This is a genomic window from Amycolatopsis thermalba (assembly GCF_003385215.1).
GTDB lineage: Bacteria > Actinomycetota > Actinomycetes > Mycobacteriales > Pseudonocardiaceae > Amycolatopsis_E > Amycolatopsis_E thermalba.
In genome coordinates this window covers 1-107824 of record NZ_PQHW01000003.1, presented here as the reverse complement: position 1 = coordinate 107824, position 107824 = coordinate 1, and the positions used below count along the sequence as shown (strand labels likewise).

Below are 107824 nucleotides of genomic sequence, written 5' to 3'. Positions count from 1 at the left end.
TGGTCAAGAAGACGCGGCTGAGCGAGTTCGACTCGAACCGCTCCGGCGGCCTGATCGGCATCAACCTGCGCGAGGGCGACGAGCTGGTCGGCGCGGTGCTCGCCGGGCCGGAGGACGACCTGCTGCTGGTGTCGGCCGAGGGCCAGTCGATCCGCTTCCACGCCACCGACGAGACGCTGCGCCCGATGGGCCGCCCGACCTCGGGTGTGCTCGGCATGCGGTTCAACGACGGTGACGAGCTGCTCGCGCTGAACGTGGTCAAGCCGGACAAGTTCCTGCTGGTCGCGACCGACGGCGGCTACGCCAAGCGGACGCCGATCGAGGACTACCCGGTGCAGGGCCGCGGCGGCAAGGGCGTGCTGACCATCCAGCACGACCGCAAGCGTGGCAGGCTGGTGGGGGCGCTCATCGTCGACGCCGACGACGAGCTCTACGCCATCACCTCCAGCGGCGGGGTCATCCGCACGCCGGCGGACCAGGTGCGCAAGGCGGGCCGGCAGACGAAGGGCGTGCGGCTGATCAACCTCGGGGAGGGGACGACTCTTCTCGCGGTGGCACGCAACGCTGATGAGCCCTCGGGCGTCGGTAATGGTGAAGGCAACGGAGGAACCGAAGAACCCGTCTCGGAAGAGAGCTAAGTGACGACACCGGAGAACCCCGAACAGCACGGTGCGCAGACCGGTGACGCGGGCACGCCGCCCTGGCAGCGGCTGAGCCGTGACGCCGGTCAGGGCACGACCACCGAGTCGAGCGGTGGTTACCGCGATGGGTGGTCGTCGGAAGGCCAGGCCGAGAAAACTGTGTTGTACTCGAACGGTGACGACAATCCCGTCGTCAGCGGTTCGGCGGCGCAGGGTCTGTTCGGCAACCCCGCGGCGCGCGACGACGCGTTGGCAGGGTTGAGGGGGCAGGAGACGGTGAGCGTGGCCAGTGCCGGCACCAAGGGACGTTCGGCGCCCAGCGCCTTGCGCCGCCCCGGTCGCGGCCCGCGCCGGGCGAGCCTGCAGATCAAGCGGTTCGACCCGTGGTCGGTGCTGAAGCTGTCGCTGGTTCTCGGTGTCGCGCTGTTCTTCGTGTGGCTGGTGGCCGTCGGCGTGCTGTACACGGTGCTGGACGGCATGGGCGTCTGGGACAAGCTGAACGGCACGTACTCGTCCCTGGTGTCCGGCGAGGGCGCCGGCGTGACCAACGAGCCGCTCATCAGCGCCGGCCGGGTGTTCGGCATCGCAGCCATCCTCGGCGCGATCAACATCGTGCTGCTCTCGGCGCTGGCCACGGTGAGCGCGTTCATCTACAACGTGTCCGCCGACCTGGCCGGAGGCCTGGAGGTGACCCTGTCGGAACGCGAGTAGAAGGCATGTTGTAGTCTTCTCTCCGTTCGAGGGCCCATAGCTCAGGCGGTTAGAGCGCTTCGCTGATAACGAAGAGGTCGGAGGTTCAAGTCCTCCTGGGCCCACAGCAGCTCAGCCCCCGTCTCCCAACCAAGGGAAACGGGGGCTGAGCGTCATTCTGAGCGACATTGCCCGCAGATCCGTGCTTGGAGCGGTCAGCTCGCGAAGATCCGGTCCATCGCTTCGGCGCCGTGCTCGATCACCGGTCGGAGCTGGTGCCGGTAGACCAGCTCGGTCACGGCCGTCCCGTTGTGGCCCATCAGGCGCGAAATCTGCTCGATCGGTACGCCGCTGTCTGAGAGCAGCGAGACGAAGCTGTGCCGTAGCTCACGAGGCGTCCAGTCCTTGGCTTCCAGCCCGGCCTTTTCGACCACCTTCCGGAACGCGCGGCGGACGTTGGCGGCGTCCAGTTCGGTCCCCACGGCGGAGGAGAACACCAGGCCGGTCTCCTGCCACCGGTCGCGCGCCAACGTCCGCATGTAGTCCTGCTTGGCCTGGTGTGCCCTCAGCGCCTCGACACAGCGCTTCGGCAGGGCCAGCGACCGGCGAGACTTCCGCGTCTTCGTGTCGCCGTGCTCGCGGACCGAGCGCCACACCATCATGTGCGGCGGGATGGGCGGGTTGCCGTCCGGGCGGCCGACGAGATCGACGTGCGACCAGGTCAGTGCTCGCATCTCCTCGGTCCGCGCGCCAGTGAGGAGCGACACAACCACGTAGGCGCGCATCGGCGTCCCCTCAGCAGCCCGCAGCACGGCTTCCGCCTGTTCGAGCGTCAGGGACTTCGAGGGACGTCCCGCCCGGCCCTCGGGGACCTCGCAGAGGAGCACGACGTTGCGGCGCACCTTCTCGCGCTTCTGGGCTCGCTCGATGCTGCGCCGGAGCAGCGACAGCACCTCCCGGAGCGAGCGAGTGGACAGCACTTTCGCTCGATCGGCCAGCCAGCGGTCCACGTCGTCGGCTGTCAGCTCCCGGAGCTTCCGGGCGCCTAAGCCGGGGATGATGTGCGTGTTTGCCAGGTTGGTGAGCTTGTCCACCGTGCCGGTGCTGCGCCGTGGCAGGCCGTATGCGAGGAAGTCGCGGACCGCGTGTGCGACGGTGTACTTCCGGTCTTCGGTGATGCCCTCTTCGAGGTCCTTGAACAGCTCTTTGAGCTTGCTCTTGGCCTCGGTCTTGGTCTTGGCGTAGGCCCTTCGCGTCCGGCGCTTTCCGGCCGGGGTGTAGCCGATGGTGACCTCAGCGCGCCAGCGCTGCCGGGATTCCTCCCAGAACAGTCCCCCGTCGCCGTTGCTACGCTGCTTCGCCACTCATGACCTCCGATTCGTCGATGAGGAGTTGGACGTAGTCGCTGATCGCCCGGGCCGGGATGAGCCGGGCCCGGCCCTGTTTGACCGAGAGGAGGCGTCCCGCACGGATCTGCTCGTAGATGACGGATCGGCTCATCGACAGCAGGCGCATGGCCTCGGTGATGCGGTAGAGCTGCCGCTCAGGCACCGGTGGCGTGTCCATCGCATTCCTCCTTCATGCGGGCGGTCAGGCGTTGTTGCCGACGACTTTGAGGGGGGTTGCCGTCCCAGCCGTACCAGCGTCGTTTTTGCTGGTCAGGGGCGGTACGGCTTTTTTGCTGGTACGGCTTGAGCCGTACCACTCGTCAAGCCGTACCGGGTCTGAGCTGCGGTTATGAGGCTGGTACGGCTGGGACGGCTCACCCCCTGCCGAGGTGTCGAGATCGGGTGCGTAGCGGTTCCAGGCATCGGCGAAGTCCGCGCGCTGGTAGCCCTTGGCTTGCCCGCTGCCGGGGAAGCGGATGGTGGCCGAGCGGATGCCGTACTCCTTGAGCAGCGAGCCGAGCTTCATGGCGGTGAGCCCGGTCGGCCCGAACTCTCGCCACGGGGACTCCTCCAGTCCGCGCAGGCGGTGCAGCAGCTCGGCCGTGGGCAACGCGAGGTCGTCGGCGAAGGCGGTGCGGCAGTCGATGAGCAGCCGCAGCCGGTCGGAGATTTCCCCGGTCTCGTTGTGCTCGCGGGTCATCTCCACGGCGGCGGCGCGGGCGCGTTCCGGCCAGTCGCCCCCGGCGTGGTCGGCGACGGCCACCAGCGGTTCCCAGGTGTCGGCTGCCCGGTCCTCAACCGGCATGGCGGGCTCGGCTCGCTCGAGGATGGCCATGTCCCCGCGCAGCCACTCGGTGAGCTGCTGCGCCAGCGCGCGGAGCGGTTCCCGGTCGCGGCGGGCGCGGTAGGGGAACGTCTTCTCCCCGGCGGCGCGGCGGCGCATGTGCACGACCACGGCGCGGTCCTCGATGGTGTCGGGCATCGCGCCGATCCCGGCGAGCGCGGCCATGGCGAAGGTGGGGATGGTGACGACCTTGGAGGTGGCGGCGTCGTAGCGCAGAGCTGGCCGGCCGCGCTGGTGTCCGGCGTTGAGCAGCCCGCGCAGGTCCTCGTTGTCCCCGGCCTTCGGCCCGAAGATGGTGTCGGCCTCGTCCACCAGCAGCACCGGCGGGTCCGGGGTGATCGAGCGGTACACCGCCGCGGGGCTGGCGTTGACCGTGATCAGCGGGTCGTGGCTGGTGGCTTCCACGATGTCGAGCAGCCGCGACTTGCCGCACCGCCGCTCCGGTGCCCGGATCACCAGCCGCGGCGCGTGCGCCCACGCGGGTTGGACGTGGGTGGCGGCGATCCAGAGCACCACGGCATCGGTGGCCTGGTCGGAGGGCATCACGACGTACCGGGTCAGCGCGTCGTGGAGCTGGGCGAGCAGCGTCGCCCCGCGGTTTGGGGTCATCAGGCAGCCTCCAAGCTGTCGTGGACGGTGGTGTCGAGGGAGGCGACGACGGAGCGGACGAGCCATTCAGCGGCGGGCGGGGTGACGCCGTTGCCGAGCTGGCGCACCTGCTCGCGCTTGCTGCCGGTGATCACGTAATCCGGGGTGAACGCCATGGCGGCCTGGATCTCGGCGACGGTGAGCATCCGGAACGAGGCGTTCGCGACAGCCGGTGGCAGGTCTCCGCGGTCGTGGGTGGTGCCGTCGGTGCCGACCGCGAACCGCGCGAGGTCCAGCCCGGCCCGGTGGGGCTGGGATGCGGGGCGCTGGCGGACGAGCATGTGGTGGTTGCCGCTGGCGCAGACGGTGGCCAGGGGCTCGCGGACGTCGCGGGCGGTGGAGCCGCCCCCGCGCAGCTCGGCGATGAACGCCAGCCCGTAGCGGTCGCGGGTGGTGAGCGTGCCGATGGGGTCGCTGGCCGGCCCGGCGGTGGTGGCGGTGCCGTAGTAGGGCACCACCAGGGCGTCCTGGTGCCGCGTGGTCTGCGTCCGGAACGGCTCGCCGGTGTGGCGGGCTTCTTTGCCGTCGCGGCCTTCCAGCGGCACGATCAGCCCTTCGGCCTCCCTCGTGGTGCGGGTCCGGAACGGCTGGCTGGTCGGGTAGCTGGTGTCGTTCCACGAGCCGCCCGCAGTGACCAGTTGCGGCGTGGCGTAGCGCAGCATCCCGGCCCGGATGCGGGCGAGGGTCTTGGCGGACAGGGGCTTGTCGCGGTCGCCGATGCGCTGCCCGGGCAGGCTCCAGTCGATCGCGGCCGCCGCAGGCAGGACGTAGGGCTCCACGATCTGGTGACGGCAGGTGGCCGATGGGCAGCGGTAGAGGTACTGCTGCCGGTAGCGGCCGACCCGTGCGGTGCCCTTCCACGCCTGGATCGCCCGCACCTCCCGCTCGCAGGTGGGGCACCACGCCTTCGGGCGGATGTCGAGGTTCGGGGCGGGGTTGCCCTTGCGCCAGAACACCACGTACATCCGGTCCCGCGACTGCGGCGCGCGCGGCGCGGCGATCGCCGGGGCGTGCATGGAGTTCAGCGACACGATCTTGTGCTCGTAGCCGTAGGAGTCCATCGCCAGCAGCCACGCCCGAAACGGCGCCCACTTCGCCGCATCGACCACGTTCTCCACGATCACGGCGTCGTAGCGGTGCACCTCGGCGAAGCGGGGCACGTCCCACATCGTCGCCCGCGACCGCTCCGCCACGTGGTCCGGCACGGGCTCGTCGAACAGGCTCGGCTGCACGCTGGCGCGCTTGCGGCCCTTCGCGATCGAGTGGTTGGTGCACTCCGGGCTTGCCCACAGGATGTTGGTGCGCCGGTAGCGGCGCGGCTCCACTTGGGAGATGTCGGCGCAGTCGTGCTCGCAGCCGGGGAAGTTCGCGGCGTGGGTCTCGATCGCCCGCGGACTGTGGTTGGCAGCCATCACCAGCTCCACACCCGGCACGGCGGTCGCGCCGAGCCCGGAACCCCCGGCGCCGCAGAACAGGTCGGTCACGGTGAACATCAGGCAGCCACCTCCAAGTGCGTCGGGTTGGCCGTCGTAGCGGCCTCATAGCGGGTCCACAGCTCGTCGATGGCGGCGGTGTCGTCGGCCAGCTCACGCAGCACCGCCGTGGGCGAGCCGGCCACGGCCTGCTCGATCCGGCGGGCGTGGGCGAGCAGCGCACGTCGCCACGCGGCCTCCAACAGGACGCCCTTGAGGTGGTCGGCCAGCCCGGGCACGGGGGCGTCGCGGAAGGTGTCGGCCAGCCAGCCGGACAGCCACTCGCGGCGCTTCTCGCCCGGTGCCTGCCCGGTGGCGATGGCGTGGGTGTAGAGGGTGACCGGGGCCGGGGTGTGCTCGGCGGCCACGACCTCGATGGCGAGTTGGAGGACGTGGGCGGACATGCCGCCGGTGAAGTCGGTGGCGCGCATCCCGGCCAGCAGCCGCCGCGCCGGGCGGGCGGGCAGCTGCATCAGGCAGCCGAGGAACTGGCGCTCCGGGTCGGTCAGGGCGTCGGTCGCGGTGGCGGTAGGCATGGGGAACCTTTCGCGAGTGCTGACGGTCTTGGGACTGCCGGGCCGCCCGGAGGCGAGTCGGACGGGCGGCCCGGCAGGGTCGGTGGGCTACTTGCGCTTGCGGGCTTCGAGAACGGCCTCGCACTGCGGGCAGGCCGGGCTGGTGAGCCACGGCGACTTGGCGTCCCGGCCGGGGATGATGAGACCGCAGAGGGTCTTGACGTCGCCGGTCCACCAGGACTTGGAGCCGCGGTGCACGAGTCCTTTGTTGCTTCCCATCGGTGGCGTGTCCTTTCGCGACAGTGGGCTACTTGTTGGCGCAGTCCGAGCACATGACCTGGTCGGCCGGGATGCGGGCTCCGCACTTGCAGGTGGCGACGAACCGGGCGATCAGGCGGGCGAGGCGGGTGGTCATCGAACCTCCGAAAGTGACTGTGTGTGACGATCGGTGGCGTGCGGGGGTAGGGAATCGGGAGGGAGCGGGCGAGGGAATCCGGTGGCGGGTAGGGAAAATTCCCTCGGCGCGTCCCTGGGTGGCTTCCCTAGGGGTGATCTGCGGTTTCAGTGGTGAAGGGAGCGAGGGAGTGGAGGGAGAACCCGCCCGCGCGGCGGGCTTGCGGGCGGGTTCTCCGGCCGGGTCAGGCGTTCCCTCCCTCGCGGGCGGCCAGCGCCTGCTGGACACGCTCGGTGAACACCATGAGGACGCCGACCTTGGTGACCTTGCAGCCGTGCTCGGCGAGCTGGTCGCGCAGGTTCTCGGCGGTGAGCCCGATGTAGGGCCGGTAGCCGGGGGCCAGCTCGCGCAGCCGCGCGCACACGTCGGTGGCCTTGGCCTTGTCCTCGCCGGGCAGCAGCACGGCGGCCACGTCGGCGAGCAGGTCCCGCTGCTGCGGCTGCTCGATCGCGGCCCGACGCACCCGGCCGCCGCGCAGCTCGACACCGCGGGCGACGATCGCGGCCTTCTGCTCGCTGGTGAGGTGGAAGGCGCGCAACAGCCCGGGCTGGTCCATGAACCCGACCGTGACCGACGTGCCGACGTCGTTGAGGGCCACGATCTTGCCGCCCTTCTTCACCGCGGGCTTGAGTTCCAGCGCTGAGAGCCCGTTCTCGTACGCCTTCTCGCCGAGCACGACGTTGTTGCGGGTCTTGTCGCCGATGGCGTGGCAAGCTTTGTTGGTGGTGACGGCGATCAGGTCCCGCGGGAGGGACAGGTCCGACGGGGTGGGGGTGGCGAACCCGAGCACGATGCCGTACTTGCGGGCGGCGGAGAAGAACCGCACGACCAGGTTGACCACCTCGCGCCGGTCTTCGGGCTTGTCCTGCCGGAAGAAGCTCTGGCACTCGTCGATGATCACGATCCGGGGCCGCAGCCGGTCGTCCTTCTCCGCCGCTTCCCGGGTCAGGGAGTTGATGCCGTACTCCCGGAAGAGCTGGCCGCGTTCGGCGAGGGAGTCGTGCAGGGCATGGATGTGGTCCATGCACGCCTGGACGTTCTCCGCGGTGTCGCCCATGGAGATGGTTGAGGCGACCGGGCGCAGCCACTCGTAGTCGTTGTTCTCGGCGAAGCAGAACACGTCGATGTCCACCACCGGGTCCAGCACCGCCCCGGCGAGCAGGTCGTTGATCTGCTCGGACTTGCCGGAGCCCATGATCCCGGCCCACACGAAGTTGCGCTCGAATACCGGGGTGTCGACCTGGTTCCAGCGGGCATCGATGCCGACCGGGAACCCGGTCCAGAAGTCGGTCTGACCGCCATCGAGCAGCGGGTAGTCCGGCACCGGCTTGCGCAGCGACCCGGGATCGAGGACCAGGCACTTCATCGCCATCGGGTCGTTGTCGTCGACTTCGACCCACACCTCTTCCGGGCGTCGGCCGAGGTTGTGTGCGAGCACGGTCTTGCGGGCGTTGATGCTGGTCGCGGGCACCCCGGCCGGGAGCCGGAGGACGAATTCCCAGCCGTGGCTGACCGGCAGTGGCGGCTGCACCCAGGTCGGGGTGATGGCGGTGCCCCAGCCCTCCTTGAGCTTCTTGTTCAGCGCCGGGTGCCCGAGGTTGCGCAGCGCGTTCATGATCACCGACTCGTCCACCTCGACTTCGGGGCCGCCCGCGGCGGTCGGGGCCGAGCGCAGCCAGCCGGGCAGGTCGACGTGCTTGCGGCCCTGGTGGTGCAGGTAGTAGAACCCGGCCGCGGTGCCCCCGGTCAGCAGGAACGCGCCGTAGGTGACCACGAACCACACCGCGAACGCGATCGCATCGACTACCGCGGTGATGGGGCCGATGACATCGGCGATGTGCCCGGAGCTGACCGCCAGGATCATCCCGAGGACCAGCAGAAACCCGGCCACGCCGACGATCCCGAGCGCCCCGGCCTTGATCCACTGGCCGGGCGCGGCCACCCAGTCCATGACCCGCTGGTGGCGGCGCTGCTTCTCCGCCACGTCACGGGCCTCCCACTCCAGCAGCCGCTCGTGGTTGCCTTCCATCTCCGCGGCCAGCATCTGCCGCTCGTAGCGGGATGCGCCGTGGGTGTCGCGCCACCGCTTGAGCACCACCACGGCCCCGGCGATCGGGTAGCCGAACACGTGCCGCCCGGTGGCCTTCACCGCCGCCTTCGTGAGGTCGTGGAAGGCGACGGTCTTCACCGCCCGTCCGGCGGTGACCAGGTCGCGGCGGTAGCCCTTGTACCGCTCGATCGCCTGCCCGCGCTGGGTGAACAGCCGCTGGTACTCCTCCTCGGAGATCAGCTCACCCTCAACCACCTCCGTCTCCGACGGGCTCGGGGTGGCGTCGGCGCGGCGGGTGGGCAGGTAGTGCACCTGCGCCAACTCGTCCTGCTCGTGCTGCTGGGTCACTTGCGGCCTCCCTTGGTGTGTTCGTCGCGGAGCTGGCGCGGCGGGCCGGCCGACACGCGCAGCGTCTTGCGGATCGACTCCGCCGAGCGCGGGTTGACCGTCCCGGCCTCGATCGCGGCGGCCAGCTCGGCGCGGAGCTGCTCCATCGACCGGCCGGGCTTGCGGTCGATCACCGGCCGGTCCGGGCTCGACTCATGCAGGTCAGGGCCGTGATCGAGGGTGGCGACCGACCCGCCCTCGATCGAGTCCCCGGGCTCCTGCTCGCCCTCGATCGAGGGCGTCACGCCGGTGGCGGTGGCCGCGCCGGTGGTGGCGAGCAGGTCGGCCAGCTCGCGGTCCCAGTCGGTGGACTCGGCCACCGGCAGGCCGGGCACGGTCGCGGGCTTCAGGCCGCGCCGGGTGAGGGTGTAGCGGCCGGGGGCGTAGAGCAGCCGGGCCGACCCGTCCGCCTCGATCTCGGCCACCGCGCGCTTGACGGCGGCCTTGCGGATGCGGGCGACCTTGCGGGCGGCGGCCCGCTCGATCCGGGCCTCCCGCCGCTGCTGCCCGGACTTCGGGGCGGTGGCGAGGGTGAGCTGGTGGGCGACCACCCCTGCGATTGAGGCGGTGCCCATGACCACGCCGTGGTCCCAGGCGGTGGTCAGGCCGTGGGTGAAGTTGATGCCGAAGGCGACCGCGCCGAACACCAGCACCCCGGCCACCAGCCCCCACACCGAGCGGTCCGGGTGGCGCCGCCGCTCGATCACCACCGCGATCGCGAACGCCCACATCCCGAATTCGGTGATCCCGGGCAGCAGCGCGCCCAGCTCGGAGGCGAACACCTCGATGCCGTAGCGGGCCATCGCCGGGGCCGCCAGCACGAACGACAGCAGCGCGATCGGGTAGATCAGCAGCTCAACCACGTGCCGGCCAAGCCACAGCCGCAGGCCACGCACCACGGCGGCGCGCCGGGCGCGCCGGGCGGCGGTGGCCTGCTGCTGGGCCTCGCGGCGGGCTTGGGCATCCGCGCGCTTGATCTGCGCGGCCGCCTGCCGCTCGGCGATGCGCACCTGCGCGGCCGCGCCGGCGTCCTCCCGGCGGATCATCGCCTCCGTGCGCTTGTTCTCCCGCCGCTCCTCATACCAGCTCACTGCCACATCCCCCTTTCCAGCTCGGTCATCAGGTCACGCGCCGACACCAGCGGCAGCACACCCCGCACCCGCGCCACCCGCGCCCGGTTCGTCGCGCGCGCCCAGGTGCGGGCCTCGATCAGGTCCGGCCAGCTCCCGGCCGCCACGGTCTCTCCATTCGGGACGGTCACCACAACCGTCCACGCCTGCGCCACATCAGCGATCCGGGTCACCCTCATTCCGGCACCTCCCCGTCCTGCGCGGCACCGGCGCGGGCACGCAGGGCACGCTGCTGGCGGCGCAGCCGCAGCTCGTTCGCCACCCACCCCAGGGCGGCCAGCAGCGACAGGGCGTAGAAGCCGTCCCAGACGGTCGCCCCGAGGCCGAGCGGGAACAGCACCCCGCCCAGTTCGAGCAGGTGCCAGCCCACCCACGACACCGCCTGCGTGGTGCGAGTCGGGGTGCCCGGGCGCTGGTAGATCGCCACGTCGGCCGAGCGGCGTGCTTGGACCTCGCGGTCGGTCTGTCCGGTGTGGCCGGTGGTGGGCTTGGGCTCAGGCGTGAACATTGATGGCCTCCTCCCGGGTGGTGGTGGGGTGGTGGAAGAACTGGTTGACCGGACCGGCCGGGGGCTTGCTCGCGTGCTTCGCCACGAAGCCGTCCAGGCGGCGCATCGTGATCTCCAGGACCTTCGCGATCAGCACCAGCGGAACGCGGACCAGGTGCAGCAGCAGGAACAGCAGCACCGCGCCGGTGAACACCAGCAGCGCCAACGTCCCGAACCGGCGCAGAACCTCGAACATCGACATCACCGGCCACCCCGCTCGATCTCTTCGGCGTGGGCGGTGAACGCCGCCGCAGCGTTGCCCACCAGACGGAAGAGCGCCAGCGCCTGGCTGTAGGCGGCGTCCGCGACGACGGCCTCGGCATCGTGACTGCCCACGCGCCTCTCCGCGCCCTGCCGGATGACATCGGCCCAGTCCGACACCGCCAGCTCCGCCTCGGCAAGCTTGCGCACAGCGCGACTACGAGAATCGGTCATCACCGCTCACCTGCCCCAGCCGGAGAACAGCACGGTCAGCGCGTGCACCACGTTGTCCAGCGCGTGCCGGGCCTGGTAGGGGTGCTGCACGATCCACACCACCGCGGCCACGAGCAGGCCGAGCCAGAGCAGCTTGCGCAGGGTGTTCTTCTTGGGCAGCACGTTCAGCTTGGTCTTGCTCATGCCGGTACCTCCGTGTCGGCGTCGGTCAGGGAGAACAGGTCGGTTTGGCCGGCGGGCTGCCACGCCCCGTCCCGCCACACCGCATCGGCGGCGATGCCTTCCTCGGCGCGGATCACCGGCTCGGTCTTCTCCAGCCACTTCCGCTTGGCCGTCTCGGTGGCCTCCCGCCACCGCTTGCCGGTGGTGTCCTCGTAGCGGCGGATGCACAGGGTTTTGACCTGGGCCGGTGTGGTGCCGACCGCGATGCGGGCGCTCACGCGGTCTCCTCCAACTCGGCGCGGGCCAGCTCGGCGGCCCGCATCCACTCCAGGGACGCCGCTTCCGTCCGGTGCCACTGAGCGCGCGGGGCGTCGCGGTCCGCCCACAGTCGCGCGCGGTAGTGGTGACTGTCGGCCAGCACCGCCAGCGCGTGCGCCACCCGTGCAGCAGCAGCGGCGGAGACCAGCCGGTTGAGCCGGAAGGGGTCGTAGGTGACCAGCTCGTCCCCCTCAACCACGTGCAGGTCCGGGGCAGCGCCGCACAGCTCACACGGCACGTCCGCCTCGGTGCGCGGCTGGTCGCAGACCAGGCAGCGGAACACGAGTTCGGTGCTCACCGGCCCTCACCCCCGGTGGCGGTGATGACCCACTCCACGAAGCTGCGGGAGGCGACCGGGTTCTCCGGGCCGAGGTGGGCGCGCAGGTAGCGGGTGATCTGCGAGACCGACTGGCCCTCGCGGTGGCGGCGGGCGATGATGTCGACCGGCGCGGCCACCAGCTGCACGCGGAAGCCGGTGCGCTGTGAGGCCTGGTGGTAGATGGCCTGTGCGACCATGGGTGTCTCTCCGTTCTGGTCAGGAAGTGGCTGGGTGGGGAGTCCCGGCGCGGCCGCGTGCTTGGCGGTTCGGGCCGCGCCGGGGACCTCGGTGATCAGCAAGCGGGTCATCGGGCCTCCCTCTCTGCCGAGGAAGGGTCGTGGCCCGAGCCGCAGTGGCCGGCGGCGTGGGTGCCGCGCATGCGGGGGCAGCGGCACTCGCGCAGCAGCTCGTACTCGGCGTCGGTGATCGGCTGCGGGCGGCGGGCGGTCCGCACCGGCTTGTACGGGGCGGGCATCAGCCCTCCTCCGGCTCGATACGGACGCCGTTGATCCACACCTGGCCGCCCCGGCACACCATGTTCGAGCCGCGTTCGGGGTGCGGGATCGGGCGGTCGGACAACCGGCGGCCGGTGGCGGCGTCGGTGACGGTGTGGCCGTTGACCGACACGCCGTTGCGGGAGTAGTAGACCCGGCCGTTGACGACCACCGGGCCGCTGATGCGGTCGACCTGCAAGAAGTCCATTGTGTGTCTCCTGGGTAGTGGTGGTTAGCGGATGGGCTTCTTCGAGCCCAGCGGCCCCTGGACGGTGACCGAGCGGGAGCCGGCGAACTCGCGCAGCCGGATCCAGGCGATGTTGCTGCGCTGCGTGTAGCTGGTGACGCACCACTCGCGCCCGTCGGTGTCGGTGACGTACTCGCCTTCGCGGTACTTGGCGATCCAGACCTTGGCGGCCATTGAGGACAGTTCCTTCCGGTCAAAGCGATTCGGGGTCAGCGGTGGGTGCAGGGTCAGAGCTGGGCGGCGATGCGGCGGGAGCAGGCGGGCTTGCCGCAGCAGTTGGAGGTCTTGTCGACCCGCTTGCCGCACCCGGCGCACGTGCCGGTCCGGTTCAGCGCGGTGAGCTGGACGGCGCCCGTGTTGGCCTTGGGGTTCTTCTTCAGCTTCATGGGGTTTCTCCTGGTCAGTCGTGGTTGCGGGTGGCGAGGTAGGTGGTCAGCAGCGAGGCGGCCACGCCGATGAGGCGGTGCGCGGCCTGGTCCATCTCCATCAGCGCCGTCCCCGGGCCGCCCTCGTCCACCACGCCCTCACGGCGCTTGACGGTGGCGTGCGCGAGGTAGCCGCCCTTGCCGATGAACTTGCTGCGCAGGAACCGCTTGAACGGCTCGCGCCGGTCGATCACGTAGTGGGTGACCGCGTTGACCGCCGTGCCCGCGGCCAGCGCCCGCAGCGGCAGCCGGTAGCCCAGCGCCGAGGTCACCGCGACCGAGGCGACCGTCTGACCGGCGGTGTAGGTGGTGACGTGGCGGGCGCAGTGCTTCGCGCCCTCCCACCCGGGCAGGCCCTTCTTGCTGGCGTCCTCGCTGGACTGCACGATCTGGTCGCAGTAGGGGTGCACATCCGAAAACACCGCCTGCAACGCCCCGAACAGCGCGAGCGCCCGCACCGAACGGTGCCGCATCACCGCTCACCTCCCCGGCGGGAGCGGCGTGCCTGGTCGGCGATCTCGCGGTAGTGCTCCGCCCGGGCTTGCGCGCCCTGGCGCGTCACCGCGTGCTCGGTGCCGTCCTGCGCCTGCTGGTCGTGCGCCACGGCGAGCCGGTCGTAGAAGTCCTCGACGCTGGTGTAGCGGATCATCACGCCGCCTCCCCCGTGACCGCATCGAGCCGGACCGGCAGCGACCGCAGTGCTTGCTGAGCCGCCCGCCGGGCGGTGCGCCGGGCCCGGACCTCGTCGGTCAGCTCACGCGAGATCCGGAACGCCTCAACACGCTCGGCGGCGGCCCACTCGCGCTCCATCTCTTCGATCAGTGCATCGATCTCGGCGACTTCCGCCGCGACCGCCTCATCCCGCGCCACCGCGGAAATGTCCTCATCGACCAGCGGAAACAGCGCATCGAGCGCTTCCGAGCTGGCGATCCGTGCGAACTTCATTGCTCTCCTGTTCGTTGGGGTGATGTCTTGAGACATCTCTATGTCGCAAGACGTTAGGGAGGCGGCGGGGTCTTGTCAACCCCGTGTCGTAAGACATCTGGGTAAGGTGGACGAGTGGCTGATACGGCTGAGTCGAGCGGCAAGCCGCCCGCAAGCAGGCAGGTGGCGGACGCGTTGCGGGTGCAGATCGAGGCGGGGGAGTACCCCGTGGGATCGCCGTTGCCGCCCTATCGACAGCTAGCCAGTGAGTACGACGTGGCGGTCAACACGGCGATCGCGGCCGTGCGGCTGCTGCGCGACCAGGGATTCGTCACGATCAAGCGGAACGCTGGAGCGCGGGTCCGCGACCGGTCGGCCGATGTGAACGAGAGCGAAGCGCTCTTGGCGATCCGGGATGACGTCGCGGGCTTGCAGTCCGAGCTTGCCGGTGCCGCCCGCCAGCTCGCAGACATCGAGAAGCGCCTGACTGAGCTGCTTGATCGGCAGTCCCAGCGTTAAGCGCTGAGCTGCCGGACGAACGTGGCGATTCCGTCGATAATCGCCCCGATCCCGCTGCCAATGCTCTTGGCCCAGGTTGCCGCGTCGGCCGGGTGCTTGACGACGATCGCCAGCAGGGCGAGCACGACCAGGGCGGTGACAACCTTCGGGAGTAGCCCGCTGCCGGTCTTCAGTCCCGGGAACGTCCTGCTTGGCCATGCTGACTCCTTTCGTTGTGACTCTCGGCTTTCGGAGCGCCGGCGTTGCTCATGCATCAAGAGTGCGGCCAAGCCGGGATTCTGAGAACTGTCACGAAAGCGCCCTACTACTGAACTTTCGCCGAACCTGAGGCCCTGAACTTTCACTGAACTTCGGCCCGGGAGGAGGGGCGTTGCGAGCGTTGGAATGGGAGGCTGAGGGCATGGAGTTGAACGGTTCGCCCGCCACGATCGAGCAAATGAAGGCGCTCGCCTTGACCAACTACGGGCACTTCACGTCCATGTTGGTTCAGGACGGCTCTGTGAAGGGGTTGTCCCTCCACATGCAACGTCTCGCGCGAGACTGCCGCCAGCTGTTCGATGTCGAGCTGGACACCGATCGGGTGCGAGAGTTCATCCGGCGCGCGCTCGCTGCGTCGGAACCGGCCACAGTCGTGCGGGTGACGGTGTTTGATCCCGCGTTCGACCTGGGGACCATCGGATCAGACGCTGATCCGCACGTGCTGGTGACGACTCGGCCGGCAAGCCTGGCGACACCTGCGCCCTGGCGCCTGCAAGCCGCGTCGTACCGGCGCGAGATCCCCGCGGTCAAGCACGTCGGGCTGTTCGGAGCACTGCGCAGGCGTCGGGCTGCTCAGCGGGAGGGGTTCGACGATGTCCTGTTCCTGAACCCTGATGGCACGATTTCCGAGATCGCGACCTCGAACATCGGGTTCATCCGCGATGGACGGGTGGTGTGGCCGCGTGCCGAGTGGTTGCAGGGCATCACCATGACGCTGATCAACCAGGCGCTCGATGAGCCCGTGGCGACGGAGCCGCTGACGCTATCGGACCTGTCGGGCATGGAGGCCGCATTCGCAACGAACGCAGCCACCGGCATCAGGCCCATTGCCTCAGTCGACAGCACGGAATGGCCTACGGATCACAAGGTGCTGCACGAGCTGCGGGAGCTGTACGCGGACATTCCTTCCGAAGCTGTGTAAGCGGGTGACAACAGCCCGCTACGCTCCACAGAGAAGGCCCAGTCCGTGGGGGAGTAGCTAGTGGCGACGGTTCAGCGCTGGTCAGGGATCGAGGTGCGCGCGCTTCGGGAGGCGAAGCGCATGAGCATTCGCGAGTTCGCGGCACACCTCGGTGTGAGTGAGCGGATGATCTCGAAGTGGGAGGCGGGCCGGGAGAACATCCGGCCGCGCCCCGTCAACCAGGCAGCCCTCGACACGTGTTTGGCGCGGTCGGATGCTGACACCCGTGCTCGCTTCTCGCACCTGACCGGCGGCTCCCTTGTGCCGGTCGATGCGGCCGGGGAAGCGATGCCCGACCTCATCGGCAGCAGCCGCGTGAGGCATCCCGCGGACGGCAGCACGATGGTGAAGGTCGACGGCAGCGTCTTCCTGTCCGGCCCGAGCAACGAACCGATCTGGGTGCCGGACTTCTACATCGACGTCTACCCGGTCACGAACGCTCAGTACGCGCAGTTCCTCACGGCGACCGGGCATCCCGCGCCACAGCGGTGGAGCGAGGAGAACGTGGAGAAGCTCGGTGACCACCCCGTGGTGTTTGTGACCTGGAATGACGCGACGGCCTACGCGGAGTGGGCTGGTAAGGCCCTGCCAACGAGCCAGCAGTGGGAGAAGGCAGCCCGCGGCACGCGGGGCGCCGTCTACCCGTGGGGTGATCAGCCGACGCCGGCCAAGTGCAACGTCCGGGAGAACGGCGTCGGCTCGACCACGCCCGTGGACTGCTACCAGACCGGCATCAGCCCTTACGGCGTTTACGACATGTGCGGCAACGTGTGGGAGTGGTGCTCGACCGAGACACGTCACGGCCGCTACGAGTTGAAGGGCGGGGCGTGGACCAGTCCTTTCGACCGCGCCACTCCGTCATCCTTCAATGATGCTGCCGCGAGCATGTGCGATGACGACACTGGTTTCCGCTGCGCGACGCCCGCCGAGACACTTGAAACGTTGCTCGGTGGCTGAGCGAGTGACACCGGTACCTCATCGCTGTCACACCTGTCACTTTGTTACTCGCTGGCACTTGAGCTGCGGAAACAGGAGTGACAGGGGAGTGACAACTCGCCCCACACTACTTTCCTGTCACAGGGTCACTGAGGCTGGAACATAGGGGGCTACCCCCAATGGTTCAGCCTCTTTCGCCTGGTCAGGGGGCCTGCCGGTGGGCGTCAAAGTGAGCGACAACCGCCCCGTAGACCGACGTACGTCGGCGGACTTCCACGGACGTTCCTGACCAGGGCGGATGCGGTACTCCCCAAGATCAAACGGGGTCCAAATCTGGCCTGATAACGAAGAGGTCGGAGGTTCAAGTCCTCCTGGGCCCACTCGACAGACTCAGGCCCCGTCTCCTTCCCGGAGGCGGGGCCTGAGTGTCGTTCTGGGACCTTTGTTTTCGGATCCGCGCTCGGAGCGGATCAGCTCGCGAAGATCCGGTCCATGGTTTCCGCGCCGTGCTCGATCACCGGCCGGAGCTGATGCCGGAGATCATGCCCTCGACGATGACCAGCCGGGCCTGCGGGTTGGTGTCGAGTGCCATGAGCTCGGCGTCGCTCCACCGAGTCCTGCGCGCGGGCTGGTCGGGCATGGAGGACAGCGGACGGGCGCAGGCATGATCGGTTGTTCCGTCGGTGGCGTGCGGCGCGAGACAGTGGCGTGCCACGGTGAGGCTGTGTCTGGTGACTCGAACTGGCCGAACCCGCGGATGGCGCTGGTCATTTCGGTCATTTGGACGCTGATTCAGGTTGGGCACGCCGCCCTGTTCCTGGTTCGCGGCGAGCGCACCTGGGTGGACTGGCTTGTCGCCGTCGGTGGCGTCCTGGTTTCCGCGGTGTGGTGGAGCATCTACGTCCAGGCACGACGGCACCGGTCCTGATCACGCGGCCGTTCGGGCCGGTGTCCGCGCGGGGTGGCTCGGTCAGCAACACCGTCCAGCGCGCCCCGGACGCTACCTGGCTGACCCTCCTCGGCGTCACGCGCGCCATTACGATCGGCAAGAGTGGTGCCGGCGGCGCAGGGCCGCATCGGCGGTGTCTGAGGGGGCGACCGGGATGTCCGATGAACCGTCCGGTCTCGCTGCGGTGCTCACCGCCGCCGAGCGGGCGTCGCCGGTGAAGTCGGTCGACGTGGTCGCCGGGTACCTGGAAGAGCGGTTCGCCGCGTCCGACGTCTCGTTCCTGCTGGTCGACCTCCTGGGCCGCGAACTGGTCCGGTTCACCACGCACGGGAAGTCGCTGCGAGGCGAGGACGCCGAGCGCCTCGACCTGGCGGGCAGCGTCTACGAACGCGTCCTGTCCAGCCAGGAGCCGCACCGCGAGCACCGCGACCAGTGGCACGTCGTCGTGCCCGTCACCAACCGCGGCGATCCCGTCGGCCTCCTCGAGATGACCCTTCCGGACCTCGACGACTCCGCGCTGGAGCAGATCCGCGAGGTGGCGCTCGCGCTCGCCTACCTCATCGTCACCGACCGCCGCTTCACCGACCTCTACCAGTGGGGCGAGCGCACCACACAGGTCAGCCTCGCGGCCGAGATCCAGCACCAGCTGCTGCCCACCGCCGCCTGCTGCGAGGCCGACCAGTTCACGGTCGCCTGCGCGCTGGTGCCCGCCGACAACGTGGGCGGCGACACCTACGACTACGCCCTCGGCCACGACACCCTGAACCTGTCCATCACCGACGCGGTCGGCCACGACGTCCAGTCCGGTCTGGTGGCCACCCTGCTGCTGGGCGCCCTGCGCGGCGCCCGCCGGGCGAACCAGTCCCTCGCCGACCAGGCCGCCGCGGCGGACCAGGCCGTGCGGGAGCACGCGAAGACGCCGTACGCGACCGGGCAGCTGTTCCGCATCGAACTGGCCGACGGGCGCGCCGACGTGGTCAACGCGGGACACCCGCTGCCGCTGCTCCTGCGCGACGGCACCGTGCGGGAGCTGCCGTTGCACCGCGACACCCCGTTCGGCACGGGACTGCAGGAGAAACCACGCGAGGTCCAGAGCGTGGACCTGCGGCCGGGCGACCGGCTGTTCCTCCTGACCGACGGGATGTTGGAACGGGAGGCGGCGTCGGTGGACCTGCGCCGTCTGGCGCTCGAGACCGCCGGGCGGCATCCGCGGGCGGTGGTGCAGACGCTGACCTCGGCCGTCGTCGACGCCGCCGGCGGGCGCCCGAAGGACGACGCCTGCGTGATCTGCCTGGACTGGCACGGCACCACCGCGAAGGGTGATTCGGACACGTTCGTGCGGTGACTCTGGTAACGACCGGGTCACGAAACACGAATCCCCTGGTTAGGGTCCCCCACGGACCACCGACCGATGGGAGCGTTTCCGATGTTCAGGCGCCTGCGTCGCCGTGACGGCCGGCAGGGGGAGCCGGTCACGTTCGCGGCCGGGGCCGGTCTGGTGAGCGTCCGGTTGCGCGACGAGCTGGGCAACCCGCTGGCCGGTGCCGAGATGACCCTCCGCCACAAGCGCGGCCCACGGGTGTTCCGCGCCGTGTCCGACGACTACGGGCTGGCGGTGGTCACCGCGGCCACCGGGACCTACCAGGTCACGATCAGCGCGGGCGGATTCCGCGAGGTCACCCACACCGTCGACGTCGCCAGCGGCGACCACACCGCGCTCGGTGAGGTGGAGCTGCGCCCGGACGCGAGCGTCCGCCTGCCGGGTCCGGGCCGGTGGGTGATCGACCCGGACCACACGTCGATCCGGTTCGTCGCGCGGCACATCGGCCTGTCCCGCGTCCACGGCCGCTTCACGCGCTTCCACGGCAGCATCAACGTCGGCGAGCGGATCGAGAACTCCTCGATCGAGGTCGTCATCGACGCGGCGAGCATCGACACGGCCGCCGAGAAGCGGGACGAGCACCTGCGCTCGCCCGACTTCCTCGACGTGGACCGCTTCCCGAAGATCCACTTCTTCAGCGACCGGGCGCAGCGCGTGGCCGGCGACCGCTGGCACATCGACGGCACGCTCAACCTGCGCGGCGCGAGCCGGGGCGTCCGCCTGGACGCCAGCTACCTGGGCCTGCGCTCGTGGAACGGCGACCGGCTCGGCGCGATCGCCAAGGCCGAGCTGCACCGCGAGGACTTCACGATCAACTGGCAGCAGACGCTCGCGAAGGGCCTGGTCGTGGTCGGCTCGACGATCGAACTCCGCCTCGACGTGCAGGCCGTCCGGGGCGTCTAGGCCGCGACGTCGGCGACCACGCAGGCGATGTTGTCCGGACCGCCGCGCCGGTTGGCGAGGTCGACCAGCGTGCTGAGGCCCGCCGACGCCCTGAGCACCGAACTGCGCGCCGCCACCACCCCCGGCGAGCAGCAGGTCCGGCTCCGCGGGGTGCCGGTGCAGAGCCCGGACCAGGGTCGCCGGAACCGCGGTGCCGTGGACGTGGTCCTGCGTCAGCTGGAACAGCTCGCCCTCGCGCAGCAGGTGCGCCCGCGAGTCGCCGACGTGCAGGACGCCGAGCCGCGAACCGGACCAGAGCAGCGCGGTCAGGGTGGTGCCGGCGTCCTCGAGGTGCCGGACCGCGGCGCCGGCCACGCGGAAGGCGTCCCCGAGTGCGTCCAGCGGATCGCCGGTGGCCAGCGCGTCCAGCGGTTTGACCGCCTCGATCGCGGCGACGCTCGCCTGGTGCCCGCCGGGGCCGAACCCGTCGGCGACGGCGAGCAGGTGCGGACCGGCGTAGGCCGCGTCCTGCTTCGTTTCGCGCACCAGACCCGCACGGCGTGGACGAGTCCCGTCATCGCAGTGTCCTTTCCGGACAGTTGCGCGACGAGGAAGGCGACGAGCCGCCCGCGCGCCGCGACGTCGGCTTCGACTTCGCGCCAGTAGGCGAGGACCTCCGCGGCTGGATCGGGTCCTGCCAGTGCCCGGGAAATCCGTGCCAACGGCATTCCGGTCCGGCGCAGCCAGCCGATCAGCCGGGCCCGCTCCAGCTGGTCCGGTGCGTAGCGCCGGTAGCCGGACACCGGATCGACCGATGCGGGCCGGAGCAGGCCCAGTTCGTCGTAGAGACGCAGCGCCTTCGGGGACAGTCCCGCCGCGCGGGCGAACGCCCCGATCGTGAGCCCCATGTCGTCCTCCTCGTATACCAGGCATTCCGCCTGGCGGAAGCGACTGTGGGGCCTGCCCCAGGGGCAAGGTCAAGCTTGGTTCCACGTGGAACGGCCAGGACAGACGGGGAGCTCTGCCGCGTCTGACCTGGCCGTGTCTGGGGTGGGGTTACTGTTCCCTGCGCTGCCGCGCCTCACCGAGTGCCGCTTCCTCCCGCGCCCGGTCGGCTTCGGCTTCCTTCTCGCTGACACGCTGCTGCGCGTCGGCCTTCTCCTGCTGCGCGCGGCCTTCCCGCTGGGCGGAGTCGTTGCCGAGGAACGTGCCGGCCGTCTCCTTGACCTTGCCCTTCAGGCCCTCGACCGCGCCCTTGATGCCTTCCTGGCGGTCTTCCTTGTCGGTCATTTCCTGCCCCTCCTTCGTCTCCGTCACGAGTCGGCTACCCGGGCGGCACGGGCGCTAATCACCCGGGCCGGGCCCGTGCGCACCGCGCGAACCTCCCCCTGGCGGGTGCAGTAGCATCGTGTGGTCAGCTGGACCGTCGAAGAGGGGCCGGAACGTGAAGAAGCTGCTGGCGCTCGCAGTCGTCGCGGGCGGGGTGCTGTTCGTGATCAAGCGCAACAAGGACGCGAAGGCTGAGGCCGACCTGTGGCGCGAGGCCACCGCCCCGACCGAGCGCCCGCTGGCCGCGGTCTCGACGAACGGCAGCGCCCCGGCGAAGACCGCCGAGGCGGGCACGAACAACTGAACTTCCCGCGGGCTTGGGGGCCCGCGTCCGGGGCTGTAGCTCAATTGGTAGAGCGCTGCTTTTGCAAGGCAGAGGTCAGGGGTTCGATTCCCCTCAGCTCCACACAGTCGCCGTGACGTCTCCGGCGAACCCGCCGCGGTGACCGTTGCCGCCGGTGTTTGGAGCTCACGTAGAGTTGCGGCGATGGCAGGCAGAGGCACGAACCGGCGGCGTGGTCCCGCCCGTCCGGTTCCCGGCCGCTACCCCGTCCGCTTCGGGCTCGCTGAACTGCTCGCCGACGTCGATCGGCCCAATGGTTGGCTCCTGACCGTCGACGAGGTTGCCCAGTCCTATGTGGACCTCGATGATCCGACGCACCTGGAGTTCGAGTACGTGCGGCGCATCGGGGACGTCATCGACTGCCTCGCCGACGGGCCGTTCGACGCACTCCACCTCGGCGGCGCCGGCTGCACCATTCCGCGCTACATCGCGGCCACGCGCCCCGGAAGCAGGCAGCTCGTCTTCGACGCGGACGAACCGCTCATCGACCTCGTCCGTGAGCAGCTCGACCTGCGCGCCGTGCCCAACCTGCGGGTGCGCATCTCCGACGGCCGCGAAGGCGTTGCCACGCGACGGGACGCCTCGGCTGATCTCGTCGTCGCGGATGTCTTCCAGCGCGCGAAGATGCCGGGCGACGTGGCGACCCTGGAGTTCACCACCGACGTCGCCCGGGTGCTCCGGCCAGCGGGCGCCTACCTGATCAACGTCGCCGACGGGCCGGGACTCGAGTTCGCCCGCCGGGTCGTCGCCACGATCGGCGCCGTCTTCCCGCACGTCGTCATGCTCGCCGACTCCGGGGTCCTGCGCGGCCGCCGGTTCGGCAACCTCGTGCGGGTCGCCTCGCGCGCGGAACTGCCCGTCGACGCGATCAGCCGCCGCGCGGCGTCCGCGGCGTTCCCCGCCCGCGTCACCAGCGGTGCGGACCTCGACCGGTTCCGCGGCACCGCCACGCCGATCACCGACGCCGAGGCACTGGACACCCCGCGCCCGCCGTGGAACGTCTTCGGCCTGCCGCCTAAGACCTGATCTCGGCCAGGTGGTTGTAGGCCGACGCCCGGGAGATCCCCAGCGCGGCGGCCACCTCCGGCACGGCCTTCTGCAGCGCGAACAGCCCGCGCTCGTCCAGCGCACGAAACAGGTCCAGCCGCTCGGCGCGCGTCATCCGGCTCACCGGCCGCCCGAGCTTCAGCTCCTCCTCGGCCACCACCGCGCGGATCAGCTGGCCCACGTCGTTGGTGAACGTGGTGGTCGCGTCGGGCAGGGCGGTCACCGCCGCCAGCTCGCCGAGCAGCACGGCCGCGTGCCGCAGATCGGTCACGTCGAGGTTCACGCACAGCGCCCCGAACACCTCCCCGTCGCGGTCGCGCAGCAGCATCGTGGACGCCTTGATCACGCGCCCGGCCGGTGTCCGCGTCAGGTAGTTGATCTGGTCGCGCGCGTCCCGGCCCTGCTTGAGCAGGCTCAGCCCCAGCTCGCTCATCGAGCCGCCGGGCGCCCGGCCGGTGACGTCGCCGGCGACCGCGACGACCGAACCCTCCGGCCGGCGGTAGTCGTGCAGGACGACCTCGCAGTTCCCGCCGAAGGTGGCGGCGAGGCCGTCGAGCACGGGTCGGAGCGCGGCGAGCACCGCGTCGGCATCACTCACCTGGGCATGATGTACAGAACTTGGATCGATTGTCTAGCGCGCCTCGCTGATCAGGATGTCCACCGCCGCGTCGTTGCGCGTCGTCTCCCGCACGATGTCCTCGTCCGGCGGGTAGAAGCCGGGCAACGCGCTGGTCGGGTACATCTCGAAGGTGAAGCTGAGGATCTTGTGCGTGCCCCACATCCAGTCGTTGACGTCCCCGTCGGTGATGTAGAGGTCGCTGGACTGCTGGGCGGTGTACCGGTTGGTCGCCGCCATGCGCTGCCCGACGTCGCGGAACCGCGCGTTCTCCTCGGCCGTCATGCCCTCGCCGGTGTCGTCCTCGGTGTGCCCGAACGGCCACAGCACCAGCTCGGAGTAGGTGTGGAAGTCGATGTGCGCCTTGATCCGCTGCTGCCCGCCTGCCGCGCGCGAGTCGACGAACCGCGACACGGCCTGCGTCTCCGGCTCGGAGAAGGCCGACGGGCCGCGGTAGGTGTCCGAGGCGGGCCGCGTGCTGGAGCCGTCGCAGCAGCCCCACTTGTAGCCCCAGTTGCGGTTGAGGTCGGTGCCGATCTTGCCGCCGTCCACGGGCCTGCGGTTCTTGCGCCAGTACTTGTAGTCGGTGTCCGAGATGTCGTACTCCGAGCCGTCCGGGTTGACGTTCGGGATCACCCAGATCACGTGGCCGTCGACCAGCGACCGGATGTTCGGATCGGTCGCGTAGCCGCCGGTGAAGCGCTGCACGATGTGCAGGCACATCTCGGTGGTCAGGTGCTCGCGCGCGTGCTGGTTGCAGGTGAACAGCACCTCGGGCTCACCCTCGTCGGCGGCGGCGTTGTCGCTGATCTTCACCAGGTTCAGCTCGCGGCCCTCGTAGGACTTGCCCACGCTGGACAGCACCGCGATGTCCGGGTGGTTCGCGGCCGCCTTCTGCAGTTCCGTCGTGACCTCGGCGTAGGTGTGGTAGCCCTCGTCCCCGGCCGGGAAGTCCGCCGCGGCCGCTCGCGCCGGTGTGGTCCCGGCCAGCAGGGCGGCTCCGGTCACCAGGGCCAGCACGCCGCCCGCGGCCCGCCGTGAATACATTTCGCCTCCGCACGAACACGTAGAGTAGCTTCTTCTACCCTGCTGTAGCGGCGCGCCCGCCACAACCCGACGGAGGTCGGGTGGTTCACTGATCGGGTTATGCGACGAGTCCTGCCCGCCCTGCTCGCGGCCGCCGCGCTGGCCGGTTGCTCCGCCCAGCCGGCCCCCGAGGCGCCGCCGTCCCCGAGTGCGCCGGCCACCACGGCCGTGCAGCTGCCGCCGGAGCCGACGCCGGCCCGCGCCGCACCCTGCCCGTACCTGGAGAACTCGTTCGTCGCGGACTCGAACGGGCAGCGGGTGTCGAAGGTCGAGATCTCCGCCGACCAGCCGCATCCCACGTGCTTCTTCTACGCCCTGTCCGGCAAGCTCCAGCTGACCGTGCGCGTCTACACCGGGGATCCGGCGGTGGCGAAGGCGCTGGTCGACCAGGCGGCTCCGGTGGCCACGAGCAACCCCGCGGCTGAGCCGCCAGGGTGGCAGGGTGGTTACGCGTCGAAACCGGACGGCGCGGTATATGCCGTGGCCAGGGACGGTACGGCGGTCATCGTGACCACGAACCAGCAACAGACGGTGAAGGCGAGAACCGTTGCCCGGCAGGCGATCTCGCGCCTTTAAGACCGGCGGGGTGCAGTGTCAAGTTGATCTTGTATTACCCTGATCGCACCTCGCAGCCGGGGAGGACCAGCACGTGACCGGTCGAGACCTGCGGCCGGCGTGCCACGGGCTGCGAGAGCCCCCGTGTACCTCGATGTGAAGAAGGACAGACATTCGTGGCTGACACCCTCAAGGAAATCCTGCTCGACTCCAGCAGGCGTCCGGCCGTTGTGACCGACCTGGAGACGCTGGTCGACGAAGAGGTCTCGGACAAGGGCGGCGTGTCCGGTGCCGTCATCAAGACCGGCTTCGCCGCGGTCAAGAAGATCAAGCCGGGCATCATCGGCTCCGCCGTCGACAGCCTGCTCGACGACTTCGCCGCCGCGCTCGAGCCGTTCTACGCCGACTTCAAGGGCCAGGGCGGCACCAACAGCACTGACTTCGGCTCGTACCTTGCGGGTCGTGGCTCGGAGGCCGCCGACGCGCTGCTGAGCGTGACCGACGCGCGCGCCGCCAAGAGCAGCCGCGACAGCATCAAGAAGGTCTACGAGAAGCTGCGCCCGAACGGCAAGAAGAACGTCGAAGAGGCGCTGCCCCGCCTGGGCAAGCTGATCGACAAGCACGGGGCCGCCGCCTGAGGCAGACGCGCAGAACGGCCGTTTTCCCAACGGTAGCCGTTGGGAAAACGGCCGTTCGCCTGTGCGGGGTCTGGCGTGACCGGGTCAGCGCAGGCGGAAGTGCCGCTCGGCCTCGCGGTCGAGCGGCACCTCCGGTGGAACGTGTTTAGTTCTGCTTCTCCGCCGGCGACGGGCTCGGCGCGTGCTGGCCGTTCGCCGTCGACTCCGGAGTGGCCGGCTTCGGCGCGGCCCGCGGCGGCTCGGTGGCCACCGGCGGCTCCTGCTTGCCGCGCAGCGCGACCGCCGCACCCGCGGCGGCCAGGACGCCCAGCACCAGGAAGAGCGGCCACTTGCGGCTCTTCTTCGTGCCCTTGGCGGCGAGCTTCGCCTCCTCCAGCGCGGCCCGGAAGTCCTTCTTGGCCTGCTTGAAGTCCTTCTTGGCCTTCCGCTTCGACTCACCGGCGGCCTTGGCGGCCTGGACGGCGGCCTTGCGGGCCTTGCGGCCCGGCTTGCGCAGCTCGGCGAGCCGCTCCGCGGCCTCCTTGCGCGCCTGCTTGCTCGCCTTCGCCAGGTCCTTGCGGGCCTTGCGGCCCCGCTTGGCGGCTTCCTTGCGCGCCTCCTCGGTGCTCTCGGAAAGCCGTTTCTCGGCCGCCTGAGCGGCCTGAGCGGTCACCTCGGCGCCTGCCTTGCCGACCTCGACGGCCCGCTTGCTCAGGCCGAGCAAGCCGGCCTTGACCGACTCACCCACCGAGTCCGCAGCTCGGGTCATGGCCTTTCACCTCGTCAATCGTTTCGTCTCACGTTCCATCCCCGTAACCATCCTGCCCGTTTCCGGCCGATCTCGCTGCGGATGGCACGATGAAGCGGTGACCCAGAGCAGTGAATCCCTCGTTGGTGCGAAGGCGACCGCCGTCCTGCACACCAACGCCGGGGACATCCGGATCAACCTTTTCCCTGATCACGCCCCCAAGACGGTGGCCAACTTCGTCGGCCTCGCGGAGGGCACGAAGGAGTACCAGCGCCCGAACGCCAAGGGTGAGAACTCCGGCCCGTTCTACGACGGCGCGATCTTCCACCGCGTCATCTCGGGCTTCATGATCCAGGGCGGCGACCCGACCGGCACCGGCCGCGGCGGCCCGGGCTACCAGTTCGGCGACGAGTTCCACCCCGAACTGCAGTTCGACCGGCCGTACCTGCTGGCGATGGCGAACGCGGGACCGGGCACCAACGGCTCGCAGTTCTTCATCACCGTCGCCAAGACGCCGCACCTGAACTTCAAGCACACGATCTTCGGCGAGGTGGCCGACCAGCAGTCGCGCGACGTCGTGGACTCGATCGCGAACACCGCGACCGGGCCCGCGGACAAGCCCCTGCAGGACGTCGTCATCGAGAAGATCGACATCGAGCGCGAAGGCTGAGCCGGGGTAGGTTGGAGGCATCGTGAACGTGCCTCCTCACCCGCCTGCCTCGCAGCCGCCCCAGCAGTCGGCCCTGCCCGGTTGCTGGTGGCACCCGTCGCGACCCACCGGGCTCAGCTGTGTCCGGTGCGGCCGTCCGGCGTGCCCGGAGTGCCTGCGTGAGGCCTCGGTCGGCTACCAGTGCATCGACTGCGTGCAGACCGGGCGTCGCGAGCAGAACATCCAGCGGTACACGCCGCGCACGGTCGCCGGGGCGCAGGTCTCGCACCGGCCGGTGGTCACGCCGGTCCTCATCGTGGTCAACGTGCTCGCGTACGTGGTCACGGTGGCGCAGTCGGGCAGTCTGACCCGCAACGACACGTCGTCGCTGTTCGGTGACGGCGTGTTGTGGCCGCGCGTGATCGCCGGGGCGGACGAGTGGTGGCGGCTGGTCACGTCCGGTTTCCTGCACTACGGGCCGATCCACCTCGCGGTCAACATGCTCGCGCTGTGGATCCTCGGGCGGGACATGGAGACACTGCTGGGCCGCGTGCGCTTCATCGCGCTGTACGTGGTGTCACTGCTGGGCGGCGCGGTCGCGGTGTACCTGTTCGACGGCGTGGACCGCGGCACCGCGGGTGCTTCCGGGGCGATCTACGGGCTGCTGGGCGCGATGCTCGTCGCGGTGATCCGGTTGCGGCTGAACCCGGCGTACGCGATCGGCACGATCGTGCTGAACCTGATCATCACCGTGTCGCTGCCGAACATCTCGCTGCTCGGCCACCTCGGCGGCCTGGTCGTCGGCGCGGTCGCCACCGCGGCGATGGTGTACGCGCCGGCGAAGGGTCGCCAGTACTGGCAGGGCGGCGCGGTGGCGGTGCTGCTGATCGCGTTGCTGGTGCTGGTGTTCGTGCGCGACGCGCAGCTGGCGGACCTGGTCTGCTGGTACCGCGGCGACCGGTTGTTCTGCGCCGAGCCGTCCGGTTAGGGCTTCAGCGCGGTCAGCGTGTCGAGCACGTCCCGCGGATCGGCGCCGAGTTCGAGCCAGCCGAAGACGTACAGCTGGTCGCCCGCCTCGATTTCCAGCGTCGCCGAGTCGCGGCCGAGGCGGCGGGTGGTGCGCACGCGAGCGGTCACCTCGGGCCAGTGCAGGTCGTGTTTCCCGGTCGTGGTGCGGATTCGCAGCCCGCGCGGATCCGCGGTCAGGCGCGGCCGCACGAGCAAACCGTGCAGCGACAACGCGGTCAGCGCGACCGCCGCGACGGCGAAGAGGACCGTGCCCATCCGGTCGCTCGCCAGGATCGCGGCGGCCGCGGCGAAAACGGCGGCGACACAACCGGTTCCGACCAGAACCGGTCGCGGAGCCCAATGCGGAGACGAGTTATCCACAGTGGTTATCCACACTGGGGATGAGTCACAGTGCTGTAATTACGGGTCAAGCGGCTGTTCGGGGCAATCGTTGTGATCTTCCGCTCAGCGCCAGCGCATCGTCATGAGCAGACCGACGATCATCAGCGCGAAGCCGACCGCGAAGTTGCCGTTGCCGAGGTCCGCCATGAACGGGATCTTGTCGCCCGCGATGTAGTTCACGACCAGCCAGACGAGCCCGAGGATCATCAGCCCGAACATCACGATCTTGTAGAGCAGGCTGGACGGCCCCGCGGCGCGCACCTTGACCGGCGTGCGCCGATCGGCCGGCGGCGTGTACGCCGTCTTCTTGCGGACCTTCGACTTGGGCATCGGAACCTCGCGTGTTCGTCTCTGACCAGGTGGTGCGCATCCACCTCTACCGTCACACGTTAACGTAAGCGTCCCCGAGAGAGGAGCGCGCGTGGCAGTCCTCGACGCCCCGCCACCGAAGAAGTCCGGTGGCGGTTTCGCCAGGGCCGTGCGGACCGTCGGCGAACTGCTGATCACCGCCGGGCTCGTCGTGCTCCTGTTCGTCGTCTACGAGCTGTACGTCACCGATTTGTTCTCCGCGCGCAAGCAGGCCAGCGCCACCGTCGCGCTGGACCAGGACTGGGCGCAGGGCCGCACGCTGCACGCCGACCTGATCGACGGCGAGGCGTTCGCGAAGATGTACATCCCGAGCTTCGGCGCGGACTACCACTTCACGATCCAGGAGGGCACGGACGCGAAGGCGCTGGAGGTCGGGCCGGGGCACTACAAGGGCACCGCGCTGCCGGGCGAGCCGGGCAACTTCGCCGTCGCCGGGCACCGCGTCGGCAAGGGGGCGCCGTTCAACGACCTCGACCTGCTCGCCTCGTGCGACGCGATCGTGATCGAGACGCAGAGCGACTTCTTCGTCTACCGCGTGCTGCCTCACCAGGACGAACTCGCGAACTGGAACGCCGACAAGGCCGCCCGCCCGCAGTGCGCGAACGTGGGCACCCTGCGCACCGACGCGCCGGACGGCGGCCCGTACGGCAAGACCTTCGGCCGGGAGATCGTGACACCGGACCAGGGCGAGGTGGTCGCGCCGGTGCCGCACCGGACGGCCGACGTCCTGCCGACGGCCCAGCAGGTCTCCCTGCTCACGCTGACCACGTGCCACCCGCGGTTCTCCGACAAGCAGCGGCTGATCGTGCACGCCGTGCTGACCAACCAGTACCCGAAGACCCCGGGTGCCACCTACGAGCAGCTGCTGCAGGCGATCGGAGGCGTGTGATGTACGGCTGGATCTGGCGCAGGCTGCCCGGCCCGGCCGGGGTCAAGGCGGTGACCGCGCTGGTGCTGGTGCTCGGCGTGATCGCGTTGCTGCTGTTCGTCGTGTTCCCCTGGCTGGAGCCGATGCTCCCGTTCAACCACGTCTCGGTGAACTAGCTCCGGGCCCGGGCCGGTCAGCCGGGCGGCGGCCGGAGGCCGTCCATCAGGAGGTTCAGCAGGCGGCCGGCCTTGGCTTCGTGCGCGGGCCGGGGGGCCACCGTGAAGATGCCGATGAGAGAGGCGGCGATGTCGTCGGCGGTGACATCGTTGCGTAGGTCGCCTGCCACGCGGCCGGCGTCGAGCACGGTGGTGATGGCCGCCAGTAGCTCGGTCCGGGTCTGGGCATGGGCTATCTCGCCCGACTCGATCATCGCGAGCAGCGTGTCGAGCATGCCGTTCTTGGTCGCGATCCAGGCCCCGAACAAGTCCATCCAGCGCCGCATCGCCGCGGCCGGGGGCAGCCGGTCGAGCAGTTCGCGGGCGCCGGTCGTCAGCCGCGCCACCTGGTCCCGGTAGACCGCGTCGACCAGCGACTCCCGGGTCGGGAAGTGCCGGTAGAGCGTCGCGATGCCGACGCCCGCCTCGCGGGCGATCGCGCGCATCGACGGCTCGGCGTCGGCCGACGCGAACATGCGGGTCGCCACCGCGAGCAGCTGGTCGCGGTTGCGGGTCGCGTCCGCCCGTGGCGCGCGCCCCTCCGTCTCAGGCAAAACGGATCACGCTCCGCTTGTGTTAGGGTTGGTCAGGTAAACGGAGCATAGTCCGTTTCGCTGCGTCCGAAGGAGCCCGGCGTACATGCAGCAACAGAGCGATCAACCGCCGACGGGCAGGAGCAGGGCGGTCCAGCTGGATTCGTTCGGGGGGCCCGAAGTCCTGACGATCCGTGCGATTCCCGCTCCGCGGGCCGGCCGGGGGCAGGTCCGTGTGCGGGTCACCGCGGCCGGCCTCAACCCGATGGACTGGATCATGACCGCCGACGCGGACACCGCCGCCCGGTTCGGGTTGAGCCTCCCGGCCGGGTTCGGTACCGACTACGCGGGAGTGGTCGACCAGGTCGGCGCCGGGGTGACCGGCTTCGCGCCAGGTGACCGGGTGTTCGGGGGCGCGTTGTCCCGCGCGGTCGCCGACTTCGTGGTGGTCGACGCGGCCGGGGCCGTCGCCGCGAACGAGGTCCACCACACCCCCGACGGCGTCGACGACCGCACCGCCACCACCCTTACGATCGCCGGCCGCACGGCATCCGCCGCCCTCGCCGCGGTGGCTCCCGGCCCGGACGACACCGTGCTGATCGGCGGCGCGGGTGGCGGGGTCGGGGTCTTCGCCGTCCAGCTGGCCCGGATCGCCGGAGCGCGCGTGATCGGCACCGGATCAGCGGCATCGGCCGAGTACCTGCGCGGTCTCGGAGCCGAGCCGGTCGCCTACGGCGACGGCCTGGCCGACCGCGTCCGAGCCCTCGTTCCCAGCGGTGTCACCGCCGCCATCGACCTGCACGGGACGGAGACACTGCACGCGGCGAGGGAACTCGGCGTTCCGGACAGCCGCATCTGCACCATCGCCACGAAAGCCGACGGCGTCGCGGCGGCCAACGGCGCGAACGCCGCTCCCGGCGCCCTGGACGAGATCGCCCGCCTGGTCGCCGCGGGCCGGCTCCGGGTGCCCATCGCAGCGAGCTTCCCGGTGGACCAGATCCGCCGGGCGGCCGAACTCCAGGCAGGTCGGCACGTGCGCGGCAAGGTCGTCATCGACCTCCGGAGGTGCTAGCCGCGCGAGACGCGGATCATCTCCTCGCGCTCGACGACCTTCACGCGTTCCCGGCCCTGCGGCTCGCCCAGGGCGCGTTCGTGCGCGTCGAGCTTGCCCCAGCCCTCCCAGGTGGTGAACGGGACGCCGCGGTCGGCCAGGAACGACGTGATCGCGTCCGGGTCGGACTGCTTCGGCGCGGTCAGGGAGTCCGCGTCGGCGAGCAGGTTGCGGATCGTCTCGGCCGCGTCGCCCTTGGTGTGGCCGATCAGGCCGACCGGGCCGCGCTTGATCCAGCCCGTCACGTACACGCCGGGCACGTGGTCGCCGTCGATGTCCAGCACGCGACCGGCCTCGTTCGGGACGGTGCCGCTGTCGTGGTCGAACGGGACCTCCGGCAGCTCGGAGGACAGGTAGCCGACCGCGCGGTACACGGCCTGGACGTCCCAGTCGTGGAACTCGCCGGTGCCGCGGACGTTGCCGTCGCCGGTCAGCTCGGTGCGCTCGGTGCGCAGGCCGGTGACCCGCTCGTCGCCGAGGATCTCCGTCGGCGAGTGGAAGAAGTGCAGGTGCAGGCGCTTGGGCCGGTCACCCTGGTCGCGGATCGCCCACTCCTGCAGCGTCTTGACCACCATGTCGACCTGCTTGGAGGACCGGATCGCGGCGATCGAACCGTCGTCGAACTCGATGTCCTCGGGGTAGACGATGACCTCGACGTTCGGCGAGTGGTCCAGCTCGCGCAGTTCGAGCGGGGTGAACTTGGCCTGGGCCGGCCCGCGGCGGCCGAACACGTGCACGTCGGTGACCTTGCTGGACTTCAGGCCCTCGTACACGTTCGGCGGGATGTCGGTGGACAGCAGCTCGTCCGCGGTCTTGGCGAGCACGCGGGCCACGTCGAGCGCCACGTTGCCGACACCGAGGACGGCGACGCTGGTCGCCTCCAGCGGCCACGTGCGCGGAACGTCCGGGTGGCCGTCGTACCAGGACACGAAGTCGGCGGCGCCGTAGCTGCCGGGCAGGTCGATGCCCGGGATGTCCAGCGCGCGGTCGCTCATCGCGCCGGTGGCGAAGATGACCGCGTCGTAGAACTCGCGCAGGTCGTCCAGCTTGATGTCGGTGCCGTAGCCGACGTTGCCGAGCAGCCGGATGCCGGGCCGGTCGAGCACCTTGTGCAGGGCGGTCACGATGCCCTTGATGCGCGGGTGGTCGGGTGCGACGCCGTACCGGATCAGCCCGAACGGCGCCGGCATGCGTTCGAAGATGTCGATGCTGACGTCGGCGTCGGACTTGTCGAGGATGTCGGCGGCGTAGATGCCGGCGGGGCCGGCGCCCACGATGGCGACGCGAAGAGGACTACGGCTCACCCTTGCCACGGTAAAGATAGGTGACCCTTACTTTCACTGTGATGTGAATTGCGGTCCAGCATGTGGACGCCGGTAGTCTTGAGCCCATGCGCGTTCTCGTCGTCGACAACTACGACAGCTTCGTCTACAACCTGGTCCAGTACCTGGCCCAGCTCGGCAACGAATGCACTGTCTGGCGCAACGACGTCGTCGACCTCGACCGCGTGCCCGAGTTCGACGGGGTGCTCGTCTCGCCGGGGCCGGGCACGCCCGAGCCCGCCGGCCAGCGCGTCGACGTGGTGCGCAAGTGTGCCGGCACTCACACCCCGGTGCTCGGCGTGTGCCTCGGCCACCAGGCCATCGGTGTGGCGTGGAACGCGACCGTCGACCGCGCGCCCGAGCTGCTGCACGGCAAGACCAGCCAGGTGCACCACGAGGGCGGTGGCGTGCTCGCCGGCCTGCCCGACCCGTTCACCGCGACCCGCTACCACTCGCTGACCGTGCTGCCGGAGACCATCCCGGCCGAGTTCGAGGTCACCGCGCGCACCGAGTCCGGTGTGGTGATGGGCATGCGGCACCGCGAGCTGCCGGTGGAGGGTGTGCAGTTCCACCCCGAGTCGGTGCTGACGCAGGGCGGGCACCGGATGCTGGCGAACTGGATGGCCACGGCCGGTCACCCGGTCCAGCCGGCGGTGGTGGACGCCCTGGAGCGTGAGGTCGCGGCGTTGCAGAAGGCCGCCGCTGCGTGATCCGGCTGCTGGGGGTCGGCAAGCGCTACGGTGACGCCCCGGTGCTGACCGGGGTGGACCTCGAGGTGCGGCCGGGCAGCGTGGTCGGCGTGGTCGGCACCAACGGCTCCGGCAAGTCCACGCTGCTGCGGATCCTCGCCGGGCTGTCCCGGCCCTCGTCGGGCACGGTCACCGGCCGTCCGCGCGTCGGGTACGTGCCCGACCGGTTCCCGGCGTCCACCCGGATGAGCGCCGTGGCCTACCTGCGCCACCTCGGCCGGATCTCCGGAGCGTCCGAAGTGGACCCGCGGGCGCTGCTGGACCGGCTGGCGCTGGCGGGCGGCCCGAACACGCCGCTGCGGCACCTGTCGAAGGGCAACGCGCAGAAGGTCGGCCTGGCCCAGGCGCTGCTCACCGAACCGGACCTGCTGGTGCTGGACGAGCCGTGGTCGGGGCTGGATCCGGACGCGCACGAGGTGCTCGGCGAGATCATCGCCGAGACCAGCGCCCGCGGGGCGAGCGTGGTGTTCACCGAGCACCGCGACGAGCGCGCCCACGCCCACGCCACCGAGGTCTTCCGCCTCACCGGCGGGGTGCTGCGGGTGGTGGACCGGGCCGCCCGCGTGGTGCTGCGCGGATCCGGTGCGGCCGACCTGCCCGGTGTGCTCGCCACCCGCCGCGACGGCGACCACGTCGAACTGACCGTCGCGGCCGAGAACACGGACGAGCTGCTGCTGAACGCGCTGAGCGGCGGCTGGTCGGTGGTGCGGGTGGACACCCCGGCGGTGCGCCGGTGATCCGCTACCAGCTCGCGTTGCTCGCGCACTCCCAGCGCTGGCTGCCGCCGCTGCTGGCGTACCTGATCCTGCTGGGTGTCCTCTTCAGCGACGCCGGTTCCGAGACCCGCCCGCTGTACGCGGTCAGCGCCGGCGCGTTGACCGTGGTCGCGTGCTGGCTGACGATCGCCCTGGTCGACGCCGAGGACCCGACGCAACGGCTGATCACCCGGGTGCACGCCGGCCGGCTGTCCACCGTGCTCTCCGGGATCGCTGGCGCGGTCGCGCTGTGCTCCGCCGTCCTGATGGTGATCCCGCTGGTCTGGGCCGCGCTGGTGCACCCCGGGTTCTCCGCGGGCGTGCTGGTCGACGGCGTGGTCGCGCACGTGGCCTGCGCCGCGGCCGGCGTCGCCGTCGGACTGCCGTGCTCGCGCCTGCTGCTCCCGCGGATCGGCTACACCGTGCTGGCCGCGCTCGCGCTGCTCGGGATCGTGCTGCTGGTCCGCTGGGTGCCGGTGGTGAACCCGATGCTGCGCGGGTTGCTGGGTTCCGGGCCGGGCTCCGCGGTGGCGCTCGGCCTGCTCGGCGGGGTGCTCCTGCTGGCGGTGAGCGCCGCGGGCACCGGCTGGGCCGTGCACCGCCGGGCCTGAGTATCGTGCCGGAACGCCGGTTGTCGGGGGGTGTTCGTGGCGTCGGTGATGTTGGTGGAGGACGACGAGGCGCTGGCTGAGGCGTTTTCGCTCGCGCTCAGCGGGCTCGGGCACGACGTGGTGGTCGCGGACTCCGGGGAGCGCGCACTGTCGGAGCTGTTCGACGGCGCCGCGGTCGACCTCGTTCTGCTCGACGTCATGCTGCCGGACGTCGACGGGTTCGAGGTCTGCCGTCGCATCCGGGCCCGCAGCCAGGTGCCGGTCATCATGCTGACCGCGCGCGGCGACCCGGTCGACGTCATCGTCGGGCTGGAGGGCGGCGCCGACGACTACGTGGTGAAACCCGTCGAGCCGCGCGTCGTCGACGCCCGGATCAAGGCGATCCTGCGCCGCGGGGCCGCGCCGTCCATCCCGAAACTGCAGATCGGTCACCTCGAGGTGGACACCGACGGCATGACGGTGCGCGCCGACGGGGCTGAGCTCCACCTCACCGCCACCGAGCTGAAACTGCTGGTCGAGTTCGCGAACCACCCGGGGCAGGTGCTGAGCAGGCAGATGCTGCTCAAACGGGTCTGGGACTACGGCTACGTGGGCGACTCGCGCATGGTCGACGCCGCCGTGGCCCGGTTGCGGGCGAAGATCGAAAAGGATCCGGCACATCCCGAGCTGATCCGGACCGTCCGCGGCCTCGGCTACCGGCTGACCCGACCATGAGGCCGCACTTCGGTCTGCGTGCACGCATCGCGGCCGCGGTCGTGGTGGTCACGACGGCCGCGACCGTGGCGATGGCTCTGGCGGCCTACCACCTCCAGGCGAACGACATGACGCAACGCTTCCACTCCGCGTCGCGCGCGGACTTCGAGTCGGACCTCGCCCAGGCGCGGTTCGTCGCTCGGAACCTGCCCACCGAGGGGGTGATCGACTACATGCTCCGCGAACACGCCGTCGCGTGGAACGTGTTCGACTACACCCGCGAGCAGGTGCTGGTGCACGGTGCCGAGCCGCCGGTGACGATCCCGGGATGGCTGCTGTCCGCGGCGCGCGCCGGCGACGCACCGCTGGGCACCGAGCCGGAGAACTCACCGTTCCTGGTGCTGGCCGGTTCGCCGATCATGGACGTGGTGCTCGTCGAGTACTACACGCTGGACGCGCTGCGGGCGGACCTGTCCAAGTTGCGGCGCAACCTCGCCGGGATGGCGTTGCTCGTGACGGCGCTCGGCATCGCGGGCGGCATGGTGGCCGCCCGGCGGATCCAGCGGCCGGTGCGTGCGGTCGCGAACGCCGCGATCCGGCTGGGCGATGGCGAGCTGGACACGCGCCTGGTCGTGCGCGGCGGTGACGAGCTCGCGGACCTGGCCGGGTCGTTCAACGCGATGGCCGAGCAGGTCGGGCGGTCGATCGTGGAGCTGCGGGCGAAGGAAGAACAACAGCGCCGGTTCGTCGCCGACGTCGCACACGACCTGCGCACCCCGGTGGCGACCGTGGTCGCCGCCGCCGACGGGGTGGACAGCGACAACCCGGACGCCCGCGAGCGCGCCGCCCGGCTGCTGTCCGTGCAGTCGCGGCGGCTCGCGAGCCTGGTCGAGGACCTGCTCGAAATGTCGCGGTTCGACGCGGGAGTGGCCGACTTCCACGCCGTCGCCGTGGACCTGGCCGACCTGTGGGCGGAGGCGATCGACCTCGTCGGCGGTGGTGACGGGACCACCCTGCGCGCGGTGGGCGACGTGATCGTGCGCGCCGATCCGCGGCGGGTGCACACCATCGCCCGGAACCTCCTGACCAACGCGCTCACCCACGGCGACCCACCGGTCCGCGTCACCATCGACGGAACGCGGCCCGGGCTGGTCACGGTGGAGGTCGCCGACTCCGGCCCGGGCGTTCCGGTGGAGTTGCGCGAGCTGGTCTTCGACCGCTTCGCCCGCGGCGACCGGGCCCGTACGGCGACCTCCGGGAGCGGGCTCGGACTGGCGATCGCCCAGGAGAACGCCCGCATCCACGGCGGCCGCATCACGGTGTCCGAACGCGACGGTGCGGTTTTCACCGTGTCGCTGCCGCGGGGTCAGTGAATCCCGAGCGTGGTCTGCCCCGGTGCCAGTGTGTCGCCGCACTGCCGCAGGCCCCACGCGTTGACCCGGCTCTCCGTCACCGGAACCGTCTCCGCCGCGTATTCCCGCGCCGCGGCGAGCAGGACGGGGTCACCGGCCACTTCCCGGCGCACGAAGTCGCCGCCGTACTCGGCGGGGGCGGGGTACTCGTAGAGCGGGACGTAGTCCCGGGCCAGGCGCGGGTCGCCGGCGAGCCCGGTCAAGCCGCCCCAGTACATCCGGAAGTGCACGAACGTCGGCTTCACCTCCTCGAACACGTGGTCGCGCATCCCGGCCATGTCCCAGTCGCGGTAAAAGTCCGCGATCTTCGCGTCGACCAGGCCGGCCATGTCGACGACGTGCAGACGGCTGGTCATGGCCGTGCCACCGAGGTCGGGCTCCAGCACCGAACCTTCGCGCACGCCCAGGATGTCCGCGTACTGGTTGAACATGCGCCCGAAGCGGTCGGCGATGAAACACATCGGCAGCGTCGGCGTCCGGCTGAACCGCTCGGCGGCCTGCGCGAGCGTCACACCGGACGGCAACAGCGTGGCGACGAGCGCGACCGTGATCAGGGTGCGGCCACGTGCTCGCGCCGTCCGGAAGACCTCGACGACCGCGAGCGAACCGATCAGCGCCAGCAGAGCCCAGACCGGGGTGGCGAACCGGAACTGGCCCATCCAGTCCGGCTCCAGCACCGCGTACGCCACCGACGCGAGCCCGAGCGGCACGAGCAACGCGACGAGCCCGTCCCGCCACGACGAGGAGCGGGACAGCGCGATCCCGACCAGGACGACCAGCACGAGCACGGCCGGCGCCCCCAGGTACTGCACCAGGTCGCCGTCGCGGGTCAGCTGCCCGATCTCCGGTACGCCCTGCTTCTTCGCCACGGCCGTGTTCGGCACCAGCCGCCCGAACTCGAGGTAGCGCCAGAGGAGGTATCCGCCGTACGGGACGGCGAAGGCGGCGACCGAGAGGAGGGCCTGGCGGACGCTCGTCCACAGCACCTGCCTGCGCAGGTGGATCAGCAACACCAGCGGGAGGACCGCCGCGTAGACCGCGCCCTCCGGCCGGGTGAGGGCCGCCCCCGCCGCGAGCGCTCCGGCCGCCACCGCGAGCTTCGGCGTGCGCAACCGTCCACGCAGGACGGCGCGGAAGACCATCACGGCCAGCGCGACGACCGTCAGCGCGTACAGCGAGTTCTCCAGCCCCGAAAACGACCAGATCACGAACGACGGCACGGACGCGAGCGCGACCGCGGCGAGCAGTGTCACCACCCACGGCCGGCGCGTCACCACCGTCGCCGCGGAGTGGATCGCGATCAGGATGCCCGCGCAGCACAGCAGCGCCAGCGCCTTCGGGAACAGGACGTAGTCCGGGATGCCGAGGATCGCGCCGCGGTCGAACAACCCCATCAGCCTGCCGAGCGCCAGCAGGGCGGTCCACGTGGGGTTCGAGTACCCCTCCACGGCTTCCGCGCCGGGTTGCACGACCGGTCCCAGCCCCTCGGCGAAGCCACGGGCGTAGCCGAACGTGATCGCCGCGTCGTCGACGATCCAGTTCCCGTACCGCGCCGCCTGCGCCGCGATCAGGGCAGTCCCGCCGGTGACCGCCACGACCGCCTGCCAGCGCTTACCGCGATCGGCCATCTCGCGCGGTGCGGCGTCGGATTCCCGGATCCGGGCAGGGGGCATCGGAGGAGCGGAGACCATGACCGCAAGCTATGCGGGTTTTGTGCCAGTACTGTCACAGCCGTTCGATGATCGTGTGCCAAAACGAAGGGCCCGCCTCCCCGGTGGGGAAGCGGGCCCTTGTCGGTCGAGCTCTACGGGCCGCCCGGGATCGGGAACCTCGGCGAGCTGGTCGGCGATGTCGTGTCGTCGCCACCACCGCCACCGCTGTCGGACTCGCCGATGAGCAGCGTGATCTTCTCGCTCTTGGTGATCTGCGTGCCCGCCGTCGGCACGCTGCCGGTGACCTTGCCGTTCATGTCCTCGTCGGACAGCTTGTCGGACCGGTACTCCACCTGGCCGTCCCAGCCGAGCTGCTGCAGCCGCTGCAGCGCCTCGTTCTGGGTCAGGCCACGCAGGTCCGGCATCGAGATCTTCTGCTGCGATCCGTTCGACACCGTCAGCGTGACCGTCGAGCCCTCGCGCTGCTGGCCCGCGTTCGGCTTCTGGTTGAGGACCTGGCCCTCCGGCTGGTCGGAGTCGGTCTCCTGCTTGCTGACCTTGAAGCCGAGGGCCTCCAGACCCGCCTTCGCCACGTCGTACTGCTGGCCGGTGTAGTCGGTGACCTCCACCATGTTCGGCGTCTTGCCGACCTTGATGGACACCGTGCTGCCCTGCGCGATCTGCGTGTTCGCGGTCGGGTTCTGGCTCTGGACCTTGCCGTACTGGTCCTCGTCGTCGACGTTGACTTCCTGCACGTTCGGGTCCAGGAGCAGCCCGGCCTGGTTGAGCAGCGCGGTGGCCTCCTCCCGGGTCTTGCCCAGCAGGCTCGGCACCGCGACGTTCGCCGGCGCGCGGCCGATGAACAGCGTGATCCGCTGGTCCAGCGAGACGCTCACCCCGGCGGCGGGGTCGGTGTTGATCGCCTTGCCCACGGCGTCGGCCGAGCAGGTCTCCACCCCGTTGGGCTGGCGGAAGCACGGCTTGTCGGCCAGCACGATGTTCTGGAAGCCCCTGTCGTGCAGCGTCTGTTCGGCCTGCGCCGCCTGCTGGCCCTTGACGTCGGGGATCATCGCCGTTGCCGGTTTCGAGTCGAACGCGTCGCTCAGCCACAGGATGAACGCGACCAGGCCGAGGCCGATCAACGTGAAGATGACGGCGGCGGTGATCCGCCTGCGCTTGCGGCGTTTCTCGTCCTCTTCGACCGCATCGGGGTCGTAGTCGTAGTCGGCCGCGTGCCCGGGCGCCCCGCCGATCACCTGCGTGCGCTCGTCGGCCGTCATCACCATCGGCGCCGACGGCCGCTGCCCGGACAACGTGCGGACCAGGTCCGCGCGCATCTCGGCAGCCGACTGGTAGCGGTTGGCCGGGCCCTTGGCCAGCGCCTTCAGCACGATCGCGTCGAGCTCCGGCGACACCGCGGGGTTCACCGCCGACGGCGCCTTCGGGTCCTCCCGCACGTGCTGGTAGGCCACCGCGACCGGCGAGTCACCGGTGAACGGCGGCTCACCCGTGATCAGCTCGAACAACACGCACCCGGCGGCGTAGACGTCGCTGCGCGCGTCCACACCCTCGCCACGCGCCTGCTCCGGCGACAGGTACTGGGCCGTACCGATCACCGCGGCCGTCTGCGTCATCGCGGCCTGGCCGTCGTGCATCGCCCGCGCGATGCCGAAGTCCATCACCTTGACCGCGCCCTGGTCGGTGATCATCACGTTGGCCGGCTTCACGTCCCGGTGCACGATGCCGTGCCGGTGCGAGAAGTCCAGCGCGGCGCAGACGTCGGCCATGACCTCCATGGCCCGCTTCTGCGACAGCGGGCCCTCGGTCTTGACGATGTCGCGCAGCGTCCGGCCGCGCACGTACTCCATCACGATGTAGGGCAGCGGACCGTACTCGGTCTGCGCCTCACCGGTGTCGTACACGGCGACGATCGCCGGGTGGTTCAGCGCCGCGGCGTTCTGCGCCTCGCGGCGGAACCGCTCCTGGAACTGGGGATCGCGGGCGAGGTCGGCACGCAGGATCTTCACGGCGACCTCGCGGCCCAGCCGGACGTCCGTGCCGTGGTGGACCTCGGACATGCCGCCGTAACCGAGCGTGTCGCCCAGTTCGTAGCGGTTGGACAGCATCCTGGGTGCAGTCATCGGAAAAAGCCGTTCCGTTCCGTCCAGCTCATCATGCCTCGTAGGTCGTCTCGTCGGGGGGAGGGAGTTGCCGCGTGCCGGGAACCATTTCGGTCGTGCCGACCTGACCGCCCGGAACCCGGCCCGTCCCGCTGTCGCCGCCCCAGTCGGGCAGGAGCACCAGCAGGACCACCACGATCCCGGCCACCAGCACGGCCAGCAGCACCCACACGGCGATCGGCACCCGCCGCCGCGGTGGCACCGGCATCGGCAGCACCCCGCTCGGGTGCGGCATGCCGGGTGGGCTGACCGGCTGCATCGCCGGCTGGGACACCGGGCCGACGGCTGCCACCGGGCCGACGACCGGGGCATAAGTCTGCACCAGGCCGCGCGGGGTGGGTAACGCGTGCCCGTTGCGGACGGCGGCGATGGCGGCCGCGAACTCGCCGCCGCTGTTGTAGCGCTGCCGCGGGTCCTTGACCAGGGTCGCCTCGATGACCGCGCGGGCGTGCGGTGGCACGTCCGGCGGCAACGGCGGCGGCAGGTCGCGGATGTGCATCATCGCGACCGTCACCGCGTTCTCGGACAGGAACGGCCGGTGCCCGGCCAGGCACTCGTAGCCGCACACGGCCAGCGAGTACACGTCGCTCGCCGGTTCCGCGTCGTGGCCGAGCGCCTGCTCGGGCGCGATGTAGTGGGCGGTGCCCATCACCATGCCGGACCTGGTCACCGGCGCCGCGTCGGCGGCCTTCGCGATGCCGAAGTCGGTGATCTTCACCGTGCCGTTCGGGGTCACCAGGATGTTGCCCGGCTTGATGTCCCGGTGCACCAGCCCGCGTTCGTGCGCGGCCTGCAGCGCGTTGCCCGCCTGCTCGAGGATGTCCAGCGTCCGGTCGGCCGCCAGCCTGCCCTCGCGCATCAGGATCCCGGCCAGGGGTTCGCCGTCGACGTGCTCCATCACCAGGAAGGCGATGGCGTGCTCGCCCGCGACCGTCTCGCCGTAGTCGTGCACGGCCGCGATGCCGGGGTGGTTCAGCGAGGCCGTCGTGCGGGCCTCGGTGCGGAAGCGGTGCAGGAACTCAGCGTCCTGGGACAGCTCCGCCTTGAGCACCTTCACCGCGACGATCCGGTCCAACCGGGTGTCGCTGGCCTGCCACACCTCGCCCATGCCGCCGACGGCGATGCGGTGGACGAGCCGGTAACGATCGGCCAGCAGCTGACCGGTGGACAGCATGCGCTACCCACCCCCGAGCTGGGCGTTGATCGCGGCACGGCCGATCTCCGCGGCCACGGTGCCACCGGTGGCCTCCAGGCCGCGGTTACCGCCGGACTCCACGATGACCGCGACGGCGATCTGCGGGTCGGCGGCCGGCGCGAACGCGGTGTACCAGGCGTGCGGCGGGGTGGCCTTCGGGTCGGTGCCGTGCTCGGCGGTACCGGTCTTGGACGCGATCTGGATGTTGCCGCGCTTGCCGCCGCCCTTGGTGTTGGCCTCGGAGGCGATCATCATGTCGCGCAGCACGGCCGCGTTCTCCGCGGACAGCGCCGGCGTGCCGGTCAGCTCCTGCGGCGAGAAGGTCTCCAGGTCGGACAGGTCCGGCGCGAGCAGCTTCTTGATCAGCTGCGGCCGCATCGCCATGCCGCCGTTGGCGATCGTGGCGGACAGCATCAGGTCCTGCAGCGGGGTCAGCCGCACGTCGCGCTGGCCGATGCCGCTCTGGTACAGCGCGGCCTGCGAGTCCAGGTCGCCCAGGCTGGAGGGCGCCACGTTCATCGGGATCGACAGCGGGGTGCCGATGCCGAAGTTGACCGCGATCTGGCGCAGCTTGTCCGCCCCCAGCTGGCCGGCGAAGGTCGCGAACGGCACGTTGCAGGAGTGCGCCAGCGCGTCCTTGAACGTCGTGCCCGGACAGGCCGCGCCGCCGTAGTTCTCCAGCGTGACGTTGGTGCCCGGCAGCTTCACGTTCGGCGCGTTGCTCACCGGGGTGTCGGCGGTGGCGCCGTTCTCCAGCTCGGCGGCGGCGACCAGCAGCTTGAACGTCGACCCCGGCGGGTAGGTCTCCGAGATCGCCCGGTTCAGCATCGGGTTCTTCGGGTCGTCGTTGAACCGGGTCCACGCCTCCTGCTGGGCGGTGCTGTCGTGCGAGGCGAGGGCGTTCGGGTCGTACGACGGGGTGGAGACCATCGCGAGGATCTCACCGGTCTTCGGGTTCATCGCGACCGCGGCGCCGGTGTAGCCCTTCGAGGTCATCGCGTTGTACAGGGCCGACTGCACGGCGGGGTTGATGGTCAGCTGGACGTTGCCGCCACGCGGGTCCCGTCCGGTCACCATGTCCGACAGGCGGCGCACGAACAGCCGCGGGTCCTCGCCGTTGAGGATGTCGTCCTCGGCGCGCTCCATGCCGCCCGAGCCGTAGCGCACCGAGTAGTAGCCGGTGACCGGCGCGTACATCGGGCCGTCGGTGTAGCGGCGCTCGAACTTCAGTTTGTCGTTCGTCGCCACGACGTCGGCGAGCACCTGGCCGTCGTACTGCGACACGATGCTGCCGCGCTGCCGGGAGTACTGGTCCAGCAGCACCCGCTGGTTGCGCGAGTCGGTGCGGTAGTCGTCGGCCTTCACCACCTGGATGTAGGTGATGTTGGCCAGCAGCAGCACCACCATGGTGATCATGGCGATGCCGACGCGGCGCATGGGCTTGTTCATGCCGTCGGTTCCCCTGTCGCGTTGCCCCCGGCCGGCGGCCGCTGCACCATCACCGTGTGCGCCTCGGCCAGCGGAGCCTGTTGCTGCGGCTGCTTGGGCCGGGGCTTCTGGGCAGGCCGCCGCGCCGCGTCCGAGATGCGGAGCAGCAGGGCGACCAGGATGTAGTTGGCCAGCAGCGACGAGCCGCCGTAGGACAGGAAGGGCGTCGTGATGCCGGTCATCGGGATCAGCTTCGTCACCCCGCCGACGATCACGAACACCTGCATGACGATCGCGAACGACAGGCCGCAGCCGAGCAGCTTGCCGAACGTGTCCCGCACCGCCAGCGCGCTGCGCATGCCGCGGGTGGCCAGCAGCAGGTAGACCATCAGGATCGCGGCGAGGCCGACGAACCCGAGCTCCTCGCCGAGTCCGGCGGTGATGAAGTCGGTGTTGGACTCCGGCACGATCTCCGGGCGCCCGGCGCCCAGCCCGGTGCCGCCGACCCCGCCGGTGCCGAGGCCGAACAGGCCCTGCGCGATCTGGTAGCCGCCGCCCGGGTCGGAGTAGGTCTCCAGCGGGTCGATCCAGTTCGCCACGCGCTGCTCGACGTGCGTGAACAGCTGGTAGGCGATCAGGCAGCCGAGGATGAAGAAGCTCAGGCCGGTGACCACCCAGATCGCGCGTTCGGTGGCGACGTAGAGCATCACCAGCACGATGCCGAAGATCAGCAGCGAGGTGCCCAGGTCCTTCTCGAACACCAGGACCAGGAGGCAGACCCCGGCCGCGATCAGCAGCGGGCCCAGGTCACGCGCACGCGGCAGCTCGACGCCGAACACCTTCCGGCCCGCGATCATGAACAGGTCGCGTTTGGCCACCAGGAAGGAGGCGAAGAAGATCATCAGCAGGATCTTCGAGAACTCCGCCGGCTGGATCGAGAAGCCCGGCAGCTTCAGCCACACCTTCGCGCCGTTGACCTCGGACAGCGAGCTGGGCAGCAGCGCGGGCAACGCCAGCGCGACCATGCCGACCAGGCCCGCGGTGTAGCCGTAGCGGGTCAGGGTCCGGTGGTCCTTCACCAGGACCAGCACGGCCAGGAACAGCACCAGCGCGAGCGCGGTGAACAGCACCTGCTTCGGCGCGTCCGCGGTGAAGTCCCTGCTCGCCTGCGTCGCCTTCTCGGCGTTGGCCAGGTCGATCCGGTAGATCATCACCAGGCCGAGGCCGTTGAGCAGCGCCACGCACGGCAGGATCAGCGGGTCCGCGTACGCCGCCCACCTGCGCACGGCCACGTGGGCGACCGAGAACAACCCCAGGTAGGCCAGCCCGTACCAGACGATCGACCAGGACAGCTCCTGCTCCTGGTTCGCCTGCACGAGCACGAACGCGCAGGTGACGATGAACGCGGCGAAGCCCAGCATGGCCAGTTCCGTGCCACGCCGGGTCGGCATGTCCCGCGGGGGGTTCGTCGCGTAGAGGGAGGCTGCCGGATCGGACAGCGATGGCTGGGACATCAGCCACCGCCACCTGGCACCGTCGTCGTCGCGCAGTCCCTCCCCGCCTGCTGGCTCGTCGATTCGCTCGGCACGGTCGGCACGCCGGGAATGGTGGTCTGGGTGCAGTCCCGCAGCGTCTTGTAGCGCAGGAAGTTGTCGATGTAGTCGCGCGCGTCGGCCAAGCTGTCCTTCTTCACACCGTTGCGCACCGCGGCCTGCGCGTCCTGCTGCAGCTGCGGCACGGTCAGCTTGTCGCACACCTGGTCGCCGGACGGGCACGAGCCCTCGGCCTGCTGGTGCAGCGGGACGCCGAGGATGCTGCCGGGCACGCCGCGGAAGATCGCGACCTCCTGGTTGGCGCCCTCGCCGACGTAGTACTGGCTCAGCACGAAGTAGCGGGTGGCGATCGCGCCCGCGCCGAGCACCACCAGCACCAGCAGGATGCCGACGACCCAGCGCCACTTGCGGCGTTTCTTCGGCTCCTCCGGCGGCGCGATCATCTGCGGCGGCGGGGGCGGGGGCGGCTGGGTCAGCGCGCGGGCCCTGGCCGCGGGGGAGTCGCCCTGGAGTTCGTACTGGTCGCTGCCGTCCCCGGCGGCGCCGCCCACGATGGGCGCGTCCTCGCCGTAGTCGACGTCCACCACGTCCGCGACGATGACCGTCACGTTGTCGGTGCCGCCGCCCTTGAGCGCCAGCTCGATCATGCGGTCGGCGCAGTCCTGCGGGTCCGGGATGCGGATCGCCTCGGCCAGCGTCTCGTCGCTGACCATGCCGGACAGGCCGTCGGAGCACAGCAGGTACCGGTCGCCGGCGCGGGCTTCGCGCACGGTCAGGCTCGGCTCGACCTCGTGCCCGGTGAGGGCCTTGAGCAGCAGCGAGCGCTGCGGGTGGGTCGCGGCCTGGTCGGCGGTGATGCGGCCCTGCTCCAGCAGCTCGTTGACGAAGCTGTCGTCGCGGGTGATCTGGGTCAGCTGGCCGTTGCGGAACAGGTAGGCGCGCGAGTCGCCCACGTGGACCATGCCCAGGCGCGAGCCGGAGAACAGCATCGCGGTGAGCGTGGTGCCCATGCCGTCGAGGTCCGGGTCGTTCGCCACCAGCTCGCTGATGGCCGCGTTGCCGCCGGCCACCGCGTCTCTGAGCATGGTCAGCAGGTCGTCGCCGGGCTCGTCGTCGTCGAGCGGGGCGAGGGAGGCGATCACGACCTTGCTGGCCACCTCACCCGCGGCATGGCCACCCATGCCGTCGGCGAGTGCGAGCAGGCGGGGACCCGCGTACACCGAGTCCTGGTTGCTGGACCGCACCAGGCCACGGTCGCTGCGGGCCGCGTAGCGAAGAACGAGTGTCATGGGCGAAGCTCGATCACCGTCTTGCCGATCCGGATGGGGACACCGAGTGGGACTCGGAGGGGTGCAGTGACCTTAGCCCGGTCCAGATAAGTCCCGTTGGTCGATCCCAGATCTTCCACGTACCAGTCCGCACCGCGCAGTACGAGACGGGCGTGCCGGGTCGAGGCGTAGTCGTCGTCCAGCACCAGGGTGGAGTCGTCGGCGCGGCCGATCGTGATCGGCCTGCCGTCGAGCGTGATCCGCGTGCCGGCCAGCGCCCCGTGGGTGACGAGCAGCTGGCGGGGCGTCTTCGCGTTGCCCCGCGGCTTCTTCTGCTCCTTGGCCCGGCGCAGCCCGGGCATCGCCACCTTCAGGCCCGAGGCCGCGTAGAGATCCGAGCGCACCACCCGAAGGGCGGCCAGCACGAACAGCCAGAGCAGCACGAGAAAGCCCACTCTGGTGAGTTGAACGACCAGCTCCGGCACGTGTCTCCGCCTTCTGTTCTCCCGACCGTGGCACGCGTGCGCCGCGGCGTCCCGCAGGAGTCATTCTGCGGGACACGGGATTTCGGGTGCGAACCCGGTCAGGCGCAGGTTACCGGCGCGTGTGTCAGCCCTGCGTGCGGAACACCAGCGAGGAGTGACCGACCCGGATCACGTCGCCGTCCGCGAGCTGCCAGGTCTGGACGGGGGTGCCGTTGACCGTGGTGCCGTTCGTGGAGCCGATGTCGGCGAGCGTCGCGCTCTGGCCGTCCCAGGTGATCTCCAGGTGGCGGCGGGAGACCCCGGTGTCGGGCAGGCGGAAGTCGGCGTCCTGGCCGCGGCCGATGACGTTGCCGCCCTGCTTGAGGGTGTAGTTCCGGTTCGAGCCGTCGTCGAGCTGCAGGACCGCCTGGACCTGGCGCCCGGCGCCCGGAGCGGCCGGCGGCGGGGCGTAGCCCTGCTGCGCGTACGGGTCCGGCGCGCCCTGCGGGGGCCCGTAACCGCCCGGCGGGGTGCCGTAGCCGGGCTGCTGCCCGTAGCCCTGGTCGTAACCCGGCTGCTGGCCGTAACCGCCCTGGTCGTAGCCCGGCTGCTGTGCGTAGCCCTGGTCGTACCCGCCCTGGGGCTGGCCGTAGCCCTGGTCGTAGGCCGGCTGCTGGCCGTAGCCGCCCTGGTCGTAGCCGGGCTGCTGCCCGTAGCCCTGGTCGTAACCCGGCTGCTGCCCGTAGCCGCCCTGGTCGTACCCGGGCTGCTGGCCGTACCCCTGGTCGTAACCCGGCTGGCCATAGCCACCCTGGTCATAACCGGGCTGTCCCTGCTGTCCGTAGCCGTACTGGCCCTGCTGGCCGTACGGGTCACCCTGGTCGTATTGGCCTTGGCCGTAGCCGGGGGGCTGGCTCATTGCTGGGTCTCCTGCGTTGCTGGGTCGTGCTGACCGTCCTGAACCCGCGACGTTACGCGCGCTGACGTCGGGGTCGACGGATGAACGGGTCTTGAATTGTCCAGTATGCAGCGCGTCGTTGCGCTCGAGCGAAACTACGACGTCACCATAGGTGTCCCATCCGTGTTCGGCGAGGTGCTCCTTCACGGCTTCGGTGAGCACCCGGGTGACACGCAACTCATCGCCGGCCATCCGGTCGTAGTCCGTCGGCCCCAGCGACACGATGTAGTGGTTGGGGGCGAGCAGCCTGCCACCGGCCAGCTCACGAACGTTGTCCTCGCCTTCGCGTTCCAGGGCCTGCGCCACCTCTTGGGTGACGACGTTGCCGCCGAACATGCGTGCGAAGGTGTTGCCCACCAGGGATTCCAGGCGTCGATCGAAGCGCTCAACGCGACCCACGGAACCCAAGCCCTCCTTCGCACCATGTGCTTTCGCATCGATCCTATCGGGATCCGCGCCCTTCGACACGACCCCCGGTGAAGGGCCCCGAAACGGCCTGCTAAAGTTCTCTTCGCTGTCGCAGCAACTCGGGCGAGTGGCGGAATGGCAGACGCGCACGGTTCAGGTCCGTGTGTCCGAAAGGACGTGAGGGTTCAACTCCCTCCTCGCCCACCCGACAACCCGGGCCCTGGATTTCCAGGGCCCGGGTTTTTTCGTTGCACGATGTATCTCACCCGGTCGCGGTGAGGAGCGCTCCCGCGGCGTGACCCTCCGTGCCGCCATCAGGATGTCTCCGTAGCAATCATTGGTGCTCTGTGACGCGGTGGGGAGCACTATGGTGCGGTAGTTCCGGTGTCGAGTGATGGGGAGCTGGTACGTGCGGAACCGGTTCGAGGGGGACGCCCACAACGCGGTGCAGGTCGGCAACTTCACCGGCACCATGCAGTTCGGAGCGGCGCGCTCGGAGCCGCGGGGGTACAGCCTCCTGCCGCCCCTGACGGCGCACTACACGAACCACGAGGACCCGCTGAAGAAGCTGGACGCGATCTTCGCGCGCCGCACCGGCCGCCCGATCGTGGTGATCGTGAAGGGTCCACCCGGTTCCGGTCGCACCGAACTGGCCGTGCGGTGGGTCCACCGGCACACCGGCGACTACCCGGACGGCGGGCCGTTCTTCGTCCGCCTGGGCGGCGGGCTCAGCGACAGCGACCGGCTGCTCACCGGCTTGCGCACGCTGCTGCTGGCCACCGGTGAGTTCCGCGCCGAGGATCTGCCGCACAGCCTGGAAGGCCTGTCGGCGCTGTGGCGCGACTGGTGCCGCGGCAGGTCGATCGCGCTGGTGATCGACGACGCGGTGCTGGCCAGCCAGGTCCGCGCGCTCATGCCGGACGAAGGCGACTCCGCGGTGCTGATCACGCAGGCCCGCGAGCTGGGGACGCTGCGGGTGCACACCGTTCCGGAGGAGGTGGACATCGAGCCGATGAGCGCGGAGGCGTCCCGCGAGCTGCTGGCCCGGATCGCGGGTGAGCGCCTGGTCGCCGCCGAGCCGGACGCGATCGATCAGCTGGTCGAGGTGTGCGACGGCTCGACCATCGCGCTGTGCGTGGTGGGCATGATGCTCGCCGACGCGGACACCGACGAGCCCGCCGCCCGGCTCGCCCGGCGGCTCGCTCGGCGGGAGCGGGTCCTGCACGAGCTGTCCCGGGACCGCGAGCTGTCGGTCCGGGCCGTGCTGGACGCCGCCTACGAGCGGATGGACGAGCTGACCCAGCGGGTGTACGGCGTGCTGGGGGCGCATCCCGGGTCCGCCGCGGTCAGCTCCCGAGCGGTCGCGGCGCCGCTCGGGGAACCCGACGAGGACGCCCGTGACGGGCTGCGCGGTCTGGTCCGTGCCCGGCTCGTCACCCGCGCCGACGAGGAACGCGTCCTGATGCTCGGGCTCGTGCGTGACCACGCCCGGACCAAGCTGAGCAGGCCGGTGATGGGCGCGCTGATCGAGCACTACTGGGCGCACGCGGTGTCGGCGGCCCGGGTGGTCAGCCCGGGCCGGATCTGGAACCGGCTGCTCGACGACCTCCGGTTGTTCGACGACCGCGCGACCGCGCTGACCTGGCTGGCGGACGAGCACCCGAACCTGTGCGCCACCGTCGACGAGGCCTACCGCGCCGGGGTGCTCATGCGCACCGCGCAACTCGCCCTCGCGTTGTGGGTCCTGCACGAGCGCGGCGGGTACGGCCAGGACATGATCGAGGTGAACCAGCGCGGTGTGGCGGCCGCCGAGGCGCTGCGTGATCCGCTGCTGGTGTCCGTGCTCCGGACCCAGCTGGGGTTCGCCCACCGCCAGCGAGGGGAGTACGAGACCGCCGCCGAAGTGTTGCGTTCCGCGCTGGACGCCGCCCGGGAGGCCGGTTCGCTCGAGGCTGAGGCCACCGCCTTGGAGGGCCTCGGGCTGGTGCTGCTCGACGAGAGTGACCCGCGGGCGGGCGACGTGCTGCGGGAGAACCTGGACCTCGCCGGGCGCATCGCCGACGAGCGCCGCCTCGCGCTGGCCCGTATGCACCTGGCCAAGGTGCTGGAGCCGGACGAGGCGCTGGCGCTGCTCGACCTGGCCCGCGCCTACTTCGCGGCCCACCGGGATCAGGGCAACGTGGTCAAGACCGATCTGTGGCGCGGCCGGAAGCTGTGCGCCGCGGGACGTCTCGCCGAAGCCAGGGAGCTGCTCGGCGGGGTGACGAGTGTCACCGGCTACCACCGCGAACGGGGCGAGGCGCGGCTCGCGCTCGCCGACGTGGCACGGGCCGAGGGCGCCGATCCCGTGCCCGACCTGCGCGAAGCCGAGCGGATCTTCACCCGGTTCGGCTTTCCGCGTGAGGCGGAGATGGCCGCGGCGCGGCTCGCCGGGCTGTCCTGAGCACCGTGACCCGCGCCTGGTGCGGGCGCCCGCCCACCCGTACGCGGAGTGACCCCGGGATGGCACCGACCGGCAGCTGGTAGAGCGCGGACGCGAACGCGTCGGCCGGCCCGGTGAGGCCGTCGAACCGGACGAGCCCGCCGTCGTCGGTGCCCGCGAGCCAGCCGTCCTGGCCGCGCGCGAGTGCCAGCGCGCAGCCGGGCAGCGACCGCAGCTGCGCGGAGATCCAGCTCTCCGGATCCCGCGGGTGGTGGTGCACCACGATGTCGGCGTTGTCGAGCAGCCGCGCGCTGGTCTCGCGGACGTCGACCACGAGGTGTGTCCGGTCCGGAGCGCGCCGGGGTTCACGCAGGGAGTCCGCCGGGAAGCGGGTCACCACGGCTTCGCCGCGACGGAACTCGACCCGGGCCAGGTGAGCGCGTGGTTCCGGGATCTCGACCTCCGGCACGGGCAGGACGCGCAGGTCCGCCCGCACGGGGTCCAGGCCGAGGTGGCGGTAGATCGTCTCGGACAGCACCGTGCCGGAGGTGCCGGGCAGCGAGGTGGTGCACGAGGTGATCGCGGCCGTCCGGAGGGGATCGTGCCCGGCGATGACCTCCTCGATCTGGCGGACCGGGTCCTCGGTGAGCCGCGGCGCCACGGCGAGCAGCCGGGCGATCGGGGAATCCGGAGCGACGGCCTCCGCGGGGGCCGAGACGAGGATCACCGGTGTGCCCAGCGCGGCCGAGTAGAAGCTGACCGAGCCGTGGTCGCCCAGGGTGAGGTCGGCGGCGACCAGCGCCTGGCACCAGAACCGCTCTTCGGGGAGGGCGAGGACCCCGGCGCGCCGGCAGTGGTCCAGCCACATCCGCACCTGCCAGGACGAGTGGTGCGCGGAGATGTTGGGGTGCAGCGCCACCGCGATCCGGTAGGCGTCCATGTCCAGGCTGGTCGCGAGGCGCTGGGCGAGCTGCAGGTCGTTGCCGAGCAGGGACTCGCCGCCCCAGGTGGACGAGATCACGATCAGCTTCGTGCCCGGGTCGACTCCCAGTGCCTGCCGGTACGCCTCGCGCAGCGGGAGGCTGGCCAGCATCCGGTCGAAACACGGGTCACCGGCGACGAGCGCCACCTCGCGGGCCTCCGGGCAGGCGGCGGTCAGCCGCTCCAGCTGTTCCTCGTGGGAGAGCACGACCACGGACGGCACGACGCGGCCTTCGTGCGTCAGCCAGTCCGCGGACAGGCCGAACACCCCGCTGCGGCCCTCCGAATCGAGGTACTTGTTGTAGCCCATGCCGTGCGGCACGACCATCAGCGGCGCCTTCACCTTGTGCAGGTCGCCGCCGTAGCTCGCGGCTATCGCCAGGTCCGCGGGGCGCTCCAGGGCCTCCGCCCAGGGCAGCACGTCGATCCCGGCCTTCGCCAGGTACTCGTGCGTGCCGTTGGTGAACGCGCTCGGCCCGGGGCAGGTGAAGATCGTCTGCACCCGCGGATCCGTGGCGAACAGCGGCAGGATGTCGAACAGGCGCGTCGCCGCCGTGGTGTTGTGCACGATCGCCAGCACGGTGCGCTCGGTGCGCACAGTGCTCCACTCGACCGACACGGCGGTTGATCTTAGAAGCTGATGTTGCCGTTGATGTCCCGCGCCTGCACGACGTTGCCGTGGACCGTCCCGGAGATCTGGTTGTTCGCCCCGTCCCCGTGCTGGCTCCACGCCTCACGCAGGGCCTCGGCGAACCGCGGGTCCTCCCGGCCGGCCTGGTCGAGGCGCTCGGCCAGGACCTCGACGGTCTCCGGCGCCTCGGGCGTGGCGGTCTCCAGCACCGCCGTCGCCTCCGGGTCGTCGGCGAACCGGCGCTTGATCAGCTCGTACAGGCCCTGCACGGCCTTCGTCGCCGCGGCGGTGGCGATGGACACCAGGATCGGTTCCGGCATGATCCCAGCGTAGTCACGGCGTCCAGTCCGCGTTGGCGCCACAGAGCAGAACGCACGGCACCTCCCCGGGCAACGCGCTGGCCAGCCACGCGGCGAACGGCACCGCGGCCGCCGGTTCGACGGCCAGCCGGAACTCCTCCCACAGCCGGTCCCGCGCCGCGACGATCTCCGCCTCGCCCACCACCAGCGACCGCACGTCCGGTCCGGACAGCACCGCGAACGGCACCTCGCCCACCCGGGTCGCGCCCAGCGCGGACGCGGCGATGGAGTCCACCTCCGCGTCCACCGGGTGGCCGGCGGCGAGAGCCTGGTGCAGGCACGAGCACCGCTCCGGCTCGACCGCGACCGTCAGCCGCCCGCCGGAACCGAGCGCCACCCCGGCCGCGAGCCCGCCGCCGCCCACGGCCACCGCGATCGAGTCCACCTCGGGCGCGTCGGCGACGATCTCCGCCGCCACCGTGCCCTGACCGGCCACCACGACCGGGTCGTTGTACGCCTCGACATAACGCACGCCCGGCGCGGCCGCGGCCTCGTGAGCGGCGGCCGCCGCCTCCGCGTAGCGCGAGCCGGCCCGCACCAGCCGGGCACCGGCCGCCTCGATCCGCCGGGCCTTGCTCGCCGGCACGCCTTCCGGCACGAACACCGTCGCGGGCAGGCCGAGGATCGACGCCGCCGTCGCCACCCCGATGCCGTGGTTGCCGCCGGACGCGGTGACCACCTGTTCCGGCCGCTCACCGGTGAGCAGGGAGTTCAGCGCGCCACGCAGCTTGAACGAGCCGGTGCGCTGCAGGTGTTCGAGCTTCAGCACGAGCGGACGGCCGTCGACCTCGGCGCGCAGGATCGGGGTGTGGCGGACGTACGGGCGGATGCGCTCCGCGGCGCTGGCGACGTCGGGGACGACGGTGGTTGTCATGTCTCCACTGTGCGCAACCCGGCCGTAAGCCGCCAGCGCTTTCCGATTGCCCGGCATTAGCGATACTTACGGCATGCTCGTCGCCGAACGGCTGCGCGTCCTGGTCGAGGTCGCCCACGCCGGATCCATCGCCACCGCGGCGCGGAACATGGGCTTCACCGCCTCCGCGCTGTCCCAGCAACTGGCCCGGCTGGAACGCGAGGCCGGGTGCGCGCTGCTGGACCGCCGCGCGACCGGCACGGTGCTCACCGAGGCCGGGCGGCGGCTCGTCCGGCACGGGGAAGCGATCGTCGGGGAGCTGCGGGAGGCGGAGCAAGCGCTTGCGGCCCTGCGGGACGAGCCACCGGCGGCGTTGACCGTGGGCACCTTCGCGACCGCGGGGCAGGTGCTGTTGCCGCAGGTCGTGGGCGAGTTCCGGCGGGCCAACCCGGCGACCCGGCTACGGCTGGTGGACCTGGAACCGCCGGACGGCTACGACCTCGTGGTCTCCGGCGACCTCGACCTGCTGATCACGCACCGCTACCCGGGGCGGCGGTTACCGCCCGCGCGTGGCCTGACGCGGGTGCCGCTGCTGGCCGACCGGCTGCGGCTGGTGCTGCCCGCCCACCACCGGGCGGCGCGAACGGACGAGGTGAAGCTGATCGACCTCGCGGACGACGACTGGATCTCGGCGGACCGCTCGTGCCTGGACCTGCTGGCCGCCAAGGACGGGGTGGAGCCGCGGATCGCCTACGAGACCCGGGACTACGCGGCGATCCTCGCGCTGGTGCGGGCCGGGCTCGGCGTGGCGCTGGTGCCGGCGAGCGTGGCGCGCGGCGCGGACGGGATCGTGGTGCGCGACCTGGCCGGGAGCGCGCTGGACCGCGAGGTCTACGCGGTGCACCGCCCCCGGCCGGCCGCGCACACTTCGGCCGTGGTGAGCCTGCTGACGCGCGTGGCGTCGCGGCTCAGTTGACGCCGACCAGGTCCACCACGAAGACCAGCGTCTCGCCGGGCTTGATGACGTTGCCCGCGCCGCGGTCGCCGTAGGCCAGGTGCGGCGGGATGACCAGCCGGCGGCGGCCACCGACCTTCATGCCCTGCACACCCTGGTCCCAGCCGGGGATGACGTGCCCGGCGCCGAGCGGGAAGCGCAGCGGCTCACCCCGGTCCCAGGACGCGTCGAACTGCTCGCCGGTCGCGTGCGAGACGCCGACGTAGTGCACGGACACGACGTTGCCCGCGGCGGCTTCGGCGCCGTCACCGACGGTGAGGTCGGTGACCTCCAGCTCAGCCGGGGGCGGCCCGGTCGGCTTCTCGACCTCGGGGCGTTCGAGTGCCATGCGTATTCCTCCCTGTCGTTGCGGTCGCTGCACGGTACCCACCGGCCGCGGGCGACGCATGTTCAGCTCGGCACCACGACCACGCCGACGTAGTCGACCGGCTCTTCGCCCAGGTTGGCGTAGGTGTGCGGCTCGTCGGCGGTCATCCGGGCGGTCGATCCGGCCGGCACGGTGACGGCCCGCTCGCCGACGCTGAGGTGCAGCTCACCGGCCAGGACGTGGATGAGTTCGTGGGTGCCCGCGGCGTGGCCCTCGCTGTCGTGCCGTTCGCCCGGTTCGAGGTGCCAGCGCCACAGTTCGGCGGGCGCGGGCGCGTCGGTACCGGACAGCAGGCGGCCGGTGCCGCCGGAGGGGCCCTGCCACAGCACCGTGTCGGTGTTGGTGACCGAGATCGCAGGCGGTTCCCCGCCTTCGAGCAGTGCGGTGAGCGAAACGCCGAGCGCGTCGCTGACCCGGATCAGCGTGGCCAGGTTCGGGTTGCCCCGGCCCTGCTCCAGCGCCACGACCACGCCCTTGCTCAGCCCGGCGCGGGCGGCCAGCGCGTCCATGCTCCACTGCCGCGCCGTGCGGTGGGCGCGGATGTTGCGGGCGAGGGCGGCGGCGGGGTCGCTCATGGTCGGTCACTTTACTGCACCACGCGGTCGGTAGAATGACCGTCCATGACTGACGTGCTGAACGGGATCCGGGTCGATCCGGAGGTCTTCGCGCTGCGGCCGGACTTCGCGGTGCTGGCCGTCGTGGTCGAGGGCCTGCCCAGCGGGCCCAGCGACGAGGACTCGGCGAAGGCGCTGGCCGTCGCGGCCGAATCGGCTGGTGACGATCCCCACGTCGAGGCGTGGCGGGAGGCGTACCGCGCGTTCGGGGCGAAGCCGAACCGCACCCGGCCCTCGGCGGACGCCCTGCTGCGCCGCGCCGGCGCCGGGCTGCCGCAGGTCAACCGGGTGGTCGACCTCTACAACGCGGTGTCCGTGCAGCACCGGCTGCCGGTCGGCGGCGAGGACCTCGACTGTTACGTTGGGTTGCCGCGGCTGGTCCGGGCGCGGGGCGACGAGGCCTTCGACACCGTCCGCAACGGCGAGCCGGACACCGAGGTCGCCGACGCGGGCGAAGTCGTGTGGCGGGACGACGCCGGGGTGACCTGCCGTCGCTGGAACCACCGCCAGTGCGTGCGCACCCGGCTGCGGGAGGACAGCGAGCGCGGTCTGTTCCTGTTGGAACGGCTCGAGCCGATGTCGCTGGACGCGCTGTCGGACGCGGCCGACGACCTGGTGTCGCGGCTGACGGCGCTGGCCCCGGGCGCCACGGTGGCCCGCACACTGATCAGGGAGAACGCGTGAACCTCGACGACCTGGCCCCGCGCACGCGCGCGGTGGCCGCCGGACGGCCGGACGAACCGGGTGAGCCGCTGAACACGCCGCTGGTGCCGGCGAGCACCTACCTCGCCGGGGCGGGCTTCAAGTACGCGCGCGAGGACGGCACGCCGACCTGGGTGGCGCTGGAGGAGGCCGTCGGCGCGCTCGAAGGCGGGCACGCGACGGCGTTCGCGTCGGGCATCGCGACCGCGGCGGCGGTGCTGGACCTGCTGGACGTGGGCGCCGAGGTCGCCGTGCCGGTCTACAGCTACGCGGGCACCCGCGGCCTGCTCGACCACGCGGCGGGCAAGGGGCGGCTGAAGGTGCGGCGCATCGAGCCGTCCGACCGGGAGGGCTGGCTGGCCGCCGCCCGCGAGGCCGACGTGGTGTGGGTCGAGTCGCCGACCAACCCGACGCTCGACCTGATCGACATCGCGCCGCTGACCGGGCAGCGCGCGCGGGTGGTCGTGGACAACACGTTCGCCACGCCGCTGGGGCAGCAGCCGCTGTCGCTGGGCGCGGACATCGTCGTGCACAGCGCGACCAAGCTGATCGGCGGGCACAGCGACCTGCTGCTGGGCCTGACCGTCGCGGCGGACGCGGGCGTGGCCCAGGAGCTGCGCGACGCCCGCACCCGCAACGGCGCGACCCCCGGGGCGCTGGAGGCGTGGCTCGCGCTGCGCGGGCTGCGGACGCTGCCGGTGCGGCTGGCCGAGCAGTCGCGCACCGCGGCCCTGCTGGCCGAGCGGCTCGGTGAGCACCCGGCGGTGACGAAGGTGCGCTACCCCGGCCAGGGCACGATGATCGCGTTCGACCTGGCCGACGCGGCCGCCGCCGACCGCCTGTGCGCGTCGCTGCGGCTGATCCGGCACGCCACCAGCCTCGGCGGGGTGGAGAGCATCGTCGAACGCCGTGCCATGTGGCCGGGCGACGCGCACGTGCCGGCCGGCCTCGTGCGGTTCAGCGTGGGGCTGGAAGACCCCGAGGACCTCTGGCGGGACCTGGCTCAGGCGCTGACCTGAGCCCGCCGGACGAGCGGGTCCGGGTCCACGTGCCAGGCGTGCACGACACGCGGGTGGATCCGGATCCGCTCGTTGCTGAACCACGGCCCGCCGTACGCGGGCGGCTCGATGCCGGTGATCAGCTCGGCCGTGCCGCGGATCTCGATGCCCCGTCCCCAGCCGGGCTTGATCGCGCCGGGCTCGTCCGGCGTCATGTCGTCGACGACGAACGAGACTTCCGGGTTCTGCTGCAGGTTGCGCCACTTCTGGCTCTTGCTGAGGTCCGGCCCGCCGATGTCGATCGTGCCGTCGTCGTTGAGCTGGAACCCCAGTGGCCGCACCTGCGGACGCCCCTTCGCGTCGACGGTGCCCATCCGGCCGAGGGGCTGGTTCGTCAGGTAAGCGCGCTCGCGCTCGGTGAAGATCATGACTGCACCATAGAACCTCCAGGTAAGTGGAGGTCAAGGAAATCGAGCTGTGGCGCGGCCCGGACCCGGTTAGGGTTCGATCATCATGTCTCACATCGCCATGGTTGGGGTCGCCCCCGTCAGTCACGTTCTGCCCAGCCTCGAGGTCATCCGTGAACTGGTCGCTCGGGGCCATCGGGTCACCTACGCCAACGATCCCGTGGTCGCCCACCTGATCGAGCCCACCGGCGCCGAACTGGTGCCGTGCACCTCGACGCTCCCGGTGGCGGACAACGACTGGCCCGCAGATCCGATCGCCGCGATGGACCGGTTCCTCGACGACCAGATCCAGGCTCTCCCGCAGCTGCGGGCCGTCTACGACGAGGATCCGGCGGATCTCTACCTCTACGACATCGGCGCGTACGCGGCGCGTGCCCTCGCCGAATCGCAGGGGCGGCCGTTCGTGCAGTTGTCGCCGACCTTCGTGGCGTGGAACGGCTACGAAGAGGAGGTCGCCGCGCAGTTGCGGGCGCTACCGGGCGCCGACGCCCACCGCGCGAAGTTCGCCGAGTGGCTCGCCGGGTGCGGTGCGACCACTTTGGACAGCGACGCCTTCTCCGGCCGGTCGCCGCGCACCCTGGCGTTGATTCCGCGGGCGATGCAGCTGAACTCCGAGCGGGTGGACGACAGCGTGACCTTCGTCGGCCCGTGCCTCGGCGCCCGCGCGGAGGAGGGCGGCTGGACGCGGCCCGCGGACGCCGAGAAGGTCCTGCTGGTGTCGCTCGGCTCGGCCTTCACGCGCCAGGCCGGGTTCTACCGCGAGTGCCTCGCCGCGTTCGGGGACCTGCCCGGGTGGCACGTGGTGCTGCAGATCGGCAAGTACGTCGACCCGGCCGACCTCGGGGACGTCCCGGCGAACGTGGACGTCCGGTCCTGGGTGCCGCAGCCGGCGATCTTGGCGCAGGCCGACGCTTTCATCACGCACGCGGGCATGGGCAGCAGCGCCGAGGGGTTGCACGCCGGCGTGCCGATGATCGCGGTGCCGCAGGCCGCCGAGCAGTTCATGAACGCCGACCGCCTGGTCGAACTCGGCGTGGCCCGGCGACTCGACACGGCGGACGCGACGGCCGAGAGCCTGCGTGCCGCCCTGCTCGAACTCGTCGCCGATCCCGAGGTCGCCCGCGCGTCGGCCCGACTGCGGACCGAAACCCGCGCCGAGGGCGGTTCCCCGCGGGCGGCCGACCTCCTCGAGGAGCTGCTCGGCTAGCTGTCCAACCTATGGAGGTTGGTGACGCGGTGGGTGCGGACACACCAGGACGGATGATCTTGATGTAGGGAGGACCTCCGGGCGCGGTGTGGAGCTGTCCAGGAACCGCACCTCGAAGCCCGGAGGCGTCGTGCCGCACCGTAATGCCTCGCACGGCACGCGAATTTGCGCGGCCGGGGTGCACAACGTGCTGGTCGGTTCGGCATCTCGCGGTTGATCGACCTCGACCCCCACCGGAGAGCTACATCGAGGTCATCAGCACTGCCGAGGGCGAGGAGAACCAGCACGCCCGCGCCGGGTTCGTCCGCCGCGCCACTGCCCCGCCGTCGAATGGGCCTACGCCACGGTCGACGACTCCTCCGCCGAGGGTGTCGCCTCGCTACCGGCCTGGCTCCACGGCTACAGCCACCACCGGCCCCACACCGCGCTCGGCGACCACCCACCTGTCCACCGCGTCAGCTGGTGGGCCCGGACACCCTTGCCACGGGCCCACGCGGCCACTAACGTACAACCATATGGTTGTAAGTCAACTCGACGACGCGGAGATCGACCGGATCTTCCACGCACTCGCGGACGCCACCCGGCGCGACATCGTCACCCGGGTGCTCCGGCGGGAGGAGTCGATTTCCCAGCTCGCCCGCCGGTACGACATGAGTTTCGCCGCCGTGCAGAAGCACGTGGCGGTGCTCGCGCGGGCGTCGCTCGTCGTCAAACAGCGGAGCGGGAGGGAGCAGCTCGTGCACGGCAATCCCGAGGTTCTGCGCAAGGCAGCCCGGCTGCTCGACGAATACGAACGGATCTGGCGCCACCGCGCCCAGGCCATCGCGGACATCCTGTCCGAGGAGGACGAATGACTGTCATCAGCTCGCACAAGGACACCGAGGCGTTGACCCTCACGATCGTCGCCGAGTACGACGCGGCGCCGGACCGCGTCTGGCGCGTGTGGGAGGACCCGCGCAAGCTCGAGCGGTGGTGGGGCCCGCCGAGCTGGCCCGCGACGTTCGAGCAGCACGACTTCAAGGTCGGCGGCCGCTCCCGCTACTTCATGACCGGCCCGGACGGCACGAAGTCCGGCGGCTGGTGGGAGATCACCGCGGTCGACGCCCCGCACCGGCTGGAGTTCGACGACGGCTTCGCCGACGACGAGGGCGAGCCGAACAGCGAGATGCCGGTCATCCACTGCGCGGTCACCCTCGAGGCGAACGGCTCCGGCACCCGGATGACCACGGTCAACTCCTTCGCCAGCCTGGAGCAGCTGGAGAAGCTGATCGAAATGGGCATGGAGGAGGGCATGAAGCTCGCCGAGGGCCAGATCGACGCCATCCTCGCCGAGGACTAGTTCCGGAACTCCCACAGGATCATCGACGGCACTCCGGCGCCGGCGGCCCGCGCGGCCGCCGGCGCCAGTCCGGCCAGCGACCACGGCCACGCCTCCCACGGGCCCGGCTCCGACGCCGGGATTTCCCGCGACGGCGCCACCGGTTCCTCGCACCGGCGCAGTTCGAACCCGGCGGCGAGCGCGGCCCGCAGGTAGTCGCCCGTGCGGTGGCAGTGCGAGCGCACCCGCGCCGGGGAACCGTCCGCGCGGCGCACCGCCGGGACGTGCCCGCGGGCCACCTGCTCCGGGTGCACGTCGGCGATCACCAGGCGCCCGCCCGGCCGCAGCACGCGCGCGAACTCCGCGAACACCGGGCCGAGGTCCGGCACGTGCGTCAGCGCGAGCGAGCACGTGACGAGATCGACCTGGGCGACCGGCAGCGCGGTCAGGGTCCCGAGGTGGAATTCCGCCTCCGGCACGCGTTTCCGGGCCTGTTCGAGCATCCCCGCCGAGCCGTCCACCCCGATCACCCGGTGCCCGCACCCGGCCAGCACCGCGGCCACGCGTCCGGTCCCGCAGGCCGCGTCCAGCGCGACGCCGGGCGGCATCCGGCCGGCGACCGCGCGCACGAACGGTTCGTCGAAGTCGAACGCCGGATTGGGCGCGTCGTACGTGGCGGTCCAGAGGTCGTAGCCCTCGGCGGGATCGACGTGCGTGACCTCGACACCGTCCGGGGACTCGTCCAGCAGCCGCCGGATCTCGGCCAGGCGCTCCGCCACGAACGCGCGGTCGTGCTCGCCGCGGAAGGATCGCAGCAGCGCCAGGCCTTCCAGTCCGAGGACGTAGGCCAGTGGGTGTTCGTACGCCACGCCCGGACGGTAGCGATCACCCGCGATGAGCCACCACGGAATTTCAGTCCAGCAGGTGCTCCAGCACGACCCGCTCGTCCGCGCCGACGTACTCCGCGTAGTAGTCGTACAACGCGCGCCGCGCCAGCCGCGCCGCCAGCGGGCCGTCGCCCTCCTCGACCGCGCGCAGCACTTCCTTGTGGTGCGCCACCGACGCCTCCATCAGCGCCTGCCGGTCCGTCGAGTTCTCCAGCTTGCCCGCGATCAGGTCCAGCACCACGCCGCGCACGACGTTGCCGCACACCACGATCAGCGTGTTCCGCCCCGCCCGCGCGACCACGTCGTGGAAGGCGACGTCGGCGCGGCTGAAGGTGGCGTAGTCGTCCAGGCTCGCGGTCATCGCCGCCAGCGCCGCGCGCAGCTCCGCCAGGTCCTCCTCGGTGCGCAGCTCCGCGGCCAGCCGGTAGGCCGAACCCTCCACGATCATCCGGAACTGCAACAGCTCGGCCAGCCCGAGCGTCTCCGCGCGCGCCAGCCGGTCCAGCGACTTCCGCAGTCGCGCCGGGGACGCGGGCAGGATTTCCGGCCCGCGTGGATCGCCGGGGCGCGACCGGATCACCTCGCCCGCCTGCAGCACCCGCAGCGCCTCCCGGATGGTGGAGCGGCTGACGCCGAACTGGGCCATCAGCTCGCGTTCCCCGGGCAGGCGCTCGCCGGGCCGGAGCCGGCCGGTGAGCACGGCCTGCTCGATCTGTTCCACGATCCGCTCGTACGCGCGGACCGGGCTGACCGGCTCGAACTCCATCGTCGTCTTGACCTTCACCCCGTCTGGTGCAAACCTAGGCTACTGGTCGGACCAGCATACTGACTCGGGGTGAGGATGAAAGTCCGAATTTCCGCGGCACTGGCGCTACTGCTGGTGATCTCGGCCTGTTCCGCCGGGTCCACGGCCTCGGTGAGTTCGGGCCCGGACACCCTCGCCGTCGGGTTCACCGCCGAGCCGGCCAACTTCGACTTCACCCGCACCGACGGCACCGCCATCCCGCAGGCCCTGCTCTACAACGTCTACGAGGGCCTCGTGAAGCTCGACAGCAGTGGCAAGATCGTGCCGCTGCTCGCCCGGTCCTGGACGGTGAGCGAGGACCGGCGCACCTACGACTTCCAGCTCCAGCCCGGCGTGACGTTCAGCAACGGCGCGCTGTTCACCGCCGAGGACGTGAAGTTCTCGATCGACCGGGTCAAGACCGACTGGACGATTTCCATCAAGTCCAAGATGGACGTCGTGGACCGCGTCGAGGTGGTCGATCCGCTGCACGCCCGCGTGGTGCTGAAGAAACCGAGCAACGGCTGGCTGTTCGACATGACCGGCCGCGTCGGCGCGATGTTCAGCCCGACCGGGGTCGCGGACCTGGCGAACACCCCGGTCGGCACCGGGCCGTACGAAGTGCAGTCCCGGCGGCGCGGCGATTCGATCGTCCTCGCCGCGAACCCCGCTTACTGGGGCAAGCCACCGGCCTACCGGACCGTGATCCTCAAGTACATCAAGGATCCGACGGCGCTGAACAACGCCCTGCTCAGCAACGGCATCGACGTCATCGCGCAGATCACCGCCCCGGACTCGATCCCGCAGTTCGAGAACGACACCCGCTTCACCGTCCTGCAGGGCACCACGAACGGCGAGGTCGTGCTCTCCTTCAACGGCGCGAAGGCCCCGTTCAACGACGTACGCGTCCGCCGCGCGCTCACCCTCGCCATCGACCGGAAGGCGTTGCTGGACACCGCGTGGGCCGGCCGCGGCACGGTGCTCGGCAGCATGGTCCCGCCCACCGACCCCTGGTACGAGGACCTGTCCGGCTACTACCCGCACGATCCCGCGCGGGCGAAGGCGCTGCTCGCGGAGGCGGGGCAGACGAACCTGTCGATCCGGCTGCGCATCGCGAACCTGCCGTACGCGACGGCCGCCGCGCAGGTCGTCGCCTCCGATCTGGCCGACATCGGCGTCCGCGTCACGATCGAGCCGCTGGACTTCCCGGCGGTGTGGCTCAAGCAGGTCTTCACCGACCACGACTTCGACGCCTCGATCGTCCAGCACGTCGAGGCCCGCGACATCACCACCTTCGGCAACCCCAAGTACTACTGGGGATACGACAACCCGCAGGTCAAGCAGCTGATCGCGGCCGCGGACGCGGGGACACCCGAGGAGCAGGCCGCGAACATGCGCCAGGTCGCCCGCACCATCACCGCCGACGCCGCCGCCGACTGGCTGTTCCTGTACCCGAACGCGGTCGTGGCGAAGAAGAAGGTGACCGGGCTGGCCGCCAACCAGGTCAGCGAGTCCTTCGACCTCACGGGGTTGGGCTGATGGCCGCCGCGATCCTGCGCCGCGCGGCGATCCTGGTGGCCAGCGTGCTGGTGGCCTCGATCGTGGTGTTCGCGTTCATGGCCGTGCTGCCCGGCGATCCGGCGCAGGTCGCGCTCGGCATCAACGCCACCCCGGAGCTGCTCGCCAAGACCCGCGCCGACTTCGGGCTGGACCGGCCGCTGGCCGAGCAGTACCTGAGCTGGATGGGCGGGGTGCTGCAGGGCGACTTCGGCCGCTCGTACGTGACCGGTGAGGCGATCGGGCCGCAGCTGGTCGACCGGCTCGGCGTGACGCTGTGGCTGGTGGGCGCCGGGATGCTCGTCGCGGTCGTGATCGCGGTGCCGTTCGGCGCGCTCGCCGCGGTGTGGCACCGGCGGTTCGGCGGCACGGCCATCTCCGGACTGTCCCAGCTGGGTGTGGCGGTGCCCGCGTTCCTCGCCGGGATCCTGCTGGTGCAGGTCTTCGCCGTGCAGTTGCGGTGGCTGCCCTCGGGCGGGTGGACGCCGCCGAACGCCGACACCGGCGAGTTCCTGCGCGGCCTGGTCCTGCCCGCGCTGTCGCTCGGGATCGTGCAGGGCGCGGTGCTCACGAGGTACGTGCGGTCGGCGGTGCTGGACACACTCGGCCAGGACTACCTGCGCACCGCCCGGTCGAAGGGCCTGCGCCCGTACCCGGCGCTGATGCGGCACGGCATGCGCAACGCGGCCGTGCCGGTGGTGACCGTGCTCGGGCTGCAGCTGACGACGCTGCTGATCGGCGCGGTCGTGGTGGAGCGGGTGTTCGTGCTGCCCGGACTGGGCAGCATGCTGCTGGACTCGGTGTCCGCGCGCGATCTGCTGTCGGTGCAGGGCATCGTGCTCGTGCTGGTGGTCGCGGTGCTGGTGGTCAACTTCGTGGTCGACCTGCTGTACGTGGTGATCGACCCCCGGCTGAGGGCGGCGCGATGAGTGCACCGGTCACGGGACGGACGTCGCCGACGCTGGTCGCCGGCGCGGTACTGGTCGGGCTGGTGGTGCTCGCGGCGCTGGTGTCGTTCGCGTGGACGCCGCACGATCCGCTGAAGGTGGAGTCGACCGCGCGGCTGCTCGGCCCGACCGGCGACCACTGGTTCGGCACCGACAAGTTCGGCCGGGACGTGTTCAGCCAGATCCTGGTCGGCGCGCGCACCACGCTGTACGTCGGCGTGATCGCGGTGGGCGTCGCCGCGCTGGTCGGCACGCCGCTGGGCATCCTCGCCGGGATGTCGAAGCGGTGGCTCGGCGAGTTCGTCATGCGCGTCAACGACCTGGTGCTCGCGTTCCCCGCGCTGCTGCTGGCGATCATGCTCGGCGCGGTCTACGGCGCGAGCACGGTGACCGCGATGATCGCGATCGGCGTCGCGACCATCCCGTCGTTCGCTCGGGTGGCCCGCTCCGGCACGTTGCAGGTGATGAGCACCGAGTACGTGCTCGCGGCGCGGTCGGCGGGCCGGTCGCGGTTCTTCATCGCGCGGCGGCACGTGCTGCCCAACATCGGCGGGCTGGTGATCGTGCAGTGCTCGGTGTCGTTCGGCATCGCGGTGCTGGCCGAGGCGGCGCTGTCGTTCCTCGGGTTCGGCACCCGGCCGCCGACGCCGTCCTGGGGCCGGATGCTGCAGGAGTCGCAGGAGCTGCTGACCGTGCAGCCGCGGCTCGCGCTGGTGCCGGGCCTGGCGATCGCGATCGCGGTGCTCGGGTTCAACCTGCTCGGCGACGGTCTGCGGGACCGTCTGGACCCCCGGCTGGAGCGGCGATGACCCTCGAAGTGTCCGAACTGTCGGTGCACGCCGGCGCGCAGCCGCTGGTGCGCGAGGTGTCGTTCACCGTCGGCCGGGGTGAGCGGGTCGGGCTGATCGGCGAGTCCGGGTCCGGCAAGTCGCTGACCGCGTCCGCGGTGATGGGCCTGCTGCCGGAGGGACTGCACGCGACCGGTTCGGCGAAGCTGACCGGCACCGAGCTGCTGGGCGCGTCCGAGCGCGAGTTGTCGCGGCGCCGCGGACGGGACCTGGCGATGGTGTTCCAGGAGCCGATGACCGCGCTGAACCCGCTGATGCGCGTGGGCCGCCAGGTCGCCGAGTCGATCCGGCTGCACACCGGCAAGTCCCGGCGCGCGGCACAGCAGGACGCCGTCGCGTTGCTGGACGCGGTGAAGCTGCCCGAGCCGGCACAGCTCGCGCGGGCCTACCCGCACCAGCTCTCCGGCGGGCAGCGGCAGCGGGTGATGCTGGCGATCGCGCTGGCCAACGACCCGGCGCTGCTGATCTGCGACGAGCCGACCACCGCGCTGGACGTGACGGTGCAGGCGCAGGTGCTCGACCTGATCCTGACCGGGGTCGCGGAGCGGGAGACCGCGTTGCTGTTCATCACGCACGACCTCGCGGTGGTGGCGAAGGTGTGCACGCGGGTGCTCGTGATGTACGAGGGCCGGGTGGTGGAGGAGGGGTCCACTTCGGACGTTCTCACCCAGCCGCGGCACGACTACACGAAGAAGCTGCTGGCCGCGTCGGACCTGGAGGCGGCGTGATCGAACTGCGGGACGTCCACCGCCGCTACCGGCGGCCGCGTGAGGTGCACGCGCTGCGCGGGGTGTCGTTCACCGTCGAGGCGGGGCAGCGGTTCGGGATCGTCGGCGAGTCCGGCTCCGGCAAGTCCACGCTCGTCCGCCTGCTGGCCGGGCTGGACCGGCCCACCTCCGGCGAGATCTCCTTCGAGGGCAAGCGGATCGACGGCCTGCCCGAGCGGAAGCTGGGCTTCCTCCGCGAGGCGCTGCAGGTCGTGTTCCAGGACCCGATGGGCTCGCTCGACCCGCGGATGCGCGTGCGGGACATCATTTCCGAGCCACTGGGCCGCCGCGATCCGGACCGCGTCGCGGAGCTGCTGACCGCGGTCGGACTGCCCGCGGACGCGGCCGGCCGGTACCCGCACCAGTTCTCCGGCGGGCAGCGGCAGCGCATCTCGATCGCCCGCGCGCTCGCGCCGCGGCCGCGCGTGCTGATCGCGGACGAGCCGGTCAGCGCGCTGGACGTGTCGGTGCGCAAACAGATCCTCGACCTCCTCGCCGAGCTGACCGAGCGTTTCGCGCTGACGCTCGTGTTCGTTTCGCACGACCTCGCCGTGGTACGCCGGGTCTGCGACACGGTCGCCGTGATGCGGCGCGGGGAGCTCGTCGAGCTGGGCGCGGTGGAACAGGTCTACGACGATCCGCGACATCCCTACACGCGGGAACTCGTGGCGGCGGCGCCGAACCTGCGTGCGGAACTGGCCAGGCTGCAGGGAGGACGATGATGTTCGACCCCTATCCCGACGGGCTGCCGATCGGGTCCGACTGGGTGTCCACACCGGACACCACGGAGATCAGGTTCCCCTACGACGGCTGCGTGGTGGCGCGGGCGCCGGTGGGCACGGCCGAGCTGGCGCACCTCGCGGTCAGCGAGGCCGTGCTGGTCGCGCGGGAGGTGGCGAAGCTGCCGTCGCACGTGCGCCGCGAGGTCCTGCTGGGCGTGCACCGGTCGCTGCTGGAGTGGCGCGACGAGCTGGAGGGGCTGCTGGTCGTGGAGACCGGCAAACCGCTCGTCGACTGCCGCGTCGAGGTGGCCCGCACGCTGGTGACCTGGCAGGCCGCCGCCGAGGAGGTCGCCCGGCTGCACGGCGAGACCGTGCCGCTGGACGTGGCGCCCTCCGGCGAGGGGCTGACCGGGTTCTGGGTGCGCAAGCCGATCGGTGTGGTGGTCGGCATCGCCGGGTTCAACTACCCGCTGCTGCTCGCCTCACACAAGATCGCGCCGGCGATCGCGGCCGGGTGCCCGGTGATCGTGAAGCCGGCCCCGCAGACGCCGCTGTCGACGCTGTGGCTGGTGCACCTCGTGCGTGAGGCGGCGGCCGCGGTCGGCGCGCCGCTGTCGATGGTCCAGCTGGTCACCGGGGACGCCGGGGTCGGATCGGCGCTGGTCACCGACCCGCGGATCGGCGCGGTGTCGTTCACCGGCTCGGCGGCGGTCGGGCACCGGATCGCGCGGGACGCCGCGCCCCGCAAGACGTTGCTGGAGCTGGGCTCGAACGCCGCGCTGGTGGTGGCCGCGGACGCGGATCTGGACGCGGCGGTGGACGCCGTGCTGCGCGGCGGGTTCTACGCGTCCGGGCAGGCGTGCATCTCGGTGCAGCGGCTGCTGGTCGTGGACGCGGTGGCGGAGGAGTTCACCGAGCGCCTGCTGGCCCGGCTGCCGGAGGTCGTCATCGGGGACCCGCGGGACGAGAAGACGCGGGTGTCGGCGCTGATCGACGAACGGTCCACCCGTCGCGTGCTCGACTGGATCTCGGCGGCGGTCGCGGCGGGCGCGAAGGTGGCCGCGGGCGGCGACGCGGTCGACGGGATCGTCCGGCCGACCGTGCTGACCGACGTGCCCGACGGCGTGGACTGCTGGGACGAGGAGATCTTCGGGCCGGTGGTGTGCCTGCGCCGGGTGCCCGACGTCGAGACGGCGTTCGCGCTGGTCAACGACTCGCGGTACGGGCTGCACGCGAGCGTGTTCACCCGCTCGCTGCGCACCACCGTGCGGGCGATCGACGAACTGGAGGTCGGTGGGGTCGTGGTGAACGAGGTGCCCGGGTTCCGGTCGGACATCATGCCGTACGGCGGCGTGAAGGACTCCGGCATCGGACGCGAGGGGCCGCGGTTCGCGATCGAGGAGCTGACCGTGACGCGCATGGCGGTGATCCGGGCGTGAACTACGAGAAGCTGTTCCGGCTCGACGGGAAGCGGGCCGTGGTGGTCGGCGCGGGCAGCGGCATCGGCCGGGAGTCGGCGCTCGCCCTGGCCGCGCACGGCGCCGAGGTGATCTGCGCCGACCGCAACGCCGGTGCCGCGGACGAGACCGCGCGGGAGATCCGGGGTGAGTCCTACGAGATCGACGTGCTGGACTCGGCGGCCGTCGAGCGGGCGGCGGCGGAGCTCGGCGCGGTGGACGTCGTCGTGCTGACCGCGGCGACCAACGTGCGCAAACGGCTGCTGGACTACCGGCGCGAGGAGTTCGACCGGGTCGTCGCGCTCAACCTGGGCGCCACGTTCGATGTCGTCCGGGCCTTCGGCGCGGGCATGGTCGAGCGCGGGCGGGGCAGCATCATCGGGTTCTCCTCGATCCGCGGCACCACCGTCGAACCAGGTCAGGGGCCGTACGCGGCGACCAAGGCCGGGCTCGTGCAGCTGTTCCGGACCGCCGCGGCCGAGTTCGGCCCGGCCGGGGTGCGGGTCAACGCGATCGCGCCCGGCGTGGTGGAAACCCCGCTGACCGAACAGATCAAGGCCAGCCCCGACTGGTACGCCGCGTACGCCGGCAAGAGTGCGCTCGGCCGCTGGGCCAAGGCGTCCGAGCTGGCCGGGGCCGTCGTCTACCTGGCCTCCGACGCCGCGAGCTTCGTCACCGGGGCCGTGCTGGCCGTCGACGGTGGCTGGACCGCGGTCGACGGCCGCTACACACCGCCGGAATGAGGAGGGACCCCGTGGAGCCGACCGGCCTGTCCGCGACCGAACTGCTCGCCGCCTACCGCGCCGGGAGGTTGTCCCCGGTCGAGGTCACCGAGGCGGTGCTGACCCGCATCGACGCGCTCGAACCGTCCCTGCACGCGCTCTACGCCTACGACCCGGCGCAGGCACGGGACGCGGCGAAGGCGTCCGAGCAGCGGTGGACCGCGGGCGAGGCGGGGGCGCTCGACGGCGTGCCGCTCACGTTGAAGGAGAACATCGCGACCCGGGGGACGCCGGTGCCGCTGGGCACCGCGGCGACCGAGCTGGTCCCGGCCCCGGCGGACGCGCCCGCCGCCGCCCGCGTCCGCGAGGCCGGCGCGGTGATGCTCGGCAAGACCACCATGCCCGACTACGGCATGCTGACCTCGGGGTTGTCCAGCTTCCACGCCGCGAGCCGCAACCCGTGGGACCTGTCGCGGACGCCCGGCGGGTCGAGCGCGGGCGCCGCCGCCGCGGCCGCCGCCGGGTACGGGCCGCTGCACGTGGGCACCGACATCGGCGGGTCGATCCGGCTGCCTGCCGGGTGGTGCGGACTGGTCGGGCTCAAGCCGAGCTTCGGGCGGGTGCCGGTGCACCCGCCGTTCCCCGGGCGGGTGGTCGGCCCGATGACGCGGACGGTGGCGGACGCGGCGATGCTGATGGGCGTGTTGTCCGCGCCGGACAGCCGGGACCACCTGAGCCTGCCGCCGGCGGAAATCGCCTGGTCACAGTTGGATTTCGACGTCACCGGACTGCGGCTCGGGCTGCAGCTGGACGCCGGGGCCGGGCTGCCGGTGGAGGACGACGTGCGGGCCGCGGTGCTCGACGCGGCGCGGCGGTTCGAGGCAGCCGGCGCGATCGTCGAACCGGTCGAACCGTTCCTGACCAGGGAGATGCTGGACGGGCTGGACGACTTCTGGCGCGTGCGGGCGTGGTGCGACATCAGCGCGTTGCCGCCGGAACGGCAGGCGCTGGTGCTGCCCTACATCGCGGTCTGGGCGCAGGGCGGCGCGGAGGTCTCCGGCGTCGCGGCTTACCGCGGCTTCGCCCAGATGGACACGATCGCCGTCGCCGCGTTGCGGGCCGGTGAGCCGTACGACTTCGTGCTGTCGCCGACCTGCCCGGTGTCCGCCCCGCCCGCCGAGTGGGCCTCGCCGACGAACGACCCGGCGCGGCCGTTCGAACACATCGCGTTCACCGTGCCCTACAACATGTCCGGGCAGCCCGCGGTGTCGTTGAACTGCGGTTATACGAGTGAGGGACAGCCGGTCGGGCTGCAGATCGCCGGACGGCGGTTCGACGACCTCGGTGTGCTGCAGGTGGCTGCAGCATTCGAAGGAATTCGCGATCCGCAGCGGTCGCCGGGGGTGTGATTACGCGCCATCTGCGGGACGATCGACCCATGCGGATGGTGTACACCGGAGCGGACGAGGAAGAGTTCATCGACGCCCGGCAGCGGCTGCTCGTCGAGCTGGACGCCTGGTCGCAGATGCGGCAACGGGTGGTGGACCCGGTGGTCGCGGGCGCGATGCTGGACTTCCGCTTCGAACGGGACGGCCTGCTCGGCCGCTGGACGCGCGACATCCTCCGCAACGCGCTGCTGGTGTGGTTCCCGCGCAAGGTCGTGCTGCTCGACCCGCACTCCTCGGCCGTGCTGTCCACGGTCGAGGCGCTGATGGACTTCTTCGACGACGCCGACCTGCTGGACGAGCGCAGCGAGCAGCCGGCGGTGCTGCGGACCTACCTGACCGCGATCGCGGACCGGTTCGACACGGCCATGAACGAGCCGTCGAACTTCGGGCTGGCGAAGTTCTGGGCGGTCGCGATGGCCGAGCACGGCATCGACCCGCTGAACGAGGTGGCGGCGCAGGCGTTCATCGACCGGGTGCGGCGGGGTGAGGTCGAGGTCGACCAGACGTTGCTGCACGACCTGGCCTACCGCCACTACCAGGGCGACCCGGACGCGGAGGCGGCCGCGCCGTCCCCGGTGTTCCCGCTCGCCTCGGCGGAGCGGCTGGCGGCGGAGGCCGAGGTCACGGCGGTGGTGCCGCAGCTGCGCCGGTTCGTCGAGTGGATCGGCGAGGGCCGGGACCTGGCCGAGATCAGCGCACCGGCCGAGTTCGTCACGATGGCCAAGCGCGCCGGGGTGGTGCGGGTCTACCGCGGACGGCTGGTGCCGGTGAAGAAGGCCGCGCGGCGGCTGGCGGACCCGGTGGAGTTGTGGCGGGCGGCGGTCGGATCGATCCTGGCCAACCCGCTGGCCGCGGAGATGATCACCGAGCTGGCCGCGGAACCGGCGACGATCCCGATGCTGGTGGAGATGCTGGGCGGCGACGGGAGCACGATCCTGCGCGTGGTGGCCCGGCTGGCCGAGTACGGCCTGGTGGAGATCTTCCCGGCGGGCGAGGAGCACTACGAGGACCTGCTGGACTTCGCGGGGGTGGACTACCTCGACGAGGTGCCGGAGGAGGAGCGGCAGGTGGTGCGGCTGCTGCCGCTCGGCGTGCAGGCGGCGTACGAGCTGCGGGTCGCGGAGGGCGAGCCGGTGCTGACGGTGGCGGACCTGGCGGGCGAGACCGCGGAGGTCCTGTTCGCGCGCCTGGCGCCGCTGGACGCGCAGGTCCTGGACGAGGGCGCCGCGACGTGGCTGCGCGCCCGGGACCCGGAACGCGCGATCGCCGAGCTGTCCGCGCTGGCCCGGCGGACGGATGATTTCGAGCACCGGATGCTGACGTTCCGCCTGCTGGCGCGCCTGGGCGGAGACGGCGTCGCGGCGATCGCCGGGTTGCGCGACCATTCGGCCGCCGGCCCCGCGGCCTTGACGTGGCTGTTCGACGCGGGCCTGATCGACCGCAGCGAGGTCGCCGGCCGGGACCGCACGTACAGCAAGGTGGACCTGCTGGCGGCGGACATCCGGACGGAAGGACGGGAGAAGGCCCTCGCCGACTTCGCTTCACAACCGCGCCCGGACCAGCTGCTGTTCCTGGCCGGCGCGACGATCTGCGGCCACCCGAGCGCACGCGAGGTACTGGAGTCGGTCGTGGTAGCGCACCCCGACCGAGCCGTGTCCAACGCGGCGCGCAAAGCCTTGGACTGGCTGCACGACGAACCGTTCTAGGCGAAGGCGGCGTACCGACCCCAACCCGAGCTGGGTGGTCATCCCGTCGCCTGACACGTGAGGATCACCTTGAGCCAGGGCCGCAACCCGGGCCGCCAACCGGCGGCCGACCATGCCAACCTTGCGGCCCTGGCTCAAGGTGATATGCACAAACCGCAGGCGACGGGATGACCACACAGCGACCACCTGCCCAAGGTGACGGGTGTGCCCTTGGTCATCCCGGAGCCTGCCCGTCCGGCGAGGACATCTTTTGATCTTTAGAGGTGACGTTGGGCAGGCGGGGAGTCCGCCCTGCGGGCGGTTAAAGCGCCTCACGGCGCCGAACGGTCACCTTACGACCACCCCCGCCCCCGATGCCTGATTGTGTTTCAGTCGCCGAGCAGGCGTGTCAAGGCGGGAAAGAGTACCTTGACACGCCTGATCGGCGACCAAAGACCGGCTGTGGATCGGGGGCGGGGGAGGTCTGGTGCGTGGTCGGTCTACTTGCGTTGCTGGCTTGCGGTTTGTTGGGCTGCCGTGCGGCCCTGGTGCGTGGTCGGTCTATTTGCGTTGCTGGCTTGCGGTTTGTTGGGCTGCCGTGCGGCCCTGGTGCGTGGTCGGTCTATTTGCGTTGCTGGCTTGCGGTTTGTTGGGCTGCCGTGCGGCCCTGGTGCGTGGTCGGTCTATTTGCGTTGCTGGCTTGCGGTTTGTTGGGCTGCCGTGCGGCCCTGGTGCGTGGTCGGTCCACTTGCGTTGCTGGCTTGCGGTTCGCAGGCCTGCCGCGCGGCAGGCCGAGTGTCCGCCGTTTTCCGTTGCCGGATGCCGGTTTCGGGACTGCCGCGCCCGGCGGCCGAGTGCCGGCCGTCTTGCGTTGCCGGGTGCCGTTTTTCTTTGTTGTTGCTGCTGCTGCTGAAGAATCAGCCCTTCGCCGCGATCGCCTCTGCCAGTGCCAGTACTCGCTTTGCGTTGTCCACGTGCAGGTTCTCGATCATCCGCCCGTCCACCGTCACCACGCCGCGTCCCTCGGCCTTCGCCTCCTCGAACGCGGTGATGATCTTCCGCGCGTGGGCGATCTCGTCTTCCGACGGCGCGAACACCCGGTTGCACGGCTCGATCTGGCCGGGATGGATCAGGGTCTTGCCGTCGAACCCGAACTGCCGTCCCTGCAGGCACTCCGCCTCGAAACCCGCCAGGTCCCGCACGTCGTTGTACACGCCGTCCAGGATCACCTTGCCCGTCGCCCGCGCGGCGAGCAGGCACAGCGACAGTCCACCCAGCAGCGGGGCCCGGCCGGGCACGAACTCGGCGTGCAGCTCCTTCGCCAGATCATTCGTGCCCATCACGAGCACCGTCAGCCGCTCGCTGGCCGACGCGATCTCCTCCGCGTGCAGCATCGCCACCGGGGTCTCGACCATCGCCCAGATCTTCGTCTTCTCCGGCGCCCCGCCCAGCTCCAGCGCGCGCTCGATGTTGTGCACCTCGGCCGCCGAGTTCACCTTCGGCACGACCACCGCGTCCGGGCCGGCCTGGGCCACCGCCCGCAGGTCGGCGTCGTGCCACTCGGTGTCCAGGCCGTTGACCCGGATCGTCACCTCGCGGGCCCCGTAGGAACCCACGGCGGCGCACACGCGTTCCCGCGCCGCCTCCTTCGCGTCCGGGGCGACCGCGTCCTCCAGGTCCAGGATCAACGCGTCCGCCGGCAGCGTCTTCGCCTTCTCCAGCGCCCGCTCGTTCGCGCCGGGCATGTACAGCACCGACCGCCGCGGCTTCACTTCACTCATGCCAGTGCTTCCTTCGTCGCCTCGTCGTACGCCTGCTTCAGCTCGGGGTCGCGCTCGGCCAGCTTGTCCGCCAGCTCCGCGACCACCCGGCACTGCTTGACCGAGGCGTCGTCCTGCATCTTCCCGTCGATCATCACCGCGCCGGTGCCGTCGCCCATCGCGGCGATCACCTTCCGCGCCCACGCCACGTCCGACGGCTCCGGCGAGAACACCCGCCGCGCGATGTCCACCTGCACCGGGTGCAGCGTCCACGTGCCGACGCAGCCGAGCAGGAACGCGTTGCGGAACTGGTCCTCGCAGGCCACGACGTCGCGGATGTCCCCGAACGGCCCGTAGTAGGGCAGGATCCCGTGCATCGCGCACGCGTCGACCATCCGGGCGACCGTGTAGTGCCACAGGTCCTGCTGGTAGGTCGTGCGGCCGGTGTGCAGGTCCTCGCCGACCGGGTCGGTCCGCACCAGGTACCCCGGGTGCCCGCCGCCGACCCGGGTGGTCTTCATCCGGCGGCTCGCGGCGAGGTCCGCCGGGCCGAGCGAAATGCCCTGCATGCGCGGGCTCGCGCCGGCGATCTCCTCGACGTTCGCGACCCCGCTGGCCGTCTCCAGGATCGCGTGCACCAGCAGCGGCTTCCGCAGCCCGGCCCGCGCTTCCAGCTGGGCCAGCAGCCGGTCGACGTAGTGGATGTCCTGCGCGCCCTCGACCTTCGGCACCATGATCACGTCCAGCTTGTCGCCGATCTCGGTGACCAGCGTGATCAGGTCGTCCAGCACCCACGGCGAGTCGAGGCTGTTGATCCGCGTCCACAGCTGGGTGGCGCCGAAGTCGTTGGCCCGCGCGATCTCCACCAGCCCCCGGCGCGCGGCCTCCTTGCGGTCGGCGCGCACCGCGTCCTCCAGGTTCCCGAGCAGGACGTCGACCTTCTTCGCCAGGTCGGGGACCTTCGCCGCCATCTTCTCGTTGCTCGGGTCGAAGAAGTGGATCATCCGCGACGGCAACGCGGGGATCTCGCGAACGGGATCCGGCGCCCCCACGGCGAGGGGCGCGAAGAAGTCCTTCGGCGAGCGCATCGGTCCTCCCTTGGCACGGCCGGTGTAACCAGCGAGTAACCCTAACCGCGAATCGAGGGGAACCGCTGCGGCGAAGCTCACCTCGGAGTGAACGTGCGAACGCGGAACTGGGCGGTGCCGGGCTACACCGAACTCCACCGACTGGGCGACGGCGGATTCGGCGAGGTCGTGCTCGCCGGACACGATCCGTCCGGCACGCTCGTCGCGATCAAGTACCTGTTCAGCGAGCACCTCGGCGACCCGTCGCGGCTCGCCGCGTTCCGGCACGAGGCCGCGCTGCTGAGCCGCGTGGTGTCGCCGCACGTCACCCGGCTGTACGAATTCCACGAGGGCCCGCACGGTGCGGCGATCGTGATGGAGGCCATCCACGGCGTCTCGCTGCGCGAGGTCCTCGGCCACGACGGCGTGCTGCCGCCCGAATCGGCGCTGGCGGTGCTGAAGGGCTCGCTGCTCGGACTGGCCGACGCGCACCGCGCCGGTGTCGTGCACCGCGACTACAAACCGGCGAACGTGCTGGTCGGGCCCGGCCGGGAGAGCAAGCTCGTGGACTTCGGCATCGCCGTGCTCGCCGGTCAGCCCGGCGTGCCGGCGGGCACCCCGGCGTACATGGCCCCCGAGCAGTGGCGTGGCGCGCCCGCGACCCCGGCGACGGACGTGTACGCGGCGACCTGCGTGTTCTTCCAGAGCATCACCGGGCGGCAGCCGTACGACGGCGCGACCACCGGTGAGCTGCAGGCCCTGCACGAGAACGCGCCGGTGCCGGTCGACGCGGTGCCGGAACCGGTGCGCGGGCTGATCGCGCGCGGCATGGCGAAGGACGGGGACCGGCGGCCGTCGGCGGCGGCGGAGTTCGTCGCCGAGCTGGAGGCCGCCGCGGTCGCCGGGTACGGCCCGGACTGGGAGCAGCGCGGTCTGGGCAGGCTGGCCCAGCGGGCGGGAGCGCTGCTGGCCCTGTCGCCGCTGGCGCTGCTCGGCGCCGGGACCGCGGCCGCGCCGGGGGCGGCCGCGGGCGGGCTGCGGCGGTCGGCACCGGCATGGGCCTGGGCGCGAAGATCGGCGCCACGCTGGTCGCCGTCGCGGTCGGGGTCGGCGCGGTCGTCGGCACGATCGCGGTGATCGGCAACGGCGAACCCGCGCCGCCGGTCGCCGCGGCGCCACCGGCCGAGCAGCAGACGGCGGTGCGGGTGAGCCTGCTGACGCGCACCGAGCCCGGCGCCGGGTTCCACGTCGACGCGCAGTACGCGGTGGTGAGCGGCGTGCCGGACCGCGCGCTGCAGGACCGGATCAACGCCGCGCTGGTGCGCCCGCTGGACGACTTCATCCACTATGTGCAGTCCGGGCTGCTCGACCCGACCGAGGACCCGGTCGTCCAGAACACGGCCACCATCGGGCGGCAGGACCAGAAGATGGTCTCGGTGCGCTACGACCTCATGGTCCAGTCGAGCCAGTTCGGCAACCACGGCGGCTACGCCACGACGTGGCTCAACATCGACTTGTCGACCGGGCAGGTGGTCACGGCCGGGGACGTCTTCGACGGCATCGCCACCGACCAGAACGCGATGAGCGCGCTGGAGTCCCGGATCCTCGCCCGGTCGCCCGGCGGCTACTGCGACGGTAGCGAGCCGTTCGGCGAGCGCACCCCGCTCGGGCCGCAGGACCTGCGGCCGTGGGGCGTGCTGGACGTGCCCGCGCTCCAGGCCGGCTTCCGGGCCGACGGCGTCGTGTTCGGGCTGGCGACGGACGCGCGGAATTATCCGATGGCGTGCGGGTACTACGAGGTCGTGGTGCCCTACGCCGAGGTCGCCGGCCTGATGACCCCGCTGGGACGGGAACTCCTTCCTTGACACGTGCGTTGTCCATAGTGGAACGTGAAGGATATTGCTCCGTTCGGCGGTACGGAAACCCTGGGCATCGCGTCGTTCAGCGGTCCGTCACCCATTCGGAAGCAGTGTCGGGCTGAAGTCCGGATACCGCTCATCGACCGGTCACCGACCGTTGAGCGCCGCCGATCGCAGGCGCTCCCGTTGTCCACCGATCAACCGGCCCACCCCTGGTACCTCTTTCATGTGCCTCTTTTCACGAGGTGCGGGTAGGGAATCAGCGGTAAGAGGAGGCGGATCGTGGCGGTTACACCAGGGCACACCGGAAACTCGGTGGTGGCCGGCGGACGATCGTTCCCCACCCGCGTGGTGCCGCCCATCGAGCTGCCGGCCAGCGTCAGCCAGCTGGCCCGCGACGCCGCCGCCCAGCTGGGCTGGCACGGCGTGGTCCTGCCCGAGGTGACGATGCTCGGCCGCCGCGTGTGCGTCGTGGCGAAGCTGCGCACCGACACCCACGCCGAGCGGATCGCGATGGGCGTCGCCCCGGTGACCGACCGCGCGACCGTCGCCACCTGGACGTGGCCGGAGTTCGCGCCGACCGCCCCGGCCCCCGCAGCCGAGATCGTCGGCGTCCTGGCCGTCGCCCGGCACTGGCGCACCGCGATGGCCTCCGCCGTGCCGTTCAGCCGCTACGGCGACGCGGCGATGGTGCTGCCGACCTCGGCCGTGCTGAGCCGCGACTACCTGGACAACTGCCTGCCGCGCGCCCGCTCCTACGGCGTGGCCGTGGTCACCGCCGACGAGGACGCCCGGGTCGACCTGGACATCGACGTGCGCCGCGAGCGCATCCTCCTCCCCGAGGACGCGGTGTCCCGCTGGGTGAACGAGATGGTCTACGAACAGCTCCTCGCCTCCTACGACCTGCCGGTGGCCTGACCGGCGCCTAGAGTCGGACCCATGCGAGTCGTCATCGCCGGAGGGCACGGGAAGATCGCGCGTCACCTGGAGCGGCTGCTGGCCGGCACCGGGGACGAGGCGGTCGGCATCATCCGCAACGTGGAGCAGGCGCCCGCGCTGCGCGACCTCAGCGCCGAGCCGGTCGTGCTCGACCTGGAGTCCGCCGCGGGGGACGAGGTCGCCGACGTGCTGAAGGGCGCGGACGTCGCGGTGTTCGCCGCGATCGCCGGCCCCGGCAGCGGCGCGGCCCGCAAGGAGACCGTGGACTTCGGCGCCGCGCGGCTGTTCGCCGACGGGGCCGAACGCGCGGGCGTCCGGCGGTTCATCCAGATCGGCTCGATCGGCGTCGACCGCCCGCCCCGCCCCGGCGCCGACGAGGTGTTCGCGACGTACCTGCGCGCGAAGAAGGCCGCCGAGGACGACTTGCGCGCCCGTGACCTGGACTGGACCATTCTGCGCCCCGGTAGCCTCACCGACGAGCCCGCCATCGGCGAGGTCCACCTGGCCGACACCGTCGACTACGGCCAGGTTCCGCGCGAGGACGTGGCCGCGGTGCTGATCGCGCTCTTCGAGGAGCCGCGCTCGTTCCGCCGCACCCTGGAACTGGTGACCGGCAACACCCCGATCGACGAGGCGATCACCCGCCTGTAGAGCGTCCACAAGGGACGGCTAGGGGAGCGGGCCCAGCACGCGGTCCACATAGGAGTTCCGGAACACCCCGGCCGGATCGCAGCGTCGCGCCACCTCCACGAAGTCGTCGAAGTGCGGGTAGCGCTCGCGCAGGGCGGTGGCGTCCAGGCTGTGCATCTTGCCCCAGTGCGGGCGCCCGCCGACCGCCGCGACGATCGACTCGAAGCCGGCGAAGTACTCGCGGTAGGGCATGCCCACGAACTGGTGGATCGCGATGTAGGCGGAGTCGCGGCCCTGCGCCGTGGACAGCCAGATGTCGTCCGCCGCGGCGACCCGCACCTCCACCGGGAACGCCACCGGGTTCTCCAGCCGCGGCACCAGCGCCCGCAGCTCGCGCAGCACCTCGTGCACTGATTCACGTGGAACCGCGTACTCCGACTCCACGAACCGCACCCCGCGGTGCGTCACGAACACCCGGTGCGAGGTGTCCGAGTACTCGCGCGCGGACAGCACCGCCGACGCGAACCGGCCGAGCGGCTGGACCAGCCGCGGCACCGCGCGGCCGATGCGGCACAGCGTGCCGAACGCGACGTTCTCCACGATGTCGTAGTCGAAGAACTCCCTGGCCCGGCCCAGCGGCTGCGTCGCCGACCCGGCCGGCAGCCGGTTGTTGCGCTTGACCAGCGCGTTCTTCCCGTACGGGAACCAGTAGAACTCGAAGTGGTCGTTCTCCGCGGCGAAGGTGTCGAACCCCTCCAGCACCTGTTCCAGCGGCTCCGGCCGCTCCTGCGCGGCGAGCGCGAACGCCGGCTCGCACTGCAGGGTCACGTTCGTGATCACGCCGAGCGCGCCGAGCCCCACTCGCGCGGCGGTGAACAGGTCCGGCTGCCGGTCGGCCGAGCAGGTCACCACCGAACCGTCGGCGAGCACCAGCTCCAGCTGGACGATCTGGGTCGCCAGCCCGCCGAGCCGCGCGCCGGTGCCGTGGGTCCCGGTCGACACCGCGCCCGCGATGGTCTGCGCGTCGATGTCGCCGAGGTTGGTCATCGCCAGGCCCAGCCGGTCCAGCTCGGCGTTGAGCTGCCGGAGCGTGGTGCCCGACCGCACCGTCACGCGGCTGGTTTCCGCGTCGACCGAGGCGATCCCGGTCCACCCGCGGAGGTCGATCGCGTCCGAGTCGGCCACCGCGATCGGCGTGAACGAGTGCCCGCTGCCCCACGCGCGGACGCGACGGCCGTTCACCGCCACGTCCGTGACGACCTCGGCGATCTCGGCCGCGCTGCGCGGGGTGTGGATGCGCTGCGGGTCCGCGCTCGCGGTCCCCGCCCAGTTGTGCCACCGGCTCATCAAGTACTCACCCGTCCGTGTCGAGTGACGAAACCGTAGGTGAAAGGTATTCGCGTTTCAAGTCGTTCTGACGTACGGTCCTAGCATGGCGACCACCGCGACCACCTACGACACGGCGACGAAGGATCTCGATCCGCCGCTCGCCGTCGTCGATCTGGCCGCGTTCGACGCCAACGCCGCCGATCTGGTCCAGCGCGCCGCGGGCACGCCGATCCGCCTGGTCAGCAAGTCGGTGCGCTGCCGCTACCTGATCGAGCGCGCGCTCGCCACGCGCGGGTTCGCCGGGCTGATGTGCTACTCGCTGGCCGAGGCGCTCTGGCACGCCGGCTTCGGCACGAGCGACGACATCCTGGTCGCCTACCCGACCGCCGATTTCGGCGCCCTGCGCGCGCTCGCGGCCGACGAGCGGGCGCGAGCCGCGATCACGATCATGGTCGACTCCATCGAGCACCTGGACCTGGTGGACGCCGCGCTCGGCCACGACCACCCGGAGATCCGGGTGTGCCTGGAACTCGACGCGTCCTGGCGCCCGCTGCCGTTCGTGCACGTCGGAACCCGCCGCTCGCCGGTCTTCACCGCGAAGCAGGCCGGAGCGCTCGCGCGCCGGATCGCGGCGCGGCCGGGCTTCCGCCTGGTCGGCGTCATGGCCTACGAGGGCCAGATCGCCGGGCTGGGCGATGCCACCGGGAGCCGTCTCAACGACCTCGCCGTGCGCTGGATGCAGCGCCGGTCAGCGGCCGAGCTGGCGCGCCGCCGGGCGGCCGACGTGACCGCGGTGCGGGAGGTCGCCGACCTGGAGTTCGTCAACGGCGGTGGCAGCGGCAGCATCGAGCTGACCCGCGCGAACCAGGTGGTCACGGAGGTGGCGGCCGGATCCGGGCTGATCGGCTCGACCCTGTTCGACGGGTACTCCCGTTTCCGTCCGCGGCCCGCGGTGCTGTTCGCGCTCCCGGTTGTCCACAAGCCCACCCGCTCGATCGCGACGCTCTACTCCGGCGGCTTCGTCGCCTCCGGCGCCGCCTCGGCGACCCGCCTGCCGTCCCCGTACCTGCCGGCGGGGCTGCGCCTGCTGCCGTTCGAGGGCGCCGGCGAGGTGCAGACGCCCGTGACCGGCAAGGCGGCGCGTGACCTGCGGGTCGGCGACCGGGTGTGGATGCGGCACGCGAAGGCGGGCGAACTCGCCGAACGGTTCACCGCCTACCACGTCGTGGTGGACGGCCGGGTGGAGCGCACCGTGCCCACCTACCGGGGCGAACACCAGAACTTCGGCTGACTTGTCCACATGTCCACACATCTGTGGACAACTCAGCCGACCGTCCCCAAGGCCTCCCGCAGCTCCTCGAGCGTCCGCCGTGCCAGCTCGGCGAAGTCCTGCTCGTCGGCGGGCTCGATCCAGCGCGCGTAGCTGGTCCGGAACGCGAGGTACCCGATCTCGGCGGCGAGGTCCGCGGTGAGGTCCGGGACACCGCGTTCGCGGAGGGCGTCCGCCATCGCGGCGGTGAGCGCGGTGCTCTTCAGCAGCTCCCGCTCGCGTAGCTCACGGTTGTCGGCGATCACGGCCTGACGCTGTCGCGACCACTCCCGCCGCTCCGGCCCGAACGCCGTGGCAGCGGCTTCGAGCCCCGCGCCGACCGCGTGGAGCGGCGTCGCGGAAGCGGGAGCGCCGGCGATGCCGTCGGAGATGAGCCGGCTCAGCACTTCCTCGCCGCGGAACAGCACTTCGCGCTTGTCGGCGAAGTGCCGGAAGAAGGTCCGCTTGGTCAGCCCCGCGCGGTCGGCGATCTCCGCGACCGTCGTGCTGTCGTACCCGCGCTCGGCGAACAGCTCGAGCGCGGCCCGCGTCAGGCGCTCTTGCGCGTTCGGCTCCCACCGGCCCATACCGGACAGTCTAGGTGATGACACTTGGTGTCATGCGGTGCTACAGTGATGGCACCAGGTGACATCACTGGAATCCAGGAGGATCTCATGCGAGTTTTCGTCACGGGCGCGTCCGGGCACATCGGTTCGGCACTCGTCCCGGAGCTGCTTTCGGCTGGTCACGAGGTCGTCGGACTGGCGCGGTCGGACGCGTCGGCGGCGAAGCTGACCGCGGCCGGAGCCCGGGTGCGGCGCGGCGACCTGCGCGACTTGGACGGCCTGCGGGAGGCGGCGGCCGGAGCGGACGGTGTCATCCACCTCGCCTTCGACCACGAAGCCATGACCGCTGGGGACTTCGCGTCCGCGGGCGACACCGACCTCGCCGTGGTGCGGGCGTTCGGCGAGGCACTGGCCGGCACGGGCAAGCCGCTGGTCGGGACCTCGGGCACCGCGATCATCGCCGGGCTCGGGCTGGACCGCGCCGGCACCGAGGACGACGTGCTCCCCGGCGGCTACCGGGTCGACTCGGAGAACGAGCTGATCGCCTACGCCGACCGCGGCATCCGCACCTCGGTCGTGCGGCTCCCGCCGACCGTGCACAGCTCACTGGACAAGCACGGCTTCCTCACGGTGATGATCGCCGCCGCGCGGAAGGCGGGCCGGTCCGGCTACCTCGGCGACGGCGCCAACCGCTGGCCCGCCGTGCACACCCTGGATGCCGCGCGGGCCTACCGGCTGGCGCTGGAGAAGGCCCCGGCCGGCAGCCGGCTGCACGTGGTCGACGACGAGGGCGTCCCGGTCCGGGTGATCGCCGAGACCATCGGCCGCCACCTGGGCCTGCCCACCGAGTCGATCCCGGCCGACCGGGCCGAGGCGCACTTCGGCTTCCTGGCCCGGTTCGCCGGCCTGGACAACCCGACGTCGTCCGCCCGCACCCGCCAGGTGCTGGACTGGAAGCCGGAGCACCCCGGCCTCCTCGCCGACCTCGGCCAGGGCCACTACTTCGAGGCGGAGTGAGCTATTCCCCCAGTCGCGAGGCCAGGTACAGCTTGATGAGGTGCTTGGTCTCGCCGACGATTTCGGCGTCGCCGTCGGGGTCGCGGTGGAAGGCGAGCTTCAGCAGCCCGTCCGCGGCCTCGATCGCGACCGTCATCGCCAGCGACAGCCGTGGCGTGTTCAGGTCGATGTACTTGCCCACCAGGTCGGCCAGCGAGTCCGCGATCACCCGGTTGTTGTCCCGGCTGTCGTCGAGCAGCTGCCGGTCCACCACGTCACCGAAGTGGACCTTGGAAAAGCCCGGCACGGTCCGGTGCATCTCCAGGTAGATGTCCAGCACCGAGTCGACCACGTCCCACCAGTGCCGCGGGTCCTCGCGGCTCAGCCGCTCGCTCACCGCGTGCACGAACCGGTCGAGGTTGCGCTGCGTCAGCGCCCGCACGACCGCCCGCTTGTCCGGGAAGAACTGGTACAGCGAGCCGACGGCGACCCCGGCGCGCTTGGCGATCAAGGTGGTGGTCAACGCGTCATAACCGACCTCGTCGATCAGCTCGGCGCTCGCGTCCAGCATCTGCTCGACCCGTTTCGCGCTGCGCTGCTGGACGGGCTGCCGGCGAAGCGGGGTCGTCGTCGCCTGGGTCTCCGACACGTTGTGCTCCTTCTGGTGCTCTGAACAGGGACTTTAGCGCCCCGGACCACTTCCCCCCGATGGCGGGAAGGGCTAGCATTTGAGAAATTTTCACGTTAGCCCCGATGAAGGGACCGCGCTCGTGGAGAACCTCGCCTTCCCGCCCGGTTTCCTGTGGGGCGTGTCCACCTCGGCCTTCCAGATCGAGGGCGCCACCAGCGAGGACGGGCGCGGTCCGTCGGTCTGGGACACCTTCGCCCCGGGGCAGGCCGACGTCGCGTGCGACCACTACCACTGCTGGCCGGAGGACGTGGCGCTGCTGACCGAGCTGGGGGTCGGCGCCTACCGCTTCTCCTTCGCGTGGCCGCGGATCCAGCCGCCGGGGGCCGGCGCGCCGAACCCGAAGGGCCTGGCCTTCTACGACCGGCTGGTCGACGTGCTCTGCGAAGCGGGCATCGCGCCGGTGGCGACGGTCTACCACTGGGACACCCCGCAGCCGCTCGAGGACGCCGGCGGCTGGCTGAACCGGGACACCGCGCTCCGGTTCGCCGAGTACGCCTCGGTCCTCGGCGAGCGCTTCGCTGATCGCGTGCGGATGTGGATCCCCCTCAACGAGCCGATGGTGACGACGGTGTTCGGGTACGCGATCGGCGAGTACGCGCCCGGCCGGACGCTCCTGCTGGACGCCCTTCCCACCGCACACCACCAACACCTCGCCCATGGCCTCGCGGTCCAGGCTCTGCGGGCCGCGGGTGCGTCGAACATCGGCACCGCCAACCATCATTGTCCAGTTTGGCCTACTTCAAACTCGTCAGCTGATCATGATGCCGCGCGCCGGCTGGACGCGTTGCTCAACCGGACCTTTTCGGACCCGGTGCTACTCGGGAGTTATCCCGCCGAAATCGTCCCGTACCTCCCCGCCGGACATGCCGATGACCTGGTGAACATCGCTCAACCGCTGGATTTTTACGGCGTCAACTATTACGAGCCGCACGGCGCCGCCGCGCCCGGCGAGGGCAATCCGCTGCCGTTCGAACTTCGCCCGATCGAGGGTTTTCCGCGGACCACCAACGACTCCCCGATCGTGCCGGAAGCCCTGCACGAGCTGCTGGTCGGCCTGCGCGACCGCTACGGCGAGAAGCTGCCACCGGTGTACCTGACCGAGAACGGCGCGAGCTTCGACGGCATTCATGATCGGGAACGCATCGAGTTCCTGGACGCGCACCTGCGGTCCGTCGCCACTGCGATAACGGCGGGAGTTGAAGTCCGTGGGTATTTCGTTTGGTCGTTGATCGACAATTTCGAATGGTCCAAGGGATACGCGCCGCGATTCGGCCTGGTGCACGTCGACTACGACGAAACCCAGCGCCGGACCCCGAAGGACTCCTTCTCCTGGTACCGGAAGCTGGTGCGGTCGTGACGGAAACGCGGACGCCGGGCGCGCTCGGCGAGCCGACGGTTCCCGTCCGGCCCGGCTGGATCAGCCTGCTCTTCGGCGCGAACACCGGGCTGTGGCTGGGCATCTACGCCCCGATCCAGGTGCTGCTGCCCGAGCAGGCCGCGCACCTGGACGCCGCGCACAAGGAACTGGTGTTCGGCATCGTCACCGGCGTCGGCGCGGTGGTCGCGCTGCTCACCAACCCGCTGGTCGGGCTGGCCTCGGACCGCACGCGCTCGCGGTTCGGGCGACGGCACCCGTGGACGTTCGCCGGCGCGGTGTGCGGGGCCCTCGGCCTGGTGGTGCTGGCGCTGGCGCCGAACGTGGCGGTCATGGTCGCCGGCTGGTGCCTGGTGCAGGCCGGGCTCGGCGGCATGCTCGCGACGCTCACCTCCGCGGTGCCGGACCGGGACCCGGTCGGCCAGCGCGCGCGGATCGGCGGGCTGGTCGGCATCAGCCAGATGCTGGGCACCGTGCTCGGCGCCGTGCTGGTGACGGTCCTGGTCACCAGCCTGCCCGGCGGCTACCTGGCGTGCGCGGTGGTCGTGGTCCTCGGCGCGGCGGCGTTCGTGCTGCGCACCGCGGACACCACCGCCGTCGCGTCCGGCCGGCCGGCCACCGGATGGCGCGTGGACCTGCGGGGGCTGTGGGTGTCGCCGCGACGGCACCCGGACTTCGCGTGGGCCTGGGGTTGCCACTTCCTGATCAACCTGGGCAACTCGCTCGGCACGTTCTTCCTGCTGTTCTTCCTGACGGACGCGGTCCACCACCCGGATCCGGACACCGGGCTGCTGATCATGATGGGCCTCTACGGCGTCGCGCTGGTGATCGGCGGCCTGGTGGTCGGGCCGCTGTCCGACCGGACCGGCCGCCGCAAGCCGTTCGTGCTGGGCGCGGTGGTCGTGATGGCCGCGGCGGCGCTCGTGCTGGTGCTGTGGCAGACCTGGCCGGCGGCGCTGGCGGCGTCCCCGCTGCTCGGCATCGGGTTCGGCGCCTACTGGGCGGTCGCGCTGGCGATCCTCACCGAGGTGCTGCCCGCCGCGCAGGATCGCGCCAAGGACCTCGGGGTCATCAACATCGCGAACGCGCTGCCGCAGGTGATCGCACCGCTCGCGGCCACGGTCATCCTGGCCGAACTGGGCGGGTATCCGGGGCTGTTCGCCGCGTCGGCCGTCGCGACGCTCGCGGCCGGGGCGTCCGTCCTCGGCGTCCGCTCGGTCCGCTGAAATCACCGAAGGCTCCTCCGGAGTCCGGAGGAGCCTTCGGCTCCGTACCTTTTGGGCCCGCGGGCCGGTGCCGGTCGGGGGAGGGGAGTGCAACGGCACCGGTCCGCGGAGTTTCGGGGCCCGCGGGGGCGGGGTCGGTCAAGGTGCGATCTGCAACTTCGCGACCTCGACCATGATCGACAACATAGCGGTGACGGGAGTGTTCCGCCAGAGGTTGTGGCCTAGTTTTTTCGATTAATCGCCGAGTGGTCAGCGGTTCGCGACCTGCGGCATCAGCGCGTGGCGACCGGTCGACTCACCCGGCGTCGTACCGCGCGGCTGAGGCGGAACCGGGTTGGTCTTCCGGCGCCACGGGCGGCGCAGGTCCCGCTGCGGGGCGAGGCCACCGGCGACGAGGTGCTCGTGCGCGACCTGCCACACCGAGCACGGCGCCTTGCAGCGGTGCCACCGGGTGGAGCAGGTGGGGCAGTCGCCCCGCTCGTCGGGCTCGTGGGCGGTCAGCATCGCGCGCCAGCCCTCGGTCAGCCGCGGCAGCTCCGACCGGGCCACCGAGACCAGGGACTGCGCGTCCGCCCTGGTGGCGAGGTCGGCGAGCATGTCGAGGCGTTCCCACACGGCATTGCGGAGTACCTGCCCAAGGATCTGATCCACGGAACTCACCGTCACCTTTCCGCCAGTTTGGCGGCTTCGTTCAGCGCCGCCTGGAGCTGGCCGAGCTGACCCGCGGTGAGGCGGGCCGTTTCCCCGGGCGGTCCGACGAGGACCACCTGGTCGTCCTGGACGAGCACGGTGACGCAGCGGTCGCGGTTGATCATGTCGCCGCACTGCACCCGCCACACCAGCTGGCCGCCCTCGTAGCGGCGCAGCTGCGCGGCACGCGGGTCCGCGGCCGGCATCGCCGACCGGCTCGCGACCGGCGCACCGGACGGGGCGAAGGACCGCCGGTGGACCTGGGCGCGTGGTGCCGAGATCGAGTTCATGAACTCCACCGCGTGTCTCCGCTCTGTGTCGGGCTTGCTGTCCGTGTTCGTCGTAGCTCTGCGTGATCGCTGCCTGTATCCGCTCGGTCACGCCGAACCCGAGAACTAGATTGCGATGAACCGCAGCCGAAGAGAAGGCGAACCGCGGTCACAGCGGCGACCGGCGCGGGCGGGCCGGTGAACGGTCGTCGGAGTTCACCCCGACCGATCAGGGGTCCCGAAACGACGTTTCCCACGGTTCAATGGGTATGCCTACGCTGCGAATCGACGCCCGGACTGGACGGTGAGGGGGCGCAATGGACGCCGGTGAGAACACTGATGGCCGCCAGGGACATCCGATCAGCTCGGATGCCTGGGAGAAGCGGGAGATGAGGGAGGCCCTGGCCGCCCGCAACATCAGTGCCGTGTACCGGAACCTGCGCAAGGAGGGCATCTCCCAGCGCCAGATCGCCGCACTCACCGGCCAGTCCCAGTCGGAGGTCTCGGAGATCCTCAAGGGCCGCCAGGTGATGGCCTACGACGTGCTCGCCCGGATCGCCGACGGCCTGGGTGTCCCCCGTGGATACATGGGCCTCGCCTACGACGAGGCCACCGAGATTCAGGTCGTCGGCGCCGCCGACGAGCAGCAGGCTGAGGAGGACGAGTCCGTGAAGCGGCGGAACTTCCTCGCGCACGCCGCCCAGGTCACGATGGGGGCGGCCATCCTGGGATCGTCGCCCAAGGCATGGGCGGCGAGCCCCGCGAGGACGCCGGCACCCGGCCACATCGGGATGACCGATGTGCGCCAGGTCGAGGCCGCGACCAGAGCGCTGCGCGCGCTCGACTACCAGTACGGCGGCGGGTTCTGCCGCGACGCCGTGGTGGCCCAGCTGTCCTGGGGGCAGCAGATGCTCGACTCCTCGGCCGCCACCCCGGTCCGGTCGCGCCTGTTCGTGGCGCTGGCCGACCTGCACAGCCTGGCCGGTTGGACGTCGTTCGACAGTGGACTGATGGACTCCGCGCGCGGGCACTTCGCCAACGCGCTGGAGCTGGCGAAACAGGGCAACAACGACCACCTGGTGGCCAACATCCTGTACCGGATGGGCCGGGTCTACCTGCACCAGGAGGCGCCCAACGACGCGCTCAAGCTGTTCCAGCTGGGACAGATCGCGGCGCAGGAATCCGGCTCCGAGCTGGCGATCTCCGTGCTCGCGGCGAACCAGGCGTGGGCCTACGCGATGATGGGCAACGAGGAGCAGTCGCTCAAGCTGCTCGGCCTGGCCAAGGACGAGTTCGCCCGGGCCAACGTGGCCGAGGCCGAGGACTGGGTGAAGTTCTTCAACGAGACCGACGTCTACGCGATGATCGGCACCGTCCACACGGTGTTGGCCCGCGGCGTCGACACGAAGCACACGCAGTACGCGATCCCGGCGCTGACCAGGGCGATCGACGCCTACGGCGAGGACATGCAGCGCAGCAAGGTGTTCAACCAGGCCGCGCTGGCCACCAACCACCTCATCGACGGCGACATCGACCACGGCGCCCGGATCGGCCGGCTGGCGCTGGAGTCCGCGGACGGCCTCAAGTCGGCCCGCGTGAAGGACCGCATGATGCCGATGCAGGAGGAAGCGGCGAAGCGCCGCAACAACCCGGACGCCCGCGACCTGGACGAGCGCATCAGCTCGTTCTTCGCCGCCTAGGAAGATGCGCGCCGTCGCGGACGAGTTGGGTGGTCGGTTCACCAAGGAGAAACTGGCCGCCGCGCTGGCCGAGGCGTGCGCCCTGCTCGGGCTGGACCACCGGGGCGCCGAGCTGCTCCGGTTCACCAACAACGCCGTCTACCAGCTGGCCGGCGCGCCCGTCGTGATGCGGATCGTCGGGTCGCGGGCGCTGCGGCACCGGGTCGCCAAGGTCGTCCGGGTCGCGCGGCACTTCGAGGCCCACGACGTGCCCGCGATCCGCCTGCTGCCCGGGGTCGACCAGCCGATCCACGTCGGCGAGCACGTCGTCACGGCGTGGGTCCGGGTCCCGCCCGGTGAGCGCCGCGCGACCGCCGCCGACCTGGGCAGGCTGCTGCGCCGCGTGCACGCCCTGCCCGCGCCGGAGGGCGTCGGCGAGTGGGCGCCGCTGGCGGACGTGCGTGCCCGCGTGGCCGACGCCGAGGAACTCGACCCGGACGACCGGCGGTTCCTGCTGCGCCGCAGCGCCGAGGTCGAGGCCGCGCTCGGCGAGCTGGACTTCCCGCTGGAACGGAGCCTGATCCACGGCGACGCGCACCCGGGCAACGTGATCGTCGGCCCGGACGGCCCGGTGCTGTGCGACTTCGACTCCTCGTGCGTCGGCCCGCCGGAATGGGACCTCACGCCGCTGGCCGTGGGCCGCGAACGGTTCGGTGACCCGGCGGGCCGCTACCGCATGCTCGCCGACGTCTACGGCTTCGACGTCACCCGCTGGGACGGGTTCGCCGTGCTGCGGGCCGCCCGCGAGCTCAAGCTGGTGACCAGCGTGCTGCCGATCCTGCGCAGCCACCCGCACGTGCGCGGTGAGCTGCGTCGGCGGCTGGGCGACCTGCGCGCGGGCCGCGCCGGCACCGAATGGGCCCGCTACCGCTAGTCCACATCCTGGGAAATACGTGGACATTTACCGACCGCAGGAGACCGCTCGTCGTATGTGCGGAGGCATGTGCGGGCAGTAGGAAATTCGGCCCAGCTAGTCACCCTGCCTGGATTAATCGATCCCCCACCCGTGCAAGTTGCAGCTACTAACGGTTAGCTGACCGGGGCGCGGGTGAGCACGACGGCGAACCCGAAGGCGAGCCCCATGACGGTCAGCTCGAGCGTCGCCCACGTCGCCAGCGCGGTCCGCTCGTGCCGGATGATCCGCGGCATCAGCTTCCACCGGACCATCGCGCCGAGCACGCCGATCCCGGCCGCGCACCCGATCTTGAGCACGACGAGCTGCCCGTACGGCGTGGTGAACAGCGCGGTGACCAGGTCGATCGTCGGGTTGAGCAGGATCTCCACGACCGCGTTGAACAGGCCGGTCGCCACGGTCAGGGCCAGGCACAGCGTGGCCAGCTTGGAAAACCGCGGCAGCGCGTGCGCGAGCAGCGTCCGGTTGCCGGCGAGCAGCACGACCATCGCGCCGAGACCGCCGGTCCACGCGACCGCGCCCATGACGTGCAGCTCCATCGAGATCATCGTGTAGTCGTGGTAGTCCCAGTTCGCCGCGTGCCCGGTGACCGGCAGCGGCAGCAGGGCGAACAGGCCGAGCCCGACGCGCACCTCGGCCGGCACCTTCTCGCCGTGCCGCAGCGTCAGCACCCCGAGCCCGACCTGGACCAGCGCGAGCACGGCGACGACGAGCAGCGCCTTGCCCGCGCCGACTCCGACCACGTAGTCCCAGATGTCGGCGAAGCTCACCGTGGGCACCTGCGGTCGGTACTCGGCGGTCTGCAGCACGAGCGTGACCAGCGCGGTCATCGTCCAGACCAGCGACGCGGCCAGCGCGATCGGCCGGGCGCGCCGCATGATCGGCTCGGTCAGCTTCGGCCGGTCGTAGCCGACCAGCACGGACAGCAGGGCGACCCCGATCGTCGTGACCGCGGCCATGTCGAGCAGCACGCGGACGATCGGGATGGCGGCCGAGACCACCTCGCTGACCTCCGCCACACCCGGCACCGGCGCGGTGGCCGTCAGCGCGACGCCGATCAGCGCACCGGCCAGCGCCGCGGTGACGATCGCGATGATCGCCTGGTAACGGACTTGCGAGGTGGTCCCGGCCGCCGTAGTCATGCCGCGACGCCTCCCCACTGCGCTCCTTGGGCCGCGGCCGGCCCTGCGATGCTCGTGCGTCGTTGTCGCGGGGTCATGCCGCGACGCCTCCCCACTGCGCTCCTTGGGCCGCGGCCGGCCCTGCGATGCTCGTGCGTCGTTGTCGCGGGGTCACGCCTTGTCCCTGCCCATCCGCAGCGCCAGCGTCAGCCCGATGGCCAGCAGGACCACCGCGCCGACGATCCACACCCACACCGGGACCCCGCCACCGGACTGCGCGGCGGGCTGCGCCGTGTCGGTCCCGGTCGCGGCACTGGCCGTCGCCGGGGTGCCGGTGCCGGCCTTGGTGAGGGTGAACGGCACCTCGCCGGTCACCGGGTGCCCGTCGGCGGACAGGATCCGGAACCCGACGGTGTACTGCCCGGCCGGGCCGAGCGGCCGCACCGCGACGGTGACCACGTTGCTGCTGATCCGCACGTCACCCTCGGCCCACTGGGTACCGCCCGGGCCGGTGACCGAGACCTGGTTGACGTTGCCGCCCTGCACCGGCGCGTCGAAGGTCAGCGTGACCTGCGACGGCGCGGTGTCGAGCGTGGCGCCCTTGGCCGGGTCGGAGGAGACGAGCACGTTGTGCGCCAGCGCCGGGGTGGCGGTGACGACCATCGCGACCAGCGCGGCGGCGATCGTGACGAGCAGGCGGCGCATTACTTCGACGCCTTCCGGCCGCGCAGGACCGCTCCGGCGCCGACGCCGAGGCCGAGCGCGCCGACGACCAGTCCGGCGCCGCCGAGCCAGCGGGCCGTGTCGTCGGTGGAGTCCTCGGCCGCGGCGGTGGCGGCGGCGGTCGTCGCGTCGTGCGAGTGACCGTCGGCCGACGCCTCGGCCAGCTTCACGGTCGGAGCCGGGTGCTCCGGCTCCTCCGCTCCGGGAGCCTGGACCTGGTCCCACGCCACGACGGTGCCGTTGTCGTAGGTCTGGATGGCCGGCAGCACCAGTTCGTCCACCGCGGGCAGCGAGCCCGCGGTGATGCCGAAGTCCTGGTACTGGGTCTCGCCGGGGCCGATCTTCGTGCCTGGCTGCGCGGTGAAGACGATCTTCGTGACCGCCTCGGTGACGTCCAGGCCCTTGCCGTTCTTGACCGGCGACGGCAGCGGGGTCTTGGTGACCTCCGCCGTCCAGCCGGGGATCGGCTGGTAGCGCACCGAGCTGATCGCGTACTCCGGCTTGAAGTCGATCTCCACCTTGACGGTGGCGGCGGTCTCCTCCTCGTTCGGCACGCGGAAGGTGATCGCCCCGTACCCGCCCTGCCGCGGGTCCGAGCCGAGGACGTTGGCGGTGACGTGCGCGGACGCGACGCCCGCGCCGAGCAGGCCCGCGATACCGACGGTGCCGGCCAGCACGAGCCCGCGCCGGATGACGGCGTTGTTCGTCATGATGCTCCTGAAAGAAGAGAGTGGGTCAGCGCGCTGCGCTGAGGTGAAGGGGGTTGCGCGTCGCGAGCACGGGCGGGCCTCGCCTCGCGTGCATGCGGCTCAACAGCACCAACACCTGCGGCACGCCGGGCGCCGGAGCGGGCGCGGCGGGCAGCGGGACCGGTGGGGGAAGCGGTCCGAACAGGACCGGCAGCAGCAGGGCCAGCCGCGCGGCGGCGACGTGCAGCAGCGCTTCGGCGTACGCCAGCAGCAGGCCGGTCAGCAGCGTGGCGGCGACGTGCGCGGCGAGCATCGCGCCGGGCATCGACGCCGGATGCGGCATCAGCTCGTCGAGCACGACGTGCATCAGCAGCTGGGCCGCGCCGAGCACGGTGAGCACGCCGAGCGGGCCGCGGGTGCGGTCGGCCAGCGCGGTGCCGATCCAGCCGACGAGCAGGACGAGCAGCAGCGTCAGCGCGGTGTCCGGCACGCCGCCGTGGGCGAGCGCGTGCGCGCTGACGGCCAGGCCGCCGGAGGTGAAAGCGAGCAGGACTCCGCGCACGCTGCGTAACGCACCGTGTCGCCGGGGTCGTCTGCTCACTGATCCAGGGTATGAGACGGGTGCTGATCACCGCGACCGCGTCCCGGGTGGTGAACGCGGCCGACCAGCCGGATCGGTCTCGATCGGACTGTCAGCCGGTGTCGGTGGTTGAGACTCGTACGTTTTTCGGCAACGGTAAGTAGGCCGGACGAGTGAACGACTGATCGGGAGGAGGCGGCCGCACGGGATGAACCTGTTCGAGTACGTGGCCGATCGCTGGAGCAGACTCGGGTTGCAGGCCTGGCTCCACGTGAGCGCCGTGGTGCAGTGCACGATCATCGCCGCCGCCATCGGTGTCCTGATCGGCGTCGCGGTCTACCGCAGCCCCATCGGATCGGCCCTGGCCACCGCGCTGGCCAGCACGGTCCTCACCATTCCGTCGTTCGCGCTGATCGGGCTGCTGATCCCGATCGTCGGCCTCGGGGTCGCGCCCAGTGTGATCCCGCTCGTGCTCTACGCGCTGCTGCCGATCGTGCGGAACACCATCGTCGGGCTGAGCGGGGTCGATCCCGCGGTCACCGACGCCGCGAAGGGCATCGGGATGAGCCGGTTCGGCGTGCTCACGCGGGTCGAGCTGCGCCTGGCCTGGCCCGCGATCCTCGCCGGCATGCGCGTCGCGACCCAGATGCTCATGGGCATCGCGGTGATCGCCGCCTACGCGAAGGGCCCCGGCCTGGGGTCCGAGGTGTTCGCCGGGCTGACCAACGCGGGCAGCACCAACTCCATGAACCAGGCCCTCACCGGCACGATCGGCGTGGTCGTCCTCGCGCTGATCCTCGACGGCATCTACGTCCTCATCGCCCGATTCACCGTTCCGAGGGGTGTCCGTGTCTGAAACCATCGAATCGCCGGCCAAGGCGGACTCCGGCGCGGTGTCCGGCGTCGAGATCCAGCTGGAGCACGTCACCAAGCGCTACCCCGGCTCGCGCCAGCCTGCCGTCGACGACGTCACCATGACGATCCCGGCCGGGAAGATCGTGATCCTGGTCGGCCCGTCCGGCTGCGGCAAGACCACCACGATGCGCATGATCAACCGGCTGATCGAGCCGACGTCCGGCCGGATCACCATCGGCGGCGAGGACGCGCTGAGCCTCAACCCGGACCGGCTGCGCCGCAAGGTCGGCTACGCGATCCAGCAGGCCGGGCTGTTCCCGCACTTCACGGTCGCGCAGAACGTCGCGGTCGTGCCCGGGCTGCTCGGGTGGGACAAGAAGAAGATCGCCGACCGCGTCGACGAGATGCTCGACCTGGTCGGTCTCGACCCGGCGCAGTTCCACGACCGGTTCCCGCGCCAGCTCTCCGGTGGCCAGCAGCAGCGCGTCGGGGTCGCCCGGGCGCTCGCCGCGGACCCGCCGGTGCTGCTGATGGACGAGCCGTTCGGTGCGGTCGACCCGATCACCCGCGGCAACCTGCAGGACGAGCTGCTGCGGCTGCAGTCCGAGCTGCGCAAGACGATCGTGTTCGTGACCCACGACTTCGACGAGGCCGTGAAGCTCGGCGACAAGATCGCGGTGCTCGGCAACCAGTCGAAGATCCTGCAGTACGACACCCCGGACGCCATCCTGGCCAACCCCGCCGACGACACGGTTGCCGGGTTCGTCGGCGCCGGCGCCTCGCTCAAGCAGCTCACCCTGCTGCGGGTGCGCGACGTCGAGCTGAAGCAGGACGCGATGACCGCGTCGATCACCGATTCGCCCGCCGAGCTGCGCGAGCGGATGACCTCGCGGCGCAACACCTACGCGCTGGTGCTCGACCACCGGCGCCGCCCGGTCCGCTGGGTGCACGTGCGGGACCTGGGCAGCGCGTCGTCGCTGGCGGACGTGGGCAAGCCGATCGGCGACTACGTGAGCCTCCAGTCGACGCTGCAGGATGCGCTCGAGGCGATGCTCGTCGAGGGCGGCGGCGTGCCGGTCACCGGCGCGCGCGGCGAGTACGCCGGGGTGATCGAGCTGGACACGGTGATGGGCACCATCCAGCGGCTGCGCGAGGAGCACTCCGACGACGGGGGACCGGCGTGACCACGACCGTCGACAAGGGGTTCACCACCGAATCCGGCTCCCGCCGCGCGGAACGGGCGCGGCTGCTGGTGCAGGCCGCGGTCGTCGTGGTGGTCGTCGGCGCGGTGGTGGCCTGGGCGCTGCTGCGGGGCAACGACGCGATCGAGTCGCAGAACCTGAACGCGTCGCGGCTGCTGGAGGCGACCTGGCAGCACCTGCTGATCACGGTCGCGGTCGCGGTCATCGTGGTCGGCGTCGCGGTGCCGCTCGGCGCGGTGCTCACCCGCTCCTGGGCGCGGCCGGTCGCGCCGGTGTTCCTGACGATCGCGAACATCGGGCAGGCCGCGCCCGCGCTCGGCGTGATCGTGCTGTTCTTCCTCTGGACCAGCTGGGAAGGGTTCTGGTGCGCGGTCCTGCCGATCGCGTTCTACTCGCTGCTGCCGGTGCTGCGGAACACGATCGTCGGCATCAACTCGGTCGACCCGGCGCTGATCGACGCGGGCCGCGGGATCGGCATGTCCGGCCGGGCGGTGCTGTTCCGGATCGAGCTGCCGCTGGCGGTGCCGCTGGTCCTGGCCGGGCTGCGCACGTCGCTGGTGCTGGCGGTCGGCACGGCGACGCTGGCGTTCTTCGTCAACGGCGGCGGGCTCGGCGAGCTGATCGACACCGGCTACAAGCTCAACCGCGTCCCGGTGCTGGTCACCGGCGCGATCCTGGCGGTCGGCCTGGCGCTGCTGATCGACTGGCTGGGCGCGGTCATGGAACGCGTCTTCGGACCGAGGGGGTTGTCGTGAAGCACCGGCTCAAGGCGATCGTGGGCGCCGCGTTGCTGACGACGTCGCTGACCGCGTGCGGTCTGGACGTGAACGCGGCGCTGCCGTACGAGGTGAAGCCCGGATCGATCCGGCCGGTGCCGAGCCTGGCGGGCGTGAACATCGCGGTGGGGTCGAAGGACTTCACCGAGAACATCATCCTGGGCTACATGGCCGAGCTGGCGCTGTCGGCGGCCGGGGCGGACATCACCGACCTGACCAACATCAGCGGGTCGAACTCCGCGCGGCAGGCGCTGATCAACGGGCAGATCGACATCTCGTGGGAGTACACCGGCACCGCGTGGATCTCCTACCAGGGCAACACCGAGCCGATCCCGGACGAGAAGGCCCAGTTCGACGCGGCGAAGAAGGCGGACGAGGAGAGGTTCGGCATCACCTGGCTGGACTACTCGCCGGTGAACGACACCTACGCCTTCGCCACCACCGAGGCGTACGCGCGGCAGCACAACCTGCGGTCCACTTCGGACATGACGGAGTTCCTGAAGCAGCACCCGGAGCAGGCGATCTTCTGCGTCGAGACCGAGTTCGCGAGCCGCCAGGACGGAATGCCGGGGGTGCAGAAGACGTACGGGTTCCCGACCACGGAGGTCAAGACGTTCGGCACGGGCGCGATCTACTCCGCGGTCGCCAGCGGCACCTGCAACTTCGGCGAGATCTTCACGACCGACGGCCGCATCGCGGGCCTGAACCTGCGGGTGCTCACCGACGACAAGCGGTTCTTCCCGCAGTACAACGCGGCGGTCACGATGAAGAAGGAGTTCCTGGACGCGCACCCGGCCGTCCGCGGAGTGCTGGAACCCGTCGCGAAGGCGCTGGACAACCAGCAGATGATCGAACTGTGCAAGCAGGTGGACGTCGACGGCCGCGACGCGGGTGAAGTGGCGCGGGACTGGATGATCTCGAAGGGCTTCATCCAGTAGCCGGGCTCAGACGCCGAGGCGCTTGAGCAGCTGGCCCTCGATCCGCTCCAGCTCGGCCGTCACCGCCTGGTGGGCGGCCTTGCGGCGGGACCCGGGCATGCGTTCGGCCGCCCGGATGGCGGCGGTCAGCTGCTCCAGCGTCGCCTGGGAGTCCTTCGCGAAGCGGACGTCGTCGTCGGTCGCGCGTTCGGCCTTGCGCACCTCGGCCAGCGCCTCGGACGTGCCGGCGATCCGCGCCAGCAGGTGCGCGCCGCGGCCGGTGAACTCCGACAGCCGGTCGAGCGGCACCCCGAGCCGTCGCGCCTGGTAGTGGTCGTAGGCGTCGCGGACCGCGCTCGCCGCCTTGACCGCGAGCGGTGCCAGCGCGGGGGCCACCGCGGGCACCACGATCTTCGCCACGGCGACGGCGTTCCTGGCCTTCTTCGGCGTGATGCCCGTCTCGGCCGGCGTCCTGGTCTTCTTGCGAGCCATGGGCTGAATGTAGCGGCAGGCACGGGCGGGAGCATGTCCGGCACGTAATGCGCCGCTCACACTCGGCGCGGAACTGTCGGTGGTCCTCTCTAAAGTAGGTGTCATGGAAACTGAGGTGCTGCTCGAGGCCGGCGCGGTGAGCCGCTGCCGTCGTCGCGTGCACCTCGACCACGACCCCGCGATGCGCGAGGTGCCGCTGGCCCCGCCCGACCCGTCGGCGGAGCAGCGCATCGCCGACGCGGCCGCCCACCGGATCGAGATCCGCGACCGGCTGATCGCGGCGAACCCGGGCGCGAGCTGGGTGGTCGTCGACCGCGAGCTGCCGCCGCCGGACCGCGCCGCCGCCACCCAGCAGGCGATGGCGCGGGGTGCCGGCTACATCTGGGGCGCGCTGCTGCCCGCCGACCGCGCCGGCCACCGCCGCGGCGGGTCGGAGCTGCTGGTCCGCGCCGACGGCGGGTACCTGCCGGTGCTGGTGGTCCGGCACCGCATCACCGACCCGGGCGCGGGCGCGGTCACCACCCCGCCGCACGACCTGGACCCGCGTCACGCGATCCCCGACCCGGCGCGCCGGGTCCGCTCCCACCCGCGCGACCAGATGCGCCTGGCCCACCTGCGCCGCATGCTCGAGGCGCACGGGGTGGCGTCCGGCCGTCTCGTCGGCGGCGTCATCGGCCTGGACGCCGACGTGGTGCTGTGGCACGACCTGACCGCCGCCACCTGGCCGAACGGGCGCACCGCGCTGACCGAGTACGACCTGCGGTTCGCCGACCGGCTGGCGATCGCCGAGGCCGCCCGCTCCGGCGGCCCCGCGCTGGCCGAACCGTCGCGCGTGCTGGAGTGCCGGACGTGCCCGTGGTGGCCGACGTGCGAGGCCGAGCTGACCGCGATGCGGGACGTGAGCCTGGTCGTCCGCGGTGAGGACGCGATGGAGCTGCGCCGCGCCGGGGTTTCCACAGTGGACAAGCTCGCCGCGCTCGACCCGGACGACGAGCCGCCGATCATCTGGACGTCCGGCCCGTTCGCCGACGCCGTGGCACTGGCTCGGGCGTGGCTCGCGGACCTGACGATGGTGCGCCGCGTCCGCGAGGTCGAGGTGGCCCGCGCGGACGTCGAGGTCGACATCGACATGGAGTCCTTCGGCGAGTCGGGCGCCTACCTGTGGGGCTGCCTGCTCAGCGGCGCGGACATCGGCGTCGAGCAGGGCTACCGCGCGTTCGTCACCTGGCAACCGCTGCCCACCGGCGACGAGGCGCGGTCGTTCACGGAGTTCTGGACGTGGCTGCGCGAGGTCCGGGAACGCACCCTCGCCGCGGGCCTGACGTTCCGGGCCTACTGCTACAACGCGATGGCCGAGAACCGCTGGCTCTTCGGCTCCGTCGAGCGGTTCGGCGACTTCCCCGGCATGCCGGCCAAGCGGGAAATCCAGTCCTTTGTGGATTCCGACGAGTGGGTGGACCTGTTCCGCAGCGTGTCCGACCAGTTCCTGTGCGCGCGCGGCAAGGGGCTGAAGGTCGTCGCCCCGGTGGCCGGGTTCACCTGGCGGGACCCGGAAGCCGGTGGTGAGGCGTCGATGCGCTGGTACCGCCAGGCGGTCGGCATGGACGGCGGCGAGCCGGACCTGAGCCAGCGTGACCGGCTGCTGCGCTACAACGAGGACGACGTGCGAGCCACCCACGCGCTGCGCCACTGGATGACCACCACCGCGAACAGCATCCCGTTCATGGGCGATCTGTAGGCGCCACGCGCAGATATCGGCTGAGGTGGGTGGCCGCGTCCAGCATCGCCACCCCCTGCGCGGTCAGCTTCTCCTGCCACGCCGTCAACGCGTCGGCGAGCGCCTCGGTGCCACCGGCGGCCCGGATCTGCCGCACCACCGCGGCGATGTGTTCCAGCAGGTAACCGCCGCGCCGCAGCAGGTGCCCCAGTTCGGCGTCGCGCACGTCGGCGGCCTGGTAGAGGCGGTACCCGGTCGCCGGATCCCGGGTGGGCGCGACGATGCCGGCCGCCTCCCACTTGCGCAGGGTCGCCGGCGTGACCCGGAGCCTCCGGGCGAGTTCGCCGATCGTCCGCGGTGCGGCGTCCGGAACGGACGGGGTCTCGGTCAGGTGGCCGATCGCCGTGCGCACCGAATCCAGGGTCTCGCGGTCGCGCAACAGCTGGGCGTGGCCGCGGTCGACGAGCGTCAGCGCCTGGTCGAGCCGTCCGTCGTTGACCGCGTTCATGATCTGTCCGGCCACCGCGTGCCCGTAGGCCCGGACGAGCGCCAGGAACGCCCGCAGCGCCGCCGCGTGCGCCTCGGTGTAGATCCGGTATCCGCTGGGCGTGCGGCCGGCGGGCGGGAGGAACCCGTCCCGCTCGTAGTTGCGGACCGCCTGGGTCGAGATGCCGTGCTCGCGCGCGAGGTCGGCCGGTTTCAAGGTGACCACATGTTGGAGACTTTACCCCACCTGTTCCGGGGAAATCGCTGGTGAAGTCTCAACCGTTGTTTCAAAGATACGATTGAGGCTCATGGACATTCGAGAACTGCTCACCCCTGCCGTCGACTTCCTGGCCCTCGGCGAGCCCACCCACCTGGAGTCGGCCTTCGCCCGGATCCGCAACGAGCTCTTCGCGCAGCTGGCCGATCTCGGGTTCACCGGGATCGCCCTGGAGACCGATCGCGTCGCCGCGCTCACCGTGAACGACTACGTCCAGCACGGCGTAGGCACGCTCGACGCGGTGCTGCGCGACGGTTTCTCGCACCGCTTCGGCGAACTCGACAACAACCGGCGGCTGGTCGAGTGGATGCGTGAGTACAACAAGACCGCCGAGCGGCCGCTCGCCTTCCACGGCTTCGACGTCTCCACCGAGATGATGAACGCGCCCAGCCCGCGCACCTACCTGGAGCACGCCCGCGACTACCTGGGCCTGGACCACGACATCGCGGGCCTCACCGGCGACGACGAACGGTGGAGCCGCACGGAGGCGGTGATGGACGCGGCTTCCTCGCCCGGCGCCACATCGGAGGCCGACCGGCTCCGGGTGCTCGCCGATGACATGCTCGTCACCCTCCACGCGAGCGCGCCGATGCTGATCGCGGCGACCTCGCGCGCCGCGTGGCACCGGGCCAGGATCCACCTCACCGCGGGTCTCGGCCTGCTGCGTTACCACCGGCAGGCCGCCGAACCCGGCGCGGACACCGCGCGCTGGACCCGCATGAGCGCGTTCCGCGACGCGATGATGGCCCAGAACCTGCTCGACATCCGCGACATCGAGCGCGGCCCGGTGCTGGTCTTCGCCCAGAACCGCCACCTGCAGCGCAACGAGAGCCACATGCGCATGGGGCCGATGGACGTGAACTGGTCCAGCGCGGGCGCCATCGTGTCGTCGCTGGTGGGCGAGCGGTACCGGCTGATCGTCGGCAGCCTGGGCCGCAGCAGGGCGATCGAGCTGGGCGAGCCCCGGCCGGAGACCTTCGAGGGGCTGCTGCAGCGCCGCATCGGGACCTGGGGTGTGGTGCCGGCGCGGGACATCGCGCCGGCGGACGTCCGCACCGACACCAACCCGATGCAGGGCTACTTCCCGCTGGACCAGGACACGGTGGACGGCGCCGACGCGATCCTGCACGTCAGCGCCGGCACCGACACCCAGGCCCTCGCCCTGCGCGGCTAGGTCCTGTCCTGTAATTGATCTAGCTGCGGTTCTGGTTTGATCTTGGGTTGTGGTGGGTCGGGGTGAGGTGACGGATCGGGCGTGGGCGTGGATCGAGCCGCTGCTGCCGCCGGTGTCGGGTCGGGGTCGGCGGTGGCGGGATCACCGTCAGGTGCTCAACGCGATTCTGTGGAAGCTACGCACCGGCGCTCCGTGGCGTGACCTGCCCGAACGGTATGGGCCGTGGAAGACCGCGCACGAGCGGTTGCGGTTGTGGACCGCGGATGGCACCTGGCAGAAGATTCTGGACGAGGTGATCGTCAAAGACGACTCGGTCGGCGAGGTCGAGTGGGTCATTTCGGTTGATTCGAGCGTGGTCCGGGCGCACCAGCACGCTGCTGGCGCCCGGAAAAAGGGGGCTGCGCACCCGGCGTCGAGGCGCTCGCGGTCGACGGGGAAGGACTCGGACGCTCCCGCGGAGGACTGAGCACCAAAATCCACCTCGCCGTCGATGGCCGCGGGCTGCCGATGCGGGTGCTGCTCACCGGCGGCCACGCCGGCGACAACCCACAACTGCTGCCGCTGCTCGACGGCATCGCGGTCGCCCGGATCGGGCCAGGCAGGCCGCGATGCCGACCCGATCGTGTGGTCGCGGATAAGGCCTACTCGCACCCCTCAACTCGGCAAGCGATGCGGGATCGGCGGATCCGGTTCGTCAGTCCCGAGCGGGAGGATCAGATCGCCCGCCGCGTCGCCAGAGGTTCACGCGGCGGACGACCACCCGCCTTCGATGCCGAGACCTACAAGCGGCGCAACATGGTCGAACGCTGCTTCAACCGGCTCAAACAGTTTCGCGACCTAGCCACCCGCTACGCCAAACGCGCCGCCTACTACCAAGCCGAACTCACCATCGCCGCCATCATCCTCTGGCTCCGATGACTTACAGGACACTTCCTAGGTTCTTCTCAAGCGGCGGAGCCGCTTGCGCGGGCCGTCAACCGGCACCGCCGCGGGTTCTGAGGCGGCTCCTGGCGAGGACAGCGCCGACGTGGTGTATCGGCATACATGAGGAGGCGATCCCACAGCCAGGGGCCGTCTCAGGTTCCGCTACCCGCGCCGCTACGCAAGCCGCTTCCGGAACACCCTTTAGCGGGGGGCCATCCTCAGCGAGCCGTCCATGCGGATGACCTCGCCGTTGAGGTAGTCGTGCTCGACGATGTTCACCGCGAGCTGGGCGTATTCGTCGGGCCGGCCGAGGCGCTTCGGGAACGGCACGCCCGCCGCCAGGCCGGCGCGGAACTCCTCGGAAACGGTGGCGAGCATCGGGGTGTCGATGATGCCCGGCGCGATCGTCATGACCCGGATGCCGTGCGAGGCCAGGTCGCGGGCGGCGGGCAGGGTCATCCCGGCCACGCCACCCTTCGACGCCGAGTACGCGACCTGCCCGATCTGCCCGTCGAAGGCGGCGACCGAAGCGGTGTTGATGATGACGCCGCGCGCGCCGTCTTCGACGGGCTCGGTCTTGGCGATCGCTTCGGCGGCCAGGGTCGTCACGTTGAAGGTGCCGATCAGGTTCACCTCGATGACCTTGCGGAACAGGTTCAGGTCGTGGGTGCCCTTCTTGGACAGGATCCGCGCGGACGGCCCGATCCCGGCGCAGTTCACCACGACCCGCAGCGGCACCGCGCCGCCCGCGGCCTGCTCCACCGCCGCCGCCACCTGGTCACCGTCGGTGACATCCGCCTCGACGTAGGTGATCCCCTCGACCTTCTCCGCCTTCTCGATCCCGGCGGCGAGGTCCAGGGCGAACACGTGCGCGCCCCGCGCGGCGAGCGCCTTCGCCGTGGCGCCGCCGAGGCCCGACGCGCCACCCGTGACGATCGCGGCAGTGTCCTTGATCTGCATGAACGGTTCCTTCCGTGGCCGGCCACTCTGCTCTGCCCATGAGGTTAACGCTCGTTTGCGTGGCACCGGCGTGGCCCTCCTCACCCGTCGCGCGACGTATTCGGCGCGGACGACTTCCGTTAGGACTGCGGTCAACTCCGGCTGTCACCGTCGGCTCATGAGCGGAGCTCGCATCGTCGTGATCGGCACCGGATACGTCGGACTGACCACCGGGGCCTGCCTCGCCGCCCTCGGACACCAGGTGACCTGCGTGGACGTGGACGACGTCAAGGTGGCCCGGCTCGCCGCGGGACGGGTGGACATCCTGGAACCCGGCCTGGAGGAACTGGTCACGCGCGGGCTCGCCGCGAGAAGGCTGCGGTTCGTCGTCGGGTCCCGCAACGCGGTGGCCGGTGCGGACGCGGTCTACCTGTGCGTGCCGACCCCGATGGGCGCGGGCGGCGCCGCCGACCTGCGGGCCGTCGAAGCGGTGATCGGCGAGATCGCCGACGTCCTGCCGTCCGGGTGCGCGGTGGTCACCAAGTCGACCGTCCCGGTCGGCACCGCCCAGCGCATCCGCGCCCTGCTCGGCCGCGACGACGTGCCGGTGGTCGCCAACCCCGAGTTCCTGCGCGAGGGCACCGCGGTCGCCGACTTCCTGCACCCGGACCGGATCGTCGTCGGCTCCGACGACGAGGCCGAGGCCCGGCGCATCGCCGACCTGTACCGCGACCTGTCCGCGCCGAACGTCATCACCGACGCGGCCAGCGCCGAGCTGGTCAAGTACGCGGCGAACTGCTTCCTCGCGATGAAGCTGTCCTACGTCAACGCGATCGCCGAACTGTGCGACCGGCTGGGCGCGGACATCGTGTCGGTGACCGAGGGGATGGGCTACGACCGCCGCATCGGCCGGTCGTTCCTCAAGCCCGGCCCGGGCTGGGGCGGCTCGTGCCTGCCCAAGGACACGCACGCGCTGGTGCAGGTCGCCGAGTCGGTCGGGTTCGACTTCTCGCTGCTGACCGCGGCGATCGTGGAGAACATCGCGCAGCGGGACCGGATCGTCGCGAAGATCGCCGGCGCGGTGGGCGGCAGCCTGGCCGGTTCCCGGATCGGGGTGCTGGGCCTGGCGTTCAAGGCCGGCACCAACGACCTCCGCGACTCGCCCGCGCTGTCGGTCACCTCGATGCTCGCCGCGCACGGCGCCGAGGTCACCGCCTACGACCCGGCGGTGCGCGCGGCGCTGCCCGGCATGACCGTGGTCGACGACCCCTACCAGGTGGCCAAGGACGCCGACGCGATCGTCGTGCTCACCGAGTGGGCCGAGTTCACCAAGCTGGACTGGGGTTACACGGCGGACCTGATGCAGGGCGACGGGGTGGTGGACACGCGGAACCTGCTGGAGCCGCGGACCATCACCGGCGCCGGACTGTCCTATGTGGGGCTCGGCCGCCCCCGCCCGGCCCGCGTCGCCCTGCCCGGCTGACTCACGGCTGCCAGAGCCAGAACTCGATGCCCTGGTTGTCCACGCAGTCGGCGGTCAGGCCGTACGGCTTCCGGTCCACTTCGGTCACCTGACCGCCGGCGGCCCGGACCCGCTCCACCGCGGCGGGCACGTCGTCCACGGCGTACATCAGCTTCCAGCCGACCTGCCGCGGCCCGCCCCACAGGCCACCCTCCAGGCCGGGTCCTTCGAAACCCCAGGCGCCTTCGACGGAACCACGCGAGAACTGCCAGCCGAGCACGCTGCCGTAGAACGCCTTGGCGGCCTCGTCGTCGGGGACCTGGAACGTGAAGTACATGGCCTGGCCGTGCCGCGCGGTGTCCTGGCCGCTGGCGCGGACCGGCGCCTGGGCGAGCAGCCACCGCTGGCCGAACGGGTCGCGGATCGAGCCGGAGCGGCCGTGCCCGCGGTCGGAGACCGGGTCGAGCACCTGCGCGCCCCGCTCGACGGCGCGCTCCACCGCGGCGTCCACATCGGACACCTCGATGCGGACGCTTGCGCCACCGGCCGCCGAGACGTGACCGATCTCGGGGAACTCCTCGGCCAGCATCAGGACGGTGTCGCCGATCGCCAGTTCGGCGTGCCCGATCCGGCCGTCCGGCATGACGATCGGGTCGCCGCGGCGCTGCGCGCCGAACACCTCCACGTAGAAGTCCAGGGCCCGCCGCGCGTCGGACACGGCGAGATACGGGGTCAGCGAGTGCAGTTCCGCCCGTGCGGGTGCTTCCGTGCTGGTCATCTCTCCTCCGTTCAACACAGCGCGACGCAGGCGCTCGCGCAGCTCGGCGGCGAACCGCGGATCGGGGTCGACCGGCTGGACGGGGGCGCGGAGGGCGTCGAAGGGGTCAGTCATTCCGCACCTCCTTCTCCCGGTAGGCGGCCCGGAACGCGGCTCGCGCCCGGACCAGCAGCGCTTCCGTGGCGTGCACGGTCCGGCCCAGCAGCCGGGCGACCTGCGGCACCGGCAGCCCGTCCAGGTACCGCAGCGTCAGCGCGGCCCGGTGGTGCGCGCCCAGCGACTCCAGCACCTCGCGGGCCAGCAGGGCGTCCAGTTCGGCGTCCCACGGGTCCACCGAGGCGGCTTCCGTCTCGTGCACCACGCGCAGCCCGCGCTCCTCGCGTTCCCGCCGCCGCCAGTGGTCGACCAGCTTGTGCCGGGCGACCCCGATGAGCCATGGCGTGCTCACCGGCGGGGCGCCCGGGTTTTGGCACGCGCTGACGGCGCCGAGGAACGTCTCCGAGGTCAGCTCCTCGGCCACGCCCCGGTCGCCGCAGCGCGCGAGCAGGTAGCCGTACACCTCCGGCAGCGCCGTCTCGTACAGGTCGAGCAGCGCGAAGGCCGGGTCCGGTCGTACCCGCGGTTCGCTCACACCCCCATCGTCGTCCGGGACGGCGCTTCTCCGACGTCTCCGGGCGGATTTTTCAGCCGCGCGGGTCCGGCAGCCGGCGCGCGCTCACCGCCACGCCTACCATCATGACCGCCTGCACGCCGGTGACCAGCAGCAACGCACCCGCCACGCCCCACGTGCCGGTCAGGGCGACGAACAACGTGCCCAGCGTCGCGACCCCCAGCGCGAGCGAACTCTGCTGGGTCGTGGTGAGCATCCCGCTGCCCGCGCCCGCGCTCTCCGCCGGCACGCGGGACAGGACGACCCGGACCAGCGTCGGCCCGGCGAGCCCCTGCCCGGCGCCGGTCACCAGCATGCCGGGGGTCAGGGCGAGGACGGTGACGTCCGGCCAGGACAGCAGCACCGCGCCGATCAACATGAGCAGCCCCAGCACCTGCACGGTGGTGCCGAGGACGATGACGTGGTGGCCGAGCCGGGCCACGAACCGGCTGCTGAGCAGGGACATCACCAGGAACGCGACGGCCATCGGGGTGAGCGCGAGGCCCGAGGCGAGCGGGCCGAGGTGCAGCCCGTCCTGCAACACGAGGGCGTAGACGAACAGGAACCCGCCGAAGCCGGCGAAGAACGGCACCGCGACGGACAGCCCGCGGCCCACGCTCGGCATCCGCACCAGCGACGGCGGCAGCAGCGGCGTCACCCCGCGCGCTTCGAGCCGCCGTTCCACGGTCACGAAGGCCGCCGCGGCGAACGGGAACGCGGCGAGCAGCACCCAGCACCACGCGGGCCAGCCCAGCGCGCGGCCCTCCATGAGCGGGACCAGCAGCGTGAGCAGCGTCAGCCCGAGCAGCCCGGTGCCCCAGCCGTCCATGCCGAGCGGGTTGCGCGCCCGGGTCTCCGGCAGCAGGCGGCGGGCCAGGACCAGGCCGAGCACCCCGATCGGCACGTTGACCAGGAAGATCGGCCGCCAGCCGCTGCCTGCCAGGTCGGCGGACACCAGGACGCCGCCGAGTAGCTGCCCGACGACCATCGCGATTCCACCGGTCGCGCCGTAGTAGCCGATCATGCGCGAGCGCTGCTCGCCGGTCGTGGTGGCCTGGATGATCGAGAGCACCTGCGGCACCATCAGCGCGGCCGCGGCGCCCTGGGCCACGCGGGCCGCGACGAGGACCCCGGCGGTCGGCGCGATCCCGCAGACCAGCGAGGTGAGGGTGAACGCGGCCAGGCCGAGCGAGAACACGCGGCGGTGGCCGAACGCGTCCCCGAGCCGCCCGCCGACGACGAGCAGCAGGGCGAACGCGATGCCATACCCGGCGACGATCCACTCCAGGGTGGCGGTGGTCGTGTGCAGGTCGGCATTGATCGTGGGCAGTGCGACGTTGACGATGAACAGGTCGATGGGCGCCAGCGCCGCCCCCAGCAGGACGGTGGACAGCCCGCCTCGGGTCAGTGCCGGCCGGGTCTCGGCCGGCGCCAGGGTTGTCGTCATGACTACCACGATCAACGCGGCTGGAGACTGGTACCAGTGAGTGCTTATCCAGGTATCCGGACTACCTGGTAACAGGGTCGGTGGCGTGCCAGGCTGGGATCATGACCACCGCCCTGGCCGCCTCCACCGATGAGATCCGCCGTCGTGAGCTGGCGTCGTTCCTGCGCAGCCGGCGGGAACGGATTTCGCCCGAGCAGGTCGGGTTGCCCTCCGGCGGCCGTCGGCGCACACCCGGGCTGCGCCGCGAGGAAGTCGCGCAGCTCGCCGGGGTGGGCGTCACCTGGTACACCTGGCTGGAGCAGGGCCGCGACATCCGCGCGTCGGAGCAGGTGCTGAACGCGATCGCGCGCACCCTGCGGCTCGACCCGTACGAGCGCAGCCACCTCTACACCCTCGCCGGCCTGCCGGAACCCCCGATCGAGGTGGACCGCACGGTCGTCACGCCTCAGGTCCGGGCGATGCTGGACCAGCTGGAGCCGTTCCCCGCCGTGGTGCAGAACGCGCGCACCGACATCCTCGCCTACAACGCCGCCTTCGACTGGCTGATGGACGTGGACAGCATCCCGTTCGAGGACCGCAACTCGCTGCTGCAGTGCTTCACGAACCCGAGGTGGCGCGCGCGGCTGCGGGACTGGGGGGACGGGATGCCGCGCACGGTCGCGCAGTTCCGCGCCTCGATGGCCGAGCACATCGCCGAACCGGGCTGGAAGGCGCTGGTCAAGCGGCTGCGGCAGGAGTCCCCGGAGTTCGAGGCGGTGTGGAACCAGCACGACGTGCAGCCGCTGTGCAACCTGACGAAGGTGTTCGTGCACCCGGAAGCCGGCCTGCTCACCTTCGACTTCACCCACCTGTGGTTCGGCAGGCACTCCGAAGTCCGGCTGACCACCTACACCCCCGCGGACAGCGAGACGACCGCCAAGTTGCGGGCGCGTTGATCTTGCGGAACCGGTAGGCGGGCTGGTTCCGTCGTACCCCGGAGGATTGGGGGACGGATGACCGAGGGCAATCCGCTGGTGGCGCAGGCGCAGTCCCAGACGACGGCGGTCACCGGTATCGGGATTCTGGAGTCGGCGCAGGACCTGTCGAACGGCATCAAGGACGGGTCGTGGGTCGAGGGTGGGCTGGGTGCGTTGGGCACTGGTCTCGAGGTTCTGTCGATGGTGATCGATCCGCTGGGGACGCTGGCTCAGTACGGGGTGGCGTGGTTGATCGAGCACGTGCGGCCGTTGAAGGAGGCGTTGGACTGGTTGGCGGGGGATCCGCCGGTGATCCAGTCGTTTTCGGATACCTGGGCGAATGTGGCGGCCGAGGTGGGTGCGGTCGCGGGGGATTTGAAGAACGAGGTCGAGGGTGGTACGGCGGGGTGGGCCGGTCAGGGGG

The 107824-nt window shown here is 71.2% G+C and carries 124 protein-coding genes, 3 tRNA genes and 2 pseudogenes (1 of these 129 cut by a window edge); 61 read left to right on the top strand and 68 right to left on the bottom strand.

What is annotated here, in order from left to right:
* The 3 genes from gyrA to D0D15_RS02455 all read left to right on the top strand — a co-directional run.
* Positions 1-638, top strand: the 3' portion of a protein-coding gene (gene gyrA / locus D0D15_RS02465) for a DNA gyrase subunit A (RefSeq protein ID WP_094003329.1). 1882 nt of this gene lie to the left of the window's left edge; the window shows 638 of its 2520 coding nt (coding positions 1883-2520); the start codon falls outside the window, past its left edge; it ends in the stop codon at positions 636-638.
* A complete protein-coding gene (locus D0D15_RS02460) occupies positions 639-1352 on the top strand; it encodes a DUF3566 domain-containing protein (protein WP_094003330.1) in 714 nt (237 codons plus the stop codon). It begins immediately after the preceding gene.
* A gap of 30 nt (positions 1353-1382) precedes the next feature.
* Positions 1383-1456, top strand: a tRNA-Ile gene (locus tag D0D15_RS02455).
* Positions 1457-1546: 90 nt separating this feature from the next.
* Here the strand turns inward: D0D15_RS02455 and D0D15_RS02450 are convergent.
* The 23 genes from D0D15_RS02450 to D0D15_RS02360 form a co-directional block, all read right to left on the bottom strand.
* A complete protein-coding gene (locus D0D15_RS02450; protein ID WP_094003331.1) occupies positions 1547-2695 on the bottom strand; it encodes a site-specific integrase in 1149 nt (382 codons plus the stop codon).
* Entirely contained in the window at positions 2679-2897 is a 219-nt protein-coding gene (locus tag D0D15_RS02445) for a helix-turn-helix domain-containing protein (protein WP_094003332.1), read from the bottom strand. The genes D0D15_RS02450 and D0D15_RS02445 overlap by 17 nt, the downstream gene beginning before the upstream one ends.
* A 24-nt stretch (positions 2898-2921) precedes the next feature.
* A complete protein-coding gene (locus tag D0D15_RS02440; RefSeq protein ID WP_094003333.1) occupies positions 2922-4172 on the bottom strand; it encodes a DUF3631 domain-containing protein in 1251 nt (416 codons plus the stop codon).
* A complete protein-coding gene (locus D0D15_RS02435; RefSeq protein WP_094003334.1) occupies positions 4172-5704 on the bottom strand; it encodes a DNA cytosine methyltransferase in 1533 nt (510 codons plus the stop codon). Before D0D15_RS02435 ends, D0D15_RS02440 begins: the two co-directional genes overlap by 1 nt.
* Positions 5704-6219, bottom strand: coding sequence for a hypothetical protein (locus tag D0D15_RS02430; protein WP_094003335.1), 516 nt, complete (start codon positions 6217-6219; stop codon positions 5704-5706). Before D0D15_RS02430 ends, D0D15_RS02435 begins: the two co-directional genes overlap by 1 nt.
* A gap of 87 nt (positions 6220-6306) precedes the next feature.
* The gene (locus D0D15_RS36215; RefSeq protein ID WP_167481440.1) at positions 6307-6477 is read right to left on the bottom strand and encodes a hypothetical protein; all 171 of its coding nucleotides are present in this window, start codon (positions 6475-6477) and stop codon (positions 6307-6309) included.
* 359 nt (positions 6478-6836) lie between these two features.
* A complete protein-coding gene (locus tag D0D15_RS02425; protein WP_094003336.1) occupies positions 6837-9050 on the bottom strand; it encodes an FtsK/SpoIIIE domain-containing protein in 2214 nt (737 codons plus the stop codon).
* Entirely contained in the window at positions 9047-10180 is a 1134-nt protein-coding gene (locus D0D15_RS02420; RefSeq protein WP_115944198.1) for a hypothetical protein, read from the bottom strand. The genes D0D15_RS02425 and D0D15_RS02420 overlap by 4 nt, the downstream gene beginning before the upstream one ends.
* Complete coding sequence (locus D0D15_RS02415) at positions 10177-10398, bottom strand: hypothetical protein (protein ID WP_143266130.1); 222 nt, start codon at positions 10396-10398, stop codon at positions 10177-10179. Before D0D15_RS02415 ends, D0D15_RS02420 begins: the two co-directional genes overlap by 4 nt.
* The gene (locus tag D0D15_RS02410; RefSeq protein WP_094003338.1) at positions 10395-10727 is read right to left on the bottom strand and encodes a hypothetical protein; all 333 of its coding nucleotides are present in this window, start codon (positions 10725-10727) and stop codon (positions 10395-10397) included. Before D0D15_RS02410 ends, D0D15_RS02415 begins: the two co-directional genes overlap by 4 nt.
* A complete protein-coding gene (locus D0D15_RS02405) occupies positions 10714-10968 on the bottom strand; it encodes a hypothetical protein (protein ID WP_094003371.1) in 255 nt (84 codons plus the stop codon). Before D0D15_RS02405 ends, D0D15_RS02410 begins: the two co-directional genes overlap by 14 nt.
* Positions 10968-11177 (bottom strand): hypothetical protein, encoded by a 210-nt coding sequence (locus D0D15_RS02400; protein ID WP_094003339.1) that lies wholly within the window; start codon positions 11175-11177, stop codon positions 10968-10970. Before D0D15_RS02400 ends, D0D15_RS02405 begins: the two co-directional genes overlap by 1 nt.
* Before the next feature lie 30 nt (positions 11178-11207).
* Positions 11208-11384 (bottom strand): hypothetical protein, encoded by a 177-nt coding sequence (locus D0D15_RS36210; RefSeq protein WP_167481439.1) that lies wholly within the window; start codon positions 11382-11384, stop codon positions 11208-11210.
* Positions 11381-11641: a hypothetical protein gene (locus D0D15_RS02395; protein WP_094003340.1), complete on the bottom strand. Its 261-nt coding sequence runs from the start codon at positions 11639-11641 to the stop codon at positions 11381-11383. Before D0D15_RS02395 ends, D0D15_RS36210 begins: the two co-directional genes overlap by 4 nt.
* On the bottom strand, positions 11638-11979 hold the full coding sequence (locus D0D15_RS02390) for a hypothetical protein (RefSeq protein WP_094003341.1): 342 nt from the start codon (positions 11977-11979) through the stop codon (positions 11638-11640). Before D0D15_RS02390 ends, D0D15_RS02395 begins: the two co-directional genes overlap by 4 nt.
* Complete coding sequence (locus D0D15_RS02385; RefSeq protein WP_143266131.1) at positions 11976-12308, bottom strand: hypothetical protein; 333 nt, start codon at positions 12306-12308, stop codon at positions 11976-11978. The genes D0D15_RS02390 and D0D15_RS02385 overlap by 4 nt, the downstream gene beginning before the upstream one ends.
* Positions 12305-12475 (bottom strand): hypothetical protein, encoded by a 171-nt coding sequence (locus D0D15_RS35800; RefSeq protein ID WP_158224386.1) that lies wholly within the window; start codon positions 12473-12475, stop codon positions 12305-12307. Before D0D15_RS35800 ends, D0D15_RS02385 begins: the two co-directional genes overlap by 4 nt.
* On the bottom strand, positions 12475-12702 hold the full coding sequence (locus tag D0D15_RS02380; RefSeq protein ID WP_094003343.1) for a hypothetical protein: 228 nt from the start codon (positions 12700-12702) through the stop codon (positions 12475-12477). Before D0D15_RS02380 ends, D0D15_RS35800 begins: the two co-directional genes overlap by 1 nt.
* Positions 12703-12726: 24 nt before the next feature.
* Complete coding sequence (locus D0D15_RS02375; protein ID WP_094003344.1) at positions 12727-12915, bottom strand: hypothetical protein; 189 nt, start codon at positions 12913-12915, stop codon at positions 12727-12729.
* 53 nt (positions 12916-12968) lie between these two features.
* Positions 12969-13127 (bottom strand): hypothetical protein, encoded by a 159-nt coding sequence (locus D0D15_RS35795; protein WP_158224387.1) that lies wholly within the window; start codon positions 13125-13127, stop codon positions 12969-12971.
* A gap of 14 nt (positions 13128-13141) precedes the next feature.
* The gene (locus D0D15_RS02370) at positions 13142-13639 is read right to left on the bottom strand and encodes a hypothetical protein (RefSeq protein ID WP_094003345.1); all 498 of its coding nucleotides are present in this window, start codon (positions 13637-13639) and stop codon (positions 13142-13144) included.
* Positions 13639-13815: a hypothetical protein gene (locus tag D0D15_RS02365; protein WP_162830489.1), complete on the bottom strand. Its 177-nt coding sequence runs from the start codon at positions 13813-13815 to the stop codon at positions 13639-13641. The genes D0D15_RS02370 and D0D15_RS02365 overlap by 1 nt, the downstream gene beginning before the upstream one ends.
* On the bottom strand, positions 13815-14111 hold the full coding sequence (locus D0D15_RS02360; protein WP_094003347.1) for a hypothetical protein: 297 nt from the start codon (positions 14109-14111) through the stop codon (positions 13815-13817). Before D0D15_RS02360 ends, D0D15_RS02365 begins: the two co-directional genes overlap by 1 nt.
* 114 nt (positions 14112-14225) lie before the next feature.
* Between D0D15_RS02360 and D0D15_RS02355 the strand changes: the two genes are divergently transcribed.
* Positions 14226-14609 carry a GntR family transcriptional regulator gene (locus D0D15_RS02355; protein WP_094003348.1) on the top strand — a complete coding sequence of 128 codons (384 nt, stop codon included), beginning with the start codon at positions 14226-14228 and terminating at the stop codon, positions 14607-14609.
* Here the strand turns inward: D0D15_RS02355 and D0D15_RS37515 are convergent.
* Positions 14606-14734, bottom strand: a complete 129-nt coding sequence (locus tag D0D15_RS37515; RefSeq protein ID WP_275895896.1) for a hypothetical protein — start codon at positions 14732-14734, stop codon at positions 14606-14608. The two genes, D0D15_RS02355 and D0D15_RS37515, sit on opposite strands and share 4 nt — an antisense overlap.
* Before the next feature lie 275 nt (positions 14735-15009).
* On the opposite strand from D0D15_RS37515, the gene D0D15_RS02345 reads away from it, so the two are divergent.
* Both D0D15_RS02345 and D0D15_RS02340 read left to right on the top strand, forming a co-directional pair.
* A complete protein-coding gene (locus D0D15_RS02345; protein ID WP_094003372.1) occupies positions 15010-15789 on the top strand; it encodes an aminotransferase class IV family protein in 780 nt (259 codons plus the stop codon).
* Between the two features lie 60 nt (positions 15790-15849).
* Positions 15850-16785: an SUMF1/EgtB/PvdO family nonheme iron enzyme gene (locus D0D15_RS02340; protein WP_094003350.1), complete on the top strand. Its 936-nt coding sequence runs from the start codon at positions 15850-15852 to the stop codon at positions 16783-16785.
* Positions 16786-17278: 493 nt separating this feature from the next.
* Here the strand turns inward: D0D15_RS02340 and D0D15_RS37510 are convergent, their stop codons facing one another.
* The gene (locus tag D0D15_RS37510) at positions 17279-17404 is read right to left on the bottom strand and encodes a hypothetical protein (protein WP_255407829.1); all 126 of its coding nucleotides are present in this window, start codon (positions 17402-17404) and stop codon (positions 17279-17281) included.
* Between the two features lie 48 nt (positions 17405-17452).
* Between D0D15_RS37510 and D0D15_RS35790 the strand changes: the two genes are divergently transcribed.
* The 3 genes from D0D15_RS35790 to D0D15_RS36515 all read left to right on the top strand — a co-directional run bounded on the left by D0D15_RS35790 (position 17453) and on the right by D0D15_RS36515 (position 19997).
* Positions 17453-17692, top strand: a complete 240-nt coding sequence (locus D0D15_RS35790) for a hypothetical protein (protein WP_162830488.1) — start codon at positions 17453-17455, stop codon at positions 17690-17692.
* A gap of 175 nt (positions 17693-17867) precedes the next feature.
* Entirely contained in the window at positions 17868-19058 is a 1191-nt protein-coding gene (locus tag D0D15_RS02335) for a PP2C family protein-serine/threonine phosphatase (RefSeq protein WP_094003351.1), read from the top strand.
* Between the two features lie 81 nt (positions 19059-19139).
* Positions 19140-19997, top strand: coding sequence for a YceI family protein (locus tag D0D15_RS36515; RefSeq protein WP_094003352.1), 858 nt, complete (start codon positions 19140-19142; stop codon positions 19995-19997).
* A 261-nt stretch (positions 19998-20258) separates the two neighbouring features.
* Here D0D15_RS36515 and D0D15_RS36820 read toward each other — a convergent pair.
* The 3 genes and pseudogenes from D0D15_RS36820 to mbp1 all read right to left on the bottom strand — a co-directional run.
* Positions 20259-20312, bottom strand: a pseudogene (locus D0D15_RS36820) (hypothetical protein); the annotation flags it as partial.
* Positions 20303-20884 carry a MerR family transcriptional regulator gene (locus D0D15_RS36510; protein ID WP_233157028.1) on the bottom strand — a complete coding sequence of 194 codons (582 nt, stop codon included), beginning with the start codon at positions 20882-20884 and terminating at the stop codon, positions 20303-20305. The gene D0D15_RS36510 and the pseudogene D0D15_RS36820, both read right to left, overlap by 10 nt.
* A 148-nt stretch (positions 20885-21032) precedes the next feature.
* Positions 21033-21266: a microaggregate-binding protein 1 gene (gene mbp1, locus D0D15_RS02320; protein ID WP_094003353.1), complete on the bottom strand. Its 234-nt coding sequence runs from the start codon at positions 21264-21266 to the stop codon at positions 21033-21035.
* Positions 21267-21420: 154 nt separating this feature from the next.
* On the opposite strand from mbp1, the gene D0D15_RS02315 reads away from it, so the two are divergent.
* The 3 genes from D0D15_RS02315 to D0D15_RS02305 all read left to right on the top strand — a co-directional run bounded on the left by D0D15_RS02315 (position 21421) and on the right by D0D15_RS02305 (position 22674).
* Complete coding sequence (locus tag D0D15_RS02315) at positions 21421-21609, top strand: DLW-39 family protein (protein ID WP_094003354.1); 189 nt, start codon at positions 21421-21423, stop codon at positions 21607-21609.
* 29 nt (positions 21610-21638) lie between these two features.
* A tRNA-Ala gene (locus D0D15_RS02310) sits at positions 21639-21711 on the top strand.
* 81 nt (positions 21712-21792) lie between these two features.
* The gene (locus D0D15_RS02305; protein ID WP_115944195.1) at positions 21793-22674 is read left to right on the top strand and encodes a spermidine synthase; all 882 of its coding nucleotides are present in this window, start codon (positions 21793-21795) and stop codon (positions 22672-22674) included.
* Here the strand turns inward: D0D15_RS02305 and D0D15_RS02300 are convergent.
* Entirely contained in the window at positions 22664-23293 is a 630-nt protein-coding gene (locus tag D0D15_RS02300) for a helix-turn-helix transcriptional regulator (RefSeq protein WP_094003356.1), read from the bottom strand. The genes D0D15_RS02305 and D0D15_RS02300 overlap by 11 nt on opposite strands.
* A gap of 33 nt (positions 23294-23326) precedes the next feature.
* Positions 23327-24571 carry a M14 family metallopeptidase gene (locus D0D15_RS02295; RefSeq protein WP_369806738.1) on the bottom strand — a complete coding sequence of 415 codons (1245 nt, stop codon included), beginning with the start codon at positions 24569-24571 and terminating at the stop codon, positions 23327-23329.
* On the opposite strand from D0D15_RS02295, the gene D0D15_RS02290 reads away from it, so the two are divergent.
* A complete protein-coding gene (locus tag D0D15_RS02290; protein ID WP_094003357.1) occupies positions 24458-24973 on the top strand; it encodes a DUF2020 domain-containing protein in 516 nt (171 codons plus the stop codon). The two genes, D0D15_RS02295 and D0D15_RS02290, sit on opposite strands and share 114 nt — an antisense overlap.
* A 155-nt stretch (positions 24974-25128) precedes the next feature.
* Positions 25129-25590 (top strand): DUF6918 family protein, encoded by a 462-nt coding sequence (locus tag D0D15_RS02285; RefSeq protein WP_094003358.1) that lies wholly within the window; start codon positions 25129-25131, stop codon positions 25588-25590.
* A gap of 145 nt (positions 25591-25735) precedes the next feature.
* On the opposite strand, the gene D0D15_RS02280 is transcribed toward D0D15_RS02285, so the two are convergent.
* A complete protein-coding gene (locus tag D0D15_RS02280) occupies positions 25736-26338 on the bottom strand; it encodes a hypothetical protein (RefSeq protein WP_233157031.1) in 603 nt (200 codons plus the stop codon).
* 97 nt (positions 26339-26435) lie between these two features.
* On the opposite strand from D0D15_RS02280, the gene D0D15_RS02275 reads away from it, so the two are divergent.
* Complete coding sequence (locus tag D0D15_RS02275) at positions 26436-26987, top strand: peptidylprolyl isomerase (protein WP_094003360.1); 552 nt, start codon at positions 26436-26438, stop codon at positions 26985-26987.
* A gap of 193 nt (positions 26988-27180) precedes the next feature.
* Positions 27181-27954 carry a rhomboid family intramembrane serine protease gene (locus D0D15_RS02270; protein ID WP_094003361.1) on the top strand — a complete coding sequence of 258 codons (774 nt, stop codon included), beginning with the start codon at positions 27181-27183 and terminating at the stop codon, positions 27952-27954.
* Here the strand turns inward: D0D15_RS02270 and D0D15_RS02265 are convergent.
* Positions 27951-28250, bottom strand: a complete 300-nt coding sequence (locus tag D0D15_RS02265; RefSeq protein WP_094003362.1) for a PH domain-containing protein — start codon at positions 28248-28250, stop codon at positions 27951-27953. The genes D0D15_RS02270 and D0D15_RS02265 overlap by 4 nt on opposite strands.
* A gap of 189 nt (positions 28251-28439) precedes the next feature.
* Positions 28440-28706: a cell division protein CrgA gene (gene crgA, locus D0D15_RS02260; protein ID WP_094003363.1), complete on the bottom strand. Its 267-nt coding sequence runs from the start codon at positions 28704-28706 to the stop codon at positions 28440-28442.
* Positions 28707-28797: 91 nt separating this feature from the next.
* Here crgA and D0D15_RS02255 point away from each other — a divergent pair, with 91 nt between their 5' ends.
* A complete protein-coding gene (locus D0D15_RS02255; protein ID WP_094003364.1) occupies positions 28798-29634 on the top strand; it encodes a class E sortase in 837 nt (278 codons plus the stop codon).
* The gene (locus D0D15_RS36200; RefSeq protein ID WP_094003365.1) at positions 29634-29789 is read left to right on the top strand and encodes a hypothetical protein; all 156 of its coding nucleotides are present in this window, start codon (positions 29634-29636) and stop codon (positions 29787-29789) included. The genes D0D15_RS02255 and D0D15_RS36200 overlap by 1 nt, the downstream gene beginning before the upstream one ends.
* Before the next feature lie 17 nt (positions 29790-29806).
* Here the strand turns inward: D0D15_RS36200 and D0D15_RS02250 are convergent, their stop codons facing one another.
* Positions 29807-30382 (bottom strand): TetR/AcrR family transcriptional regulator, encoded by a 576-nt coding sequence (locus D0D15_RS02250; RefSeq protein WP_094003366.1) that lies wholly within the window; start codon positions 30380-30382, stop codon positions 29807-29809.
* 85 nt (positions 30383-30467) lie between these two features.
* Here D0D15_RS02250 and D0D15_RS02245 point away from each other — a divergent pair, with 85 nt between their 5' ends.
* Entirely contained in the window at positions 30468-31433 is a 966-nt protein-coding gene (locus tag D0D15_RS02245) for an NADP-dependent oxidoreductase (protein ID WP_094003367.1), read from the top strand.
* Here the strand turns inward: D0D15_RS02245 and D0D15_RS02240 are convergent.
* A complete protein-coding gene (locus tag D0D15_RS02240; RefSeq protein WP_115944194.1) occupies positions 31430-32746 on the bottom strand; it encodes an FAD-dependent oxidoreductase in 1317 nt (438 codons plus the stop codon). The two genes, D0D15_RS02245 and D0D15_RS02240, sit on opposite strands and share 4 nt — an antisense overlap.
* A gap of 116 nt (positions 32747-32862) precedes the next feature.
* Between D0D15_RS02240 and D0D15_RS02235 the strand changes: the two genes are divergently transcribed.
* The 5 genes from D0D15_RS02235 to D0D15_RS02215 are packed head-to-tail and all read left to right on the top strand — an operon-like array spanning position 32863 to position 36975.
* The gene (locus D0D15_RS02235; protein WP_115944193.1) at positions 32863-33504 is read left to right on the top strand and encodes an aminodeoxychorismate/anthranilate synthase component II; all 642 of its coding nucleotides are present in this window, start codon (positions 32863-32865) and stop codon (positions 33502-33504) included.
* Positions 33501-34280 (top strand): ABC transporter ATP-binding protein, encoded by a 780-nt coding sequence (locus tag D0D15_RS02230; protein WP_094003375.1) that lies wholly within the window; start codon positions 33501-33503, stop codon positions 34278-34280. Before D0D15_RS02235 ends, D0D15_RS02230 begins: the two co-directional genes overlap by 4 nt.
* On the top strand, positions 34277-34909 hold the full coding sequence (locus tag D0D15_RS02225; RefSeq protein ID WP_094003376.1) for a hypothetical protein: 633 nt from the start codon (positions 34277-34279) through the stop codon (positions 34907-34909). The genes D0D15_RS02230 and D0D15_RS02225 overlap by 4 nt, the downstream gene beginning before the upstream one ends.
* Positions 34910-34957: 48 nt before the next feature.
* Positions 34958-35623 carry a winged helix-turn-helix domain-containing protein gene (locus tag D0D15_RS02220; protein ID WP_369806739.1) on the top strand — a complete coding sequence of 222 codons (666 nt, stop codon included), beginning with the start codon at positions 34958-34960 and terminating at the stop codon, positions 35621-35623.
* Positions 35620-36975, top strand: coding sequence for a sensor histidine kinase (locus D0D15_RS02215; protein ID WP_094003377.1), 1356 nt, complete (start codon positions 35620-35622; stop codon positions 36973-36975). The genes D0D15_RS02220 and D0D15_RS02215 overlap by 4 nt, the downstream gene beginning before the upstream one ends.
* Here the strand turns inward: D0D15_RS02215 and D0D15_RS02210 are convergent.
* The 8 genes from D0D15_RS02210 to D0D15_RS02175 all read right to left on the bottom strand — a co-directional run bounded on the left by D0D15_RS02210 (position 36969) and on the right by D0D15_RS02175 (position 48111).
* Positions 36969-38705: a hypothetical protein gene (locus tag D0D15_RS02210; RefSeq protein WP_233157036.1), complete on the bottom strand. Its 1737-nt coding sequence runs from the start codon at positions 38703-38705 to the stop codon at positions 36969-36971. The genes D0D15_RS02215 and D0D15_RS02210 overlap by 7 nt on opposite strands.
* Positions 38706-38818: 113 nt before the next feature.
* Positions 38819-40807, bottom strand: coding sequence for a Stk1 family PASTA domain-containing Ser/Thr kinase (gene pknB, locus D0D15_RS02205; protein WP_198958111.1), 1989 nt, complete (start codon positions 40805-40807; stop codon positions 38819-38821).
* Between the two features lie 31 nt (positions 40808-40838).
* Complete coding sequence (locus D0D15_RS02200) at positions 40839-42020, bottom strand: serine/threonine-protein kinase (protein ID WP_094003380.1); 1182 nt, start codon at positions 42018-42020, stop codon at positions 40839-40841.
* 3 nt (positions 42021-42023) lie between these two features.
* Positions 42024-43490 carry a peptidoglycan D,D-transpeptidase FtsI family protein gene (locus tag D0D15_RS02195; protein WP_094003381.1) on the bottom strand — a complete coding sequence of 489 codons (1467 nt, stop codon included), beginning with the start codon at positions 43488-43490 and terminating at the stop codon, positions 42024-42026.
* Positions 43487-44983, bottom strand: a complete 1497-nt coding sequence (locus D0D15_RS02190; protein ID WP_094003382.1) for an FtsW/RodA/SpoVE family cell cycle protein — start codon at positions 44981-44983, stop codon at positions 43487-43489. Before D0D15_RS02190 ends, D0D15_RS02195 begins: the two co-directional genes overlap by 4 nt.
* Entirely contained in the window at positions 44983-46311 is a 1329-nt protein-coding gene (locus tag D0D15_RS02185) for a PP2C family protein-serine/threonine phosphatase (protein ID WP_094003383.1), read from the bottom strand. Before D0D15_RS02185 ends, D0D15_RS02190 begins: the two co-directional genes overlap by 1 nt.
* A complete protein-coding gene (locus D0D15_RS02180; RefSeq protein WP_094003384.1) occupies positions 46308-46775 on the bottom strand; it encodes an FHA domain-containing protein FhaB/FipA in 468 nt (155 codons plus the stop codon). The genes D0D15_RS02185 and D0D15_RS02180 overlap by 4 nt, the downstream gene beginning before the upstream one ends.
* A gap of 124 nt (positions 46776-46899) precedes the next feature.
* A complete protein-coding gene (locus tag D0D15_RS02175; RefSeq protein WP_094003385.1) occupies positions 46900-48111 on the bottom strand; it encodes a DUF3662 and FHA domain-containing protein in 1212 nt (403 codons plus the stop codon).
* Positions 48112-48241: 130 nt separating this feature from the next.
* Here D0D15_RS02175 and D0D15_RS02170 point away from each other — a divergent pair.
* Positions 48242-48324: transfer RNA gene (locus D0D15_RS02170), tRNA-Leu, on the top strand.
* Between the two features lie 205 nt (positions 48325-48529).
* Entirely contained in the window at positions 48530-50563 is a 2034-nt protein-coding gene (locus D0D15_RS02165) for an NB-ARC domain-containing protein (protein WP_158224389.1), read from the top strand.
* Here D0D15_RS02165 and D0D15_RS02160 read toward each other — a convergent pair.
* The 3 genes from D0D15_RS02160 to D0D15_RS02150 are packed head-to-tail and all read right to left on the bottom strand — an operon-like array spanning position 50499 to position 53387.
* Positions 50499-52142: a hypothetical protein gene (locus D0D15_RS02160; protein WP_143266133.1), complete on the bottom strand. Its 1644-nt coding sequence runs from the start codon at positions 52140-52142 to the stop codon at positions 50499-50501. The two genes, D0D15_RS02165 and D0D15_RS02160, sit on opposite strands and share 65 nt — an antisense overlap.
* A gap of 11 nt (positions 52143-52153) precedes the next feature.
* Positions 52154-52474 carry a hypothetical protein gene (locus D0D15_RS02155; RefSeq protein ID WP_094003388.1) on the bottom strand — a complete coding sequence of 107 codons (321 nt, stop codon included), beginning with the start codon at positions 52472-52474 and terminating at the stop codon, positions 52154-52156.
* 13 nt (positions 52475-52487) lie between these two features.
* Positions 52488-53387, bottom strand: a complete 900-nt coding sequence (locus D0D15_RS02150) for a serine/threonine dehydratase (protein WP_115944192.1) — start codon at positions 53385-53387, stop codon at positions 52488-52490.
* Positions 53388-53460: 73 nt separating this feature from the next.
* On the opposite strand from D0D15_RS02150, the gene D0D15_RS02145 reads away from it, so the two are divergent.
* Positions 53461-54342 (top strand): LysR family transcriptional regulator, encoded by an 882-nt coding sequence (locus D0D15_RS02145; protein ID WP_094003390.1) that lies wholly within the window; start codon positions 53461-53463, stop codon positions 54340-54342.
* On the opposite strand, the gene D0D15_RS02140 is transcribed toward D0D15_RS02145, so the two are convergent.
* Positions 54335-54709, bottom strand: a complete 375-nt coding sequence (locus D0D15_RS02140) for an FKBP-type peptidyl-prolyl cis-trans isomerase (RefSeq protein ID WP_094003391.1) — start codon at positions 54707-54709, stop codon at positions 54335-54337. The two genes, D0D15_RS02145 and D0D15_RS02140, sit on opposite strands and share 8 nt — an antisense overlap.
* A gap of 62 nt (positions 54710-54771) precedes the next feature.
* Positions 54772-55323, bottom strand: coding sequence for a helix-turn-helix domain-containing protein (locus tag D0D15_RS02135; RefSeq protein WP_094003392.1), 552 nt, complete (start codon positions 55321-55323; stop codon positions 54772-54774).
* A gap of 45 nt (positions 55324-55368) precedes the next feature.
* Here D0D15_RS02135 and D0D15_RS02130 point away from each other — a divergent pair, with 45 nt between their 5' ends.
* Together D0D15_RS02130 and D0D15_RS02125 are read left to right on the top strand one after the other, a co-directional pair.
* Entirely contained in the window at positions 55369-56046 is a 678-nt protein-coding gene (locus D0D15_RS02130) for a B3/B4 domain-containing protein (RefSeq protein ID WP_094003393.1), read from the top strand.
* Positions 56043-57083: a trans-sulfuration enzyme family protein gene (locus tag D0D15_RS02125; protein ID WP_094003394.1), complete on the top strand. Its 1041-nt coding sequence runs from the start codon at positions 56043-56045 to the stop codon at positions 57081-57083. Before D0D15_RS02130 ends, D0D15_RS02125 begins: the two co-directional genes overlap by 4 nt.
* On the opposite strand, the gene D0D15_RS02120 is transcribed toward D0D15_RS02125, so the two are convergent.
* The gene (locus tag D0D15_RS02120; protein WP_094003395.1) at positions 57068-57490 is read right to left on the bottom strand and encodes a PPOX class F420-dependent oxidoreductase; all 423 of its coding nucleotides are present in this window, start codon (positions 57488-57490) and stop codon (positions 57068-57070) included. The genes D0D15_RS02125 and D0D15_RS02120 overlap by 16 nt on opposite strands.
* A gap of 85 nt (positions 57491-57575) precedes the next feature.
* Between D0D15_RS02120 and D0D15_RS02115 the strand changes: the two genes are divergently transcribed.
* From D0D15_RS02115 to D0D15_RS02105, 3 genes are all read left to right on the top strand, one after another.
* Positions 57576-58736 (top strand): macrolide family glycosyltransferase, encoded by a 1161-nt coding sequence (locus tag D0D15_RS02115; protein ID WP_094003396.1) that lies wholly within the window; start codon positions 57576-57578, stop codon positions 58734-58736.
* Positions 58737-59251: 515 nt separating this feature from the next.
* On the top strand, positions 59252-59590 hold the full coding sequence (locus D0D15_RS02110) for an ArsR/SmtB family transcription factor (protein ID WP_094003397.1): 339 nt from the start codon (positions 59252-59254) through the stop codon (positions 59588-59590).
* Positions 59587-60075, top strand: a complete 489-nt coding sequence (locus tag D0D15_RS02105; protein ID WP_094003398.1) for an SRPBCC family protein — start codon at positions 59587-59589, stop codon at positions 60073-60075. Before D0D15_RS02110 ends, D0D15_RS02105 begins: the two co-directional genes overlap by 4 nt.
* Here the strand turns inward: D0D15_RS02105 and D0D15_RS02100 are convergent.
* Together D0D15_RS02100 and D0D15_RS02095 are read right to left on the bottom strand one after the other, a co-directional pair.
* On the bottom strand, positions 60072-60923 hold the full coding sequence (locus D0D15_RS02100) for a class I SAM-dependent methyltransferase (RefSeq protein WP_094003399.1): 852 nt from the start codon (positions 60921-60923) through the stop codon (positions 60072-60074). The genes D0D15_RS02105 and D0D15_RS02100 overlap by 4 nt on opposite strands.
* Before the next feature lie 43 nt (positions 60924-60966).
* Positions 60967-61707 carry a FadR/GntR family transcriptional regulator gene (locus D0D15_RS02095; protein WP_094003410.1) on the bottom strand — a complete coding sequence of 247 codons (741 nt, stop codon included), beginning with the start codon at positions 61705-61707 and terminating at the stop codon, positions 60967-60969.
* 75 nt (positions 61708-61782) lie between these two features.
* Between D0D15_RS02095 and D0D15_RS02090 the strand changes: the two genes are divergently transcribed.
* The 9 genes from D0D15_RS02090 to D0D15_RS02050 are packed head-to-tail and all read left to right on the top strand — an operon-like array spanning position 61783 to position 71899.
* Positions 61783-63264, top strand: a complete 1482-nt coding sequence (locus D0D15_RS02090; protein WP_094003400.1) for an ABC transporter substrate-binding protein — start codon at positions 61783-61785, stop codon at positions 63262-63264.
* The gene (locus D0D15_RS02085) at positions 63264-64211 is read left to right on the top strand and encodes an ABC transporter permease (protein ID WP_115944191.1); all 948 of its coding nucleotides are present in this window, start codon (positions 63264-63266) and stop codon (positions 64209-64211) included. The genes D0D15_RS02090 and D0D15_RS02085 overlap by 1 nt, the downstream gene beginning before the upstream one ends.
* Complete coding sequence (locus tag D0D15_RS02080; protein ID WP_094003402.1) at positions 64208-65038, top strand: ABC transporter permease; 831 nt, start codon at positions 64208-64210, stop codon at positions 65036-65038. Before D0D15_RS02085 ends, D0D15_RS02080 begins: the two co-directional genes overlap by 4 nt.
* Positions 65035-65805 carry an ATP-binding cassette domain-containing protein gene (locus D0D15_RS02075; protein ID WP_094003403.1) on the top strand — a complete coding sequence of 257 codons (771 nt, stop codon included), beginning with the start codon at positions 65035-65037 and terminating at the stop codon, positions 65803-65805. Before D0D15_RS02080 ends, D0D15_RS02075 begins: the two co-directional genes overlap by 4 nt.
* Entirely contained in the window at positions 65802-66566 is a 765-nt protein-coding gene (locus D0D15_RS02070; protein WP_094003404.1) for an ABC transporter ATP-binding protein, read from the top strand. Before D0D15_RS02075 ends, D0D15_RS02070 begins: the two co-directional genes overlap by 4 nt.
* A complete protein-coding gene (locus D0D15_RS02065) occupies positions 66566-68005 on the top strand; it encodes an aldehyde dehydrogenase family protein (protein WP_094003405.1) in 1440 nt (479 codons plus the stop codon). The genes D0D15_RS02070 and D0D15_RS02065 overlap by 1 nt, the downstream gene beginning before the upstream one ends.
* A complete protein-coding gene (locus tag D0D15_RS02060) occupies positions 68002-68766 on the top strand; it encodes an SDR family NAD(P)-dependent oxidoreductase (protein WP_094003406.1) in 765 nt (254 codons plus the stop codon). Before D0D15_RS02065 ends, D0D15_RS02060 begins: the two co-directional genes overlap by 4 nt.
* 11 nt (positions 68767-68777) lie before the next feature.
* Positions 68778-70154, top strand: coding sequence for an amidase (locus tag D0D15_RS02055; protein WP_244214928.1), 1377 nt, complete (start codon positions 68778-68780; stop codon positions 70152-70154).
* A gap of 29 nt (positions 70155-70183) precedes the next feature.
* Positions 70184-71899 carry a hypothetical protein gene (locus tag D0D15_RS02050; protein ID WP_094003408.1) on the top strand — a complete coding sequence of 572 codons (1716 nt, stop codon included), beginning with the start codon at positions 70184-70186 and terminating at the stop codon, positions 71897-71899.
* Positions 71900-72795: 896 nt separating this feature from the next.
* Here D0D15_RS02050 and D0D15_RS02045 read toward each other — a convergent pair.
* Entirely contained in the window at positions 72796-73659 is an 864-nt protein-coding gene (locus D0D15_RS02045) for an HpcH/HpaI aldolase/citrate lyase family protein (protein ID WP_094003411.1), read from the bottom strand.
* Positions 73656-74726, bottom strand: a complete 1071-nt coding sequence (locus tag D0D15_RS02040; RefSeq protein ID WP_094003412.1) for an HpcH/HpaI aldolase/citrate lyase family protein — start codon at positions 74724-74726, stop codon at positions 73656-73658. The genes D0D15_RS02045 and D0D15_RS02040 overlap by 4 nt, the downstream gene beginning before the upstream one ends.
* A gap of 93 nt (positions 74727-74819) precedes the next feature.
* Here D0D15_RS02040 and D0D15_RS02035 point away from each other — a divergent pair, with 93 nt between their 5' ends.
* The 4 genes from D0D15_RS02035 (at position 74820) to D0D15_RS02020 (ending at position 78154) form a co-directional block, all read left to right on the top strand.
* Positions 74820-75842: a serine/threonine-protein kinase gene (locus D0D15_RS02035; protein ID WP_198958114.1), complete on the top strand. Its 1023-nt coding sequence runs from the start codon at positions 74820-74822 to the stop codon at positions 75840-75842.
* On the top strand, positions 75761-76570 hold the full coding sequence (locus D0D15_RS02030) for a hypothetical protein (protein ID WP_094003413.1): 810 nt from the start codon (positions 75761-75763) through the stop codon (positions 76568-76570). Before D0D15_RS02035 ends, D0D15_RS02030 begins: the two co-directional genes overlap by 82 nt.
* Positions 76571-76846: 276 nt before the next feature.
* Positions 76847-77482 carry a hypothetical protein gene (locus tag D0D15_RS02025; RefSeq protein ID WP_094003414.1) on the top strand — a complete coding sequence of 212 codons (636 nt, stop codon included), beginning with the start codon at positions 76847-76849 and terminating at the stop codon, positions 77480-77482.
* Between the two features lie 21 nt (positions 77483-77503).
* Positions 77504-78154, top strand: a complete 651-nt coding sequence (locus D0D15_RS02020) for an SDR family oxidoreductase (protein WP_115944190.1) — start codon at positions 77504-77506, stop codon at positions 78152-78154.
* Between the two features lie 18 nt (positions 78155-78172).
* On the opposite strand, the gene D0D15_RS02015 is transcribed toward D0D15_RS02020, so the two are convergent.
* Positions 78173-79480: a D-arabinono-1,4-lactone oxidase gene (locus D0D15_RS02015; RefSeq protein ID WP_094003416.1), complete on the bottom strand. Its 1308-nt coding sequence runs from the start codon at positions 79478-79480 to the stop codon at positions 78173-78175.
* 85 nt (positions 79481-79565) lie between these two features.
* On the opposite strand from D0D15_RS02015, the gene D0D15_RS02010 reads away from it, so the two are divergent.
* The gene (locus tag D0D15_RS02010) at positions 79566-80753 is read left to right on the top strand and encodes an alanine racemase (RefSeq protein ID WP_094003417.1); all 1188 of its coding nucleotides are present in this window, start codon (positions 79566-79568) and stop codon (positions 80751-80753) included.
* Between the two features lie 32 nt (positions 80754-80785).
* Here the strand turns inward: D0D15_RS02010 and D0D15_RS02005 are convergent, their stop codons facing one another.
* The gene (locus tag D0D15_RS02005) at positions 80786-81358 is read right to left on the bottom strand and encodes a TetR/AcrR family transcriptional regulator (RefSeq protein ID WP_094003418.1); all 573 of its coding nucleotides are present in this window, start codon (positions 81356-81358) and stop codon (positions 80786-80788) included.
* A gap of 87 nt (positions 81359-81445) precedes the next feature.
* On the opposite strand from D0D15_RS02005, the gene D0D15_RS02000 reads away from it, so the two are divergent.
* The gene (locus D0D15_RS02000; protein WP_094003419.1) at positions 81446-82354 is read left to right on the top strand and encodes an SDR family oxidoreductase; all 909 of its coding nucleotides are present in this window, start codon (positions 81446-81448) and stop codon (positions 82352-82354) included.
* Between the two features lies 1 nt (position 82355).
* On the opposite strand, the gene D0D15_RS01995 is transcribed toward D0D15_RS02000, so the two are convergent.
* Positions 82356-82982, bottom strand: a complete 627-nt coding sequence (locus tag D0D15_RS01995; RefSeq protein WP_094003420.1) for a TetR/AcrR family transcriptional regulator — start codon at positions 82980-82982, stop codon at positions 82356-82358.
* 121 nt (positions 82983-83103) lie between these two features.
* On the opposite strand from D0D15_RS01995, the gene D0D15_RS01990 reads away from it, so the two are divergent.
* Together D0D15_RS01990 and D0D15_RS01985 are read left to right on the top strand one after the other, a co-directional pair.
* Entirely contained in the window at positions 83104-84381 is a 1278-nt protein-coding gene (locus D0D15_RS01990) for a GH1 family beta-glucosidase (RefSeq protein ID WP_094003421.1), read from the top strand.
* The gene (locus tag D0D15_RS01985; RefSeq protein ID WP_115944189.1) at positions 84378-85625 is read left to right on the top strand and encodes an MFS transporter; all 1248 of its coding nucleotides are present in this window, start codon (positions 84378-84380) and stop codon (positions 85623-85625) included. The genes D0D15_RS01990 and D0D15_RS01985 overlap by 4 nt, the downstream gene beginning before the upstream one ends.
* Before the next feature lie 249 nt (positions 85626-85874).
* Here D0D15_RS01985 and D0D15_RS01980 read toward each other — a convergent pair whose 3' ends face one another.
* Positions 85875-86276 (bottom strand): hypothetical protein, encoded by a 402-nt coding sequence (locus D0D15_RS01980; RefSeq protein WP_094003443.1) that lies wholly within the window; start codon positions 86274-86276, stop codon positions 85875-85877.
* An 11-nt stretch (positions 86277-86287) separates the two neighbouring features.
* Positions 86288-86614 (bottom strand): hypothetical protein, encoded by a 327-nt coding sequence (locus D0D15_RS01975; protein WP_094003423.1) that lies wholly within the window; start codon positions 86612-86614, stop codon positions 86288-86290.
* A 287-nt stretch (positions 86615-86901) separates the two neighbouring features.
* Between D0D15_RS01975 and D0D15_RS01970 the strand changes: the two genes are divergently transcribed.
* Both D0D15_RS01970 and D0D15_RS01965 read left to right on the top strand, forming a co-directional pair.
* Positions 86902-88284: a helix-turn-helix domain-containing protein gene (locus D0D15_RS01970; protein WP_094003424.1), complete on the top strand. Its 1383-nt coding sequence runs from the start codon at positions 86902-86904 to the stop codon at positions 88282-88284.
* A 4-nt stretch (positions 88285-88288) separates the two neighbouring features.
* Positions 88289-89197: a phosphotransferase family protein gene (locus D0D15_RS01965; protein WP_094003425.1), complete on the top strand. Its 909-nt coding sequence runs from the start codon at positions 88289-88291 to the stop codon at positions 89195-89197.
* Positions 89198-89352: 155 nt separating this feature from the next.
* Here the strand turns inward: D0D15_RS01965 and D0D15_RS01960 are convergent, their stop codons facing one another.
* The 4 genes from D0D15_RS01960 to D0D15_RS01945 all read right to left on the bottom strand — a co-directional run bounded on the left by D0D15_RS01960 (position 89353) and on the right by D0D15_RS01945 (position 92370).
* Positions 89353-90378, bottom strand: coding sequence for a copper resistance D family protein (locus D0D15_RS01960; protein WP_094003426.1), 1026 nt, complete (start codon positions 90376-90378; stop codon positions 89353-89355).
* A gap of 150 nt (positions 90379-90528) precedes the next feature.
* Positions 90529-91062, bottom strand: a complete 534-nt coding sequence (locus D0D15_RS01955; protein ID WP_094003427.1) for a copper resistance CopC family protein — start codon at positions 91060-91062, stop codon at positions 90529-90531.
* On the bottom strand, positions 91062-91790 hold the full coding sequence (locus tag D0D15_RS01950) for a YcnI family copper-binding membrane protein (protein WP_094003428.1): 729 nt from the start codon (positions 91788-91790) through the stop codon (positions 91062-91064). The genes D0D15_RS01955 and D0D15_RS01950 overlap by 1 nt, the downstream gene beginning before the upstream one ends.
* Positions 91791-91815: 25 nt before the next feature.
* Positions 91816-92370, bottom strand: a complete 555-nt coding sequence (locus tag D0D15_RS01945; RefSeq protein ID WP_233157040.1) for a hypothetical protein — start codon at positions 92368-92370, stop codon at positions 91816-91818.
* A gap of 187 nt (positions 92371-92557) precedes the next feature.
* Here D0D15_RS01945 and D0D15_RS01940 point away from each other — a divergent pair, with 187 nt between their 5' ends.
* From D0D15_RS01940 to D0D15_RS01925, 4 genes are read left to right on the top strand one after another with little or no spacing between them, the layout of a single operon-like run.
* Positions 92558-93205 (top strand): ABC transporter permease, encoded by a 648-nt coding sequence (locus D0D15_RS01940; protein WP_094003430.1) that lies wholly within the window; start codon positions 92558-92560, stop codon positions 93203-93205.
* A 37-nt stretch (positions 93206-93242) separates the two neighbouring features.
* Positions 93243-94388 (top strand): ABC transporter ATP-binding protein, encoded by a 1146-nt coding sequence (locus tag D0D15_RS01935; RefSeq protein ID WP_094003444.1) that lies wholly within the window; start codon positions 93243-93245, stop codon positions 94386-94388.
* Positions 94385-95161, top strand: coding sequence for an ABC transporter permease (locus D0D15_RS01930; RefSeq protein ID WP_115944188.1), 777 nt, complete (start codon positions 94385-94387; stop codon positions 95159-95161). The genes D0D15_RS01935 and D0D15_RS01930 overlap by 4 nt, the downstream gene beginning before the upstream one ends.
* Positions 95158-96120, top strand: a complete 963-nt coding sequence (locus tag D0D15_RS01925; protein WP_094003432.1) for a glycine betaine ABC transporter substrate-binding protein — start codon at positions 95158-95160, stop codon at positions 96118-96120. The genes D0D15_RS01930 and D0D15_RS01925 overlap by 4 nt, the downstream gene beginning before the upstream one ends.
* Positions 96121-96126: 6 nt before the next feature.
* Here the strand turns inward: D0D15_RS01925 and D0D15_RS01920 are convergent, their stop codons facing one another.
* A complete protein-coding gene (locus D0D15_RS01920; RefSeq protein ID WP_094003433.1) occupies positions 96127-96591 on the bottom strand; it encodes a DUF6474 family protein in 465 nt (154 codons plus the stop codon).
* 103 nt (positions 96592-96694) lie between these two features.
* Here D0D15_RS01920 and D0D15_RS01915 point away from each other — a divergent pair, with 103 nt between their 5' ends.
* Positions 96695-98329: a TM0106 family RecB-like putative nuclease gene (locus D0D15_RS01915; protein WP_094003434.1), complete on the top strand. Its 1635-nt coding sequence runs from the start codon at positions 96695-96697 to the stop codon at positions 98327-98329.
* Here the strand turns inward: D0D15_RS01915 and D0D15_RS01910 are convergent.
* Positions 98313-99020: a TioE family transcriptional regulator gene (locus tag D0D15_RS01910; protein WP_094003435.1), complete on the bottom strand. Its 708-nt coding sequence runs from the start codon at positions 99018-99020 to the stop codon at positions 98313-98315. The two genes, D0D15_RS01915 and D0D15_RS01910, sit on opposite strands and share 17 nt — an antisense overlap.
* Before the next feature lie 82 nt (positions 99021-99102).
* On the opposite strand from D0D15_RS01910, the gene D0D15_RS01905 reads away from it, so the two are divergent.
* A complete protein-coding gene (locus D0D15_RS01905) occupies positions 99103-100245 on the top strand; it encodes an erythromycin esterase family protein (RefSeq protein ID WP_094003436.1) in 1143 nt (380 codons plus the stop codon).
* Positions 100246-100294: 49 nt separating this feature from the next.
* Positions 100295-101163, top strand: a protein-coding gene (locus D0D15_RS01900) for an IS5 family transposase (protein ID WP_369806741.1) whose coding sequence is annotated in 2 segments (ribosomal slippage) — positions 100295-100645 and positions 100648-101163 — 867 coding nt in all. Because the reading frame shifts where the segments join, the coding sequence is not laid out codon by codon here.
* 207 nt (positions 101164-101370) lie between these two features.
* Here the strand turns inward: D0D15_RS01900 and D0D15_RS01895 are convergent.
* A complete protein-coding gene (locus tag D0D15_RS01895) occupies positions 101371-102129 on the bottom strand; it encodes an SDR family NAD(P)-dependent oxidoreductase (RefSeq protein WP_094003437.1) in 759 nt (252 codons plus the stop codon).
* Positions 102130-102286: 157 nt separating this feature from the next.
* On the opposite strand from D0D15_RS01895, the gene D0D15_RS01890 reads away from it, so the two are divergent.
* Entirely contained in the window at positions 102287-103591 is a 1305-nt protein-coding gene (locus D0D15_RS01890) for a UDP-glucose dehydrogenase family protein (RefSeq protein ID WP_115944187.1), read from the top strand.
* 1 nt (position 103592) lies between these two features.
* On the opposite strand, the gene D0D15_RS01885 is transcribed toward D0D15_RS01890, so the two are convergent.
* The 3 genes from D0D15_RS01885 to D0D15_RS01875 are packed head-to-tail and all read right to left on the bottom strand — an operon-like array spanning position 103593 to position 106444.
* A complete protein-coding gene (locus D0D15_RS01885) occupies positions 103593-104462 on the bottom strand; it encodes a VOC family protein (protein ID WP_094003439.1) in 870 nt (289 codons plus the stop codon).
* A complete protein-coding gene (locus tag D0D15_RS01880) occupies positions 104455-104979 on the bottom strand; it encodes an RNA polymerase sigma factor (RefSeq protein ID WP_094003440.1) in 525 nt (174 codons plus the stop codon). Before D0D15_RS01880 ends, D0D15_RS01885 begins: the two co-directional genes overlap by 8 nt.
* 52 nt (positions 104980-105031) lie before the next feature.
* Positions 105032-106444 carry an MFS transporter gene (locus tag D0D15_RS01875; protein WP_094003441.1) on the bottom strand — a complete coding sequence of 471 codons (1413 nt, stop codon included), beginning with the start codon at positions 106442-106444 and terminating at the stop codon, positions 105032-105034.
* Positions 106445-106545: 101 nt separating this feature from the next.
* Here D0D15_RS01875 and D0D15_RS01870 point away from each other — a divergent pair, with 101 nt between their 5' ends.
* On the top strand, positions 106546-107379 hold the full coding sequence (locus D0D15_RS01870) for a helix-turn-helix transcriptional regulator (RefSeq protein WP_094003442.1): 834 nt from the start codon (positions 106546-106548) through the stop codon (positions 107377-107379).
* 57 nt (positions 107380-107436) lie between these two features.
* Positions 107437-107824 (top strand): annotated as a pseudogene (locus D0D15_RS01865) (hypothetical protein); the annotation flags it as partial.

Bases quoted from the DNA above. Each gene is read 5' to 3' on its own strand.
- mbp1 (WP_094003353.1), bottom strand. From the start codon at position 21,266: ATGACCGACAAGGAAGACCGCCAGGAAGGCATCAAGGGCGCGGTCGAG.
- D0D15_RS36210 (WP_167481439.1), bottom strand. From the start codon at position 11,384: ATGAGCAAGACCAAGCTGAACGTGCTGCCCAAGAAGAACACCCTGCGC.
- D0D15_RS35795 (WP_158224387.1), bottom strand. From the start codon at position 13,127: ATGAAGCTGAAGAAGAACCCCAAGGCCAACACGGGCGCCGTCCAGCTC.
- D0D15_RS02220 (WP_369806739.1), top strand. From the start codon at position 34,958: ATGTTGGTGGAGGACGACGAGGCGCTGGCTGAGGCGTTTTCGCTCGCG.
- D0D15_RS02410 (WP_094003338.1), bottom strand. From the start codon at position 10,727: ATGTTCACGCCTGAGCCCAAGCCCACCACCGGCCACACCGGACAGACC.
- D0D15_RS02185 (WP_094003383.1), bottom strand. From the start codon at position 46,311: ATGACACTCGTTCTTCGCTACGCGGCCCGCAGCGACCGTGGCCTGGTG.
- D0D15_RS02075 (WP_094003403.1), top strand. From the start codon at position 65,035: ATGACCCTCGAAGTGTCCGAACTGTCGGTGCACGCCGGCGCGCAGCCG.
- D0D15_RS02110 (WP_094003397.1), top strand. From the start codon at position 59,252: ATGGTTGTAAGTCAACTCGACGACGCGGAGATCGACCGGATCTTCCAC.
- D0D15_RS01965 (WP_094003425.1), top strand. From the start codon at position 88,289: ATGCGCGCCGTCGCGGACGAGTTGGGTGGTCGGTTCACCAAGGAGAAA.
- D0D15_RS02430 (WP_094003335.1), bottom strand. From the start codon at position 6,219: ATGCCTACCGCCACCGCGACCGACGCCCTGACCGACCCGGAGCGCCAG.
- D0D15_RS02385 (WP_143266131.1), bottom strand. From the start codon at position 12,308: ATGACCCGCTTGCTGATCACCGAGGTCCCCGGCGCGGCCCGAACCGCC.
- D0D15_RS02095 (WP_094003410.1), bottom strand. From the start codon at position 61,707: ATGGAGTTCGAGCCGGTCAGCCCGGTCCGCGCGTACGAGCGGATCGTG.
- D0D15_RS01955 (WP_094003427.1), bottom strand. From the start codon at position 91,062: ATGCGCCGCCTGCTCGTCACGATCGCCGCCGCGCTGGTCGCGATGGTC.
- pknB (WP_198958111.1), bottom strand. From the start codon at position 40,807: ATGACTGCACCCAGGATGCTGTCCAACCGCTACGAACTGGGCGACACG.
- D0D15_RS02050 (WP_094003408.1), top strand. From the start codon at position 70,184: ATGCGGATGGTGTACACCGGAGCGGACGAGGAAGAGTTCATCGACGCC.
- D0D15_RS01895 (WP_094003437.1), bottom strand. From the start codon at position 102,129: ATGCAGATCAAGGACACTGCCGCGATCGTCACGGGTGGCGCGTCGGGC.
- D0D15_RS02200 (WP_094003380.1), bottom strand. From the start codon at position 42,020: ATGCTGTCCACCGGTCAGCTGCTGGCCGATCGTTACCGGCTCGTCCAC.
- D0D15_RS02235 (WP_115944193.1), top strand. From the start codon at position 32,863: ATGCGCGTTCTCGTCGTCGACAACTACGACAGCTTCGTCTACAACCTG.
- D0D15_RS36215 (WP_167481440.1), bottom strand. From the start codon at position 6,477: ATGGGAAGCAACAAAGGACTCGTGCACCGCGGCTCCAAGTCCTGGTGG.
- D0D15_RS02145 (WP_094003390.1), top strand. From the start codon at position 53,461: ATGCTCGTCGCCGAACGGCTGCGCGTCCTGGTCGAGGTCGCCCACGCC.
- D0D15_RS01905 (WP_094003436.1), top strand. From the start codon at position 99,103: ATGGACATTCGAGAACTGCTCACCCCTGCCGTCGACTTCCTGGCCCTC.
- D0D15_RS01885 (WP_094003439.1), bottom strand. From the start codon at position 104,462: ATGACTGACCCCTTCGACGCCCTCCGCGCCCCCGTCCAGCCGGTCGAC.
- D0D15_RS02195 (WP_094003381.1), bottom strand. From the start codon at position 43,490: ATGAACAAGCCCATGCGCCGCGTCGGCATCGCCATGATCACCATGGTG.
- D0D15_RS02440 (WP_094003333.1), bottom strand. From the start codon at position 4,172: ATGACCCCAAACCGCGGGGCGACGCTGCTCGCCCAGCTCCACGACGCG.
- D0D15_RS02040 (WP_094003412.1), bottom strand. From the start codon at position 74,726: ATGCGCTCGCCGAAGGACTTCTTCGCGCCCCTCGCCGTGGGGGCGCCG.
- D0D15_RS02080 (WP_094003402.1), top strand. From the start codon at position 64,208: ATGAGTGCACCGGTCACGGGACGGACGTCGCCGACGCTGGTCGCCGGC.
- D0D15_RS02065 (WP_094003405.1), top strand. From the start codon at position 66,566: ATGTTCGACCCCTATCCCGACGGGCTGCCGATCGGGTCCGACTGGGTG.
- D0D15_RS02130 (WP_094003393.1), top strand. From the start codon at position 55,369: ATGACTGACGTGCTGAACGGGATCCGGGTCGATCCGGAGGTCTTCGCG.
- D0D15_RS02405 (WP_094003371.1), bottom strand. From the start codon at position 10,968: ATGTCGATGTTCGAGGTTCTGCGCCGGTTCGGGACGTTGGCGCTGCTG.
- D0D15_RS02190 (WP_094003382.1), bottom strand. From the start codon at position 44,983: ATGTCCCAGCCATCGCTGTCCGATCCGGCAGCCTCCCTCTACGCGACG.
- D0D15_RS02360 (WP_094003347.1), bottom strand. From the start codon at position 14,111: ATGAAGTTCGCACGGATCGCCAGCTCGGAAGCGCTCGATGCGCTGTTT.
- D0D15_RS02445 (WP_094003332.1), bottom strand. From the start codon at position 2,897: ATGGACACGCCACCGGTGCCTGAGCGGCAGCTCTACCGCATCACCGAG.
- D0D15_RS02005 (WP_094003418.1), bottom strand. From the start codon at position 81,358: ATGGGCCGGTGGGAGCCGAACGCGCAAGAGCGCCTGACGCGGGCCGCG.
- D0D15_RS02020 (WP_115944190.1), top strand. From the start codon at position 77,504: ATGCGAGTCGTCATCGCCGGAGGGCACGGGAAGATCGCGCGTCACCTG.
- D0D15_RS01950 (WP_094003428.1), bottom strand. From the start codon at position 91,790: ATGACGAACAACGCCGTCATCCGGCGCGGGCTCGTGCTGGCCGGCACC.
- D0D15_RS01960 (WP_094003426.1), bottom strand. From the start codon at position 90,378: ATGACTACGGCGGCCGGGACCACCTCGCAAGTCCGTTACCAGGCGATC.
- D0D15_RS01870 (WP_094003442.1), top strand. From the start codon at position 106,546: ATGACCACCGCCCTGGCCGCCTCCACCGATGAGATCCGCCGTCGTGAG.
- D0D15_RS02435 (WP_094003334.1), bottom strand. From the start codon at position 5,704: ATGTTCACCGTGACCGACCTGTTCTGCGGCGCCGGGGGTTCCGGGCTC.
- D0D15_RS02335 (WP_094003351.1), top strand. From the start codon at position 17,868: ATGTCCGATGAACCGTCCGGTCTCGCTGCGGTGCTCACCGCCGCCGAG.
- D0D15_RS01920 (WP_094003433.1), bottom strand. From the start codon at position 96,591: ATGGCTCGCAAGAAGACCAGGACGCCGGCCGAGACGGGCATCACGCCG.
- D0D15_RS36200 (WP_094003365.1), top strand. From the start codon at position 29,634: ATGTACGGCTGGATCTGGCGCAGGCTGCCCGGCCCGGCCGGGGTCAAG.
- D0D15_RS02215 (WP_094003377.1), top strand. From the start codon at position 35,620: ATGAGGCCGCACTTCGGTCTGCGTGCACGCATCGCGGCCGCGGTCGTG.
- D0D15_RS02140 (WP_094003391.1), bottom strand. From the start codon at position 54,709: ATGGCACTCGAACGCCCCGAGGTCGAGAAGCCGACCGGGCCGCCCCCG.
- D0D15_RS02415 (WP_143266130.1), bottom strand. From the start codon at position 10,398: ATGAGGGTGACCCGGATCGCTGATGTGGCGCAGGCGTGGACGGTTGTG.
- D0D15_RS02375 (WP_094003344.1), bottom strand. From the start codon at position 12,915: ATGGCCGCCAAGGTCTGGATCGCCAAGTACCGCGAAGGCGAGTACGTC.
- D0D15_RS02155 (WP_094003388.1), bottom strand. From the start codon at position 52,474: ATGCCGGAACCGATCCTGGTGTCCATCGCCACCGCCGCGGCGACGAAG.
- D0D15_RS36510 (WP_233157028.1), bottom strand. From the start codon at position 20,884: ATGGGGCTCACGATCGGGGCGTTCGCCCGCGCGGCGGGACTGTCCCCG.
- D0D15_RS02120 (WP_094003395.1), bottom strand. From the start codon at position 57,490: ATGATCTTCACCGAGCGCGAGCGCGCTTACCTGACGAACCAGCCCCTC.
- D0D15_RS02345 (WP_094003372.1), top strand. From the start codon at position 15,010: ATGGAGTTGAACGGTTCGCCCGCCACGATCGAGCAAATGAAGGCGCTC.
- D0D15_RS35800 (WP_158224386.1), bottom strand. From the start codon at position 12,475: ATGCCCGCCCCGTACAAGCCGGTGCGGACCGCCCGCCGCCCGCAGCCG.
- D0D15_RS01890 (WP_115944187.1), top strand. From the start codon at position 102,287: ATGAGCGGAGCTCGCATCGTCGTGATCGGCACCGGATACGTCGGACTG.
- D0D15_RS02135 (WP_094003392.1), bottom strand. From the start codon at position 55,323: ATGAGCGACCCCGCCGCCGCCCTCGCCCGCAACATCCGCGCCCACCGC.
- D0D15_RS02105 (WP_094003398.1), top strand. From the start codon at position 59,587: ATGACTGTCATCAGCTCGCACAAGGACACCGAGGCGTTGACCCTCACG.
- D0D15_RS02085 (WP_115944191.1), top strand. From the start codon at position 63,264: ATGGCCGCCGCGATCCTGCGCCGCGCGGCGATCCTGGTGGCCAGCGTG.
- D0D15_RS02290 (WP_094003357.1), top strand. From the start codon at position 24,458: ATGCGACGAGTCCTGCCCGCCCTGCTCGCGGCCGCCGCGCTGGCCGGT.
- D0D15_RS02115 (WP_094003396.1), top strand. From the start codon at position 57,576: ATGTCTCACATCGCCATGGTTGGGGTCGCCCCCGTCAGTCACGTTCTG.
- D0D15_RS37510 (WP_255407829.1), bottom strand. From the start codon at position 17,404: ATGCCCGACCAGCCCGCGCGCAGGACTCGGTGGAGCGACGCCGAGCTC.
- crgA (WP_094003363.1), bottom strand. From the start codon at position 28,706: ATGCCCAAGTCGAAGGTCCGCAAGAAGACGGCGTACACGCCGCCGGCC.
- D0D15_RS01915 (WP_094003434.1), top strand. From the start codon at position 96,695: ATGGAAACTGAGGTGCTGCTCGAGGCCGGCGCGGTGAGCCGCTGCCGT.
- D0D15_RS01940 (WP_094003430.1), top strand. From the start codon at position 92,558: ATGAACCTGTTCGAGTACGTGGCCGATCGCTGGAGCAGACTCGGGTTG.
- D0D15_RS02370 (WP_094003345.1), bottom strand. From the start codon at position 13,639: ATGCGGCACCGTTCGGTGCGGGCGCTCGCGCTGTTCGGGGCGTTGCAG.
- D0D15_RS02010 (WP_094003417.1), top strand. From the start codon at position 79,566: ATGGCGACCACCGCGACCACCTACGACACGGCGACGAAGGATCTCGAT.
- D0D15_RS02365 (WP_162830489.1), bottom strand. From the start codon at position 13,815: ATGATCCGCTACACCAGCGTCGAGGACTTCTACGACCGGCTCGCCGTG.
- D0D15_RS02045 (WP_094003411.1), bottom strand. From the start codon at position 73,659: ATGAGTGAAGTGAAGCCGCGGCGGTCGGTGCTGTACATGCCCGGCGCG.
- D0D15_RS02210 (WP_233157036.1), bottom strand. From the start codon at position 38,705: ATGGTCTCCGCTCCTCCGATGCCCCCTGCCCGGATCCGGGAATCCGAC.
- D0D15_RS02090 (WP_094003400.1), top strand. From the start codon at position 61,783: ATGAAAGTCCGAATTTCCGCGGCACTGGCGCTACTGCTGGTGATCTCG.
- D0D15_RS01970 (WP_094003424.1), top strand. From the start codon at position 86,902: ATGGACGCCGGTGAGAACACTGATGGCCGCCAGGGACATCCGATCAGC.
- D0D15_RS02150 (WP_115944192.1), bottom strand. From the start codon at position 53,387: ATGACAACCACCGTCGTCCCCGACGTCGCCAGCGCCGCGGAGCGCATC.
- D0D15_RS02280 (WP_233157031.1), bottom strand. From the start codon at position 26,338: ATGACCCGAGCTGCGGACTCGGTGGGTGAGTCGGTCAAGGCCGGCTTG.
- D0D15_RS01875 (WP_094003441.1), bottom strand. From the start codon at position 106,444: ATGACGACAACCCTGGCGCCGGCCGAGACCCGGCCGGCACTGACCCGA.
- D0D15_RS02380 (WP_094003343.1), bottom strand. From the start codon at position 12,702: ATGGACTTCTTGCAGGTCGACCGCATCAGCGGCCCGGTGGTCGTCAAC.
- D0D15_RS36515 (WP_094003352.1), top strand. From the start codon at position 19,140: ATGTTCAGGCGCCTGCGTCGCCGTGACGGCCGGCAGGGGGAGCCGGTC.
- D0D15_RS02030 (WP_094003413.1), top strand. From the start codon at position 75,761: ATGGGCCTGGGCGCGAAGATCGGCGCCACGCTGGTCGCCGTCGCGGTC.
- D0D15_RS02245 (WP_094003367.1), top strand. From the start codon at position 30,468: ATGCAGCAACAGAGCGATCAACCGCCGACGGGCAGGAGCAGGGCGGTC.
- D0D15_RS02265 (WP_094003362.1), bottom strand. From the start codon at position 28,250: ATGGGCACGGTCCTCTTCGCCGTCGCGGCGGTCGCGCTGACCGCGTTG.
- D0D15_RS02015 (WP_094003416.1), bottom strand. From the start codon at position 79,480: ATGAGCCGGTGGCACAACTGGGCGGGGACCGCGAGCGCGGACCCGCAG.
- D0D15_RS02305 (WP_115944195.1), top strand. From the start codon at position 21,793: ATGGCAGGCAGAGGCACGAACCGGCGGCGTGGTCCCGCCCGTCCGGTT.
- D0D15_RS02000 (WP_094003419.1), top strand. From the start codon at position 81,446: ATGCGAGTTTTCGTCACGGGCGCGTCCGGGCACATCGGTTCGGCACTC.